Annotated in this window: 95 protein-coding genes, 1 tRNA gene, 6 pseudogenes and 1 other annotated feature (2 of these 103 only partly in view); of the genes and pseudogenes, 55 read left to right on the forward strand and 47 right to left on the reverse strand. The window is 62.9% G+C overall.

Going from position 1 to position 115343, the window contains the following annotated elements:
* Both IG171_RS09625 and rraA (IG171_RS09630) read left to right on the forward strand, forming a co-directional pair.
* Positions 1-641, forward strand: the 3' portion of a protein-coding gene (locus IG171_RS09625; protein WP_212131418.1) for a D-cysteine desulfhydrase. The gene continues 412 nt to the left of window position 1, outside the view; 641 of the gene's 1053 nt are visible here — the last part of the coding sequence; its start codon lies beyond the left edge, outside the window; it ends in the stop codon at positions 639-641.
* Positions 638-1105 carry a ribonuclease E activity regulator RraA gene (rraA, locus tag IG171_RS09630; RefSeq protein ID WP_212131419.1) on the forward strand — a complete coding sequence of 156 codons (468 nt, stop codon included), beginning with the start codon at positions 638-640 and terminating at the stop codon, positions 1103-1105. The genes IG171_RS09625 and rraA (IG171_RS09630) overlap by 4 nt, the downstream gene beginning before the upstream one ends.
* A 61-nt stretch (positions 1106-1166) precedes the next feature.
* Here the strand turns inward: rraA (IG171_RS09630) and IG171_RS09635 are convergent, their stop codons facing one another.
* From IG171_RS09635 to IG171_RS09645, 3 genes are all read right to left on the reverse strand, one after another.
* Entirely contained in the window at positions 1167-1667 is a 501-nt protein-coding gene (locus IG171_RS09635) for a hypothetical protein (protein WP_212131420.1), read from the reverse strand.
* Between the two features lie 68 nt (positions 1668-1735).
* Complete coding sequence (locus tag IG171_RS09640) at positions 1736-1960, reverse strand: hypothetical protein (protein ID WP_212131421.1); 225 nt, start codon at positions 1958-1960, stop codon at positions 1736-1738.
* A 552-nt stretch (positions 1961-2512) separates the two neighbouring features.
* Complete coding sequence (locus IG171_RS09645) at positions 2513-4756, reverse strand: heavy metal translocating P-type ATPase (RefSeq protein WP_212131422.1); 2244 nt, start codon at positions 4754-4756, stop codon at positions 2513-2515.
* Positions 4757-4933: 177 nt separating this feature from the next.
* On the opposite strand from IG171_RS09645, the gene IG171_RS09650 reads away from it, so the two are divergent.
* The 7 genes from IG171_RS09650 (at position 4934) to IG171_RS09680 (ending at position 14359) form a co-directional block, all read left to right on the forward strand.
* Entirely contained in the window at positions 4934-5995 is a 1062-nt protein-coding gene (locus tag IG171_RS09650; protein WP_212131423.1) for a 2,3-butanediol dehydrogenase, read from the forward strand.
* A gap of 301 nt (positions 5996-6296) precedes the next feature.
* The gene (locus IG171_RS09655) at positions 6297-7781 is read left to right on the forward strand and encodes an SLC13 family permease (RefSeq protein WP_212131424.1); all 1485 of its coding nucleotides are present in this window, start codon (positions 6297-6299) and stop codon (positions 7779-7781) included.
* A complete protein-coding gene (locus IG171_RS09660; RefSeq protein ID WP_212131425.1) occupies positions 7778-9187 on the forward strand; it encodes a four-carbon acid sugar kinase family protein in 1410 nt (469 codons plus the stop codon). The genes IG171_RS09655 and IG171_RS09660 overlap by 4 nt, the downstream gene beginning before the upstream one ends.
* The gene (gene pdxA, locus IG171_RS09665) at positions 9184-10230 is read left to right on the forward strand and encodes a 4-hydroxythreonine-4-phosphate dehydrogenase PdxA (protein ID WP_212131426.1); all 1047 of its coding nucleotides are present in this window, start codon (positions 9184-9186) and stop codon (positions 10228-10230) included. Before IG171_RS09660 ends, pdxA begins: the two co-directional genes overlap by 4 nt.
* Positions 10231-10256: 26 nt before the next feature.
* The gene (locus tag IG171_RS09670; protein ID WP_212131427.1) at positions 10257-10994 is read left to right on the forward strand and encodes a DeoR/GlpR family DNA-binding transcription regulator; all 738 of its coding nucleotides are present in this window, start codon (positions 10257-10259) and stop codon (positions 10992-10994) included.
* Positions 10995-11301: 307 nt separating this feature from the next.
* Positions 11302-12681 carry an MFS transporter gene (locus IG171_RS09675; RefSeq protein WP_249204261.1) on the forward strand — a complete coding sequence of 460 codons (1380 nt, stop codon included), beginning with the start codon at positions 11302-11304 and terminating at the stop codon, positions 12679-12681.
* 511 nt (positions 12682-13192) lie between these two features.
* Entirely contained in the window at positions 13193-14359 is a 1167-nt protein-coding gene (locus tag IG171_RS09680) for an acyl-CoA dehydrogenase family protein (RefSeq protein ID WP_212131429.1), read from the forward strand.
* A 13-nt stretch (positions 14360-14372) separates the two neighbouring features.
* Here IG171_RS09680 and IG171_RS09685 read toward each other — a convergent pair whose 3' ends face one another.
* Complete coding sequence (locus IG171_RS09685; RefSeq protein WP_212131430.1) at positions 14373-15344, reverse strand: NADPH:quinone oxidoreductase family protein; 972 nt, start codon at positions 15342-15344, stop codon at positions 14373-14375.
* Between the two features lie 174 nt (positions 15345-15518).
* Between IG171_RS09685 and IG171_RS09690 the strand changes: the two genes are divergently transcribed.
* Genes IG171_RS09690 through IG171_RS09705 form a run of 4 tightly spaced genes read left to right on the forward strand, consistent with a single transcriptional unit; the run spans position 15519 to position 20370 of the window.
* A complete protein-coding gene (locus tag IG171_RS09690) occupies positions 15519-16553 on the forward strand; it encodes a phosphotransferase family protein (protein WP_212131431.1) in 1035 nt (344 codons plus the stop codon).
* The gene (locus IG171_RS09695; protein ID WP_212131432.1) at positions 16550-17365 is read left to right on the forward strand and encodes an SDR family NAD(P)-dependent oxidoreductase; all 816 of its coding nucleotides are present in this window, start codon (positions 16550-16552) and stop codon (positions 17363-17365) included. Before IG171_RS09690 ends, IG171_RS09695 begins: the two co-directional genes overlap by 4 nt.
* Positions 17366-17376: 11 nt before the next feature.
* Positions 17377-18579, forward strand: coding sequence for an acyl-CoA dehydrogenase family protein (locus IG171_RS09700; RefSeq protein WP_212131433.1), 1203 nt, complete (start codon positions 17377-17379; stop codon positions 18577-18579).
* A gap of 51 nt (positions 18580-18630) precedes the next feature.
* Positions 18631-20370 carry an AMP-binding protein gene (locus IG171_RS09705; RefSeq protein ID WP_212131434.1) on the forward strand — a complete coding sequence of 580 codons (1740 nt, stop codon included), beginning with the start codon at positions 18631-18633 and terminating at the stop codon, positions 20368-20370.
* A 27-nt stretch (positions 20371-20397) separates the two neighbouring features.
* Here IG171_RS09705 and IG171_RS09710 read toward each other — a convergent pair whose 3' ends face one another.
* Genes IG171_RS09710 through IG171_RS09720 form a run of 3 tightly spaced genes read right to left on the reverse strand, consistent with a single transcriptional unit; the run spans position 20398 to position 24414 of the window.
* Complete coding sequence (locus tag IG171_RS09710; RefSeq protein ID WP_212131435.1) at positions 20398-20631, reverse strand: hypothetical protein; 234 nt, start codon at positions 20629-20631, stop codon at positions 20398-20400.
* 40 nt (positions 20632-20671) lie between these two features.
* On the reverse strand, positions 20672-23284 hold the full coding sequence (locus IG171_RS09715) for an AAA family ATPase (protein ID WP_212131436.1): 2613 nt from the start codon (positions 23282-23284) through the stop codon (positions 20672-20674).
* On the reverse strand, positions 23281-24414 hold the full coding sequence (locus tag IG171_RS09720) for a metallophosphoesterase (protein ID WP_212127279.1): 1134 nt from the start codon (positions 24412-24414) through the stop codon (positions 23281-23283). Before IG171_RS09720 ends, IG171_RS09715 begins: the two co-directional genes overlap by 4 nt.
* 210 nt (positions 24415-24624) lie before the next feature.
* On the opposite strand from IG171_RS09720, the gene IG171_RS09725 reads away from it, so the two are divergent.
* From IG171_RS09725 to IG171_RS09770, 10 genes and pseudogenes are all read left to right on the forward strand, one after another.
* A complete protein-coding gene (locus IG171_RS09725; RefSeq protein WP_212127280.1) occupies positions 24625-25449 on the forward strand; it encodes an ABC transporter ATP-binding protein in 825 nt (274 codons plus the stop codon).
* Between the two features lie 70 nt (positions 25450-25519).
* Positions 25520-26551: an iron-siderophore ABC transporter substrate-binding protein gene (locus tag IG171_RS09730; protein ID WP_212127281.1), complete on the forward strand. Its 1032-nt coding sequence runs from the start codon at positions 25520-25522 to the stop codon at positions 26549-26551.
* 9 nt (positions 26552-26560) lie between these two features.
* Positions 26561-28300: an iron ABC transporter permease gene (locus tag IG171_RS09735; RefSeq protein WP_249203573.1), complete on the forward strand. Its 1740-nt coding sequence runs from the start codon at positions 26561-26563 to the stop codon at positions 28298-28300.
* A gap of 35 nt (positions 28301-28335) precedes the next feature.
* Positions 28336-29215, forward strand: a protein-coding gene (locus IG171_RS09740; protein ID WP_212127282.1) for an IS5 family transposase whose coding sequence is annotated in 2 segments (ribosomal slippage) — positions 28336-28692 and positions 28694-29215 — 879 coding nt in all. Because the reading frame shifts where the segments join, the coding sequence is not laid out codon by codon here.
* Positions 29212-29610 (forward strand): annotated as a pseudogene (locus IG171_RS09745) (iron chelate uptake ABC transporter family permease subunit); the annotation flags it as partial. The gene IG171_RS09740 and the pseudogene IG171_RS09745, both read left to right, overlap by 4 nt.
* Positions 29611-29756: 146 nt before the next feature.
* On the forward strand, positions 29757-31325 hold the full coding sequence (locus IG171_RS09750; protein ID WP_212127283.1) for an ABC transporter substrate-binding protein: 1569 nt from the start codon (positions 29757-29759) through the stop codon (positions 31323-31325).
* Positions 31326-31327: 2 nt separating this feature from the next.
* Positions 31328-32425, forward strand: coding sequence for an ABC transporter permease (locus IG171_RS09755; RefSeq protein ID WP_212127284.1), 1098 nt, complete (start codon positions 31328-31330; stop codon positions 32423-32425).
* Positions 32422-33375, forward strand: a complete 954-nt coding sequence (locus IG171_RS09760) for an ABC transporter permease (RefSeq protein ID WP_212127285.1) — start codon at positions 32422-32424, stop codon at positions 33373-33375. The genes IG171_RS09755 and IG171_RS09760 overlap by 4 nt, the downstream gene beginning before the upstream one ends.
* Positions 33372-34163 (forward strand): ABC transporter ATP-binding protein, encoded by a 792-nt coding sequence (locus tag IG171_RS09765; RefSeq protein ID WP_212127286.1) that lies wholly within the window; start codon positions 33372-33374, stop codon positions 34161-34163. Before IG171_RS09760 ends, IG171_RS09765 begins: the two co-directional genes overlap by 4 nt.
* Positions 34163-34963, forward strand: coding sequence for an ATP-binding cassette domain-containing protein (locus IG171_RS09770; protein ID WP_249203574.1), 801 nt, complete (start codon positions 34163-34165; stop codon positions 34961-34963). Before IG171_RS09765 ends, IG171_RS09770 begins: the two co-directional genes overlap by 1 nt.
* Here the strand turns inward: IG171_RS09770 and IG171_RS09775 are convergent.
* Complete coding sequence (locus IG171_RS09775; protein WP_212127287.1) at positions 34950-35924, reverse strand: helix-turn-helix domain-containing protein; 975 nt, start codon at positions 35922-35924, stop codon at positions 34950-34952. The genes IG171_RS09770 and IG171_RS09775 overlap by 14 nt on opposite strands.
* An 18-nt stretch (positions 35925-35942) precedes the next feature.
* Here IG171_RS09775 and IG171_RS09780 point away from each other — a divergent pair, with 18 nt between their 5' ends.
* On the forward strand, positions 35943-36368 hold the full coding sequence (locus IG171_RS09780) for a VOC family protein (RefSeq protein ID WP_249203576.1): 426 nt from the start codon (positions 35943-35945) through the stop codon (positions 36366-36368).
* On the opposite strand, the gene IG171_RS09785 is transcribed toward IG171_RS09780, so the two are convergent.
* From IG171_RS09785 to IG171_RS09830, 10 genes are all read right to left on the reverse strand, one after another.
* Entirely contained in the window at positions 36343-36945 is a 603-nt protein-coding gene (locus IG171_RS09785; protein ID WP_212127289.1) for a hypothetical protein, read from the reverse strand. The genes IG171_RS09780 and IG171_RS09785 overlap by 26 nt on opposite strands.
* Before the next feature lie 5 nt (positions 36946-36950).
* Entirely contained in the window at positions 36951-38489 is a 1539-nt protein-coding gene (locus IG171_RS09790; protein WP_212127290.1) for a sodium/proline symporter, read from the reverse strand.
* Positions 38486-38680: a hypothetical protein gene (locus IG171_RS09795; protein ID WP_212127291.1), complete on the reverse strand. Its 195-nt coding sequence runs from the start codon at positions 38678-38680 to the stop codon at positions 38486-38488. Before IG171_RS09795 ends, IG171_RS09790 begins: the two co-directional genes overlap by 4 nt.
* Before the next feature lie 175 nt (positions 38681-38855).
* Positions 38856-39221 carry a hypothetical protein gene (locus IG171_RS09800; protein WP_212127292.1) on the reverse strand — a complete coding sequence of 122 codons (366 nt, stop codon included), beginning with the start codon at positions 39219-39221 and terminating at the stop codon, positions 38856-38858.
* 48 nt (positions 39222-39269) lie between these two features.
* A complete protein-coding gene (locus tag IG171_RS09805) occupies positions 39270-40157 on the reverse strand; it encodes a LysR family transcriptional regulator (RefSeq protein WP_212127293.1) in 888 nt (295 codons plus the stop codon).
* Positions 40158-40281: 124 nt separating this feature from the next.
* Positions 40282-41769: an aldehyde dehydrogenase family protein gene (locus IG171_RS09810; protein ID WP_212127294.1), complete on the reverse strand. Its 1488-nt coding sequence runs from the start codon at positions 41767-41769 to the stop codon at positions 40282-40284.
* Position 41770: 1 nt separating this feature from the next.
* The gene (locus tag IG171_RS09815) at positions 41771-42661 is read right to left on the reverse strand and encodes a dihydrodipicolinate synthase family protein (RefSeq protein WP_212127295.1); all 891 of its coding nucleotides are present in this window, start codon (positions 42659-42661) and stop codon (positions 41771-41773) included.
* Between the two features lie 262 nt (positions 42662-42923).
* Positions 42924-44492 carry a sodium-dependent transporter gene (locus IG171_RS09820; RefSeq protein WP_212127296.1) on the reverse strand — a complete coding sequence of 523 codons (1569 nt, stop codon included), beginning with the start codon at positions 44490-44492 and terminating at the stop codon, positions 42924-42926.
* A gap of 260 nt (positions 44493-44752) precedes the next feature.
* Positions 44753-45559 carry a Bax inhibitor-1/YccA family protein gene (locus tag IG171_RS09825; protein ID WP_349252114.1) on the reverse strand — a complete coding sequence of 269 codons (807 nt, stop codon included), beginning with the start codon at positions 45557-45559 and terminating at the stop codon, positions 44753-44755.
* Positions 45560-45769: 210 nt separating this feature from the next.
* Positions 45770-47353, reverse strand: coding sequence for an AbgT family transporter (locus IG171_RS09830; RefSeq protein ID WP_212127297.1), 1584 nt, complete (start codon positions 47351-47353; stop codon positions 45770-45772).
* A gap of 283 nt (positions 47354-47636) precedes the next feature.
* Here IG171_RS09830 and IG171_RS09835 point away from each other — a divergent pair, with 283 nt between their 5' ends.
* Positions 47637-48164, forward strand: coding sequence for a hypothetical protein (locus IG171_RS09835; RefSeq protein WP_249203578.1), 528 nt, complete (start codon positions 47637-47639; stop codon positions 48162-48164).
* A gap of 156 nt (positions 48165-48320) precedes the next feature.
* Here the strand turns inward: IG171_RS09835 and IG171_RS09840 are convergent, their stop codons facing one another.
* Both IG171_RS09840 and IG171_RS09845 read right to left on the reverse strand, forming a co-directional pair.
* Positions 48321-49406: an inositol-3-phosphate synthase gene (locus IG171_RS09840; RefSeq protein ID WP_212127298.1), complete on the reverse strand. Its 1086-nt coding sequence runs from the start codon at positions 49404-49406 to the stop codon at positions 48321-48323.
* Positions 49407-49561: 155 nt separating this feature from the next.
* Positions 49562-51154 carry a peptide chain release factor 3 gene (locus IG171_RS09845; protein ID WP_212127299.1) on the reverse strand — a complete coding sequence of 531 codons (1593 nt, stop codon included), beginning with the start codon at positions 51152-51154 and terminating at the stop codon, positions 49562-49564.
* A 172-nt stretch (positions 51155-51326) separates the two neighbouring features.
* On the opposite strand from IG171_RS09845, the gene IG171_RS09850 reads away from it, so the two are divergent.
* On the forward strand, positions 51327-51701 hold the full coding sequence (locus IG171_RS09850; RefSeq protein WP_212127300.1) for a hypothetical protein: 375 nt from the start codon (positions 51327-51329) through the stop codon (positions 51699-51701).
* A gap of 56 nt (positions 51702-51757) precedes the next feature.
* Here IG171_RS09850 and hrpA read toward each other — a convergent pair whose 3' ends face one another.
* From hrpA to IG171_RS09865, 3 genes are all read right to left on the reverse strand, one after another.
* Positions 51758-55993, reverse strand: a complete 4236-nt coding sequence (gene hrpA / locus IG171_RS09855; RefSeq protein ID WP_212127301.1) for an ATP-dependent RNA helicase HrpA — start codon at positions 55991-55993, stop codon at positions 51758-51760.
* 72 nt (positions 55994-56065) lie between these two features.
* Positions 56066-56659, reverse strand: coding sequence for a DinB family protein (locus IG171_RS09860; RefSeq protein WP_212127302.1), 594 nt, complete (start codon positions 56657-56659; stop codon positions 56066-56068).
* A 44-nt stretch (positions 56660-56703) separates the two neighbouring features.
* Complete coding sequence (locus tag IG171_RS09865) at positions 56704-58029, reverse strand: Nramp family divalent metal transporter (RefSeq protein WP_212127303.1); 1326 nt, start codon at positions 58027-58029, stop codon at positions 56704-56706.
* A 193-nt stretch (positions 58030-58222) separates the two neighbouring features.
* Here IG171_RS09865 and IG171_RS09870 point away from each other — a divergent pair, with 193 nt between their 5' ends.
* Entirely contained in the window at positions 58223-58615 is a 393-nt protein-coding gene (locus IG171_RS09870; protein ID WP_212127304.1) for a DUF202 domain-containing protein, read from the forward strand.
* The gene (locus IG171_RS19255) at positions 58612-59016 is read left to right on the forward strand and encodes a DUF202 domain-containing protein (protein WP_283091820.1); all 405 of its coding nucleotides are present in this window, start codon (positions 58612-58614) and stop codon (positions 59014-59016) included. Before IG171_RS09870 ends, IG171_RS19255 begins: the two co-directional genes overlap by 4 nt.
* 238 nt (positions 59017-59254) lie before the next feature.
* On the opposite strand, the pseudogene IG171_RS09880 reads toward IG171_RS19255, so the two are convergent.
* A pseudogene (locus IG171_RS09880) lies at positions 59255-60646 on the reverse strand (IS1380 family transposase).
* 162 nt (positions 60647-60808) lie between these two features.
* Between IG171_RS09880 and IG171_RS09885 the strand changes: the two are divergent.
* From IG171_RS09885 to IG171_RS09895, 3 genes are all read left to right on the forward strand, one after another.
* Positions 60809-61126: a hypothetical protein gene (locus IG171_RS09885; protein WP_212127305.1), complete on the forward strand. Its 318-nt coding sequence runs from the start codon at positions 60809-60811 to the stop codon at positions 61124-61126.
* A gap of 96 nt (positions 61127-61222) precedes the next feature.
* Entirely contained in the window at positions 61223-62149 is a 927-nt protein-coding gene (locus tag IG171_RS09890; protein ID WP_212127306.1) for an AEC family transporter, read from the forward strand.
* 161 nt (positions 62150-62310) lie between these two features.
* Positions 62311-63423, forward strand: a complete 1113-nt coding sequence (locus tag IG171_RS09895; protein ID WP_249203582.1) for a TIGR01906 family membrane protein — start codon at positions 62311-62313, stop codon at positions 63421-63423.
* 285 nt (positions 63424-63708) lie between these two features.
* On the opposite strand, the gene ppk2 is transcribed toward IG171_RS09895, so the two are convergent.
* Complete coding sequence (gene ppk2, locus IG171_RS09900; RefSeq protein WP_212127307.1) at positions 63709-64611, reverse strand: polyphosphate kinase 2; 903 nt, start codon at positions 64609-64611, stop codon at positions 63709-63711.
* A gap of 67 nt (positions 64612-64678) precedes the next feature.
* Positions 64679-65980 (reverse strand): MFS transporter, encoded by a 1302-nt coding sequence (locus tag IG171_RS09905; RefSeq protein WP_212127308.1) that lies wholly within the window; start codon positions 65978-65980, stop codon positions 64679-64681.
* An 89-nt stretch (positions 65981-66069) separates the two neighbouring features.
* Between IG171_RS09905 and IG171_RS09910 the strand changes: the two genes are divergently transcribed.
* Positions 66070-66146 (forward strand) — tRNA-Leu (locus IG171_RS09910).
* A 77-nt stretch (positions 66147-66223) separates the two neighbouring features.
* Here IG171_RS09910 and IG171_RS09915 read toward each other — a convergent pair.
* Together IG171_RS09915 and IG171_RS09920 are read right to left on the reverse strand one after the other, a co-directional pair.
* Positions 66224-67405: a site-specific integrase gene (locus IG171_RS09915; RefSeq protein WP_212127309.1), complete on the reverse strand. Its 1182-nt coding sequence runs from the start codon at positions 67403-67405 to the stop codon at positions 66224-66226.
* Positions 67398-68057 (reverse strand): hypothetical protein, encoded by a 660-nt coding sequence (locus IG171_RS09920; protein WP_212127310.1) that lies wholly within the window; start codon positions 68055-68057, stop codon positions 67398-67400. The genes IG171_RS09915 and IG171_RS09920 overlap by 8 nt, the downstream gene beginning before the upstream one ends.
* Before the next feature lie 107 nt (positions 68058-68164).
* Here IG171_RS09920 and IG171_RS09925 point away from each other — a divergent pair, with 107 nt between their 5' ends.
* Both IG171_RS09925 and IG171_RS09930 read left to right on the forward strand, forming a co-directional pair.
* Positions 68165-68368, forward strand: a complete 204-nt coding sequence (locus tag IG171_RS09925) for a helix-turn-helix domain-containing protein (protein WP_249203583.1) — start codon at positions 68165-68167, stop codon at positions 68366-68368.
* Positions 68369-68709: 341 nt separating this feature from the next.
* Positions 68710-69201, forward strand: a complete 492-nt coding sequence (locus IG171_RS09930) for a helicase associated domain-containing protein (RefSeq protein ID WP_212127311.1) — start codon at positions 68710-68712, stop codon at positions 69199-69201.
* 82 nt (positions 69202-69283) lie between these two features.
* Here the strand turns inward: IG171_RS09930 and IG171_RS09935 are convergent.
* A protein-coding gene (locus tag IG171_RS09935) for an IS5 family transposase (protein ID WP_212127312.1) occupies positions 69284-70163 on the reverse strand; the annotation gives its coding sequence in 2 pieces (ribosomal slippage) (positions 69284-69805 and positions 69807-70163; 879 coding nt in all).
* 101 nt (positions 70164-70264) lie between these two features.
* Positions 70265-71448 (reverse strand): annotated as a pseudogene (locus IG171_RS09940) (IS3 family transposase).
* 164 nt (positions 71449-71612) lie between these two features.
* Between IG171_RS09940 and IG171_RS09945 the strand changes: the two are divergent.
* Complete coding sequence (locus IG171_RS09945) at positions 71613-73022, forward strand: IS1380 family transposase (protein ID WP_283091821.1); 1410 nt, start codon at positions 71613-71615, stop codon at positions 73020-73022.
* A gap of 634 nt (positions 73023-73656) precedes the next feature.
* Here IG171_RS09945 and IG171_RS09950 read toward each other — a convergent pair.
* On the reverse strand, positions 73657-74628 hold the full coding sequence (locus IG171_RS09950; protein WP_249203584.1) for a LysR substrate-binding domain-containing protein: 972 nt from the start codon (positions 74626-74628) through the stop codon (positions 73657-73659).
* A 282-nt stretch (positions 74629-74910) separates the two neighbouring features.
* Between IG171_RS09950 and IG171_RS09955 the strand changes: the two genes are divergently transcribed.
* The 5 genes from IG171_RS09955 (at position 74911) to rraA (IG171_RS09975) (ending at position 81063) form a co-directional block, all read left to right on the forward strand.
* Positions 74911-76191, forward strand: a complete 1281-nt coding sequence (locus IG171_RS09955; protein WP_212127313.1) for an ISL3 family transposase — start codon at positions 74911-74913, stop codon at positions 76189-76191.
* A 241-nt stretch (positions 76192-76432) separates the two neighbouring features.
* Positions 76433-77413 carry a hypothetical protein gene (locus IG171_RS09960; RefSeq protein WP_212127314.1) on the forward strand — a complete coding sequence of 327 codons (981 nt, stop codon included), beginning with the start codon at positions 76433-76435 and terminating at the stop codon, positions 77411-77413.
* Positions 77414-77428: 15 nt separating this feature from the next.
* Positions 77429-79405, forward strand: coding sequence for a tripartite tricarboxylate transporter permease (locus tag IG171_RS09965; RefSeq protein ID WP_212127315.1), 1977 nt, complete (start codon positions 77429-77431; stop codon positions 79403-79405).
* 56 nt (positions 79406-79461) lie between these two features.
* On the forward strand, positions 79462-80466 hold the full coding sequence (locus tag IG171_RS09970) for an Ldh family oxidoreductase (protein WP_212127316.1): 1005 nt from the start codon (positions 79462-79464) through the stop codon (positions 80464-80466).
* Between the two features lie 84 nt (positions 80467-80550).
* On the forward strand, positions 80551-81063 hold the full coding sequence (gene rraA, locus IG171_RS09975) for a ribonuclease E activity regulator RraA (protein ID WP_212127317.1): 513 nt from the start codon (positions 80551-80553) through the stop codon (positions 81061-81063).
* Between the two features lie 88 nt (positions 81064-81151).
* Here rraA (IG171_RS09975) and IG171_RS09980 read toward each other — a convergent pair whose 3' ends face one another.
* Positions 81152-81859, reverse strand: coding sequence for an amino acid racemase (locus tag IG171_RS09980; RefSeq protein ID WP_212127318.1), 708 nt, complete (start codon positions 81857-81859; stop codon positions 81152-81154).
* Between the two features lie 110 nt (positions 81860-81969).
* On the opposite strand from IG171_RS09980, the gene IG171_RS09985 reads away from it, so the two are divergent.
* The 4 genes from IG171_RS09985 (at position 81970) to dctP (ending at position 86538) form a co-directional block, all read left to right on the forward strand.
* Positions 81970-83007, forward strand: a complete 1038-nt coding sequence (locus IG171_RS09985; RefSeq protein ID WP_249203585.1) for a LysR family transcriptional regulator — start codon at positions 81970-81972, stop codon at positions 83005-83007.
* Positions 83007-83501 (forward strand): TRAP transporter small permease, encoded by a 495-nt coding sequence (locus IG171_RS09990; RefSeq protein ID WP_212127319.1) that lies wholly within the window; start codon positions 83007-83009, stop codon positions 83499-83501. Before IG171_RS09985 ends, IG171_RS09990 begins: the two co-directional genes overlap by 1 nt.
* Positions 83498-85099: a TRAP transporter large permease gene (locus IG171_RS09995; RefSeq protein ID WP_212127320.1), complete on the forward strand. Its 1602-nt coding sequence runs from the start codon at positions 83498-83500 to the stop codon at positions 85097-85099. Before IG171_RS09990 ends, IG171_RS09995 begins: the two co-directional genes overlap by 4 nt.
* 158 nt (positions 85100-85257) lie before the next feature.
* On the forward strand, positions 85258-86538 hold the full coding sequence (gene dctP, locus IG171_RS10000; RefSeq protein ID WP_212127321.1) for a TRAP transporter substrate-binding protein DctP: 1281 nt from the start codon (positions 85258-85260) through the stop codon (positions 86536-86538).
* A gap of 95 nt (positions 86539-86633) precedes the next feature.
* Here the strand turns inward: dctP and IG171_RS10005 are convergent, their stop codons facing one another.
* From IG171_RS10005 to IG171_RS10030, 6 genes are all read right to left on the reverse strand, one after another.
* Positions 86634-87401: a glucose 1-dehydrogenase gene (locus IG171_RS10005; protein WP_212127322.1), complete on the reverse strand. Its 768-nt coding sequence runs from the start codon at positions 87399-87401 to the stop codon at positions 86634-86636.
* A gap of 85 nt (positions 87402-87486) precedes the next feature.
* Complete coding sequence (locus IG171_RS10010; protein ID WP_212127323.1) at positions 87487-88443, reverse strand: PfkB family carbohydrate kinase; 957 nt, start codon at positions 88441-88443, stop codon at positions 87487-87489.
* 40 nt (positions 88444-88483) lie between these two features.
* Positions 88484-89119, reverse strand: a complete 636-nt coding sequence (locus tag IG171_RS10015; protein WP_212127324.1) for a class II aldolase/adducin family protein — start codon at positions 89117-89119, stop codon at positions 88484-88486.
* A 38-nt stretch (positions 89120-89157) separates the two neighbouring features.
* The gene (locus IG171_RS10020) at positions 89158-90156 is read right to left on the reverse strand and encodes an NAD(P)-dependent oxidoreductase (RefSeq protein WP_212127325.1); all 999 of its coding nucleotides are present in this window, start codon (positions 90154-90156) and stop codon (positions 89158-89160) included.
* A gap of 41 nt (positions 90157-90197) precedes the next feature.
* Positions 90198-91742, reverse strand: coding sequence for an FGGY-family carbohydrate kinase (locus IG171_RS10025; protein ID WP_212127326.1), 1545 nt, complete (start codon positions 91740-91742; stop codon positions 90198-90200).
* A 5-nt stretch (positions 91743-91747) separates the two neighbouring features.
* A complete protein-coding gene (locus tag IG171_RS10030) occupies positions 91748-93082 on the reverse strand; it encodes an MFS transporter (RefSeq protein WP_212127327.1) in 1335 nt (444 codons plus the stop codon).
* 154 nt (positions 93083-93236) lie between these two features.
* Here IG171_RS10030 and IG171_RS10035 point away from each other — a divergent pair, with 154 nt between their 5' ends.
* The 3 genes from IG171_RS10035 to IG171_RS10045 all read left to right on the forward strand — a co-directional run bounded on the left by IG171_RS10035 (position 93237) and on the right by IG171_RS10045 (position 97232).
* On the forward strand, positions 93237-94151 hold the full coding sequence (locus IG171_RS10035) for a sugar-binding domain-containing protein (RefSeq protein ID WP_212131628.1): 915 nt from the start codon (positions 93237-93239) through the stop codon (positions 94149-94151).
* 166 nt (positions 94152-94317) lie between these two features.
* Complete coding sequence (locus IG171_RS10040) at positions 94318-96333, forward strand: AarF/UbiB family protein (RefSeq protein WP_212127329.1); 2016 nt, start codon at positions 94318-94320, stop codon at positions 96331-96333.
* Positions 96334-96350: 17 nt separating this feature from the next.
* On the forward strand, positions 96351-97232 hold the full coding sequence (locus IG171_RS10045; RefSeq protein ID WP_349252115.1) for a patatin family protein: 882 nt from the start codon (positions 96351-96353) through the stop codon (positions 97230-97232).
* 523 nt (positions 97233-97755) lie between these two features.
* On the opposite strand, the gene IG171_RS10050 is transcribed toward IG171_RS10045, so the two are convergent.
* The 7 genes and pseudogenes from IG171_RS10050 to IG171_RS10080 form a co-directional block, all read right to left on the reverse strand.
* A complete protein-coding gene (locus IG171_RS10050) occupies positions 97756-98871 on the reverse strand; it encodes a hypothetical protein (protein ID WP_212127331.1) in 1116 nt (371 codons plus the stop codon).
* A gap of 35 nt (positions 98872-98906) precedes the next feature.
* A pseudogene (locus tag IG171_RS10055) lies at positions 98907-99185 on the reverse strand (IS1634 family transposase); the annotation flags it as partial.
* 42 nt (positions 99186-99227) lie between these two features.
* Positions 99228-100190 (reverse strand): IS3 family transposase, encoded by a 963-nt coding sequence (locus IG171_RS10060; protein ID WP_349252154.1) that lies wholly within the window; start codon positions 100188-100190, stop codon positions 99228-99230.
* Positions 100049-100181: a sequence feature (AL1L pseudoknot), on the reverse strand. It overlaps the preceding gene by 133 nt.
* Positions 100139-100450, reverse strand: a complete 312-nt coding sequence (locus tag IG171_RS10065) for a transposase (protein ID WP_212127336.1) — start codon at positions 100448-100450, stop codon at positions 100139-100141. The genes IG171_RS10060 and IG171_RS10065 overlap by 52 nt, the downstream gene beginning before the upstream one ends.
* A 45-nt stretch (positions 100451-100495) precedes the next feature.
* The gene (locus tag IG171_RS10070) at positions 100496-101827 is read right to left on the reverse strand and encodes an IS1634 family transposase (protein WP_249203587.1); all 1332 of its coding nucleotides are present in this window, start codon (positions 101825-101827) and stop codon (positions 100496-100498) included.
* 924 nt (positions 101828-102751) lie between these two features.
* Entirely contained in the window at positions 102752-103099 is a 348-nt protein-coding gene (locus IG171_RS10075; protein ID WP_249203589.1) for an IclR family transcriptional regulator C-terminal domain-containing protein, read from the reverse strand.
* A 131-nt stretch (positions 103100-103230) separates the two neighbouring features.
* Positions 103231-104304 (reverse strand): IS630 family transposase, encoded by a 1074-nt coding sequence (locus IG171_RS10080; protein ID WP_249204326.1) that lies wholly within the window; start codon positions 104302-104304, stop codon positions 103231-103233.
* 255 nt (positions 104305-104559) lie between these two features.
* Between IG171_RS10080 and IG171_RS10085 the strand changes: the two genes are divergently transcribed.
* On the forward strand, positions 104560-105186 hold the full coding sequence (locus tag IG171_RS10085; RefSeq protein WP_212127338.1) for a hypothetical protein: 627 nt from the start codon (positions 104560-104562) through the stop codon (positions 105184-105186).
* 1250 nt (positions 105187-106436) lie between these two features.
* Here the strand turns inward: IG171_RS10085 and IG171_RS10090 are convergent.
* The gene (locus tag IG171_RS10090) at positions 106437-106787 is read right to left on the reverse strand and encodes a hypothetical protein (RefSeq protein ID WP_212127339.1); all 351 of its coding nucleotides are present in this window, start codon (positions 106785-106787) and stop codon (positions 106437-106439) included.
* A 54-nt stretch (positions 106788-106841) separates the two neighbouring features.
* Positions 106842-107588, reverse strand: a complete 747-nt coding sequence (locus IG171_RS10095; RefSeq protein WP_212127341.1) for a hypothetical protein — start codon at positions 107586-107588, stop codon at positions 106842-106844.
* Positions 107589-107837: 249 nt separating this feature from the next.
* Between IG171_RS10095 and IG171_RS10100 the strand changes: the two genes are divergently transcribed.
* The 7 genes and pseudogenes from IG171_RS10100 to IG171_RS10135 form a co-directional block, all read left to right on the forward strand.
* A complete protein-coding gene (locus IG171_RS10100) occupies positions 107838-108548 on the forward strand; it encodes a GntR family transcriptional regulator (RefSeq protein WP_212127342.1) in 711 nt (236 codons plus the stop codon).
* The gene (solA, locus tag IG171_RS10105; protein WP_283091822.1) at positions 108535-109686 is read left to right on the forward strand and encodes an N-methyl-L-tryptophan oxidase; all 1152 of its coding nucleotides are present in this window, start codon (positions 108535-108537) and stop codon (positions 109684-109686) included. The genes IG171_RS10100 and solA overlap by 14 nt, the downstream gene beginning before the upstream one ends.
* Positions 109683-111116 (forward strand): sodium:solute symporter family protein, encoded by a 1434-nt coding sequence (locus tag IG171_RS10110; RefSeq protein ID WP_212127343.1) that lies wholly within the window; start codon positions 109683-109685, stop codon positions 111114-111116. The genes solA and IG171_RS10110 overlap by 4 nt, the downstream gene beginning before the upstream one ends.
* Positions 111113-112258, forward strand: a complete 1146-nt coding sequence (locus IG171_RS10115; RefSeq protein WP_212127345.1) for an FAD-binding oxidoreductase — start codon at positions 111113-111115, stop codon at positions 112256-112258. The genes IG171_RS10110 and IG171_RS10115 overlap by 4 nt, the downstream gene beginning before the upstream one ends.
* A 619-nt stretch (positions 112259-112877) precedes the next feature.
* Positions 112878-114014, forward strand: a pseudogene (locus IG171_RS10125) (IS1380 family transposase); the annotation flags it as partial.
* A 61-nt stretch (positions 114015-114075) separates the two neighbouring features.
* Positions 114076-115259, forward strand: a pseudogene (locus tag IG171_RS10130) (IS3 family transposase).
* A gap of 71 nt (positions 115260-115330) precedes the next feature.
* Positions 115331-115343, forward strand: partial view of an MFS transporter gene (locus tag IG171_RS10135; RefSeq protein WP_212127348.1) — the start only. 965 nt of this gene lie beyond the right edge of the window; only the first 13 of its 978 coding nucleotides appear in the window; its start codon is at positions 115331-115333; its stop codon lies off the right edge, out of view.

Here is a 115343-nt window from a genome sequence, read left to right on the forward strand (position 1 = left end):
GCAACGGCAGTGACCTGCTCGGCGAGGCCGAGACGAGTGCCGCCGAGCTGCGTGCTGAAGGGAAGACTCCCTATGTCATTCCCGTGGGCGGGTCGAATGCCATCGGCGCGCTCGGATACGTCGACTGCGGCGACGAGCTGCTCGGCCAGATCGAGGATGCCGGCCTCGACGTCACAGCGCTCGTCACCCCCAGCGGGTCGGCGGGTATGCAGGCGGGCCTGATCGTCGGACTGCACGCGGCCGGCAGCGACATTCCGGTCCTCGGCATCAATGTCAGCAGGTCACGCGCCGATCAGGAGCCCAAGGTCGTCGACCTCGTCGATTCGACCGCGACGTCCCTCGACCTCCCACCGGTCCCCCGTGATCGCACGGTGGCTCTGGGCGACTACTTCGGAACCGGCTATGCTCTGCCGACGGAAGGAATGGTCGAGGCCGTGCGACTCTTCGCCCGCACCGAGGGAATTCTCCTCGACCCCGTCTACACCGGCAAGGCCGCCGCCGGGCTGATCGATCTCGTCCGGCAGGGTGAGTTCGGCGCCGATGACACGGTGGTCTTCATGCACTCCGGCGGAGTGCCCGGTCTCTACGCCCGAACACAGGCATTCTCGCACACTCGAACTCAGCGGAGGGCACAGACATGACAGTATCGACGGCAGATCTTTGGGACGAGCGCGGCGAGGACCTCTATTCGATCGCGCTGAACTTCGGCGACTTCGGGGCCAAGACGTCCTTCTCCGGCCCCGCGCGCACGGTCCGTTGCTTTCAGGACAACGCCCTGGTCAAACGCCTTCTCAATCAGCCCGGTGACGGCGCGGTGCTCGTCATCGACGGCGACGGTTCGATCGCCACTGCTCTGATGGGCGATATGATCGCCGAATCCGCCGTCCGCAACGGGTGGTCCGGAGTCGTCATCAACGGCGCCGTCCGTGACCGAGAGGCCTTGGCCGAGATCGACTTCGGGATCAAGGCATTGGCCAGCAATCCGCGCAAGAGCGCGAAGGACGGTGCCGGTGAGACCGATGTGACCGTCGAGATCGGCGGAGCGACGATCCGCCCCGGTGCCATGGTCTTCGCCGACGCCGATGGTGTCGCCGTCGAGAAGTAGAGCCGGCCGGGTTCGCGTCACCGCTCGCGGGCTTCGTCTGTCTCAGTCTTCGACGGCGTCATCAGCGGTGGATGGTGTCGAAGTCCTGTTCTGCCGCATCCCAAACCTCGGACACGGTGATCTGCCCACCCTGCGTGAGTTCGTCGATGGTCCGCGGGTTGTAGAGATATGACCATTCACCAGCCGAGCCGTCTCCGGTGACCATGAGGACGTCGAAGTCGAAGGTCGCCTGCGACACCGTCTGCACGACTGCTGCGGTGGCCTCCATATCCTCGTCGGTCTTGCCCGCGGAGGCGAAGTCGACGTAGAGACGGTCGGCGTCGACGTCCTCGTCGTAGTCCGGGTTGGATTCGGACTCGAGACGCACCTGAACCTCGTCGAGGGACTCGGACAGGTAGTCGGCGAGCGCCTCCGGCTGGTCGAAGCCCCGCTCGACGACCTGCAGCGTCTGAACGGGTTCGGATTCGGGCTCGGGAGCATCGGGCGCCTCACTGCTGCAGGCACCGAGTGCCAAGATCGCGGCAATCGAGAAGGCTGGAACGAGCTTCGCAACGGACTTCATGGGCCTCAGCCTATCGGCGTCCGGCACCTGCTCTCATCTCGGGTCAGGCGACTGTGGAGCGAGCCCCTTCAGGGCTGTGTGCTCATCGGCTTCGCTTTCGAAGCCTGTGGGCCGCAGCCGAAGTGAGTCCCTTCGGCGTCGGGCTGGCGGTCCTTGAACTCCCGGCCGAACCCGAATCGCTGGAACAGGTCCGTCTGTGCTCCGAACTGGTCGTTCGTGACGAATACGATGCGGTCGAATCCCCTCTCCTGTCGGATCCATTCTCCCAGTTCGGTCAGCACGTTCGCATCCATCCCTGCGTCCATCTCCCGCCTGCGAACCCAGTGACAGACGGCCGCGTCGATGTCCGACCACTCCCCCGCGCCTTCGGCTGTCGGGTTGAACTCGCTGCGGCTGAGGAACGTCGCGTCCGGGGAAGGATGTACACGCAGCCGAGGCATCGGGATTCGCTCGGGTCGAGGACCGTATAGGTGAATGCGAGGTTCTCGGAGTTCCATCGTTCGAGGTCGACGAGGTCGCTCTGATTGTCGGCGACCGTGAAATCGTCTTCCGGCCAGGTCGACTGCTCCCACTGACGCAGATACTCGCGACTGTCCATCACGGCTTCACAGTCGAGTCGGGCATCGGCGGCGGTGATGGGGCGGAGGACGAACTCATCCGCCGCCGGCCCGGCAGACAGCGACACGTCTGGGCCGAACGGCATCATGGACTCCTCAGTCAGCGCCCCGTCATCAGCGGCAGAGCATCAGTCCAGCCTATTCCATCCGGCTGTCGCCATCTTGCCGGTCGGCCCGGAGCCGGCGAGGCCACGAGCTCTGGCCCGTGTCCTCGCCTTCACCGACTCCTCACCTGCCCTGGCCGACTCGTTGGACGGAGACCTCAGGTGCCAGGTCAAGGCGACGCAGCAGCTGGGCATTCAAAGCGACCACGATCGTCGACAGCGACATGAGGATCGCCCCCACGCTCATCGGCAGGACGAAACCGATCGGTGCGAGGACTCCCGCCGCCAGAGGCACGGACAGCAGATTGTACCCGGCGGCCCACCACAGGTTCTGCTTCATCTTCCGGTACGTCGCGCGCGAGAGTTCGACGATCGACAGGACTGACCGCGGATCGTCGGAGGCGAGGATGACTCCAGCCGAACCGATGGCCACATCCGTCCCGGCGCCGATGGCGATGCCGACATCGGCCTGTGCCAGTGCGGGTGCGTCGTTGACCCCGTCTCCGACCATCGCAACCCGGCTGCCCTCGTTCTGCAGTTCGCTCACCTTCGCGGACTTGTCTGCGGGGTGAACGCCGGCGAAGACGCGATCGATGCCGAGCTCAGCGGCGACCGACCGGGCCACTGCCTCGGCGTCCCCAGTGATCATGACCACCTGCGCGCCCAGGGCATGCAGGGCGTCGACGGCATCGCGGGACTCCGGGCGGATCTCATCAGCCAGACGGAGCGCGCCGATGACCGCTCCTGCTTCGATCACGTGCAGGATGATGGCGCCCTCGCTGCGCCACCGATCGGCAGCGGCGACTTCGGAGGCACTGTGCTTCTCGAGCAGTTTGGGACCACCCACCTCGACCGTGGATCCGTTGATCTCGGCTCTGACACCGACCGCAGGCGAAGAGGAGAAGTCGGCGGCAGACGGCACGTCGAGTCCTCGCTCTTCGGCCGCACGGACGATGGCGCGAGCCAAGGGATGTTCGCTGTCGGCCTCGGCCGCGGCGGCCAGGGCGAGCACTTCGCCCTCGCTACGCTCGAGCGCTTCGACACCGGTGACGGTCGGTTCGCCCATGGTCAGGGTGCCCGTCTTGTCGAAGAGCACGGAATCGACCGTGCGCATCGTCTCGAGCGCCAGGCGGTCCTTGACGAGCACTCCGGCGCGGGCGGCGCGCTCGGTGGCGATGGAGACCACCAGCGGGATCGCCAGGCCCAGGGCATGGGGACAGGCGATGACGAGGACGGTGATCGTGCGCACGACAGCGGAGTCCGGCATGCCGAGCAGCGACCAGACGATCGCCGTGATGACCGCTGCCCCGAGTGCGAACCAGAACAGCCACGCCGATGCCCTGTCGGCGATCCGCTGAGCACGCGAGGACGAATTCTGCGCATCGGAGACCAGCTTCTGAATCCCGGCCAGCGCCGTGTCATCGCCGGTGGCCGTGATCTGCAGCCGCAGGCCCGAATCGGTCGCGATGGTTCCTGCGACGACGGCGTCGCCCTCGCTGCGGCGCACAGTCGTCGACTCGCCGGTGACCATGGATTCGTCCATGCTCGCCGACCCGTCGATCACCCGGCCATCGGCGGGGACCGCGGAGCCGGGCCTGACCAGGACGATGTCGTCGACTTCGAGGTCGTCCGGGGGCACGCTCACCGTCTCACCGTCGACGACCGTCTCCGCCTCATCGGGAAGGAGCGCGGCGAGGCTGTCCAGCGCCGAGGTGGTCTGCGCCAGTGATCGCATCTCCATCCAGTGACCGGCGAGCATGATCACGACCAGCAGGGCCAGCTCCCACCAGAAGTCGAGCTGGGGGTCCAGCAGCCCGAGCGAGGAGCCCCAGGAGGAGAGGAAGGCGACAGTGATGGCCAAGGCGATGAGCAGCATCATTCCTGGGCTGCGGCCCTTGATCTCGTCGAGGCCGCCGGTCAGGAAAGGTTTGCCGCCCCAGAAGTACATGACCGTGCCGAGGATCGGCGAGAGCCAACGGAGGACGCCGAGCACCCCCGTATCGGGGACCTCATAGCCGAGGAGGTGACCGAACATCGGGCTGAAGGCGACCACGGGGACGGCGATGATGAGCATGATCCAGAACAGGCGCCGGAACTGCGCCACGTGATGGGCATGACCGCCGTGGCCCGAGTGCCCAGCGTGGCCCGAGTGCTCCTCATGGCCCGAGTGCTCCGAGTGATCAGCATGACGCAGGTGATCGTCGTGGCCAGGATGTCCGTTGTGGTCCACGTGATCGTCGTGGTCCACGTGATCGTCGTGGTCCACGTGATCGTCGTGGGCTTCGTGGCCGGACTGATCGGAGTGTTCGCGCTGAGCATCTGTGACCGCTTCAGCGCCCTGATGCCGGTGAGTCTCATACGGTTCCATAACCATCAATCTATACCCCCATAGGGTATGTTTCAACGGTGATCCCTGCCACTGTGCGATCCGAAGCAACTCTCAACATCGCGTCGTACTGTGATCGAAGGAGCCGCTGTGACAGACCACCGACGTTCCATCCGGATCCGCCGACCCGCGGCTCTCCACCGTCTCGAAGGAGGAATCATGAGAGCAGCACGCTTCTACGACCGCCAGGACATCAGGATCGAGGACATCCCCGAGCCCGAACTGCTCCCGGGCACAGTCGCGATCGATGTCGCATGGTGCGGAATCTGCGGCACCGACCTGCACGAGTATCTCGAGGGGCCGATCTTCGTCCCACCCGCAGGCCATCCGCACCCGATCTCCGGGGAGTCGGCTCCGGTGACAATGGGCCACGAATTCTCAGGAACGATCACCGCCCTCGGCGAAGGCGTCACCGACCTCGAGGTCGGCCAGACCGTCGTCGTCGAGCCCTACATCATCGCCGATGACGTCGACACCAGCATCGGACAGAGCTACCAGCTGTCCAAGGACATGAACTTCATCGGCCTCGGCGGTCGCGGAGGCGGCCTTGCCGAGAAGATCGTGGTGCAACGGCGCTGGGTGCATCCGATCGAGGGCGTTCCGCTCGACCAGGCCGCGCTCATCGAGCCGCTCTCGGTCGCCCATCACGCCTACGTCCGCTCCCAGGCGCAATCCGGTCAGATCGCGATCGTCGGCGGCGCCGGCCCCATCGGACTGCTCACCGCAGCCGTTCTCAAGGCCGAAGGCCTCACCGTCTACATCTCCGAGCTCTCCGAGGCCAGGAAGTCGATGGCGCTGTCGACCGGAGTCGCCGATGAGGTCTTCGATCCCCGCGACGGCGACGTCGCGGAGGCCGTCCGCGAGCGCACAGGCGGCCGAGGTGCCGATGTCGGCTTCGAGTGCTCCTCGGTGCCGGTCGTCCTCGATATGCTCCTCGACGCGGTCCGCCCGGGCGGCGTCATCGTCAACGTCTCGATCTGGGGCCACAAACCAGAAGTGGACATGCCGAAGCTCGTCCTCAAGGAGATCGACCTGCGCGGAACGATCGGCTATTCAGACGACCACCCGGCGACGATCGAACTCGCCGAAAGCGGCAAAATCGACCTGTCGGCATTCATCACCGCGCGAATCGGTCTCGACGAGCTCATCACCGGCGGATTCGACGAGCTCATCGACAACAACGAGAAGCACGTGAAGATCATCGTCGACCCGCGAGCCTGAGCACCGGGACGGCTCCGACATGAGGAGCCGGAGAACCACGCTGGCGATTTCGCGGGAGAAGAATGACGAAATTCTTCGGCGGTTTCAAGCGGTCGTTCCTACACTCTTCTCCCGCGAAATCGCCCAAACACCCAGCCGCCTCCACAGACATTGCATAAATGTTCATGTATGCGCAATACTTGCTCATACTGTTCATCTAAGAGTCTGGTCCGTGCGCTTTCATGCGTCGACTGGCCAGACCGCAGCCGAGAACCGCCCAACCCTGGCTCTGCCTCGAGCCGGCCTCACTGTGGAGGACCCCATGGACCTGCAACTCATACTGGCGCTCGTTGCCGGGATCGCGACGATCGTCGTCATCGTCCTGGCCACCCGGCTCGACGCCTTCATCGCTCTGCTCTTGGCATCCATCGTCACCGGCATCGTCGCCGGCCAAGATCTGCTCTCCATCGTCGATTCCATCACCACCGGTTTCGGCGACACACTGGCCAGCATCGGTATCGTCATCGGGCTCGGTGTCGGCATCGGCAAGATCCTCGAGGTCTCCGGCGCCGCTGACTCACTCGCCAGGGCCTTCCTCCGAGCCTTCGGCAAGGGCCGCGAACCCTGGGCGATGGGCACTGTCGGTTCGCTCGTGTCCATCCCGGTCTTCTGCGATTCCGGTTACGTGATCATGAATCCGCTGGCCCGGTCGATCGCTCGGGTGAAGAGAGGCGGCTATGTCACTCTGGCCCTGGCACTGGGCTGCGGCATGACACTGACCCACCACATGGTGCCACCGACCCCGGGCCCTCTGGCTGCCACCGGCATCCTCGGCGCCGATCTCGGCGGCGTCATCCTCGCCGGCCTCGTCTTCACCGTCATCCTCCTGCCCGTCGTCATCGTCTATGCCCGGTGGATCGGGCCGAAGCTCGAACCGGCGCTCAACGCACAGGTCAGGCACGACGTCTACACGGGCTCCATTGCCTCGCAGAAAGAAGTCGGCAGCGCGCCCGGTCTCTCCGGCGGCTCCGGCTCTGCAGACGACTCAACATCTTCGTCGACCGCTGACGAATCGGACCGCTCTGAGGCCACCCCGGCCACCGACAGCACCAAGCGCCCCGGCGCCTTCCTCGGCTTCCTCCCCCTCATCGTGCCGCTGCTGCTCATCGTCGCCAATACCGTCGGCACCGCGATCGACAAGGACGCCCAAGGGCAGCTCTCCGGCGATGCGTACGAACCTTCGGCCTGGGTCGCTCCGCTGGCCTTCTTCGGCAACCCCGTTGTCGCTTTGATCATCGGCCTCGTCCTCGCCGTCTATACTCTGCTTCCGCGCATGACCTCCCGCGACTCGGTGCAGGGATGGCTCGCCGACGGGGCGGCCTCGGCCGGACTCATCCTGCTCATCACCGGTGCCGGCGGAAGCTTCGGACTCGTACTGCGTGAGTCCGGCGTCGGTGACGCTCTCGCCGAGGCGATCGCCTCGATCAGCCTGCCAGCCCTCCTTGTGCCGTTCCTCATCGCCTCCCTCGTCCGCATCGCCCAGGGGTCGGGTACGGTCGCGATGATCACCGCTGCCTCGGTCACGGCGCCGCTCATCGCACCGCTGGGACTGGATCCGCTCGTAGCGGTCATGGCCTGCACAGCCGGCTCGATGGTCTTCTCCTATTTCAACGACTCCTACTTCTGGGTCGTCACTCGATTCGCCGGGCTCGACGGCATCCATGCGATCAAGGGCTGGTCCGGAATCACCACCGCAGTGTGGATCTGCTCGCTGCCTCTGCTGTTCGTCCTCGATCTCATCGTATGAGCACTCACACCGCCACTGGCAGGCACCAGGTGAATCCGCGAATCCTTGTCGTCGCCGACGACTTCACCGGAGGCAACGCCTGCGGGGCCCTGTTCGCGGAGGCAGGACTGCGCACGATCACGCTCAGCACACCGAATCCGGCTGAGCCCCTCGGACGGTTCTTCACCGACCACGACGTGGTCGTGGTCAATGCCGAATCCCGCCATCTGGCAGGCCATGAGGCCGCCGAGCTCACTACGGCAGTCATCTCCGCCGCCGGGGAGGCCGATCTCGTCTCCTGCCGAATCGACACCACCCTGCGGGGCAATGTCGGAGCCACCGCCGAGGCGGCTCTGACCGCTCGTCGCAGGAGCATCGAGTCCGCCGGCGGACGAGACCGACTCGTCATGGGATTGTGCATACCCGCTTTCCCGACCGCAGGCCGGACCACCGTCCAGGGGCGACAGCTGCTTGACGGGCGACTGCTCGAAGACACTGAACTGGCCCGAGACGTCCGCTCCCCCGTGCGCACATCGGATGTCGAGTCCATCCTGACCTCAGGCACCGGACTCTCCTGCCGTCTCATCGATCTGTCCACGATCCTCGATGGACGGGAGGCCATCCGTGAGATGCTGTGCCAGGCGATCTCCGATCGAGCCGATGTCATCATCGCCGATGCGCTGACGCCCGAGCACATCGACCTCGTCGGGCAGGCCGTCGCCGAAATCACCGAGGAGATCGCCGACCCGGCGGGCGGTTCATCCGCCCATGGGATCCTGACACGGACCGGGCTGAACAACGCTCAGCTGCTCGACTGGGTCAGCATCGATCCGGGACCGGGCAGCCTCTCTCTGGCCCGTGCCCTGCTGCCGCCCCGGCCGTACAGCACGATCCTCGGCATCTCGGGATCCGCCACTGAGGTCACGCGTGCTCAGCTGGCCGCCCTCGCCGAAGATCCCCGCGTCGCTGTCATCCGCACCGTCCTCGATCGAGAGAATCTGCCCGACATCGAAGCCACGCTCGCTCGGGTACGGAAAGCTGCCTCGGCCCGAGCGATCATCGTCGCCACCGTCCTCGACTCCGGTGATCTGCTCGACCTCACCGATGACCAGTCGAGGCTGACGACCCAACGCCTGGGTCAGATCGCAGCGGCAGTGATGGAGTCGATCGCCGTCAGCGGCCTCTACACCACCGGCGGGGACGTCACCGCCATGGTCATGCGCGCTCTCGGAGCCGAGGGCCTCGAAGTGGAGAAGGAGATCATCCCCTTGGCCGTGGGCGGTCGTCTCGCAGGCGGTCTCGCCGACGGCCTGCCGATCGTGACCAAGGGAGGGCTGATCGGCGATGCCGAGACCGCCGCCCGGTGTCTCGATCACCTCCGGACCGCATCCGCACCAGCTCACCCGCAGAAGAGGAGAATGAAATGACCGCACCAGCACTGGCCGTCACCGTCGGCGATCCGGTGGGAATCGGACCGGAGATCACCGCTCAGGTGCTCTCGGAATTCGCCAGCCGCGACGATCAGCATGGCATCGCTGTCGCCGATCAATCGGTGATGAGACGTGCGGTCGAGGTCCTCGGCCTCGACGTCGAGCTGCGCACGATCACGGACTGGTCGACGCCGTCGGCCGGTGAGGGCGTCATCGACGTATTCGACATCGGCGTGCTCGGAAACGACCTGCCCGACTGGGGCGTCGTGGACGCACGGGCGGGCCGAGCGGCAGTCACCGCGATCGAGGTCGCGACGAAGGCGGCCATGGAACAGCAGGTCGCCGGCATCGTCACAGGTCCCATCAACAAGGAGGCGGTCTGGGAGTCGGGCTCTGCCCACCTGGGTCACACGGAGATGCTCGGCGAGCTGACAGGGGTGTCGAAGCAGGACACGATGTTCGTGGTCGAGAACACGAAGACACCCGACCACAAGCTGCAGGTCTTCTTCGCCACCCGCCACATGTCACTGCGCAAGGCCATCGACGCGCTCACTGTCGACACGCAGGTCGATTCGATCGAACGAGCCCACCGCGCCCTGCAGCTGTACGGAGTCGCCTCGCCGAGGTTGGCCGTCGCAGCGCTCAATCCCCATGGGGGTGAGAACGGAGCCTTCGGCGATGAGGAGATCGAGATCCTGCGCCCCGCAGTCGAGCGGGTGAATGCTGCAGGAGACTTCGAGGTCGCGGGACCGATCCCCGCCGATTCGGTCTTCCATCAGGGGCTGTCCGGCAGGTTCGACGGCGTTCTCTCCCAATACCACGACCAGGGCCACATCGCCTCGAAGACCTTCGACTTCGATGGAACGATATCCGTGACAGTGGGTCTGCCGATCCTGCGGACCTCGGTCGATCATGGCACCGCCTTCGACATCGCCGGGCAGGGAATCGCCGATGCCGGCACGATGCGCTCGGCCTATCGGGCAGCCATCGGCTATGCTCCGTTCGTCGACGGCATCCGCGCGGAGTACATGCCGAAGTAGAGCCGAGGCCGAATGAAGGGAGACTCATGGCGATCCGTTCCGGCACACAGAGACGTCGCGAAGCGATTCAGGGCCTGCTCAAAACCGGTTCGTGGAGCATTTCGAGGCTGGCCGTCGAACTCGAGACCTCCGAGTCGACCATCCGCCGGGATCTGCGGGACATGGCCGCGGCCGGCGAGATCATCCGCACCATCGGCGGAGCAGCCGCTGCCGGATATACCGAACCACCGCTGGGCGAGAGGATGGAGCAGCAGGCGGAAGCCAAGGACGCCATCGCCGCCCGGGCCCTCGAACGTCTCGACGAACCCAAGGTGCGCACAGTCTTCCTCGACGCCGGTTCGACGACAGTGCGTTTAGCGGAGAGGATCAGGCACCGCAGCGACCTCACCGTCATCACGCGCGGTCTCGAGATCGCGCTGACTCTTGCCCATGCCGACGGACCGAAGGTCGTCATGGTCGGCGGTGAGGTCTCGACCCTCTCCCACGGGACCACCGGCGCACTGTCCGACCATGCCCTCACCCGCGTACACGTCGACATCGCATTCCTCGGTGCCGATGCGGTCAACGTCGCTCAGGGTTTGGGCGAGCCGACTCTCGACGAGGCGCGGACCAAGGAGCTCATCGCCGACCGGGCCGAAGACGTCGTCGTACTCGCCGACAGCTCCAAAGAAGACCGCGAGGTCGCAGCCTGGGCGCCGCTGCCCAGCGGGTGGAGTTGGATCGACGAGAACGGAGAGCGGACACAGGGCCGGAAAGGCGCTTAAGAAGCGATCGAGCCCGAATCATACCCGCCGATCAGAAACGATCAAATTCAGTCACCGAATCGACTTTCTGTCAACCGTATTCCCGTAACGATAACTTCGCTGTTCCCTGTGAAGAAAACTTGTCACCTCTGAGGTCACTCCAGAGAACATTCCTCCTGGTCAGAAGCCCACTTCGAGACGAATCCAACAGAGACACGCCGTTGATTTGACACGATTTTCACATTGAGAGCCTGAACGCAGGCTCGTACCGTGGATCCGGTTCGCAACAAGGCCCACCACCAGGTGGTCCGCATAAATGGAGGAATTCATGAGCATCCCCGATACCTCAGGATCCGCGATACCATCATCCCCGGCCGAGCCCGATCTCGGGACGGTGCGCAAAGCGGTCACCGCTTCGGCCCTCGGCAATGCGACCGAATGGTTCGACTACGGCCTCTACGCCGTCTCGATCGTCTACATCACCCAGCATTTCTTCCCCGGCAGCCACGGCGAGCTCCTCGCCCTGCTGACCTTCGCCGTCTCCTTCATCTTCCGTCCGCTGGGCGGAATCGTCTGGGGGCCGATGGGAGACCGGCTCGGCCGCAAACGGGTGCTGGCGCTGACCATCCTCCTCATGGCCGGATCGACTTTCTGCATCGCTCTGCTGCCCAGCTATGCCACGATCGGCGTCGCAGCCCCGATCATCCTCGTGCTGCTGCGCGTCATCCAGGGATTCTCCTCCGGAGGCGAGTACGGAGGCGCCGCGACCTTCATGGCCGAATACGCTCCCGATCGGCGGCGTGGGTTCTTCGGCAGCTTCCTCGAATTCGGCACTCTGGCCGGAATGGCCGCCGGCTCCCTCTTCGTCCTCCTGCTCCAGCTCGGATTCGGTGAACAGGCGATGATGAATTGGGCTTGGAGGGTCCCGTTCATCTTCGCAGGTGTGCTCGGCGTCGTCGGCCTCTTTATGCGCACCCAGCTCGACGAGTCGCCGGTCTACGAAGAGCTCGACGAGACCAAGCAGGACAAGTCGGTCAAGGACGTCTTCCGCACCCTCTTCTCCGACTACTGGAAGCAGCTGCTCATCCTCGGCGGAATGGTCGTGGCGGTCAACGTCGTCAATTACACGCTGCTGTCGTACATGCCCTCCTACCTGCAGGGCCCCGTCGGAATGGGAGCGAATGCCTCGCTGACCGTGATGTTCCTGGCTCAGGCCTTCATGATGCTGCTCATCCCCTTCGGAGGCATGCTCTCGGACAAGCTGGGCCGCCGACCGATGTGGTTCTTCTCGCTCATCGGCCTGTTCGTCGCGGCCATCCCGATGTTCATGCTCATGGCCAGCGGATTCGTCTGGGCACTGATCGGGCTGGCAGTGCTCGGGATCCTCTACATTCCGCAGATCTCGACGATCTCGGCGACCTTCCCAGCCATGTTCCCCGGCCCCGTGCGCTTCTCCGGCTTCGCGATCTCCTACAACGTCTCGACCGCTCTCTTCGGCGGCACCGCCCCCTCGGCGAATGAGGCGATCACCGGCGCGACGGGAAACACCATCGTCCCCGCCTACTTCATCATGGGCGCCTGCCTCATCGGCTTCATTGCGGCCCTGTTCATGAAGGAGACGAACGGCGCCTCGCTGAGAGGAGCCGGCCTGCCCGAGACGGGCGCGGACATCGTCTTCGATGAAGCCGCGCTCTCCGGCTCGAAGTGACCGCCTGTCTCGGGACCGAGTGACAGCCTGTCTCGGGACCGAGTGACCGCCTCTCCCGGAATCGCGTGACCGCTTTCGGATGCCCCTCGCCGACAGGACCGGCTGTGTGACCTCACAGCCGGTCCTCTGCAACCGAGAGCAGGTCCCGAACGGTCGAGATCCTCGGCTCTCCGCGGGGTCGCGACAGGAGAATGTGCAGGTCACGGCCACACCGCACATACTGGCGAAGACCACGGTGAACACCGCGTCGCAGCCCGGCCTCTTCGTGGCCTCGGGCCCGAAGAGCTCCCGCGCGAACGCGCAGTCCGGTTCGCCTGATCGCCCACACCCGCCTCTTCCTCCGCTTCGTTCGCAGTCAGCACCGGCTGCCTCACGCTTGCAGTCTGTGTTGATAGTCTCTGTCGAGAATGTCAGACTGAACAAACTTTCAGTCACAGGGGCCGCGCAGACGCCGCGGACCGGCGATCGGCCCGAACAGCAGCGATCGAGAGCTCAGAAGAGGACGGATCCGATGAAGAGGAACCTGTACAACGACGACCACGAGGCCTTCCGAAGCTCGGTCGCGGCCTTCCTCGACCGTGAGGTCGTGCCGCACTTCGAGCAGTGGGAGGAGGACCACCTCGTCGATCGGCAGATGTGGCGCAGCGCCGCCCAGTCGGGAATCATCGGCATATCCATCCCCGAGGAGTTCGGCGGGAGCGGAGTCGCGGACTTCCGGTTCGAGATGATCCGTTCGGAGGAGATCGCCCGCCGCGGGGTCAGCGCGGCCACCAGCGGCTGGGGCGTGTCCGACGGCATCGTGCCCGGCTACCTCATCGAACTCGGCACTCAGGCTCAGAAGCAGAAGTATCTGACCGGGCTGACCTCGGGTGACATGATCGGCGCGATCGCCATGACCGAGCCGAATGCCGGCTCGGATCTGCAGAACATTACGACGAAAGCCGTTCGCGACGGCGACGACTGGGTCATCAACGGGGCGAAGACCTTCATCACCAACGGCATCCACTGCGACTTCGTCATCGTCGTCGCTCGCACCGATTTCGAGGCGAAGCCCTCTCAAGGCACCTCGCTGTTCATCGTCGACGCCGACGCGCCCGGTTTCGAGAAGGGCCGCAAGCTCAAGAAGCTCGGCATGGACGCCCAGGACACTGCCGAACTCTCGTTCTCCGACGTCCGCGTGCCGGCCGAGGCGCTCCTCGGCGAACTCAACCAGGGCTTCATCCACCTCATGGTCAACCTCCCCACCGAGCGCCTCCTCATCGGCTCGGGCTCCCTGGCCGCCGCCCGGGCGGCACTGGAGTGGACGGCCGAGTACGTCTTCGAACGCCCCGCCTTCGGTCAGACGATCGGCGACTTCCAGAACACTCGCTTCGAACTCGCCGAACTCGAGACCCGCGTCGACGCCTTCGAGGCATTCATCGACCGCTGCGCACTGGCCCTCAACGACGGTGAGCTCACCGCGGTGGACGCGGCGAAGGCCAAGTACCTCGGGTCCGACCTCGAGATCGAGGTCGTCAACCGCTGCCTGCAGCTCTTCGGCGGCTACGGCTACATGCTCGAGTTCCCCATCGCCCGCGCCTACAAGGACAATCGCATCCAGGCGATCTTCGGCGGCGCGAACGAGGTCATGAAGGAGCTCATCGGTCGCGACATCGCCAAGCGCCACCGCAAACGCTGAGACCTGCCGGGGATCACTGATCCGCGACGTCGAGGACGACCTTGCCCATCACGGAGCGATCGTCGAGCTCCCTGATCGCCGAGGCGGCTTCGGCCAGCGGATACCTCGCGTGGATGAGCGGACTCAGCCTGCCGGCGGCGACGTGTTCCCGAAGCGCCTCCCACTGCCTGGCGATGAGAGTGGGGTCGCCGAGGGTCGCAGCGCCCCAGGCCACTCCGTCGACCGAGATGTTCTTCAGCAGCAGCCTGTTGACCTTGATCGAGGGGATCTCGCCGGCGGTGAAACCGAGAACCAGCAGACGCCCGAACGGCGCGAGCACACGGGTGGAGTCGGTGAAACGATCACCTCCGACCGGATCGAAGACATAATCGACCCCGCGCGGACAGATCTCCTTGGCCGCATCCTTGAAGCCATCGGCCCTGACCACATGCGTCGCCCCGAGGCCTTGCACCGCTTCGGCCTTCGCCTCGGTCGAGACGACCGCGACGACCTCGAGGCCCATGGCCAGGCCCACCTGCACCGCAGCCGACCCCAGGCCGCCGGCGGCACCGTGGACGAGCACGCTCTGCCCGGGTCGGGCGCCGGCGCGCACCCGGAGGGCGAAGTCCGCGGTGAGCACGTTCATCGGTATGCCAGCGCTCTGGGCGAGACCGACGGTGTCCGGCAGAGCCATCGTCGACGCGTCATCGGCGACGAGGTATTCGGCGAAGGTGCCGACTCCGGTGATCGCGGCGACCCGGTCACCGACGGAGAACCGGGAGCCCGGTCCTGCCTCGGCGACGATGCCCGAGGCCTCGGAGCCGAGGACGAAGGGCAGCTCGTGCTTCGTCTGGTACAAGCCCCGGGTCTGCAGGAGTTCGGGAAAGGTCACACCCGCGCAGGCGACTTCGATGAGGACCTGCTCGGGGCCGGGGCTCGGGCGCTCCACCTCGGCGAGTTCGACATCGTCGGGACCGGTCAGAGCAGTGACGCGAATGGCTTTCATGATGTCCTCACTGTCGTTGTCGGGCCGGCGACCGATGATCGCCTCACAGCGGCGATGGACCAATCCCTATCACATCCGCCACGGTGACGGGGATCACTTCCATGGCTTGACTCCCCTGCTGGTCTTGAATACTGTGAATTCTACTGAACGATTGTTCACTCGGGAAGGTCAAGGATGACACAGACACCGGCAGGGTTCGACGCGCAGAGCATCGGCAGATGGATCGAGCAGAGATTCGGGATCGACGACTTCGATGTCGAAGTCATGTCCATCGGTCGGTCGAACCTCACGTTCACCATCACCGTCGACGGCAGTCCGCGCTGGGTGCTGCGTCGCCCGCCGCTGGGCCACGAGGGCGGCAGCGCCCACAATGTCGCCCGTGAGGGCCGGATCATGGCGGCCCTGTCCGACAGTGCGGTCCCGGTGCCGAACGTGCTCGAGATCGTCGACGATGCCGAGGTCCTCGACGTGCCCTTCGTCTTCATGGACCACTGCCCGGGGTTCGCGATCAACACGGCCGAGGACTGGGCGCGGATCCCCGACGGGCCCGGACCGGACGACAAGCGCTCCTGTGCGTTCGGCATGATCGACACCCTCGCCGCCATCCATGCCGTCGACATCGACGAGGTGGGTCTGGCCGATCTGCGTCGACCCGGAGGCCTCATCGAACGCCAGCTGCGACGGTGGCTCGGCCAGGTCGAGCAGATCGCGATGCGTGAGACTCCGATGATCCACGAAGTCCACGACGTCCTGCTGAAGTCGATGCCCGATCCCGCGGGCAGCCCGGTGGGGATCGCCCACGGGGACTTCAAACCCAACAACCTCATCTTCTCGGACAGCGGGTCGGTCAACGCCGTCGTCGACTGGGAGCTGACCGCCGTCGGTGAGGTGCTCACCGACCTCGGCTACTTCATCGCCATGCTCACCGTGCCCGAGGAGTACACGAGCATCTGGGTGCCCACTGTCGAGGACGGCTTCCCTGCCACCGATGAGCTGATCGCCCGCTACCAGGAGGTCAGCGGCCACGAAGTCCACGACGTCGGCTACTACTCGGCCTTCGCGATGTGGAAGCTCGCCTGCATCCGCGAAGGCGTCTACACCCGGCTCGCGACCGGGAAGATGGGCGATCTCGACCTCGATCCGGAGGTCGCCGGTGCCGGTGTGGAAAATCTCGCGCAGCAGGCGCTGACCCTGCTGGAGCAGGCATGATCGACGGCGCCCGGATCATCGTCACCGGCGCCGCCGGTGGCATCGGCGCAGCCTTGGCCGCCGAGCTGATCACCCGTGGCGCCTCGGTCGTCCTCGCCGATCTGTCCGCCTCCGTGACCGAGACCGCACAGCGCCTGGCCTCGGATCATCCGGCGGCCTCCGATGGCGATGGGCCGCGCGCTCACGCCTGGATCGGGGACGCGGCCTCGGTCGCAGGCATCGGCGAGCTCGTCTCCTTCGCCGACGGCCGCCTCGGCGGGGTCGATATGTACTTCGCCAACGCCGGGGTCATCGGTCCGGCCATGCTCGGGGACTCCGATGCCGACTGGGATGCGATCATCGACGTCAACCTGCGGGCCCATGTCCGCGCCGCCCAGCTGCTCATCCCCCGCTGGCAGGAGGCCGGGTCCGGCTATTTCGTCGCGACCTCCTCGGCCGCAGGGCTGCTGACGCAGATCGGTTCGGCGGCGTACTCGGTGACCAAGCACGCCTCGCTCGGTTTCGCCGAATGGCTGTCGGTGACCTACCGGGACGAGGGCATCCGGGCCTCGGTGGTCTGCCCCATGGGAGTGAACACGAACCTGCTGGACTCCGCCGCCGGTGACGGCGGGGCGCAACGGGCCGTGACACAGGCCGGCTCGGTCCTCGAACCCGCCGAGGTCGCCGCCGTCGTCGTCGATGCGGTGGAGCGCGAGGAGTTCCTCATCCTGCCCCACCCCGAAGTCCTCGAGATGTACCGCATGAAGGGCAGCGACTACGATCGTTGGCTTCGCGGAATGTCCCGCTATCAGTCCCGTTTGAACGAGCAGTGAGGAGAATGCACGTGTTGGAGACCACCGAACGCGGCCGTGAATACCAGGATCGGCTGAACGCCTTCATGGCCGAGTTCGTCTACCCTGCCGAGCCCGTCTATGCCGAACAGATGGCGGCCACGGCCAGTCCGCACACGCAGCCGCCGGTCCTCGAGGATCTCAAGGCGGAGGCGAAGAGGCAGGGACTGTGGAATCTGTTCCATCCGCATCCGGAGTGGGGCCCGGGTCTGACGAACTTCGAATACGCCCCGCTGGCCGAGATCACCGGCCGCAGCATCGAGATCGCCCCCGAGGCGATCAACTGCAATGCTCCGGACACGGGCAATATGGAGGTCCTCACCCTCTTCGGCACCGATGAGCACAAGGAGAAGTACCTGCGCCCGCTGCTCGAGGGCACGATGGCCTCGGCATTTGCGATGACCGAACCGGATGTGGCCAGCTCCGATGCCACGAACGTCGAGATGCGCATGGAACGCACAGCAGAGGGCTTCCTGCTCAACGGGCGGAAATGGTTCGCCTCCAACGGCATGCACCCGAACTGCCGCGTGCTCATCGTCATGGGCAAGACCGACCCCACCGCCGAGGTGCACCGTCAGCAGTCCATGCTCGTCGTGCCCATCGATGCTCCCGGAGTGAGGGTGGTGCGCAATCTGCCCGTCTTCGGCTATGCCGACCGAGAGGGCCACGCCGAGATCGTCTTCGAGGATGTGCTGGTGCCCTTCAAGGACGTGCTCAAGGGTGAGGGCGAAGGCTTCGCCATCAGTCAGGCACGACTGGGTCCCGGGCGCATCCACCACTGCATGCGCGCCATCGGAGTCGCCGAGCGGGCCCTCGAGCTCATGGTCAAGCGCGCCGAGGAGCGGGTGACCTTCGGGGAGAAGCTCTCGAGTCGGGCGAACATCCAGGATTGGATCGCCGAGTCCCGAATCGAGATCGACCAGGCCCGACTGCTCACCCTGCACACCGCGGACATGATGGACAGGTACGGCAACAAGGTCGCGAAGAACGCGATCGCCGAGATCAAGGTCGTCGCCCCCTCGATGGCGCTCAAGGTCCTCGATCGGGCGATCCAGATCCACGGCGGAGGCGGTGTCACCGACGACTTTCCGCTGGCGAGGTTCTGGGCTCATATGCGCACTCTGCGCCTGGCCGACGGCCCCGACGAAGTGCACAGGCGCTCCATCGCGCGCAACGAGATCAAGAAGCACCGCTGACGGACAGGGCCCGCCCGCTTCAAAGAAGCACCACACGAGAGAGGATGTTCAATGACGAACAGCTGGTTCGAGACACGACCATGGATCGCAACGCTGGGTGAGGTCGCCCAGAAACCCTATGTGCTCGAGGACTCCACCCCTCTGGCCGACCTCGCCGCGACCGTTGAGGCCCGCGGAGACGCGGAGGCCATCAGCTACTACGGTTTCACGCTGACCTGGAAGGAGTTCGACCGCTGGTCGACTGCCTTCGCCGCCTTCCTCGCAGAGCAGGGGGTCAGGCCCGGAGACCGGATCGGCATCTACGAGCAGAACACACCCGCCTTCGCGATCTCGACCTATGCGATCTGGAAGGCCGGTGGCGCTGTCGTCCCGCTCAACCCCATGTATCGCGGCGAGCTCGAACACATCTTCACCGATGCGCAGGTCACAGGCCTCATCGTCTCGAAGGCCGCCTATCTCGATCGGGTCGAGAACTATGCGACCGGGCTTCCGCTCGTCGTCCTCAGCGATGATCGGAGCTTCCAGACGGACGGGCCCGAGGCGATCTTCTCGATGTTCGAAGCGCTGCCGGAGGTGCCCGGTCTCCCGGACTTCGAAACGGCCGCCCGCGATCACCTCGACACCGACTTCACCCCGCACTCACCGGCCGTCGATGACCTCGCGCTCATCGCGTACACCTCGGGGACTTCGGGCCGCTCGAAGGGCGCGGCGGCGACCCACGCCAACGTCTCGAGCAATTCACGGTACTGCCTGCGCAATTCGGTGCTCGGGCCCGGCGACGGCTATGTCTCCCTCGCCCCGCTGTTCCACATCACCGGATTCATCTGCCAGTTCCTCGCCGCCGTTGCCGGTGGGGCGCGGCTGATCCTCAACTATCGGTTCGAGCCGGGTTCGCTCATCGCGCTGTGCGATGAGCAGAAGCCGGCGTACATGGCCGGACCGGCGACCGTCTACACGGCGATGATGGCCCACCCTGATTTCGACGCCGAGAAGTTCGCTTCGTTCAAGTCCCTGATGTCCGGCGGTGCGCCGCTGCCCGAGGGCTTGGTCAGGAAGTTCGAGCAGCGTGCGGGCATCTACGTCGGCCAGGGCTACGGACTGTCGGAGACCTGCGCTCAGGTCGCGACCGTCCCGCACGGATTCCAGGCACCCGTGGATCCCGACAGCGGCAACCTCGCCTGCGGCCTTCCCCAGCCGGACGTCCTGATCCGCATCCTCGACGACGACGGCGAACCGGTCGGGCCGGGCGAAGTCGGTGAGGTCGCGGTCTCCGGCCCTCAGGTCGTACGCGAGTACCTCAACAATGCGCAGGCCACCGCCGAGCAGATCCCGAACGGCGAACTGCGCACCGGAGATGTCGGATTCATGCGCGAAGACGGGTGGCTGTTCATCGTCGACCGGAAGAAGGACATGATCAACGCCTCCGGCTTCAAGGTCTGGCCCCGTGAGGTCGAGGACGTCCTCTACACCCATCCGGCCGTCCAGGAGGTCGCGGTCGTCGGCATCCCCGACGAGTACCGCGGCGAGGACGTCGCCGCCTTCGTCACCCTGCATCCGGACGCCGAGGCAGACGCCGAGGAGATCATGAGCTTCTGCCGTGCCCGTCTCGCCTCGTACAAGGCTCCCCATCGGGTGACGTTCATCGATCAGCTGCCGAAGACGAGTTCGGGCAAGATCCTGCGCCGGACCATCCGCGCCGAGGCGGTCGAAGCCGCCGAGGCAGCGCGGGAGGCGGCCGCCTCGGCCAGGAAGGCGACGACAGCCGGAGAAGCCGCGGCGTCTGCCGAATGAGCTGGCCGTCGGCAGGTCTGCTGCCGGTCAGGGTATCCGCGAGGCGGGATAACGGTCGGCCTCGCTGAGGATCTCGGGTGTCAGGTCCTCGTCTTCGACGATGCTCGTCATCTCCCAGCGCTGGTGAACCGGACAGCGCTGCAGGCGATAGACGCCCAGACGGATCGATTTGACTGACACCAATGGGAGCCACCGCGTCCTGTAGTGCCCTCCCCGGGTGCAGCGAACGATGACCTCATCCTTGTAGGTTCCCTCAGTCATGGCTCCACGTCAGCTCATGCCTCCTTGTCGGCCGGAACGCTCATGCCAGGCTCACGGTCTCGGCGCCGCCGATGGCCCCGAAGCGACCGGGCTGGCAGGTGAGCAGGATGACCTGCGCGTTCCGACCGACATTGCCGAGGATGACATTGAGAGCGGCCAGCCGCTTCTCATCGGCGAAGCCGAATGCGTCGTCGAGGATGACCGGGGCGCCTGAGCTCTCATCGACCAGAGTCGCCACGGCGAGCCGACCGATCAGTGCCAGCTGCTCCTTCGTCCCGCCGGACAGTGAGTCGAAGGCCACGGTCCGTCCGTTGAGTGTGCGCGAGACGATCTCGAGGTCTTCGGAGATCTCGACCGACAGATCCTGGCCGAAGATCACTCGCCCCAGCCTCTCGATCTGTTCTTTGAACGGGGCCACGTACTTCCGTTGGGCCTCTTCCTTGTGGGCGAGCACCGTCTCACGCAGCAGCCCGATCGCATCGGCCTGCCGGCGCAGGCGAGTCAACCGCGAGCGCAGGGACTCCAGTGTCTCCTCTGCGTCTTTGAGCTTGTCGTAGATGCCCTCCCCCGCACGGTCGTCGATGAGCGCAGCCAGCCGGTCGACCTCCTGGCGGTCGGATTCCTGCTGCTTCTGCTTGCTCTCGAGAAGCCCGCGGGCGTTCTGCAGCCGCATCTCCAAGGTCTCCGGATCAGAGGCTTGATACCGCGCGCGGGCCGAGGCGACGGCTTCTTCGCGTTCCTGTGCCTGAGCCTTCGCCTCGGTCACGCGCTCGTCGAGCGACTCGTCGGAGTTCGACTCCCGGTCGGCGGCCAGGCGCGCGTTCAGATTCTGCGCTGTCGTCGTCGCCTGTTCGTGGGTCGTCTGCGCCCGAACGGCTGCCACCCGAGCCTCGTCCCGGTTGGTCCGAGAGCGCTCGAGAGCCTCTCGCGCGGTGTCGACGGCCTCCTGTGCGGCATCGACGGCTGCGGCGGTCGATTCGACAGCGGTTTCGAGCTCGTCGATCCCGGCCGGTTCCGTCCCCGGCTCACTCGATTCCGCAGATTCTCCCGCCAGGTGCTCGGCTCGTGACAGTGCGGTATCGAGTTCGGCCCGATCATCGCTGCCGATGAGCACGCGCAGGGTCGAGTTGGCCTCCGCCAGCACCGCCTCGGCACTGGCGCGCTCTTCGGCTCGGTGACGTGCCTGGTCGAGGGATTCGACGCCGAGGCGCTCCAGTTCGGCATCGAGGTCGGCCTGCGCCGATTCGACGGCTCGGTCGAGTTCGGCCGGGGACTGGCCGGGGCGGACGGTGATGTCGACGACCGAGTCGATGTGGACCCTCATGTCCTTGACGACGGCGAACTCCTCCGCAGTGTCGTCGGGGAGGGCCGTCCCATCGACGCTGACTTCGGTGTCGCCGAGCCGCCGGGCCACGATCTGGGCGGCAGCTGCGGTCCTCGCATTCTCCGCGATGCGCACTTCGGTGACCAGATCGCTCAAGCCTTCGACGTCCTCGGCGCTGACGGTGATCGACTCGATCGTCGCTTGCGCTTCGACCGCTCTGCGTTCCTGTTCGCGGATGTTCGTCAAGCGCTTGCGCAGTTCGCTGACTTCTCGGCGGGCACGGGCCTGAGCCAGTGCGGCGGAGGCGGACTTCGCATCCGCGCGGGCCCGGTCGAGCTCGGTCTGCTTCGCTTCGAGCGCCTTCTTCGCCGCGGAGAAGTCGGCGTCGCGCTCCCGCTGGGAGGCCACGAGCTTATCGAGCGCCTCCTCGGCTGCCTGCACCGTCTCCTCGGCAGCGGTCGCTTCGGAGACGAGGGCGAGCCTGCGGTCCCTGGCCTCCTCGGCTCTCTGCTGTTCGCGTCCCGCCGATTCGGCCAGCTCCACCGCCCGGTCGAGTTCGGTCCGCAGTCCGGACACCGCCTTCGCCGCCTCTTCGACCTCGTCGAGTTCGGTGACGGCCGAACTCAGTTGGGCACGCACGGACTCCAGCCGTTCGGTGGCTCGCGCATGTCTGTCGACGAAGGCGTCGAGTTCCCTGCTGCGTTCGTCGAGCTCACCGAAGCGTTCCTCGGCGGCCGGAAGCTCCTCGGCGAGTTTCCTCAGCTCCCCCGTCGGTTTGCCCTTGGCCGTGAAGTACTTCAGGTACTCGGTCTCGACCCGGTCGAGGAAGGCGTCATGATCGGCCGGTTCCTCCCCTGATTCATTCAATGCTCCGTGCAGGGCTTTGATCTCGGCCAGCGGCGCCTGGGCCAGGCTTCTGCCCTGGGCCACGTCGAGGGCGTCGAGCAGGTCGACGTCGATGGTGTCGTCGAGGATGCTGAGGAACCGTTCGTGGGCCTCGTCGCCGCTGATCTGCTCAGGGACGGGCTTCAGGATGTTCAGCTCGGTGAAGGGCTGCCTCAGCCAGCGTTTGCGGTACCGGACCTCGTACTCTCCCGTGCTCAGGTGCAGTTCGACCTGGGGTCCGACATCGGAGCCGACCGGCTGGGTGTCCTTGACGCTGGCTTTCCGCGACCCGGCCTTGTCCGTGCGCAGCTGTGTGATGGCCTGGTGGATCGAGGACTTGCCGATCTCGTTCGGGCCTTCGACGATCGTCACGCCGGAGCCGAAGTCGACGGTGGCATCCGTGATGCCGCGGTAGTCGACGAGGGTGATGGAATGGAGTCTCATGAACCGCTCCTGGCGAATCGGTAGAGCAGGCCCAGGGCGTCCTGGGCGGTGGTCGCCGTCTCGTCGTCGGCCGTGGCACGGGCGGAGAGCTCATCGAGCGTGTCCTGCAGATATCCACTCAGGCCCAGATCGGCGAAGTCCTCATCGGCGGCGATGACGGCCAGATCCATGTGTCGCTCCCATAGGGAGACGAGGGCGAACAGATCGGTGAAATGGTCGAGGACCTCGTCGAGGCGGGCCTTCGCAGCCGTCGGCAGGGTCCCGCGCAGGATGAGCCAGAGCGCGGTCCGGTCCTTATCCGCCACAGAGTTCATCCGCTGTTCGAGTTCGGCCACATCCGCGGCCGAGTTGAGATCGGCCTCGATGACCGAGAAGGCCCAGGTGCCGACCGTGATCTTCTCGACCAGGCATTCATGCGTGTCCTCATCGATGTCGACGACGAGGACGTTGCCCGGGTCGTCCTCTCGCCGCGAGGTCACCTCCGGTGCCCCGGGGTACCAGATCCTCTCGGCGACCTCATAGGTCGCGTGCCTGTCGCCGAGGGCGACGAACTGGGCCCGGTCCTCGCGCAGCAGGGTCCGCAGACGGTCGGTGTCGATCGTGGCCAGGGATTCCCTGTCGGGGTCGAGGACGCTCACGGCACCGTGGCCGGCGATGATGCGCACGGCGCCGGGGGTCACCTCGGCGAGGTCCGTCGTCGCCGCTGCGACGAGGTCGCCTTGCGGGTGCTTGGAGAACCACGGGGCCCCGATGACCTCGACGCCGGGGACGGGCTCGAACGGTTCGCTGTCTCTGAGCACATGGACATGGGCGGGCACGCGGGAGACGAACGCCGGGGAGTCATAGATCGACGAGGCGTCCAGCGGATCGTGGTTGCCCGGGAGCAGGACGACGGGAACGGTGAAGGAGGCGAGGACCTCGAAGGTGCGGGCGATGATCGCCCGGTCGAGCTGGTTGGTCTCGAAGACGTCCCCGCACACGAGGACGAAGTCCGCGCCCTTCGCAGCGGCCGTTTCGCCGATGCGAGCGACGGCGTCGAGTCGGGCACGGTGAAACCGCGGGCGGGCCTCCTGGCTGAGGTAGTGCGCGGTCATGCCCAGCTGCCAGTCCCCCGTGGCGATGAATCTCATCTGCTCCTCCTCATGACATTCCCATCCTACGGTCGAGTGCCACCATATACGTCGGCACCGACATCAGTGGCGCACATCACACATCACACCGTCGGCGGCACCCTCACCTGGGCGAACACCACCCTAGGGCGAGCGCATCGGCCGATCGCTCCGGCAACGACATCTCAAGTGCGCGACCGGGCGGCCGTCATTAGGTTAGGCTAAGCATTTGTGAACTCCGCTGCTCTGACTGCCACCGACCTCACTCTCGGCTACGACCGGACTCCGGTCGTCCACGACGTGAGCGTGTCCATCACCCCGGGGGCGGTGACGGCGCTGCTGGGTCCCAACGGCTCGGGCAAGTCGACGGTCCTGAGGTCCCTGGCCCGTCTCCATCCGATCGCCTCCGGTGACGTGGTCGTCAGCACCGATGGTGCGCAGACGGCCTCGAGCGCTCTCAGCGCCAAGGAATTCGCCCGCAACGTCACGCTCCTGTCCCAGTCCCGTCCGCATCCGTCCGGCGTCAGCGTCCGCGAGATCGTCGCCTACGGCCGCCACCCGCACCGCAGACGCTTCGCCGCTCTCACCGACGCCGATCGGACGGCCATCACCCGTGCGCTCGAGCTGACCGGCACCGATCGGATGGCCGATCGGCCCGTCGATCAGCTCTCCGGCGGCGAGCTGCAGCGTGTCTGGCTGGCGACCTGCCTGGCCCAGGACACCGGTGTGCTGCTGCTCGACGAACCGACGAATCACCTCGACCTGCGCTACCAGGCGGAGATCCTCGACCTCATGCGCGAACTCGCCGATGACCACGGCATCGCCGTCGGCGTCGTCCTCCACGATCTCGGACATGCGGCCGCGGTGGCCGACCACGTGGTCCTGCTCGATCGGGGCCGCATCCGCTCGGTCGGCACCTGCGAGGACGTCTTCACCGCCGATGTCCTCAGCGAGGTCTACGGGCTGCCCATGACCACCCGCATCGACGAGGACACGGGGCTGGTCAGGGTCGAGGCCCTGCATCGGCGGACCCGACGAGCCGCCGCCTCGAGCTGAACCGCGGAGACGGACCGATGCACTCGCCCACCCTGCACCATTTCGACGATCGACCGACAGAAGGAAGACCATGACCAGGACACGCCTGTCCATTGCCGCATTGACCTCGGCGACCGCGATCTGCGCTCTCGCCCTGACCGGGTGCGGAACCACCGACACCGAAGCCGATGCGCAGACGCAGTCGACGGCGTCGGCATCGTGTGCCGAGGAGACGAGCGCCTCGACGGGTCCGGTCTCCGTCACCGATGACACCGGTCACGAGATCTCGCTCGACGAACCGGCGGCGAAGGTCGTCTCCCTCGAATGGCAGTACACCGAGGATCTCCTCACCCTGTGCGTCGACCCGGTCGCCGTGGCCGATGCGAAGGGCTTCACCACCTGGGACACCGCGGAGGACCTGCCCGAGGGAACCACGGACGTCGGCACCCGCCAGGAGCCCAATGTCGAGTCGATTCTCTCGGCCGACCCGGACCTGGTGATCATCGAGACGACGAACCGCGACGACAAGATCGTCGGTCAGCTCGAGGACCAGGACATACCGGTCATGGCGATGGCCGGGGCCGACGCCGAGGATCCCGTGAAGTATATGAAGGACACCTTCGCCACCGTCGCCGAGGCGACCGGACGCACCGAGCGGGCCGAGTCCGTTCTCGCCGACTTCGACGCCAAGGTCAGCGAGTCGAAGGAGGCCCTCGCCGAGGCCGATGTGGCCACCGAGGAGTTCGTCTACTTCGACGGGTGGGTCAACGGCTCGAACGTCGCCATCCGCCCCTTCGGCCAGGGATCGCTGCTGGGCGAGCTCGGTGAGGAGCTGGGTCTGAAGAACGCGTGGACCGGCGAGGTCGACCCGGCCTACGGTCTGGGCCAGACCGACGTCGAGGGCATCTCGAAGGTCGGCGACGCGAACCTCTTCTACACCGGCACCGACGATCCCGAGTCCGAGGACTACGTCGAGCTGCTGGAGAGCAACGACATCTGGGCGAACATCCCCGCCGTCAAGGACGATCGCACCTACGCGTTCCCGGCCGGCATCTGGACCTTCGGTGGGCCCAAGTCCGCCGAACAGGCCCTCGACGTCTACGTCGACGCCCTGACGAAGTAGTCCTCGACCGTGCCCACGACGATGTCCCTGACCGCAGCCGCGGACGCGGCCGGGCAGACCCCTGGCTTCCGCCGTGGCGGAGGGGTCGTCGACGCGGTCTCGGCCGCCGTGGTCCTGCTCGGGCTCCTCGTCGTCCTCGCCATGGTCTCGGCCTGGCACATCACTCAGGGCACATCGGGAATCGGCGTCCGGGACCTGATCGCGGCGATGACCGGCACGGCCTCCCCCGCCGAGGCGGGCCCGAGCGTCCGTGACATCCTGCTCGGATCCCGCCTGCCGCGGGTGGGTGCGGGCATCCTCGTCGGCATCGCCCTGGGTGTGGCCGGTGCCCTGTTCCAGTCCTTGGCCCGCAACCCCCTGGCCTCGCCGGACACGCTCGCGGTCACCGGCGGCTCCTATTTCGCCGTCACCGTGGTCACGGCCTTCGGCATCGCTCTGCCGGTCTGGGCCACCGGCGGGGTCGCCTTCGTCGGCGGCCTGGCCGCGGCGGCCCTCGTGCTCGGTCTCGCCGGCGGTGCGGCGGCCTCGACGACCCGACTCGTCCTCGCCGGCACGGCCACGGCCATGGCCCTGCAGGCCGGGACCTCGACGCTGCTGATCCTCTTCGCCGAGGAGACGACGAGTCTGTACTCCTGGGGGTCGGGAACGCTCAATCAGCTCGACGGCACCGCCGCCGTCCGCGCCATCCCCGTCATCGGTCTCATCTTCGTCGCGGCGGTCCTGCTCTCCCGTCGCCTCGACCTGCTCAGCCTCGGCGACGACGCGGCCTCGGTGCTCGGCGTGCGGATCCGTTCGACCCGGGCCATCGGGATCCTGCTGGCCGTCGTCCTCACCGCCACAGCGGTGACTCTGGCCGGACCGATCGGCTTCGTCGGGCTCTGCTCCCCGGTCATCGCCCGCCTGCTGTCCCGGCCGGTTCCCGTGCTGGCCAAGCATGCCGTGCTCATTCCGGTCACGGCGATCACCGGCGCGATCATCGTCATCGTCGCCGATGCACTGCTGCGCGAAGTCATCGGCGCCACCGAGGCGATCACCCTGCCGGCGGGGGTGACGACGACGATCTTCGGCGCCATCCTCCTCGTCGTCCTCGCTCGGTCCATGCGCACCGCGGGCCCCGCACAGGCCACCTCGGCGGCACGCTCCCGAGTGGACGGCCGGCGGCGGGCGATCATCGTCATCGCCTGCGGATGCCTGTTCGTCGCCGCCGCCGCGATCATCGCGCTGCTGTCCGGGGACCGCTTCTACCTCCTCGGCGATGTCGCTCTGTGGCTCAGCGACCGGGCCGCACCGGTCATCGACTTCGCCCTCGACTCCCGCGCTCCCAGGGTCGCGGCGGCGCTGGCGGCCGGGGCCGCCCTCGCACTGTCCGGCACCCTCGTCCAGGCCAGTGCCCGCAATCCGCTGGCCGAACCCGGCCTGCTCGGCATCACCGGCGGGGCCGGCCTCGGCGCGGTCATCGTGACCACGATCGTCCCGGGTGCCACCGTCGTCCTGATCTCCACCGTCGGGATCGTCGCGGCCCTGCTGGCCTTCGGCCTCGTCTACGCCCTGGCCTGGCGGGGCGGGATGAACACGGACCGACTCGTGCTCGTGGGCATCGGCATGTGGTACGGGTTCACGGCCCTGACCACGCTCTTCCTCATCCGGGCCGATCCTTGGGACACCCCCGCCCTGTTCACCTGGCTGTCCGGGTCGACCTACGGCAGGGTGTGGGCCGATGTCGCGCCCGTGGCCCTAGGGCGTGTCTGATAAATTTCCCGGCGGGATTCTGAAACCCTGGAATCGTGTCTCGATTCCAACTACTCACTGATGACCAATGGGCTCTCATCGCCGACTACCTCCCGGCACCGACCGGCCGACGAGGCCGCCCGTTCTCCGATCCCCGACAGATGATCGAGGGCATCATCTACCGCTACCGCACCGGTATCGCCTGGCGCGATCTGCCCGAGACCTTCGGCAAATGGCAGACTGTGTGGACCTGGCACCGCCGCCTCGCCGCCGACGGCACCTGGGATGCCATCCACCAGGCTCTGACTGCCCACGCGGCAAAGAATGACAAAGTCGACTTCACCGTCTCAGTCGACTCCACGATCGCTCGCGCACACCAACACGCGACGAACATCAGCCGCGTAAAAAAGGGACTCGTCGAATTACAAGGATCTGGCCACAGAGTCGCCTGACCACGCCTTCGGCCGCTCCCGCGGAGGCTTGTCGACAAAGATTCATCAGCTCGTCGATGGCCACGGGCTGCCGTTGGTGTCGATCTGCACCGCCGGCCAGGACGGCGACAGCCCGATGCTCGCTCCGCTGCTGGAGAACCTTCAGGTCGGTCGGCGCACCCGTCCAGACGCGGTCCTCGGTGACAAGGCCTACTCATCGAGAGCGAATCGGTCACTGCTGCGGTCGCGGAAGATCGAGGCCGTCATCTCCGAACCGTCCGATCAGAAAGGTCATCGGCTCCGGCGAGGATCAAAGGGTGGTCGTCCGCCGAAGTTCGACGCGATCAAGTACAAGGGTCGCAATGTCATCGAGCGCGGTTATGCCCGTTTGAAGCAGTGGCGAGGACTGGCCACTCGTTACGACAAACTCGCCGTCGTCTATCGAGCCGCTGTCGTGCTCAACGGTGTCATTGCTTGGTTACAGCATTTATCAGACACGCCCTAGTGCTCGTCATCGCGATCCCGCTGGCATTCGTGTGGACCCGGGAGCTCGACCTGCTCGCCCTCGACGACGATACGCCGAGGCTGGTCGGCATCGCCCGCGAACCCGTCCGCCTCGGGGTGCTCGTCACCGCGGCGGTGCTCGCCGCCGTCAGCGTCTCGGCCGTCGGGGTCGTCGGCTTCATCGGCCTCGTCGCCCCGCATGCGGCTCGCGCGCTCGTCGGGGCCCGGCATCGTCGGGTCGTGCCGGTGGCGATCCTGCTCGGAGCCGGTGGGCTCATCGCCGCCGATACGATCGGCCGCACGGTCATCGCTCCGGCGCAGGTCCCCGCCGGCCTCATCGTCGCCCTCATCGGCGCGCCCTACTTCGTCTATCTGCTGGCGCGGACGAGGGCCTGAGTCCGAACCTTCGTTCGCAGAGCGCCGTGTGGGTCGTTGTCGGATGCCCACAGTGGAAACCTCCCAGTTTTGTGGCAAGTCGAATTGCAGGGGCGGAATTTCAGCTCTAATGTGATTGAAAACACCTCACGTAAGGAAGATCACATATGAGGCGCCTGACCCGCACGTTCGTGGCGGTCTGCTCGACGCTCGCTCTCACCGCGGGCCTGGCCGCCTGCAGCACCGACTCCGACGATGCCGGCGGTGCTGGTCACACGATCGTCGCGGAGACGGCGTTCAACCTCAAGACGATCGATCCGCACCGACAGTTCGAGTTCACCGGATCGACGATCGACAATGCCGTCTACCAGACGGCGCTGGAGTTCGAGGACGGCGATCTGACGAAACCCACCGACGGACTGTGCTCCTTCGAGATGTCCGATGATCAGAAGACGATGACGCTGACTCTCAAGGAGAAGGACGCGAAGTTCTCCAACGGCGATCCGGTCACCGTCGACGACATCGTCTTCTCCTTCGAGCGGCTGCAGGGGCTGAAGGGCAATCCGTCCTTCTTCCTCGACGGCGTCAATGTCGAGAAGGTCGACGATGAGACCGTCGAACTGAAGAGCGAGGAGCCGAATCCGGCGCTGCCGTACATCCTGCCCAATTCGTCCATCGGCATCGTCAATTCCAAGGTCGTCGAGGACAACGGCGGCTCCACGGGCGAGGACGATGATGCCGAGCAGTTCCTCAACGAGAATTCGCAGGGCTCGGGCCCCTATCAGGTCGAGACCTACAAGCCCGACAGTCAGGTCGTGCTCACGGCCAATGAGCACTACAGCGGCCCTGCACCGAAGTACAAGAAGGTCGTGCTGCGCAACGTCTCCGCCGACACCCAGCTGACCGACATCCAATCGGGGCAGGCTCAGGTCGCCTTCGACCTCAACCCCGATCAGGTCGCCACACTCGATGAGTCCATGGCTCAGATCGCGAGCCTGCCGTCGACGCGCAGCCTCTACATCTTCAACAACACCGACGCCGACATCGGCGGACCGGCGGCGGACCCGGACTTCCGGAAGGCCGTGATGGCGGCCATCGACTACGACAAGCTCGTCGAACTCGGCGGTGAGGGCGCCCAACGGATGGCCAGTCTCGTGCCCAACGAGTTCATCGGTGCGGTGCCGCAGGATGAGGCGCCCGAGCGCGACCTGGACAAGGCGAAGAAGCTGCTGAAGAAGGCCGGCTACGACGGTGAGAAGGTGCCCTTCCACTACTCGAGCGACCAGGCCGTCAACGGCGTCGACCTCGCCCAGCTGGCCGAAACTCTGCAGGCCCAGCTCAAGGAGGCCGGCATCAGTCTCGAACTCAAACCCGCCCCGAGCACCACCCAGCTCGACGGATTCCGCGCGGCCGAACAGCCGATGGGCATCGGCACGTGGGGCGCGGACTTCCCGGATCCGACGAACTACAACGTCTTCATCCCCGGCGGCAGCGTCGCCGATCGTGTCAACTGGGAGAAGGGTGACGAACCCGCACTGATGGAGCTGGCCGACGAAGCCGAGGAGGCCAAGGGCGAAGACCGCGATGCCGCCTACGCGAAGCTGTTCAAGGCCACCACCGACACCGGCGTGTGGATCCCGCTGGTCCAGCCGGTGGCCACGGTCGCCGTCGGCAACAGCATCACGAAGTACGTGTCCAACGCCGACGTCTCGTTCGACTTCGCGAAAGCCGAGTGAGAATGTCGGTCGACACCACCGACAGCATCACCGCAGAGGCCGCGAACGACCGGGCACAGCGGATCAGACCACCGAGGATCCCGCCGCTGCTGCGTTATGTCCTCATCAGGGTGGGCATCTCGATCCTGCTGATCTGGGGCGTGACCATCGTGACGTTCCTGTTGACGAATCTGGTTCCGACCGACCCGGTCGCCGCGATCCTCGGTGACCGGGCGGCCGCGGATCCGGAGATCGTGGCCCAGACCCGGCAGCGGCTCGGACTCGACGAACCGCTCATCGTCCAGTACTTCACCTACCTGTCGAACCTGCTCCACGGCGACCTCGGCGTGTCCAACCAGACCCGCGTGCCCGTGCTGGAGTCCATCGGCCAGGTCTTCCCCGCCTCGATCGAGCTCGGCATCGGCGCGATCGTCATCTCCGTGCTGCTGGGCCTCATGCTCGGTCTGGCCAGTGCGCTGAAGCAGAACACCTTCATCGATCATGCGATCCGCACGCTCAGCCTCATCGGCATCTCGGCCCCGACGTTCTGGATCGCCGCCGTCGGCTACTACGTGTTCTTCTTCCAGCTGCGTGTCGTCCCCGGTGCCGGCCGCCTCGACCCGTGGATGACTCCCCCGCCGCGTGTCACCGGGCTGTTCACCCTCGATTCCCTGCTCGCCGGGCAGACGGCCACGTTCGCCAACGCGCTCGGCCACCTGATCCTGCCCTCGTGCGTGCTCGCACTGTTCACCATCGGTCTGCTCACCCGCTTCAGCCGCTCGAGCGTTCTCGACATCATCAAACAGGACTATGTCACCGCGGCTCGGGCCAAGGGCCTGCCGCGACGCACCGTCGTATTCAAATACATCTTCCGCGGAGCCCTCGTCCCGATCATCACGGTCGTCGGTCTCGCCTTCGGCTCGCTGCTGTCCGGGGCGGTGCTCACCGAGACCGTCTTCGCCTGGAACGGCATCGGCCAGTACGCCTTCCGCGGAGCCACCACACTCGACCTGCCCGTGATCATGGGCGTCGGCCTCGTCATCGGCATCGTCTACATCCTCGTCAACTTCATCGTCGACCTCATCTACGGTTTCGTCGACCCGAGAGTGAGGGTCCAATGAGCCGCCGTCCCGACAGAACCGGCACCGAGGCGACCGCCGCCGGCACCGCGGATGCGGGTCCGCCTCCCGGGACCGGAGAACTCCTGGAGCGTGGACTCAGACGTCGCCGCCTGCGCGTGCCCAAGGCCCTGCGCACTCCACTGGGCATCGTCGGCGGCGTCATCCTCCTCATCTGGCTGCTCGTGGCGATCTTCGCCCAGCAGCTGGCCCCGTTCAATCCCCTGGCCCAGGACTTCTCCCGCCTGGCTCCGCCCGGCGGCCAGAACCTGCTGGGCACCGACACACTCGGCCGAGACGTCTTCTCGCGTCTGATCGTCTCAGCGCAGACCACGCTGCCGGCCGCGGTGTTCGTCGTCATCTGCTCCGCGGTGATCGGATCCACGCTCGGCGCCATCGCCGGATACTTCGGTCGCGCCGTCGACGAGATCATCATGCGCTTCGCCGATCTCGTCTTCGCGTTCCCCACGATCATCCTCGCCATGGTCATCGCCGCGGCACTCGGACCGGGCCTGAAGAACGCGATCATCGCGATCCTGCTGGTCTCCTGGCCCTCCTACGCCCGTGTCACCAGATCGTTGGTGATGACCTCGCGCGGCAGCGAATACGTCGTCGCCGGCCGACTGCTGGGCTTCAGCGCCGGAAAATCACTCATCCGCGAGATCGCACCGAACGTCCTGTCCCCCGTCATCGTCCTGGCCACCCTCGACGTCGGTTCCGCCATTCTGACCATGGCCGGCCTGTCCTTCCTCTCCCTCGGCGTGGTCCCGCCGACACCCGACTGGGGTGCCATGGTCAGTGAAGGGGTGTCCCAGTTCGCGGCCTGGTGGATCGCGTTCTTCCCCGGTCTGTGCATCCTCACGATCGTCATGGCGTTCAACTTCATCGGCGACAGCCTCCGCGACACCCTCGATCCCCACACTGCACAGGAAGTCGGTGAGCAGACCTCATGAGCGCCGTTGCCATCAGAGACCTCAGTCTGACCGTGGTCACGAAGCAGACCGAGAAGCCCATCCTGCGCGATGTCTCCTTCGACCTCGAGCCCGGACGCATCACCGGCGTCGCCGGCGCCTCGGGCTCGGGCAAGACCCAGACGGGCATGGCGATCATGGGCCTGTCCCCGCAGGGATCGGTCCTGTCCGGCAGCATCCGCTTCGACGACCGGGAGCTCGTCGGCATGCCCGCCAAGGAGCACAACCGGCTGCGCGGGAGGGCGCTGGCGATGGTGTTCCAGGATCCCGCCTCGGCGTTCCACCCGATGCTGACCGTCGGCGACCAGATCACCGACCATCTCCGACACCACCGGAAGGTCTCGAAGAAGGAGGCCCTCGACCGGGCCGTGCACATCCTCGAACGCACGAAGGTCCCCCATCCCGAGGAGGCGGTGAGGAAGTACCCGCACCAGTTCTCAGGCGGACAGCTCCAGCGCATCGCGTTCGCCTCGGCGATCATCTGCGATCCCCAGGTGCTCATCGCCGATGAGCCGACCACGGCTCTCGATGTGACCGTCCAGGCCGGGATCCTCAGGCTGCTGCGTGAACTCTGCGACGATCTCAGCCTCGCGGTCCTCCTCGTCACCCACGACTTCGGGGTCCTGTCCTCGGTCGCTGACACCATCGTCGTGATGAAGGACGGCATCGTCGTCGAATCCGGTGACCGGGAACCGGTGATCACCGCTCCCGAGCACGAGTACACCCGGTCCCTCATCGACTCCCTGCCCGCGGCGGAGGTGAACCGCTGATGGCGACGAGCGACGAGACCCCTGAGCGCCCGCTGCTCGAGCTCAACGAGGTCGGCTGCGAGTACCGGCTCGGCAGCGGAGCCCGCTTCCGCGCCGTCGACGGGGTCTCACTCACCCTCGGTCATTCCGAAGTCCTCGGCCTGGTCGGCGAATCCGGCTGCGGCAAGTCCACCCTGGCGAAGCTCATCTGCGGTCTCGAGAGAACCGCCGGAGGCACGATCACCTTCGGAGGGCATCCGGTGAAGAAGATGGGGCTGGGACGACGGGCCCAAGAGCAGCTGGGCATTCAGATGGTCTTCCAGAACCCCTACGCCTCGCTCAACCCCCGACGCCGGATCGGCGATCAGATCGCCGACGGTCTGGCGCTCGATCCCGACAGCGACTGGACGGTCGACGCGCTGCTCGCCGCAGTCGACCTGCCCGCCGACTCGGCGCAGCGCTTCCCGCACGCGTTCTCCGGCGGGCAGCGCCAACGCATCGCCATCGCCCGCGCCTTGGCCGTGGGCCCGAAGGTGCTCATCGGTGATGAGCCGATCTCCTCACTCGATGCGTTCCTGCAGGCGAGGATCGCACGGATGATGCGAACCCTCGCGATCGACGCGGGCGCCTCGATGCTCTTCATCAGCCACGACCTCGCCGTCGTCCGGGAGATCGCCGACCGGGTGGCCGTGATGGAGGCCGGACGGATCGTCGAGGTCGGAACGACCGAGCAGATCTGGAACGACCCCCAGCATGCGTATACGAAGAAGCTGCTGGCCGCGATCCCGAAGGTCGACGGCAAGGGGATCATCCCCGGTTGAACCGCGTCGGACTCCTGCGCGCATATTCTCCCGGACTGTATCCGGTGACATTGAGGAAGTCGGCGCCGAAATGGGACTGATCGAACCATCCGTAGTGTGCACCGAGGTCGGCCAGGGAGCCGTCCCATCCGCGGTCGAGGGCGCCGACGGCGTCGATGATCCGAGCCCTGGCCAGGATCTTCTTCACACCGACACCGCAGTATCGGTCGAACATCCGCTGCAGTGTACGCTCCCCGATCCCCGTGCGCTGCGACAGGAGCCGCAGACTGACGACCTCGGGGTCGGCGAGAACGTCGAGCACATGCTGCAGGCGACTGTAGCCCTGAGACACCTGCGGTCGACGCGAGAGCAGCCACCCCTCGACTGACTCAGCCAGACCGGCGAGGTCGAACCCACCGACGGCCCGATCGCCCTGCGGCTGGCCGGCCCGCACTCCCCCGGTCTCGTGCAGGCAGGACTCCACCGTCGACGCGGGTGAGAACGCACCGGCCAGCCCGAGGTCGGCCTCCAGAGTGGGGAACCATTCGGCGGCGGCGACGGTCGAGTTGCGGATGCCAGACGGCGACAGGTCCGCAAACGCCAGCGTGGCACCGAGGTGGAAGTTCACCCCGAAGACACCACCCCGGCCGAAGATCCCCACATCGAAGAGCCTCTCGGTCACCGGTCCGGTCACCCACACGCCCGGCCCATCGGTGTTCGCTCGCCTGCTGGACCCGAATTCGAAGGTCAGGTTGACAGTCGGCTCCGAGACCGTCGACGTCTGATAGCTCTCGCCCGCCGGAAGGTCCCATTCGACGGCCCAATAGCGTTTGACGAAGGGCCGCAGCTGCTCCGACACCGTCCGGGGCGTGGAATACCGTGCGTGATCGAGCAGCTCACCGGGTCTGAGCACCCGCCCGAAGAAGTGCTCGGGCGCTCGAGAGACCGGTGACGCCTTTTTCCTATCGACCTCATCGTCCATGTCACCACAATGGCAGACATGACTGACACGCAGAAGGCCGACGCCCAGACCGTCAGCGCGCCGGGCGTCGCTGACCCTGCCCCCGTCGCCCGGCTGGCCATGGTCACCCTCGACGCCCCAGATGCTGCGGCACTCGGCGAATTCTATTCCGCCGTGCTCGGGTGGCCGGTGGCCTACTCGGACGAGAACTATGCCATGCTCACCGGCCCGAGCCATGCCCTGGGAATAGGCACGATTCCCGACTACCGGCCGCCGAACTGGCCCGACGACGGGCACAAGCAGTTCCACCTCGACCTCGCCGCCGATGATCTCGAGGCGGCAGCGGCTCGCTGTGTGGAACTCGGTGCCTCACGCGCCGACCCGCAACCGGGTGAGACCTGGGTCGTGCTCATCGACCCCGCGGGCCACCCCTTCTGCATCACGGATGCGAGGAACTGGGGCTGAGCCTCTCGACTCGCACGATGAAATGGGACGAGTCGAGTCCGTCGACGAGGATCGTCGCCGAGTGCTTCGCGTTCGCCCCGGTCACGAGCCAATTGGGTTTGAGCAGTCCGCGCAGGCCATGCCCGTTCGCCGGTGAGATGTCGATGCCCATGCCGAGCTTCACCGTTCTGACGACCTCGGCCCGGGCCAGGGCGCGTGCCGCCCGATCCGCCTCGGACCGGCTGGGCAGCCGGGACCGGTCACCGTGCTCGTCCAGCAGCGCCGACCACTGCTGCGCGGTCACCGCTGTTCCCACGGGTGCGAAGTCAGCGATCATCGCTCGCCCGGACACCGCGTTGACGAGGACATTCATCGACTGTCCCGGTCGTTGCGAGGAACGCTTCAGCAGCCTGCGGGTGCGCACCCGCAGCGCCGCCCACCAGAACGGGTGGTGGACCTCCCGGGCCTCGGCGACCGCGCCGGGCAGTTTGCGACGGAAGACGGCGAGCGCCTCGGCGGCGGTGATGTGCGGATCCATCCGCACGGGTTCGACGACGGACAGTTCGTCCTCCGGCTCGGCCCCGAGATCGGCGCTCATCCGCCTCACACGTCCTTCGGCAGCTGCCCGGCCAGGGCGTCGTTCTGTCCGGCGAGCATATGAGCGGGAATGGCGCCGATCTTCTCGGTCTCCCGGAGCGCGGCGAGCACGTGGTCGGGCACCGGGTGAGACCTCTGCGTGGCCAGGGACACGATGATGATCGCCAGTGTCGAGCACACGATTCCGATGCCCATTGGGTCGATGCCCGTGCTGTCGACGAGGCCGGCCAGCTGCCAGCCCACCGAGGACACGGTGCCGAGGATCATCGAGGCGATCGCGCCGGGCACGTTCGCCTTCTTCCACCAGGCCGCGGCCACATAGGCGGGCACGAAGGCGGCGCCGAGGACGGTGGTGGCGAAGATCGCGACCTCGGCGACCGAGGGCGGGTCGTTGACGGCGACCCAGTAGCCGATGATCGCGAGGATGAGGACGGTGAACCGGGAGATCCACACCGACTGCCTGTCCGACATGTCCGGTTTGATGAAGCGGCGGAACAGATCCTGGCTGGCGATCGTGCCCGACTGCAGCAGCAGGGCATCGGCGGTGGACATGATCGCGGCCATGATGCCGGCCATGACGATGCCGACGGCGAAGTCCGGCAGCACGGTGTCGGCGACCTGGAACACCGCGAGTTCGGGGTTGTCGAGGGTGGGCAGCAGGATGAGCGCCATCACGCCGACGATGTAGGGAGCGGGGATGAACAGCAGGTTGAAGCCGGTGGCGTACATGCTCGCGGTCCGCGCCACCGAGGGCCGCTTCATCGCCATATGGCTGACGTTGACGTGCGGCCAGCCCAGGTAGCCGATGGAGAACACGAGGACCGCGCCGATGATCACGCCCCATTGGACGGACTCGAAGCCGTCGGGGCCCCACATCGTCAGCAGGTTCGGGTTGATCTGTCCGACGGCCTCATTGCCCGCCGTCCAACCGCCGATGGCCTGCATCGTGCCGATGAGGATCCACAGCATGCCGATGAGCATGATGATCGCCTGGACGAAGTCCGTGTAGGCCACGGCGAGGTAGCCGCCGAGGAAGGTGTAGAAGACGATAACGCCGACGGCGATGAGCAGGGCCCAGGCGTAGGGAATGCCGGTGACCATCTCCAGTCCGCGACCGCCGGCGATGAACTGGGTCATGACGTAGAAGAAGATGCAGGCCACGGCGATGGGGGCCGCGATCGCCCGGATCCACCGCGAGGGGTAGCGGTGCTCGAGGTACTCGATCGAGGTCAGTGAGCCGAGGATCTGTGAGAGCTTGCGCATCCGCCGGCCGAGGATCGAGAGGTTGAGGACGCCTCCGCCGATGTCGCCCATCGCGTACCACAGTGAGAAGTAGCCCTTCGTGTACGCCAGCGATCCCGCTCCGAGGAACATGTAGCCGGACATCGATGACGACTGCAGGCGCAGAGCCGTCACCGCCGGGCCGAGGCTGCGCCCGCCCAGGAGGAAGCCCTCACTGTCCCTGTTGCCCATCTTCAGTGTGGCCACGCCGATGCCGGCCATGGCGACGAAGTAGATGACGAGGAACCAGGTTTCGATGTTCACGCCGTTCCCCCGTTCGCCGAGGCGGTCGTGCCGCCGGACTCATCCCCGCCGCCGGTCGGTCGGGCCCGGCCCTCGGCGACATCCTCGGCCTTCCACCCGCGGGAGAGATAGACGAAGACAAGCGTGTAGATCACCCAGATCGCTGGGATGCCGAAGATGATGGCGACCGTGGCCGCCGGTAGGCCGAACATGCTTCAACCACCTCACTGTGATGTCGGAACGCTGACTGGATGTCAGAACTCTGGTTGCTGGAGCTGAGCATACAGCGTTCTGTCAGTCTCCTCGCAACCCTCTCAGATCTGTCTCGGAGGGCAGGGAGGGAAGCAGATGTCGGCTGGTTCCGGCGAGGGGGCCGACGCGCGGGCCTCAGGCCAGTCCGCGTCGCAGCCCGACTGCCGCGTCGAGGAGGCGGGTGAGCATCTGATCACGCTCGGCCTCGGGCAGGGCCTCGGCCACATGCTGACCGTGGTCGAGCAGGACGACGACCTGATCGGCCAGGCTCCCGTCGCCGAGGTCGGGGACCTCGCGGCCGTCCGAAGCGATAGCGGAGAACTCGGCCAGCGCCGCCGTGATGGTCTCACGACGGGAGCTCTCCGGTCCCGCCGGCCGATCGAAACGGTCTTCGGTCTCCGACTGCCCGCCGATCTGGTCGAGTCGGCGCTGGTTCAGGCCGATGATGCGCATGCGCAGACGTCGGATCTCGGTCTGCAGTTCGGCGCTCAGGTCGGTCATGACCCCATCTTAGGGCGGATTCGGCCGGTCTCAGGCCGTCGGCGGATCTCAGGCTGACGGCGGGGCCAGACCGGCGGCGGCGACTGCCTCGGCGAGGAAGTCGAGGACCCGTTGTGTGGTCGGCCCGCGCAGCTGGGTCTTCGGCACGAGAACCCAGTAGTGGCCGCGGTAGCCGATCTCGTCGGGCAGGATGCGGACCAGGGCGTCGTTGCGGGTCGCTGTGTAAGTGGGCATGACGGCCAAGCCGACTCCGGACAGGGCCGCCTGGGCGTGGACGTTGAGGTTGTTCGACTGCAGTCGGATGTGTTCGGGCAGTTTGGGCCGCAGCGCCTCGAATTCGGGGATTCCGGCGATCGGATCATCGGCGTACCATGCCAGCACGTGCCCTTCGAGGTCGTCGAGGCTGCGAATCGGTCCGTGTTCGGACAGATAGTCCTCATGGGCGTAGAGGCCGATCTCGTAGTCGGCCAGAGCGCGAGAGGCCACGGCGGACGAGTTCGGCCGGGAGCGGACGATCGCGGCGTCGAAGGCAGTGCCCTCCCGTGCTGCCAGGGACGGGGCGGAGATGATCGTGATCACGGTGTCGCCGTCGCCGAGCGGGCGGACGCACGCCGGGGTCAGCACGCTGGCGGCGAAGCCGTCGGGGCTGAGGATCGTCCACTCCTCCGGGCCCGTCTGCGCAGAGTCCCCGGTGGTGAAGGCGTCGCTGCCGAGGGCGACCATCCGGGCGGCCGGCAGCAGCCTCTCGCCGTTGGGGCTGATGGTCCAGCCGCTGCGGGTGCGGGTGAACAGCTGCAGATCCAGTGCGGCTTCGAGGCGTCGGACCCGTCGGCTCACCGTGGTGTGGTCGACGCCGAGCTCCTTGGCCGCACGGACCAGGGTGCCGGCCTGGGCGAGGACGTGGAAGTACCTCACATCTTCCGCGTCGACTCCCATGCCGGCACCTCCTCAGGGTTGGGCCTTCGACTCTACCCTGACAGAAGCGGTTCCCGCCTCCGGGACCTCCTCGGTTGGCACCGCCTCAACGCTCTGCGACTGATACGGACCGTCCCGACCCGGCTCACTGAGGTGCGATCCACACGGTCATCGTCTCCTGGTAGGTCTCGAGTGCTTCGGGGCCGTTGTCGCGGCCCCAGAACCCGGACTGGCGCAGGCCGCCGAACGGGGTGGCCACCGTGCCTTCGCTGTAGCCGTTGACGGCCAGAGTTCCGACCCGGATGCGGTCGGACCACCATTTCGCGGTGCCCAGATCCTCGCACCATACGGTCGAGGCCAGACCGTAGGGTTCGTCGTTGATCGCGGCGACGGCCTCGTCTCGGCTCGACGTGCGCAGCAGCTGGGTCAGCGGGCCGAAGATCTCGCCGCGTCCGAGTTCGCTGTCGGCGGGCACGCCTTCGATGACCGTCGGCGGGTACCAGGTCCCCGATGTCGGCACCTCGGCTGTGGTGTTGAGGATCCGCGCTCCCTTGTTCACCGCTTCGTCGACCCAGGCGGTGATCCGATCGAGGGCCTTCGCATTGATGACGGGACCGATGTCGGTGCCGTCGGTGAACGGGTCGCCGACAGTGACAGCTTCGGCCGCGGCCACGAGCGCGGAGCGGAACCTTTCGAAGGCCGCATCATCGTCACCGACGAAGACCACTCGAGAGGCGGCGGTGCAGTTCTGCCCGCTCGTGCCGAATGCGGCACCGGCGATGTCGGAGGCGATGGCATCGAAGTCACCGGCGTGTTCGGCGTCGACGATGTAGGCTGCCCGCCCGCCCAGCTCGAGGGAGACCTTCTTGAGGTTCGACTTCGCGGAGGATTCGAGGAAGGAGCGTCCGACGGGGCCGGAACCGGTGAAGGTGAGCACGTCGATGTCGGGATGCAGCCCCATGGCGGCGCCGATGTTCGCGCCGGTTCCGGTGAGGACATGGAGGATGCCGTCGGGCACACCGGCCTGCTCGGCCAGACTCGCGAAGTGCAGCGCGCTGAGTGTGGAGTCCTCCGAGGGTTTGATGATCATCGCATTGCCGGCGGCCAGGGCCGGAGCGACCTTCCAGCCGAGCATGGCGATCGGGTAATTCCACGGCAGGATGGCGCCGACGACGCCGATGGGGATCCTGCGCACCCAGCCCCAGCCCTCGGGCCCCTGCAGGTGGCGGCCGTCGTCACGGGAGATGAGGTCGGCGGAGAAGCGCAGGTTGGCTGCCACATCCTCCACGTCTTCGGCGACGCTGTCGGCGAAGACCTTGCCGGCCTCGATGCCGTCGAGGTAGGCGATCTGCTCGGCGTTGTCGACGACGAGATCGGCCAATCGGCGCAGCACCTCGGCGCGATGGGCCCCGTCATCGGCCCAGGACCGCTCGTTGAAGGTGGCGCGGGCGGAGGCGACGGCCGCGTCGAGCTGGCCCTCGGACGCCTCCCGGACGGTGCCGATGAGCTCACCGTCGATCGGTGAGATGAGGTCGAGGCCGGGTCCTTCGCCGGTGGTGAACCCGCCTGTGGTGTAGACCCCGCGGTCGGAGTCGATGAGCGCGGCCAGTGCCTGTTTGCCGGTGTCGGTCATATCAGTCTCCCTTCTCGAGTGCGGTGATCGTCGCCAGCAGGGTCTCCAGGGCCTGACTGTCAGCGGTCGGCAGCGGCGGACGGACCGGCCCCTGTTCGATGCTGCGGCGGCTCAGTGCCTGTTTGATCAGTGAGATGAACGCAGGATTGTCCTCGATCTGGGCCAGCGCGGCCGACAGGCCGTGCCACAGTTCGACGGCGGCCGCCCAGTTCCCGTCACGGGCGTGAGCCCACAGCCTCTGGCAGGCCTCGGGCAGCAGCCACGCCGAGGCGGCCACCCAACCGCTGGCGCCCTGGACGAAGCCCTCGAGGGCGATTCCGTCGGCGCCGACGAAGACCTCGACGTCCTCACCGAGTTCGGCCCGCAGTTCGCGGACTCGGGAGGCCTCTCCCGAGGTCTCCTTGACACTCCACAGGCGTCCGGTGTCGGCCAGAGTGGCCAGGTGCTCAGGCAGCAGATCGGTGCCGGTCGAATGGGGATTGTTGTAGACCATCACCGGCAGCGGGGAGTCCGTCATCACCGAGTGCAGGGCGGCAGCGGCCGTATCGGGTTCGAGCCCGCCGTAGAAGGGCGGGGTGATCATGACCGCATCGGCACCGGCCGCCTGCGCGTTGGCGATGTGCCGACTCATCCGCTCCGGGGTGTAGGCCATGCATCCGACGACGACGCTCGCCCGGTCTCCGGCAGCGTCGACGACGGCTCGGATCTGAGCTTCGCGCTCCTCGTCGCTCAGTGCCAGTGCTTCACCGGTCGCCCCGAGGCACAGGATCCCGGCCACCCCGGTCTCGAGGACCTCTGTGACCCGGGTGGTCAATGCCTCGATGTTCTGCGCCCCGTCGGTGCCGAATGGCGTCGTGGGCACGGCGAAGACGCCGCCGGTCGGTTTCGTCATTGAATGTTCCCCCTCACTGTCGGTGATCGGCCTCGGGCTCGGCTCGATACTCCGACCATAAGCATGTATGTGATCACAGGCAATGGCCGTTTCTCCACAGCGGTCTGGAGATCTGCAGATGCGGACCGGCTCGCCTCGGCGGGCTATCCGGCGCTCGCGGCGAGCTTCTGCTTGTCCTTGCGGACCGCGAAGCCGAGCAGTCCCACGAGGACGGCGAGGTCTCCGCCGACGAAGACGATGGTCCAGATGATCGTTTCAGCCATCACCTCTCACCTCCTTCAGCATCGCTCGTTCCTCCCGCGGGCGGCGGTCCCCCGGTGCCGTCATCCGGCGCAGGCCCCTCGGTGCCCTCCTCCGGCGATGCTCCCCCGGCACCTTCGGTCATCGGACCGGCGACGACCTTCTTGGCGAGGAAGCGGTTGAGGGCCAGCATGACGATGATGAGCAGGCCCCATTGGAGGACCATGGTGCCGAGGCTGAACTCCTGGAACGGGTTCCACCACTGCTCCGTGCCGGTGACGGCGTCGACGATGAACCAGCCGAAGAGAGCGACGAACAGCAGCGGGAAGATCCGAATGCAGAAGATCCAGGCTCGGCCGAAGTGGAGGTCCGCCACCGCTTCGATCATGGCGCTGACCCTGTGCACGCCGAACTTCCACATCGCCATCGCCACGCCGAGACCGCTGAGCAGCAGTCCGATTCCCCAGACGTTGTCCTGGTTGGTGAAGAACGACAGACTCAGCGCCGAGGGGATGCCGCAGATGAAGATGACGATGATCATCGCCGGAACGGCTCGCGTGCGCCGCACGCCCATGTCCATGACGTTGCGGGTGCCGAGCTCGACCATGGCGATGAGGCTCGATGCCCCGGCGAGGAAGAGCGCGAGGAAGAACAGGGGTCCGAAGACCACTCCGCCCGGCATCTGCCCGAGCAGCTCGGCGAAGTAGACGAAGGCGAACCCCTGGTCGCCGGCGGATACGGCCTCCGTCGCGAAGTCGGCACCGCGCAGAGCGAACACGGTGCCCATCACGGCCATGCCGGCCAGCAGCGAGGCGAAGAGGTTGCCGGCGACGACCACGCTGGCGTTGAGGGACTTGTCCTCGCGTTTGTCGACGTAGACCGAATACGTCAGGTACAGGGCCCAACCGGCTCCGGTCGAGAACGCCATCTGGGTGAACGCCTCCCGCCACATCTCGCCATCGCCGAATTGGCTCCAATCGGGGACGAACATGTAGGTCAGACCGTCGATCGCTCCCGGCAGAGTGAGTGCGCGGATGGTGAGGATGACGAGGATGACGAAGAGCGCGGGAATGATGATGTTGAGCAGCTTCTCGAAGCCGTTCTTCAGTCCCCGATAGACGACGAACCCGACGAGGCCGATGGCGATGGCATGGAACAGGATGGTCTGGAACGGGTTGGAGACGAAGTCCTCCCACACCTTCTGCGTATCCGTGCCCATGGCGAACTCGCCGGTGAGCGAGAACACGAAGTAGCGCAGAGCCCAACCGGTGACGACCGAATAGTAGAAGGCGACGCCGAGACCGATGAAGCCGACGACACCGCCGACCCAGGTGAATCTGCGCCCCATGAAGTCGCGGAAGGCGCCGACGGTTCCCAGACGCGAGTGCGTGCCCAGGATCGATTCGGACATGAGGATGGGGATCGCCCAGAGAAGATTCGCGATGATCAGGGCGATGAGGAATGTTCCGCCTCCCCATTCGCCGATGACGCGCGGGAACCGCCAGAGGTTGCCGGTCCCGACGGCCATTCCGATCGCTGCGGCGACGAAAGTGAAGCGGTTCGCAAAGAACTCGCCGGTGCGTACGGCCATGATGGTCCTCCCACTCGTCGGGAACACCACCGCACCAAGGACCCCGGCCCGTCCCGACGGCACCGGTCACCGGGGAACTCATCCGACTGCATTGTCGGTGCTCATCACCATACTCCCAACGCGTCGCAAAGAGAAGTGAACGCCCCGGTGAGCGCCTCACCCGCCGATTCCGGGCAGAGAAGAGGGCGGATCCCCTGATCGGGGTCCGCCCTCTCTTCACCTGCCGGACGCCCGCGCGGTACGGGTGTCAGGAAGCGTGTTCAGTCCCTGAAGTAGGAGATGAGGCGCAGGATCTCGATGTAGAGCCACACGAGGGTGACCATGAGCGAGAACGCGCACATCCAGGAGTACTTCTCCGGGATCCTGTGCTTGACGCCCTCTTCGATCATCTGGAAGTCCATGATCAGGGTCATCGCCGCCAGCACGGTGGCGAGGATGCCGATGACGACACCGAGCGGCATCGTCATCCCCATGATGTTGATCTCGATGCTGCGGGCCCCGCCGGTGCCGGTGAACATGGCCACGCCGAGGTTGATGATGCTGAAGATCGCATACCCGCCGACGGCGATGAGCAGGAACTTCTTCGTCTTCGAGCCGTAGCGTACGCCCTTGAACTTGAACAGGGCGAGCATGACGCCGAAGACGCAGAGCGTGGCGAGCACGGCCTGGACGACGATGCCGGGGTACATGGTCTCGAACAACGAGGAGATGCCGCCGAGGAAGACTCCTTCGAACGCCGCATAGCCGATGATCAGGGCCTTGCTCGGTTCCCTCTTGAAGGCGTTGACGAGGCCGAGGACCAGCGCGATGAGCATCGCGGGAAAGGCCAGGGCAGGTACGAACCAGCCGACGACGGCACCGCCGAGGAGGATGGCGAAGAGCAGGCCGGTCTTCATCATCACATCGTCGTAGGTCATCGCCCGGTCGGCGACCTGCGGGCCGGCATTGCGGTTCTCGGCCGCCGGCTTGTTGAACAGGTCGTTGAGCTCCTGGTCCGACATGACCGGCTCATTGCGGCCGGCCTGGGCGCCCTGGTTGATCGCCCGGTTCATCATTGGGTTACTCACGGTCGAGATCCTTTCGATCTGAGTAGGTTGCACGTACGAGCGAGGCGCCGCACGAGAGTGGAATCACGTGTCCAGTGTAGACGGATGACCTGGACGGTCACTGAAGATCGAGCGCCCGAAGCAACGAGCGTTGCACGATCGTAACGCTTTCGAACGGCTGTTCATTCCCGCGGCCTCGTTCCCGTCCCCTCGACCGCGCAGGGCGGCGGCTCACCCCATCTGGTAACTCGTCGTCGCTCCCGGACCCCAGGGAATGCCCGTGGCCCACCAGATGAAGAACAGCAGCCCCCAGAAGACGAACATCGCGAACGACAGCGGAATCGTGAATGACAGCAGCGTGCCGATGCCGGCATCCTTCCGGTACCGCTGGATGAACCCGAGCACGAGGACAAAGTAGGGACTCATCGGCGAGATGATGTTCGTCGTCGAGTCGCCGATGCGGTAGAGGGCCTGAGTGGTCTCCGGAGAGATCGAGAGCAACATGAACATCGGGACGAGGACCGGAGCCATGAGCGTCCACAGTCCTGACCCCGAGGTGAGGAACATTGCGCCCAGTGCCGTCAGCAGCCACCCTCCGAGCAGGATGACGAAGGTTCCGGTGTTGAGCGAGCCGAAGAATTCGGCGCCCTTGATGGCCAGGATCTCGCCGAGGTTGGACATCGTGAACAGCGCGAGGAATTGGCTGGCCGCGAAGAACAGCACGATGACGGGGACGAACGGGAGCAGTCCCCTGCTCATCATGTCGGGGATGTCCCCTGTCTTCCTGATCGATCCCGTGGCGTAGCCGTAGACGATGCCGACGAGGAAGAATCCGACGCCGATGATGCCCGCAATGCCCGCCATCAGACCTGATTCGGGACCGAATGACCCGGATTCGTCACGGAGGAAGGAATCCGCCGGAAGGGCGAGGAAGAACAGGATCGCCGCGCAGGCGACGATGCCGATCACGGCGACTGCCAAACCCCGCTTCTCCTTGGGCTCGAGTGCCATCGTGACGTCGAAGTTCTCCGGGTCGTTCTCGTCCTCGGGGTCGAGCTCGAGCTGATCGGCGCGTTTGGTCAGCACCAGTTCCGTCATCAGCGTCACCGCTGCGGCGACGACGAACATGGAGACGAAGTTGAAATAGAAGTTCGCGACCGGGCTGACCGTGTAGCTGTCGTCGATGATGTGGGCTGCCGAAGTGGAGAGCCCGCCGAGGATGGTGTCGAGAGAGTTGACCATGGGAGCGGCCGAGTACCCGCCCGAGGTCGCGGCGTAGGCGACGACGCAGCCGAGGAGCGGATTGCGCCCGACCGCTTTGAAGGCGAGTCCGCCGAGGGGGATCATGATCATGTACGAGGCGTCGGACGCGATCGACGAGGCCGTGCCGGCCAGTGCGACGATGAAGGTGATCCACTTCGGGGAGGCTCCGGCGATGGTGCCGCGCAGCATAGCGGCGATGAGTCCCGACTGCTCGGCCACCGCGACGCCCAAGAGGACGATGATGACAAGTCCCAGAGGTGGGAAGGTGACGAAGTTGTCGGTCGCCCCGGCCACGATCTCCCGCAGGGACTCGGTGGAGAAGAGGTTCGTCACCGACACCGTCTCGTCGGTGGCCGGATTGACCGCGCTCAGACCGGTGGCCGAGAAGATGGCGGACAGGGCCATGACGATGACCGCCAGGGACAGGAACAGCCAGAATGGGTGCGGCAGCTTGTTGCCGACCTTCTCGATGACGATCAGCAGTCGCATCAGCCAGCTGAGTTCGGCGGTGCTGTGCGACTTCTCTTCGGTGCCGGCGGTGTTGCTCGACATGGGTGTCTCCTCGGTCGTGATGGCACCCCGCGGTGCGCTGGGCCGAGTGATTCGCATGTGAGTGCGATCACTTCGAAGAGACAAGTGTCCTGGACAGATGCCGTTGTGTCACGGCCATCTCATATCCCGGATGCGCCGAGGCAGTCCCAGATCCTGGGAGATGTCCTCCCCTGCGAAGACATGAGACGGTTCGCTGCGATGCATATCGACGTCATCATCCGACGTAGACAGATGTCGCTCTCAGGGGACTGTGTCGCACCGGTGGGGTGCCTAGCGTTGAGGTATGAACTCATTCTCTGCGCACGACAACCGCCGTGTTTCCAACGCCGCCGACCAGACGGACCGTCCCGGCCGATCCGCACGGCGGCTCGGACTCCCGCTGATCGCCCTCATCGGCCTCGCCCTGCTCGCCGCACCACGCGTCGTCCTCCACGATCTCGACATCATCAGTGAGGGCACGGCGACCAACGCCCTCTTCGTCTTCGGCCCGCTCCTCGTCTGGATCATCGTCATTCTGTGGGCCAAGGTGCCGAATCCCTTCCTGACCCTGTTGACCGTCGGGGCGTTCTACGGAATTCTCCTGGCCGCAGGGCATCAGATCTTCTGGACCGCACAGTTCGACGGTGCCCCGCCCCGCCTCGGCGGGAACCTCGCGGACCTCGATCCCGGGTTGTCGAACCTCATAGTGCGCCTCTTCGCCGCGGGGTCCAGCCTCGTCACCGGCACATTCGTCGGTGCCGTGACCGGGGCCATCGCTTGGCTGGTCGACAGGCTCCTGGGTCGCAAACGCGGACAATCCGGATCCGCCTGATCCTGTCCCGGGGCCCGGCTCAGCTATGCCGGTCAGCCGCCTGCACTCGCCTCCCGGGCCGGAGTCCGAATCTGCCGATTCGCGCCTCGGCGGGAAAACACCAGAGCCGACCGTAGAACATGTGCGGCCGGCTCTGCGTGGGGTTGAAGGGGCGTTTCAGCGTTCGAGGTCTCCGCGGATGAACGCTTCGACGGCTTCGTGGGCTCCTTCGTCGTCGTTCTGCTCCGGAGGCGACTTCATGAAGTAGGAGGAGGCGGAGATGAGGGCCCCGCCGATGCCGCGGTCGAGGCCGATCTTGGCTGCGCGGACGGCGTCGATGATGACGCCGGCTGAGTTCGGGGAGTCCCAGACCTCGAGCTTGTACTCCAGGGACACGGGAGCGTCGCCGAAGTTGCGGCCCTCGAGGCGGACGAAGGCCCATTTGCGGTCGTCGAGCCATTCGACGTAGTCGCTGGGTCCGATGTGGACATCGCGATCGGACAGCTGGGCGCTCGTATTCGAGGTCACGGCCTGGGTCTTCGAGATCTTCTTCGACTCGAGGCGCTGGCGTTCGAGCATGTTCTTGAAGTCCATGTTGCCGCCGACGTTGAGCTGGTAGGTGCGGTCGAGGACGACGCCGCGGTCCTCGAACAGCTTCGCCATCACACGGTGGGTAATGGTCGCACCGATCTGGGACTTGATGTCGTCGCCGACGATCGGGACTCCGGCGGCACGGAACTTCTCGTCCCATTCCTTGGTCCCGGCGATGAAGACGGGCAGAGCGTTGACGAAGGCGACCTTCGCGTCGATGGCCGCCTGAGCGTAGTACTCCACCGCTTCCTGCGAACCGACGGGCAGGTAGCATACGAGCACGTCCGCCTCGGCGTCCTTGAGCGCCTTGACCACGTCGACCGGGTCACGATCGGATTCGACGATCGCGTCGCGGTAGTACTGTCCGAGGCCGTCGAGAGTCGGTCCGCGCAGGACCTCGATGCCGGTCGGCTCGACATCGCTGAGTTTGATGGTGTTGTTCTCACTGGCCGTGATCGCCTCGGCGATGTCGACGCCGACCTTCTTGCCGTCGACATCGAAGGCGGCAACGAAATCGATGTCACCGACGTGATAATCCCCGAACTCCACGTGCATGAGACCAGGAACCTTCGTCCCCGGGGACACATTCCGGTAGTACTCAACACCTTGGATCAGGGACGAGGCGCAGTTGCCCAGTCCGGCAATCGCGACTCGAATCGATTTCGTTCCCACAGTTCTCCTTTGTCGTTTCGGGTCTCACCGCGCCGCAGGGCTGTCCGGCGGGCGGTCTCCCCAAGCGGGGCCCCATGCTTTCGGCCCCGACGATCCATAATAGCCATCCCGTCAAAAACACCGTGAACCGGCATCCGACGGCAGCGGTTCTCGTCTCAGCTGACGACCAGCGGTTCGAGCACGAGATCGGGGTGGTTCTTCTGCACCCCCTGCAGCCGCCACCGGTCCGAGAACAGCGCAAGCAGTTCACCGTCCGAACGGTGCAGGACTTCCACGGACCGTTCTCGGGACAGGGTCGGCACACATTCGGCAGTGGTGCGCCGGGCCAGAGAGAAGTTGAGCCGCTCGAGGCTGCAGGGGGCGTTGAATTCGTTGTTCATCCGATCCTCGGCGACCTCGAACTGCATGGGTCCGACCGCACCGAGCACGGGGGCCTGATCGCCGCGCAGATCCGATCGAAGCACCTGGATGACGCCCTCGTGGTCGAGCTGCTCGATGCCGCGGCGGAACTGTTTGTACTTCGAGGAGTCCTTGGCGCGGATGACCATGAAGTGCTCGGGCGAGAACGTCGGGATGCCGGGGAACTCGACCTTCTTGTCGAGGTAGAGCGAATCACCGACCCGCAGTGCGGAGGCGTTGACGAGTCCGACGACATCGCCGGGAAAGGCCTCGTCGACGACGTCGCGACCGCGCCCGAAGACCTGCTGCGCGTACTTCGTGGCGAAGGGTTTGCCGGTGGCCGCGTGGGTGAGCACCGCCCCGCGTTCGAACACGCCGGAGCAGACGCGGATGAAGGCGAGACGGTCGCGATGGTTCGAGTCCATTCCGGCCTGGACCTTGAAGACGAATCCGGAGAACGGAGCATCGACGGGACGGGGGTGATCGTTCTTGTCCAGCCGTGCCTCGGCAGCGGGGGCGAAGTCGACGAGCATGTCGAGGAGTTTGTGGATGCCGAAATTGAGCACGGCGGAGGCGAACATCACCGGGGTCGTCTTCCCCGCCAGGAAGGTCTCCTGATCGTGGTTCTGGTCCTCCATCTCCAGCAGTTCCGATTCGTCGACGGCCGTCGTCCAGGCCTCGCCCTCGAGGTCGGCGGCCGCCTCGGCGGAGAAGGTCTCCTCACCGGCGATGGTCGCACCGCCATCGGTGCGCGTGTACTTCGTGTACTCGCCGGTGGCCCGGTCGAGGACGCCGCGGAAGTCGCCGGACTGGCCGACGGGCCAGGTGATCGGGGTCGGCAGCAGACCGGTGCGCTGCTGCACCTCGTCCATGAGCTCGAGCGCGTCGAGGCCGGGACGGTCCCACTTGTTGACGACGGTGATGATCGGGATGTTGCGGTGGGCGCAGACTTCGAAGAGCTTCATCGTCTGGGCCTCGAGGCCCTTGGCCGCGTCGATGAGCATGACGGCGCAGTCGACGGCCGAGAGCACCCGGTAGGTGTCCTCGGAGAAGTCCGCGTGGCCGGGGGTGTCGACGAGGTTGAACACTGCGTCCCGGTATTCGAACTGCAGCGCGGCCGAGGAGATCGAGATCCCGCGGTCCTGCTCCATCTTCATCCAGTCGGAGACGGTGGCCCGGCGGCCTGCCTTGCCGTGAGTGGCTCCTGCCTGGCCGATGGCGCGTGCATGCAGGGCGAGCGCCTCGGTCGTCGTCGATTTGCCCGCATCGGGGTGGGAGATGACAGCGAAAGTGCGTCGGCGGGACGCCTCGTGTCGGATGTCCTTATCGGAATACTGGCCAGAAGTCACCGAAACATCCTATCGTCCTTCTTCCTGCCTCGGCGTGTCCGTTCAGTCACAGTGGCCAGGGCCGCTGCTCCCAAGCTGGCTGTGCGTCCTGCCGACGGTCTGGGGCGGGCCGCGTGCCCTGTCGGCATTGCGTCCAGCGTCCTGTCGGAATCTGCTCATATGCTGGTGGGCGATGTCTGAGGAATTCGCAGAGTATGCCGGCCGTTCGGAGCCGAAGGAGCGATGGCTCAAGGCCCTGCCGCTCATCATCGCCGGGGTGTTGGGCATCCCGCTGCTGGCCGCCGCAATCGACTTCTCCGTCCAGATCGCGCAGGTGACGAAGTACCTCTTCGATCTCGGCACCTCGGGGTTGGACGCCACTGTCATGGTGCTGCTCAGCCTCTCCGGCGGCTTCTGCCTGATCCTCTACCTCGCGTTCCTCTTCATCGGCACCCGTCGGCGCACGTGGAAGTGGCGCATCTGGTGGGCCGTCGCCACGGTGCTGGCCGCAGGCGTCCTGCCGCTGTGGTGGGTCTTCGGCGGCTTCTTCTCCGGCTCCCCCGCCTGAGCTTCGAAAGCCTCGGCGAGGGGCACCCATCACGTGTCAGAGCTGAGCGTCCCGTATCAGAGCTGAGCGAGTGCCTTCGCGATGCGCTTCTCCGAGACCGGGTGTGCGGTGCCCAGCGAGTTCGCGAACAGAGACACTCGCAGCTCCTCGAGCATCAGCACGACCTCGACCCAGGCCCCCGGCAGAGACACGACCAGCTGCGACCATTCGGCCTTGGCCAGTGCTGGGAACCGATTGCCGATCTTCTTGGCCACGCCATCGCTGCTGGTCGTGACCCGGTCCATCAGCTGCTTGTCGCGGATCGGCGAATCCTGCATTCCCGCGATGCGCACCACCTCGGCCTGCACCCAGCGGGGCAGCTCACGCAGCATCTGCGGAGTCATCGCGGCCACGGCCGATTCGCTCAGCCGGGAGCCGCGCCAGGCCTGCACATCGGCGAGGTTGGACAGGATCGCCAATGACGATGCCTTCGTCACCAGCCTGTCGAGTTCGGTGGCGGTCTTGAGCGCTTTCATCAGGTGGGGCAGCAGCGACGAGCAGCTGACTGGCAGCTGGGCGTGGACCTCCGTGCGCAGCCGGTCGAACTCCTCGGCCGTAGCCACCCACGAGGATTCGGCCGGTCCCAGACGATCCGAGACGAGTCCGCGGATGCCGACCCGGATGAGGGCGGTCAGCAGCGCGTCGGTCGATTTCTGGTGACCGGCGAGGACGAGCTTCTCCTCGGTCGTCAGCCCGTCCTGCAGGTACTTCAGGGTCTCACCTGCGTGCAGGGCCAGGAGCGTGATGAGGCCTTCCCGCGTGGCCAACCTGGCCTCGTCCGCGGAGTCGAAGGCGACCAGGTCGACCGATCGCGACCGGTCGGCCAGTCCCGGCACAACCCCCGCCGTCGCCTGTTCCGGTTCGTCCAGCGGCCCGAACGTCCAGCCGGTCAGACCCGTCGTCGGTGTGAACGCGGCCTGCTTCTGCCGTACCTTGCGCACCTCGGGTTCGGCCCGGGTGGTCAGCGCCGCGAGATCCTCGCCGAGGCCGACGGTCTTCTTCCCGTCCACGACGCGGAAGGTCATGCGCAGATGGGCGGGGATCCGCTCGCGGTCGAAATCGGAGGCCGTGACCGTGATCGGCACCAGGTCGTTCAGCCCTCCCCCGCCGGCGCGTTCGCTCAGGTGCGCGGCCAGCACCTCGGGCAGGCTGCCCTGATACGGGGTGAGCGCGGGAAGGATCTCGCGGGCGACGTTGGGGGCAGGCACGAAGTAGCGTCGCTTGTTCTTCGGCAGCGATCGGATGTAGGCGGCCACGAGCTCCTCGCGCAGCCCCGGCACCTGCCAGCTGAATTCATCGGCGTCGACGGCCGGCACCGCCTCGGCGGGGATCTCCACGGTCACTCCGTCATCGGTGCTGCCGGGATCGAAGGAGTAGCGCAGCTTGGCCTGGGTGCCGTCGGCCAGCTCCCATTCCATCGGGAAGTCGGCCGCCACCGAGGCGGTCAGCTCCTCGCTGTCGTCGCTGAGCAGGACCGAGGTCGTGAGGTCGAGCAGATGTGCGTCCCGACGCTTCTGCTTCTTCCACCAGGAACGGAAATCCGCCGCCGAGGTGATCCCCTCCGGGATGCGCTCGTCGAAGAATTCGTACAGGGCATCGTCCTGGTCGAGCACGCGCCGGTTCCGGGTCCGTGACGCCAGTTCCTCGGCCTCGTCGATGACAGCGGCATTGTGCTCGAGGAATCCGAAGCGTTCATGCCAATCGCCTTCGATGAGTCCCTTGCGGATGAACATATCGCGGGCGCCCTCCCGGTCGAAGGCGCCGTAGCCGACCCTCCGGTCGGTGATGAGCGTGACCCCGTAGAGCGAGATCTTCTCGTAGACCATCGATGCGCCGGCCTTCGTCGACCAGTGCGGATCCGAATGCTGACGGGTGACGAGGTCCCCAGCTGCTTCGACGACCCAGTCGGGGTCGATCGCGGCGACCGTGCGGGCCCACAGACGGGAGGTCTCGACGAGTTCGGCGGCCATGACGAAGTCCGGGTTGACCTTGAACAGTCCGGATCCGGGGAAGATGGCGAAGCGGGTGCCGCGCGCTCCCTGGTAGTCCTTGTGGCGTTCGGAACGCGAGCCGATCATCGTCAGCAGTCCGGTCAGCAGGGCGCGGTGGATGGCGGCGGCATGAGGGTCGAGCTTGACGGCCGACACCTGCTGACCGGCACCGGCCGGTGCCGATGCCCCCTGCTTCTTGGCTCTGCGGTTGGCCGCGCTGAGTTCTGCGAACCCGATCTTGCCCGACCCCGATCGGTTGCCGGCCGACTGCCCGGCACCGGCCGAGTGCCCCTTGCCGGTCGATTGATCGCTGCCGGAGCGTCCGCGCCTGACTGTCTCGGGTGAGGACAGTTCCTGATCCGGTTCCGTGTTCGGCCGCCACACGGACTTGTCGACCCGGATGCCGGCCGAGCCGAGCAGGGAGCGCAGCTGACCGACGAGGTCCTGCCATTCTCTGATCCGCACGAAATTGAGGAACTCGGCCTTGCACCGGCGCCGGAACTTCGACGAGCCCATTTCGGCCTGCAGGTCCTGCAGGTAGTTCCACAGGTTGAGGTAGGACAGGAAGTCGCTTCCTCGGTGAGTGAATCGGGCATGCTTTTCGTCGGCGGCGGCACGGACCTCGGCCGGGCGCTCTCGCGGGTCCTGGATGGACAGCGCCGCGACGATGACGGTGACCTCTCCCCCGCACCCCGCCTCCGCGCCGGCGATGACCATCCTGGCCAGGCGCGGATCGATCGGGAGGACGGTGAGCTTCCGTCCGATCTCGGTGACGCGGATCTTCCCGGTCCCGTCACCGGTCAGGGCCCCGAGTTCGGTCAGCATCGTTCGTCCGTCCCGCACGGCTCTGGCCTCCGGCGGAGTGAGGAACGGGAAGTCGAGGATCTCCTGATCGCTTGCGGCGAAGCCGAGGTCGGCCATCTGCAGGATGACGCTGGCGAGGTTCGTGCGGAGGATCTCGGGATCGGTGAATTCGGGTCGGGTCTCGAAGTCCTCCTCCGAGTACAGGCGGATGCAGATGCCTTCGCTGGTGCGACCCGACCGACCCTTGCGCTGGTTCGCACTCGCCTGGGAGATCCGCTCGATCGGCAGCCGCTGGACCCGGGTGCGGTTGGAATAGCGCGAGATCCGGGCGGTGCCGACATCGATGACGTACTTGATTCCGGGCACGGTCAGCGAGGTCTCGGCCACGTTCGTGGCCAGCACGATGCGGGGGCGGCTGTGCGGGCGGAAGACCTTCTGCTGCTCACCGGCCGAAAGCCTGGCGAACAGCGGCACGACCTCCCAATCGCCCATCCGCGGACGTCTGCGCAGGTGGTCGGTCAGCGCATCGGCGGTGTCGCGGATCTCGCGTTCGCCGGAGAGGAAGACGAGGATGTCGCCGGGCTCCTCGGCGGCGAGCTCATCGACGGCGGCGATGATGCCGTCGGTCTGCTCCTCCACCCCCGTCTCGTAGTTGCCCGAGTCACCGGGACCGTCGACATCGTCGTCATCGGGTTCGTCCCCGAGCGGCCGGTAGCGGACCTCGACCGGGTAGGTCCGACCCTCGACCGAGATCACTGGGGCGTTATCGAAGTGAGAGGAGAACGATTCGGGATCGATCGTCGCCGAGGTGATGATCACCTTGAGGTCCGGACGACGGCCGAGGACCTGTTTGAGGTAGCCGAGGAGGAAATCGATGTTGAGGCTGCGTTCGTGCGCCTCGTCGATGATGATGACTTCGTAGTCGCGCAGCAGTTTGTCGCGAGAGAGTTCGGCCAGCAGGATGCCATCGGTCATCACCTTCACCCGCGTGGTGTCGGCGACCTGCGCGGTGAAGCGCACCTGATAGCCGATGGTGTCTCCGAGGTCCTCGTCGAGTTCGTCGGCGATGCGTTCGGCCACGGTCCGGGCCGCGATCCGTCTGGGCTGAGTGTGACCGATGAGTCCGTCGACGCCGAGACCGAGTTCCAGGCAGATCTTCGGCAGCTGCGTGGTCTTGCCCGACCCCGTCTCACCGGCGATGATGACGACCTGGTTGTCCCGGATCGCCTCGGCGATCTCATCCTTCGCGGCGGTGACCGGCAGATCGTCCGGGTAGGTCACGGCGACCGGATGGGCGGCGCGGGCGGCCTTGAGCCGGGCGCGACGCTGCTGGTGATGGGCTGCGGTGGCCTTCCGTCGCTGGTTCTTCCGCCGAGGCGAGCGCTTCGTCCGCGGAGTCGACGAAGCCGTGTGCGCGTCGGTACGCGGGGTCGACGATGCTGAGTTCTCCTGTGCCATTGCAGTCACAAGCTTAGCCGCAGCCGCAAGCGCAATCGGAGCCACCGAGCTGCGCCGAGGAGGAGGGAATGTCTACCGGCCGGTTTTCTCCGCCAGTTCCCGCAGCATCGCCGAGTAGGCTTCCCAATCCTGGCTTTCCGGGATGTTCGGACTGGCCGCGCTCAGCCCTACCTGCCCATCGATCCCTTCGCGGACCACATCGACTTGCCCGAGGTGGCGGGTGAGGTCGACGAGGACATGGACCATGATCTGGCCTAGGGTCACCGCTTTCATCGGGGCCGGCCAATGCGGAACCTTTCCCGGCGCGTCGAGCGGCAGGGAGTCGAACGTCTCGTCCGCGAAGGCCCAGACCCGCCGGTAGAGGTCGAGGACGTCCTCAGCGGATTCCGCCTCGGTGGCGTACCAATCGGCCTGCGGATCGTTTTCGAAGACCTCATCGAAGACCACTTCGTCCCGGTGTGGCCAGGGCCGGTCGAAGGCGTCGCCGAAGTATCCGGTTTCGACATTGGCCATATGTTTGACCACGCCGAGGAGGTTGAACCCAGTCGGTGTCCGCGGCCATCTCAGCTCTCGTTCGCTCAGACCCTCGAGCTTCCACATCAGCGTCTCTCGCGTTCGCTTGAGGGAGTTCCGCAGCACAGTCTTCATCGCCTCTTCGCTGTCCATGCTCAGTCTGCCCCAATCACGACCGGATGAACACAGTGTTCCTCTCATCCGCCCCACAGCGGCTCGAGAGCCGAGTAGAGCTGTTGGACGCCGAGGATGATGAACAGCCCTGCCGTGATCGCCAGAGCGATGTTCGTGTGCAGCTTGTTCGCCCATTCCTTCGGGATCTTCTTGCCGTTGAGCAGCCCGAGGAGGGTGACGGCCAGGAACGGCATGAACAGCGAACCGAGGACTCCGTAGGCGAGGATCAGACCGATCGGCTTGCCGAGGAAGAACAGCAGCATCGGCGGGAACGTCAGCCACAGCACATAGAACTTGAAGTACTTCCCGCCCGTCAGTGTGTCTGGGTGTCCTCCGGGCTTGTTGCGCATATGGCCCCAGAAATCGGCGAACATGAGGGACACGCCGTTCCAGACTCCGATGATCGAGGAGAAGGACGCGGCCCAGAAGCCGATGAGGAAGCCAACGCCCACAACCTCGCCGTAGCGGTCCTTGAGCACGTCGGCGAGGTCGAGCAGTCCCTTGTCGTCGGCGGAGATCGATACGCCCGCGGCACGGACGACCTCGGCGCCGACGATGAGCATGGCGATGACGAAGATCCCCGTCATCACATAGGCCATCGAATTGTCGATGCGCATCACGCGCATCCACTTCGGTGTGTGCCAGCCCTTCTCACGCAGCCAGTAGCCGTAGGCGGCCAAGGTGATGGTTCCCCCGACGCCTCCGGCGAGCGCGAGCGTGTAGACCACTCCGCCTTCGGGAATGATCGGGACGAGGCCTTTGAGCATGTCGGGGACGTTCGGTGCGGCGATGATCGCCAGACCCACGACGGTGATGAACATGATGCCGACGAGGGCCGCCGTGATCTTCTCGAACACGGCGTAGCGTCCGAACCAGACCATCGCGAATCCGGCCAGGCCCATGAGCATCGAGCACACGGTGAGGTTGAGCCCTGGGAAGAGCGCGGCCAGAGGCAGCGCCGCCGAACTCATGGCCGTGGCCCCGTAGACGAACCCCCAGATGATGATGTAGGGCCCGAAGTACCAGGTCGTCCAGCGGCCCAGCGACCGCCAGCCTTCGAAGATCGTCTTTCCGGTCGCCAGGCTGAAGCGGCCGGCGCCTTCGACGAGCACGATCTTGAGGATGACGCCGACGATGACCGCCCACAGCAGCCCGTACCCGAACTGGCTGCCGGCGACCAGGGTCGCGACCATGTCGGCGGCGCCGACACCCGTGGCCGCGACGACCAGCCCGGGCCCGATGACCTTCCACTTGGCCGGGCCCGAGGCCTCTTCGATCCCGGACACGGTTCCCGAATCGGCGGAGTCGCCGGGACCCGAACCGTCTGGTCCGTGAGTGCTCTCGCTCATGCTGCTTCGCTTTCGTCATCGGCCGCTCACTCATCTGCGGTCGCGGCTCTTGACTGTCGCTTCTGCGTCCACGACGGAGGAGTTCACGAAACAGCATCGCTGCGGCGGGAATCGTCTTCAGTCAGTCATCGTATTCGATGATTCCGTTCGACCTCCACATCGGCAGTCCATTGTCTGCGACTATCCTCGAGGTGTGAGCGATCATGATTCCACCGAGGACCCCCGCGGCCGGATCGCCCGTCGGATCTTCCCCGACGGAGACGACCCGGATCCCCGATTCACCCTGGCCAATGAGCGCACTTTCCTGTCCTGGATCCGCACGGCGCTGGCCTTCATCGGCGGCGGCATCGCGGTTGAGGCGTTCACTTCGGAGATCTTCTCGACCGGACTGCGGGCCACACTGTCGATCGTGCTCATGGTCATCGGCTTCGTCCTCGCCTCCGGCGCCGCCTTCCGCTGGCATCGGATCGAATCGGCGATGCGGCGCAAGACCTCTCTGCCTCTGCCGCTGATCATCCCGATCGTCAGTCTCGCCTCGGCGCTGGGGGCCGGCCTGCTGGTGCTGGTGTTCGCGGGTCTCCTGTGATCCCTCCTCTCGGACGCGAGCCCCGCAGACCGCGGACACCCAGGTCCCGGCCGCTGCGGGCCCAGCCGCCCAGGCCGCAGCCGCACCCTGATCCGGCGCTGCAGCCGGAGCGGACCGCTCAGTCCTGGCTGCGCACGAGCCTGACCATGACGGTCGTCAGCCTCATCGGCATTCGTTGGATCAATGTCTTCCACGGCTGGTCGATCGGCATCTTCGTCGCTTGCCTGGCACTGGCGATCATTGCGATCGCCATGCAGGTCAGACGCTACCGTTTGGGCGCGGTCTCGATTCAGGCCGAGCGGGGCCGCCCGAGCCCGTGGGCTGTGTTCTTCCTCTCCGCCTCCGTGTGCCTCATCGCGGCTCTGGGCATCGCTTCGGTGATCAAGATCAGCCTGAGCTGACCGGACCGACTCCGATCAGGCGTTCCTCGTTGTGAGACCGACGTCCGGACCTCCCGGGCCCGTGCCTAAACCTTGATCCACCGATCTGCTTGCAGGCAAGGGGTGCGGCTGGATTCGAGCGCGAGCATGACGTGAGGGCAGGAGGTAGCGTTCCGGTCTCTCACCGGTCTCTTCCACAAATGTTTCCCAAGGTCTCCTCCAGACCCTGCGGCGTTGTGCTCGAGTAGGAGCGGATCGGTCAGGACAATACTGTCCTTGGTGGGCTCAGCACTGCTTGCCAGAGTCGTGCGAAGTCCCTCGCCCACGGCCACTTCGTGGGCAGGTGCAGGATCAGCTTCCTGGCCCGGTGGGCAATCCGGGCGGGGATGCCGATGATGCGCGTGCGCAGCGTCTGGGCGCGCACTTTGCTTATCCGTCCACCGATGAGCCCGGCAGCAGCCCGCAGCAGGTTATGCGTGATCGCTGCGATCGTCACCCAGGCGGCATTGGCGTTGAATACCCCGGAAGGCATATGCGCCAAGGCCCCGTTCTTCAACTCCGCATGGATCTGCTCGATGATCGCGTGTCTGCGGTGGACTTGATCAGCAGCGACTGTGTCGAAACGATCCCGGTCGATGGTGGTGAAAAACGCGTGGTACCGGTACAAGTCGAACAAGGGATCCTGCCCACTCGCGCGTTTGGTCTCGTTGAGTTCCGGGATGCGGCGGACCACCAAACGCCCCGTCGTGTGCAGGGACTTCTTCTTCGAGGTGAACGCGGTGAACGGGACCTCAGCGACTTCAGCTTTGCTGATCTAGGCCTCGGAGTCTTCGTCGTAGATCGCTTCGGGGTATTCGATGCCTGTCCATGCGTCGTCGCTGATCGACCCGATCGCTGCCTTGATCCTTTTGTCCATGCGCACCGTGATCGACACATCCGCCCCGCCGTCGTGGGCGGCTTTGACGACGCCTGATGAGTAGTATGCCGAATCAGCACGCACCAGCACCGGGGCACCGGAGCCGATTCGGGCCGTGGTGGCCAGGGCGTCGGAGACGAGTTTGTCAGCGCCCCGGGCTGACGAGGTTGAGCCTTTGCGCAGGCGCTGACCAACAATAATTTGGCCGGAACCGGCAGTCGAGGCTGTGGCCAACAGTGCGTTGAGTCCGCGGCTGCCTTGGTAGCCGAACCCGGCTCCTTGCTTCGCCGCGGAGTGAACATCGATGACGGTGTCGTCGATATCGACGAACACCATCGCTTGTCCAGTGTCTTCGCTGGTTGGCAGCAGCGGTGTGTGTTCGTTGAGGTTGGCCAGGAAACGGGAGGAGATCGCGTCGAGTTGCCGGACATGGCCGAAGGCGAACGAGCGCAGGAACGAACCCAGAGTCGAGGGAGCGTAGACGCGGTCGAACAGGTGTGTCATGCCGCCGTGGCGGACGAGGTTCATGTCATCGATCGAGTCGGCTCCGGCAGCCATCCCGCCGATGAGTGTGGCCAGTTTCGCCGCCGGGTTCGCGCCTTTGTCAGCGCCGGTGGTCGACACGGTCAGACGGTCTTCGGCGAGGTCGAGCAAGCCGGCCTTCTGGGCGAGGCCCATGATCGGGACCAGCCCAGTGGTTGCGGTGAGGTTCTCATCGTCGAAGGAGTGGGACACAGTCGCGGGGGTGTGGTTGAATAGCACCTGAGAGGTGCCCCTTTCTGGGCGGGAATGTTGACTTTGAACATCACCATTTTCCCAGTTCAGGAGGGGCATTTCCATTCCACGCGCGAGCTTGAACGGCTACTTACATCGGTGGATCAAGGCTAAACTGGACGCATGAAGGATGCACACGAAGTCTCCACCGCCCCGCTCGTCGCCGTCGGACTCGTCGGCGGTTTCCTCACCGCCCGGGAGACCGGGATCCGCCCGCTCGGCGGAGCCGTCCTCGCCGCGGCGGGTGCCTACGCCGCCCGGTCCTGGTATGCGAAGAAGGGCTGGCCTGCCGCTGCCGGGCTGAGCCTGACCTACCTCGGCGGGTTCGGGGCCTCCCACCCCCTGGCGAAGAAGATCGGCGCCTGGCCGGCAGTCCTCGCCGTCAGTGCGGTCAGCGCGGCCGCGTCCTATGTCGTCTCCGACAGCGCAGACACGAAGTGAGTCGGCGCCTGACCGCCGACATCCGCTGACCGCCGACATCCGCTGACCGACTCGACCGATAACCGCATCGCAGGAAGCGAGGACCACGAGTAGCCCATGCTGGCCGTGTTCGAAGGCTTCGCCGTCATCGCCGGAGTCATCCTCACCGGGTTCGTCCTCGGACGTACCGGGGTGCTCGGTCCCCACGGACAGCAGGTCATCGCGAAGCTCGTCTTCTATGCCGGCACCCCGGCCCTGCTCTACGTCGTCGTGTCCGAGACCGATCTCGGGCTGATCTTCAACACCGCGCTGTTCGCCACCGGCGGTTCGGCGCTGATCGTCGGTGCCCTCCTCTTCGTCCTCACCCGCTGGATCCGCCGCCGCTCGACCGGTGAGGCCCTGTTCTCGGCGTGGGCGACCAGCTACGTCAACATCGGCAATCTCGGCATCCCGATCGCGGCCTATGTCCTCCACGACATCGGCTATGTCGCTCCCGTGCTGCTGTTCCAACTGCTCGTCCTCGCTCCCATCGGCATGGCCGTCCTCGACGGTGCGGGCAGGAAACGGCACGACTCGCACTGGTATTCGGCCGTGCTCCAAGTGCTGAAGAACCCGATCGTCCTCGGTGCCGCCGCCGGTGTGGCCGCCTCGGCGACGGGTTTCGAACTGCCCCGGTTCATCTTCGAACCCATCGACATGATCGGAGCGACGGCGGTCCCGGGCGCACTGCTGGCCTTCGGCATCTCGCTCAAGGACGGCTGGGCCCTGCCGGTCAAGGGAACCCGTTCGCAGCTGAGCTACATCACGGTCGCCAAGCTCGTCGTCCAACCGCTCGTGGCCTGGGTCATCGGCGGTCCTCTGCTGGGCTATGACGGTCTCGACCTGTTCGCCATCGTCGTCACCTCGGCGCTGCCGACGGCGCAGAACGTCTACATCTATTCGATGCAGTATCGGCAGTCCGAGGCGCTGATGCGCGATGCGGTCTTCATCACCACGGTCCTCGCCGTGCCTGCGCTCGTCGTCATCGCCGCCCTCCTCGGCTGATCCGCCCCGGCGCCTGAGCGCTGCGGCCGCCCGACCCGGTCCCCGCCGCCGCGTGGAGCCCCGATCCGCCCGACCTCCTCGGTGCTGGCGCCGGGCGGTGAAATCGGCGGCCGTGGCGTGTCCTCCCCGGCTTGGGCATGATGGTCGCTGACAATGGGGGTGTGTCCAGAGACGAGAAGAACGAGACCGAAGACCTCCTGAGCAGGCGGATGAGTTCAGGGTCTGCCAGTGCTGCCGAGAAGCAGTCGCCGTCTCCTCTGGAGGCGGGCAACGACCCCTCGACCGACACCGAGGCGTTCGATCCGATCACGGATCCCATCGCCGAGGAGGCCCCCAAGCACTCCGCGACCGAAACCCCGTCGACGGGCCCGGTCCGGGTGGCGCCCGCCCATTCGACGAATCCGCACGCTCAGTCGACGAGCGCCACCGATCGGACCTCACCGACCGACACCGGTCAGATGAGTGAGGTGCCGGCGAATGCGCGGACCTCGGTGATGAGTGAAGCGGACTGGGCCGCTGTGACGAAGGCGGCGACGTCGACCGACGCCCGCGAGCCCGAAGTGCCTGAGAAGCGCCGTTCGGTCCTCGACGTCATCGGCACGATCTGGATCATGATCGCCACCCCGTTCGTCCTGTTGGCGCTGTCCGTGCGTTTCGTCGCCTCGGGTCTCTTCCTCAAGTTCGAGTACTTCCGCCCGGGATTCCCGGCCGATCAGTTCGGTTTCGACGGCGCCGACCGAGAGCACTACGCCACTTACGTCATCGACTATCTGCACAACTTCGACTCCCGGCGCTACCTCGCCGATGTCGTCATGCCCAATGGGGAGCCGATCTTCATCTCCGATGAGCTCAGCCATATGGCCGACGTCAAGGGGCTCATCTCGCTGCTCTATCTGGTCGCGCTCATCGGCATCATCGGCGCGGTCCTCTTCGGCCTCTACATGTGCCGCAAGGGCGGCATGGGCATCCACACCGGAGTGCGCCTGGGCTCGATCTTCAGCATCATCTTCATGGGTGCTGTCGCCGTTGTGGCCGTGCTCGGCTGGGACAGCTTCTTCCGCAACTTCCACAAGCTCTTCTTCAGCGACGGCACTTGGGAGTTCTACGCCGATGATTCGCTCATCCGGCTCTTCCCGCCGCAGTTCTGGGTCGATGCCGGCATCGCCGGCGGAGGCGTGTTCGTGCTCCTGGCGATCATCCTCTTCTGCTTGAGCTTCCTCGGCTTCAAGAAACGCCGCGCACTGCGCAAGGCGCGGAAGGAAGCCGCAGCCTGAAGCCAGCTGATCGGCAGCTCCTCTGCGGGTGAGAGTCCCGCTCCACGGTTCCGGCCGGGTGGTCTTTCCCCTTCCACCCGGCCGAATTTCTGCCCGGGACCGACCAGATTCTCCTCACGCGCTCGCTGCGGGTGGATCCACCGCGATCCAGCACCGGATTTCGCAGTGGATCCTCCCGCAGCGAACCGACCAGATTCCTACCCGGCAACAATTCGTCGACGAGCCGCGGCCGGTCACTGATCGGACCGCGGGCCGGTCGGCAGACGGTTGCCGAAGCCTGCCGTCTCAGTCATCAACGGCATCGCGGCCCCGACGCACGAGCAGCGGATCGGCCGGGTGGACGACCGAGGTGTCCTTGTCCTCGTAGTCGAACTGGTTGAGGAAGTACCGCATCGCGTTCAGCCTGGCTCGCTTCTTGTCATTGCTCTTGATCGTGATCCACGGGGCGTGGTCGGTGTCCGTGCGGCGGAAGGTCTCCTCCTTGGCCTTCGTGTAGTCCTCCCACCGGTCAAGCGATTCGAGGTCCATCGGAGACAGCTTCCACCGCCGCACCGGATCGATCTGACGGATCGCGAACCTGGTGCGCTGCTCGCGCTGGGTCACCGAGAACCAGAACTTCGTGACATGGACCCCGGAGTCGATGAGCATCTTCTCGAACACAGGAGCCTGCTCCATGAACGTCTCGTACTCCTCGTCCGTGCAGAAGCCCATGACGCGTTCGACATTGGCCCGGTTGTACCAGGAGCGGTCGAACATCACGATCTCCCCGCTCGTGGGCAGGTGAGAGACATAGCGCTGGAAGTACCATTGGCCGGCTTCCCTGTCCGAGGGCTTGTTGAGTGCGACGACGCGGGCCGCCCGCGGATTGAGGTGTTCGGTGAAGTGTTTGATCGTTCCGCCCTTGCCCGCGGCATCCCGGCCCTCGAAGACGATGACGTGCTTGGCGCCGGTGTCCTGGCCCCAGTACTGGAATTTCAACAGCTCGACCTGCAGCTTGTACTTCTCGAGTTCGTAGGCGTCCCTGTCCATCCGCTCGTCGTACGGGTAACCTTCGCGCCAGGTCTCGACCGCTCGGCCCATGGGGTCGATGAGGTGCGGATCCGTGGTCTGACTGTCCTCGACGGCATAGCCTTCGAGGCGGAGTTTGTCGATGTACTCCCGCAGATTCTCCTGGAACAGGTTATTCACGTCACTCTCCCCTTCCGATGTCGACTCGATGTCGTGGCCCGGGCAGCTCAACGGCCCGGGGTGAACTTCAGGTTATGCGATCGATGTCGCGGCGTGGAATGATTCCGAGGCTGAGCAGTGGGGCGAGAGCGATGAGCCCGAAGGACACCGGGTATCCGAACGCGGTCACGAGCGCACCGAAGCCGGGGCCCAGCAGCGCCGACATGACGAACTGTCCCGTGTTCTGAGCGCCCATCGCCTTGCCCGACCAGCGCGGTCCGGCGGCTTCGGCCACGGAAGCGAAGGCCAGACCGTTGTCGGCGACCGACACCGCCGAGGCCAGCACGAAGACGATCGCGGCCACGACCGGCATCTGCGTCAGCGACAGGAACGCGATGGCCGCGACCAGCACCACAGCCGCGATCGCGACCACGCGCATCAGCCCGACTCGCGAACCCGTGCGGTCGGAGAGTCCACCGACGACCATCCGGCCGAGGGCTCCGACGATCTGAGCGGCGGCGACGATCGCGCCGGCGGCCGATGCCCCGATGCCCTGCACGGCGATGAGCCAGACGAGGCCGTAGGTGGAGAAGGCGAACTGCGGAGTGACGAGAAGGGCGGAGACGGCGTGGATGCGCCACAGGAAGGAATCGCCGCGGTAGGGGTTGAACACCGAGCTCGGTCTCGCTCTGCCCTCGCCCGCCGAGGTGGGTTCCACCTCTTCGTGATCGGTGTGATCGTCGGCGGTCGCCGCCGGTTCGGATGGGTTTCGGCGTTCGAGATCGGCCACCTCGGCGCGGGTGGGAACCTGCGGCGGTGGATTGCGGACGAGGGCGAAGCAGACGATCGCCAACGCGCCGGTTACAGCGGCGACGAACCACAGGTAGGCGGGGAATCCGCCGGCCGCGGCGACCGGTGGGACGGTCACGGCAGCGATGCCGGTGCCCAGGGGCTGGGACATCTGTCGGATGCCCATGGCCAGGCCCCGCCGGTGACGGGGGAACCATCCCATGACCACACGTCCGCTGGCGGAATTCACCGATGCTGCGGCGGCCCCGGAGGCCACGATGATGATGACCATCCGGACCGGTGAGTCGACGACTGCGACCGCGGCTGCGGAGGCCAGCGCAGTGAGGCCGATGCCCAAGGTCATGGCCAGCCGCTCACCGTATCTGTCGGCGAAGGCACCCCAGGCGATGAGGGTGAGGATGAGGCCGAAGCTAGGAGCTGCGGCAACGGTTCCCGCTTGGGTCAGGGTGAAGTCGAGGTCCGCGTGCATATACGGGATGAGGAACGCCGGACCGGTGATCGCGAGGGTGGCGGCCATCTGCGTGAGGACACCGATGACGAGGATCATCCAGGCTTGGAAGCTCGGGCGGCTCGTCGTCATGGCTCGAGGCTAGCGCCGACTGTGCGCCGTCAGCAGCGCGTCTCAGATCGCGGCGTCGCCGGTTTGCCGATACAGTTGTTCTGGATCGTCCCCCTATAGCCCAATCGGCAGAGGCAGTCGACTTAAAATCGATTCAGTGTGGGTTCGAGTCCCACTGGGGGGACCATCGGCACCGGCTTTCACCAGCCATGATGTACATCGAAGAGCTGAGTCGAAAACGATAGGAAGTCGGGTTCCCCACGCTTACCCATCTTTTTCGCTACGATTCTTCCCGAATTGATCGAGGATCTCCGACATGTCCGGAGCCGCAGTCGCCTTCTTCACATAGTGCGTCGATGTGACCGCCGTACCGGAGTGGCCGAGCACAGCCGCAGCAGCCTCGAGAGTCGCCTCCGCATCGATGAGCGTGGCCACGGATTTCCGGAACACATGCGGCGAGATACCGCCACCGTCCTCCATCGTCTTGAGTGCCTCTCGCAGGGACCGCCGATAGTTGTTCGGCCACTTCCATGTGCCCTTGCCGGACGGGAACACTGCATTGGTCTCAGTCGGAATCGCCTCAACGCGACGTCGCAGCAGCACGTCGACCACGAACGGCGGCAGAGTGAGGATCCGGAAGCCGCTCGACGTCTTCGTGTGCGGCTGTCTCTGCAATCCCTTCTTCTTGAGGTAGACCAGTGTGCCCGTCACCGTCAGAGTCGGTTGCTCGCTCAGGTCGACATCCTCCCAGCGCAAGGCGAGCACTTCAGAGATGCGCAGCCCGGTCCCGAGCATCACATCGACCACATCGAGCAGTTCGCTGCCCCGGCGCGGTCCTCGGTAGCCAGTCCCTTCCTGCCATTTGCGCAGCCCTTCACGAAGAGCACCGACCTCATCAACCGTGAGGGCTTCGACAGGCCGCCTCGGCTTCGACGGCAGGCGTACGTCCCGCACTGGATTCGATCGGATTGCGTCATGACGAACAGCAAGCTTGAACATCCCGTTGAGAACGGACCTCGCAGTCTTGGCAAGCCCCGGCGTCGACGCCGCCAGGTTCCGGAGAAAACGATCGACACGGGACACCGTGGCCTCCATGAGCATGTATTCGCCGAGAGCCGGCAGAACATGCTGATTCACGCTATCGGTGTAGCGCTCGACGGTCTGAGCTGTGCAATTCTCGGTGAGATCCGGATCAGCCAACCAGATCTTCGACAGTGCCGTCACCGTGGTGCTGCCAGTAATGGTGTCGCCGGCTGATTCGACCTCGTTGCGGAGGGACTTGAGGAGATTGCGTTCGGCCTTGGCACCGGATTCGCCGTAGGCCTCGCGTTGTTTGGTTCTGCCGGTGAAGTCGCGGAACCGCGCACGAGCTCGCCACTTATTGTCAGCGATCTCGGTTCGTGTGATTTTGCCCCAGGTGCCGAGCTCGAGCCGTGGCCTAGGCATCGCTGTCCGCCTCACCGAGGGCATCACCACTGACCGTGAATTCGGCAACGCCATACTCTTCGGCCATGTTCGCGACTTCTGAGGAGTCGGTCCGTTCGAGGAACTCGGCGACCTCGTCGAGCAGCCCCAGGTCGCGTGCACGCTGGATGCGGCGGGAAGCAGTGGCTCTCGATACGCCGAGAGCCTCGGCTGTCGAAGTGATCACCGGGCGACCGCGCCCGTACATCTTCACGAGAGCCGCCACGGTCGCCGCCTCCCGGATCGTATCGTCCGCCAGCATTTGTCCACCGGGCCTGGGCACCCGCCCGTTGAACTCTGGCGAATATTCTCGGAAGTCGCTGGCCCCGGACCGGTCTGCTTCATCAATCGCGGACAGAATCTCCTTGATCGCGACTTTGGAGAGATTGCCGGTTCCAACCGCCTGGCTTCCTTCCGGATCGCCAAGGAGCACTCCAGTGATGACGAAATCACCGTACTCAGTCTGTGCGACCCGTGCCCACAATGGGAATGGGACATCGGGGATATCGATGCGGTGCCAGAAGTCTCCGGGTTCTTCCGAGGTGCCCAGAGCTCTCGCCCACTCCCCCTCAGCTAATCCCGGCTTCTCAGAAGGGGTCACCACGGGCGCAGGGCGTCGTTCAGCAAAACTCATGGAAACTATCGTAGCAATTTCACCGTTCATTGACAATCAATGCAATCTTCTGATAAAGTTGATGCATCGATATTCGACGCACATTGCAAATCGAGGAGGTGGCGATCGTGACGGCAACGCACGACAACGCACGGTGGCTGACGGCGGAGGACCTCGCGGCGGAGCTGCACATCCCCAAGCAGACGATCTACAGGTGGCGGGTTCAAGGGTACGGCCCCGTGGCGCACAAGATCGGTCGCCATCTGCGCTTCTCCCGTGAAGACATCGACGCCTGGTACGCGACACTTCAGAAGGATTCGGCAGCGGACTGAGGTGCGGCCCCAGTCCAATCCCGGAAACCGACGACCCGAAGCGCCCGTTCCGAGGTATCGAAGAACTTGCGGCCCAAGTTGAGAAACAGGCGCATGGGCTGGCCGTAGAAGGCGGTCTCGATTCCGACTTGTGAAGTCTCATCCTGCCCGGAAATGACCCTCGAGACGATTCGCTGACCGTGGTGACGGGCGCTGTAACTGCGTGCACTCTCAGCGGCCCGACATCCGTTTCGATGAGGCCGCGCTGTCCGATCTCAGCAAGTAGGGCCGGCGACCGCCGCGGGAGAATCCGCCGCCACTCGCCCCTGGGACGAACAACTCTGGTTGAGTATGATCCGAACATGGGAAGGGGAAGAGTCGACTTCGACCGCGGCATCACTCGGCTGGCTTCGTACGCCAGGTACCACGGCCACGCCAATCCCAAGGCTGACGACGTCTGGCTGGAATGGAGTGTCGGACTCTGGGTGTCGAGTCTGAGGACCAAGTACCGTTCCAACAAGCTGACCGAAGAACAGATCGCCGCAGCCGAGGCCATCGGAGTGAGGTTCACTCCCCCATACCGCGACCCGAAACCGAATCCGCCCTCACGGGCCGAACGGAAAGTGGCTGACAATCTCGAGAGGCTCCGCCGCCTCGAGGGCTTCTACGGACGGCATGGACACATCAACGTGCCTCAGCTGACCGGCACCGACGATTGGCCGGGCGCAGGACGATGGATAGCTAGACTGCGGAGTCAATATCGTCATGGACAGCTGGCAGACACCGTTATCGAAACAGCCGAGAGCATGAACATCAACTGGAACCCGGGACAAGGTTCACGACCGTGCTCATAAAGAGGTGAGTCTCTATCCATTGGACCGTAAAGAACCAAATTATGGTCGAGGCGAACAATTGATACGCGGTGTGCAGGCTTTGCTAGGGCGTGTCTGATAAATGCTGTAACCAAGCGATGACACCGTTGAGCACGACAGCGGCTCGATAGACGACGGCGAGTTTGTCATAGCGAGTGGCCAGTCCTCGCCACTGCTTCAAACGGGCATAACCGCGCTCGATGACATTGCGACCCTTGTACTTGATCGCGTCGAACTTCGGTGGACGGCCACCCTTTGATCCTCGCCGGAGACGATGGCCTTGCTGATCGGACGGTTCGGAGATGACTGCCTCGATCTTCCGCGACCGCAGCAGTGACCGGTTCGCTCTCGATGAGTAGGCCTTGTCGCCAAGGACGGCGTCCGGGCGGGTGCGTCGACCGACCTGAAGGTTGTCCAACAGAGGGGCGAGCATCGGGCTGTCGCCGTCCTGACCAGCGGTGCAGATCGACACCAGCGGCAGCCCGTGGCCATCGACGAGCTGATGAGTCTTTGTCGACAAGCCTCCGCGCGAGCGGCCGAAAGCGTGGTCAGGCGACTCTGTCAGTAGATCCTTGTAATTCGACGAGTCCCTTTTTTACGCGGCTGATGTTCGTCGCGTGTTGATGTGCGCGAGCGATCGTGGAGTCGACTGAGACGGTGAAGTCGACCTTGTCATTCTTTGCCGCGTGGACAGTCAGAGCCTGGTGGATGGCATCCCAGGTGCCGTCGGCGGCGAGGCGGCGGTGCCAGGTCCACACGGTCTGCCATTTGCCGAAGGTCTCGGGCAGATCGCGCCAAGCGATACCGGTGCGGTAGCGGTAGATGATGCCCTCGACCATCTGTCTGGGATCGGAGAACGGGCGGCCTCGTCGGCCGGTCGGTGCCGGGAGGTAGTCGGCGATGAGAGCCCATTGGTCATCAGTGAGTAGTTGGAATCGAGACACGATTCCAGGGTTTCAGAATCCCGCCGGGAAATTTATCAGACACGCCCTAGCCTGGATATTTCACGTGATGGGACTGCTGAAGGTTTGGTTGACTCCGGGGTTTATGCCGCCAGAGCGACGACCTTGTGGTGAACAAGCTCGTATTCAACCGGGGTCAGTTTACCCAAACGTCGCTGTCGACGCTTCCGGTGATAGGTCCGCTCGACCCAGTGCACGATCACCTTCCGCAACCTCGCTCGCGTGTCCCAACGGCCTCTATCGAGGACGTTCTTCTGCAACACGGCGAAGAACGATTCCATCGCCGCGTTGTCGCCAGCAGCACCAACCCTTCCCATCGATCCGACGAGCCCATAGTGCCGTAAAGCGTGCTGGAATTTGCGGGAACGAAATTGCGACCCGCGGTCCGAATGCACCACGCAACCGGCCACAACGCCAGCCCCGCCGCGGCGGGCTACAGCATCGTCAATCGCTGCTACGGCCAGGCGCGACTTCATTCTCGAGTCGATGGCATAGCCGACGATTCTGTTGCTGAACACGTCCTTGACCGCGCACATGTACAGCTTGCCCTCACCGGTGTGATGCTCCGTGACGTCGGTCAGCCACAATTCGTTGATTGCCTTGGCCGTGAAGTCTCGTTTGACAAGGTCATCACACACTGGCGGGCCGGGCTTCTTCCCATGTTTCCGAGCTCGTTTGATCGTGTTCGAGAACAGCTCTTGCTGCGAGCACAATCGCCACACACGACGCTCTGACGCTTGCAGACCTGCGGCGTGGAGTTCATCGGCGATGAAACGGTATCCGAACTCGGGATCGTCCGTATGGACATCATGGGCGGCATTGATCAGGTGCGCCTCCTCGAGATCCCGGTCAGAGATAGGTTTCGCGCACCACTTGTAGAACCCCTGCTTGGTGAAGCCGAGCACCCGACAGGTCACTGCCACCGGCACCCCGGTGGCAGCAAGGTCGAGGACCAGCGGGTACATCATTTTGGGTGATGGCCACCGAGCTTCAAGTTCGCTTGCGAGAGGTAGGCGGCAGCCTCACGGAGGATCTTGTTCTCCCTCTCGAGCTCGCGAATGCGTTTCAGCGCTGCCGCCTGGGCGCGTGACTCCTCGGCATCACGGGAGGGCTCGAGTCCGTGCTCGCGTAGCCGCGAGTCACGGACCCAGGCTTGTAGGGCTGATTTCGAGATGCCGAGGTCGGCGCAGACCTGCTTCTGGGTCATCCCGTCGTTGATGAGATCGAGCGCTGATTGCTTGAACTCATCGGTGTAGATCTTTGGCATGACTTCTATCCTTCCTGGAATTTATCCAGTCGTGAAGTCAACCAAACCTTCAGCAGTCCCGATCGCTGGGTATAGCGGCGTGTACTGCATGGAAGTGCCTCTCTGACGGGGGATTCTTGGCTTGTCGAAGGTCAAGTTCCACCGTGCAGAGAGGCACTTCTCAAGTGAAGCGTAGTCTGGTTCCCAGCGTTGTCATCGATCCTGTCCGCGAGTCGCTGATTTCTTCGTCCGGAGCCCTCTTACTCCGGGAAACGATCCGCACCTGCGGCCTCGACCGCAGACTCGCAGAAGCCCTGTCACCATGGCGGCCTCCACGAGCTCGACACGATCCGTCAAAGGTCGTCCTCGATATCGCCACGGCCCTCGCGCTCGGCGGCGATTGCCTGTCCGATATCGCCGCCATCCGGTCTCAACCGACACTGTTCGGGCCCGTGGCCTCTGACCCAACCGTGTCACGATTGCTCACCAAATTAGCTGGCGATGTTGACGACGTCGTCACCGCGATCCGAGACGTCCGGGCGATGAGCCGGTCGAGAGTGTGGGCCCGGAAACGTCCGCTGGCAGGCACTGCCGGGACTCGTCATGGTGGACAGGTCATCGTTGATATCGATGCCACACTGGTCACGGCGCATTCGGACAAGGAGCGGGCCGAACCGACTTTCAAACGCGGGTTTGGATTCGCCCCGATGTGCGCATTCGTCGATCACGGCGAACACGGCACCGGCGAGACCTTAGCCATCGACTTGCGTCCGGGCAAGGCCTCACCGTGGAACAGTGCCGACCACCTGAGCATCCTCGACGCTGCGTTGGCCCAACTGCCCGAAGATGAGCGAGCCCAGGTCCTCGTCCGTGCTGACACGGGGGCGTGTTCGAAAGCCTTCATGCACCGGATCACGGATCTGGGGTTGGAGTATTCGATCGGATTCCAAGCTCAGGATACTGTCAAAGCAGCAATCGAGGTCATTCCCGAGCAGGCGTGGAAGGCCGCCCTTGACGGTGATGGCCAGCCCCGCGAAGGTGCGCAGGTCGCTGAACTGACCGCGTGGATGCCCGCCCCCGTCACGCAGAAGAGAGCGTCGAGGCCGGGCCCGATCAACTGGCCAGAAGGGATGCGCGTCATTGCTCGACGAGAACGTCCTCACCCCGGTGCGCAGCTGCGGTTGACCGATCACAATGGGTGGCGGATCACCTGCTTTGCCACCAACACCCGCGGCCCCGGCTGGAGGCTTCCCACTCTTGAAGTCCGGCATCGACAACGGGCTCGGTGCGAAGACCGGATCCGGTGTCTCAAAGACACCGGTCTTGCGAATCTGCCCCTGTATGGGTTCGGGCAGAATCGGATCTGGGTCGAGATCGTAGCTTTGGCTGGTGATCTGCTGGCGTGGATGCAGACACTGGCATTCGACGATTCTGCCCCGGCACGCAGGTGGGAGCCCAAACGACTCCGCTTCCGATTGCTGGCTGTGGCTGGACGGATCATCCGCACAGGACGTCGACGGCTGCTGCGGTTGCCGCGTAGCTGGCCATGGGATTGGTTGATCGAGACTGGTTGGACCACCCTGCGAACTGTTTGACACTCACCACCAGCCGTCCTCAACTCGAGAGTCTTTGGAGAACCGGCGGACCCAGCGCCGGAGATACCTCCTGCCCCGAATCCAGCAAGGCCTCCTGCTGCGAATACTCCTTCTTCGGACTCCTCAGATGAAATTTCCAGGCTAGGACCTGTCCATCGTGGGCCTCACGGACTTGCTTTGTCGACTTCGTCGTCCGCATCGGCCACGAGGAGGTCCTACGGATCTTCGAGGCGGCAGCAGGGAGCATCGGGTCCCCGAAATTGAAGAATCCACGCCCATCAAGATTTCTGGCGTGAGGGCAACTGGACGAGACAGGAGCGGGTCACCTACACCGCGGGGGAACGGCGACTGTTGTCCCCTCGAAATCACTGGCGCACGTTCCTCGTAGGACCACAGTCGCACCCGTCCGGACTATGCAGCCTCCACGGGTTCATCGAAGGCAATGAAAACATCGACGCCGAGTTGATCGTGGTGAACACCGTTTCTAGACCATTTGCACACGAAGCTGGACCGCACGGAAGTCTCTGATCTTGCCTATTACAGGATGCAGAAGATATGTATTCACATGCAGACTCGAGATTGTTTCTGGGAGCAGAGTTATATGACCACTTTCGTCTAATTGGGCAATCTCGTTCTACTTTGCCAATTGATGCAGTACCGAAAGAAAAGCCTCCTCTACCGGAGAGTATTTGTGCCCGTTTCGCCGGGCCACGAGCACTCGTCTAGTCGGAGCTTCCTTACCGAGCGACAGGACGCAGACGTCTGGATGTCTGAGAGCTACTGCGCTGAGGGGCACCATAAGCACCCCCATCCCAACACTCACCAGGGCTTGGGCCTCCTGATAATCATTGACATGCGTGGCAATCTCTGGCCGAAAACGTGCGTGTGCTGCCGCGTGCCTCAACGTCTCCATCACTGGATGTTGTCCAGTCCTGAGAATCCATTTCTCATCACGTAGTTGCTCGAGTTCAACCTCCTTTTCATCAGCCAAAGGGTGTGTTTTGGGAACTACCACCACCGATTCCTCGCTGTACAGCAGTTCAGCTTTCACCCCGTCGGCATTCAGGGGGCTCCACGGTGTATCCCACAGGAAGGAGATGTTTGTAGTCCCGCGTTTCAGATTCTCCAGGAGATCGTCATACCTCGCACTCACGATCTCTAGCTTCACGTGAGGGTGTGAGGATGCGAATGCTTTGATTACTTTGGGCAGGAATGAAGCTGCGAGAGTTGGGAAGGAACCGATACTGATTGTTCCACCGTGGCCCGAGCGGATCGCAGACAGTTCCGATTCAGCCGCATCCAACTCCACCATGATTCGGCGTGCACGTTCAGCCAGTGCGAGGCCAGCATCCGTGGCAATCACTCGGTGTCCCTGTCGGCGGAGGACCGGTTGCCCGACTTCTTTCTCAAGCCTTTTGATCTGCTGAGATACCGCTGACGGCGTGTACTTCAACTCGTCAGCTGCAAGAGTCACCGAGCCCAATTCTATGACTTTGCCAAGGGTGGTCAGTTTGTGCAGATCCATCATAATCCGCGAGCTTAGCAGTTGATTACTCTCCGTCACGGCTGGCGGCGACTTGTCCTCTCGGCGGACCTCAATGATCAAAGGTCGTAGTGTCGCGCCCGTGTTCTGCATTCCTCTCTCGCGTCCAGCCAGCCCAAAAGCACCAGGTTAAGCATATCTACATTCCGATGAAAGAATCGCACATTGATTTCCATCTGGAACGTACATAGGGTCAATGGTGGTTCAGCGATATTCGCGAGGTATATGAATATGGCTCTTCATAGATAGGGCGGTGGGGAAGAGTTGAATCCGGCGTCGATGACAACGGGACCCTGGGTGCAATGATGTAGGTGTTCAAGACTCCATCACGACCCAAGGTCCCTCGTGTACGACTTTACCCCGCCCTGCCTCGATACCACACTCTCCCTGCCGGAACTCGGACTCACCGCGATCGGGCAAGACCACACTGGTCGGCATCTGACCGTGCTGTGCCTGATCACCGACAACGACAGGTCCTGCCCTGTCTGCCGTCGACGCGGACTCGTCCGGGCCACCAGGATCCGCAAACTCGTTCATCCCCCGATCGGCCTGACCGCGGTGACCTTGGCTATTCGCATCCGCACCTACACCTGCCCTTCCTGCCACCAGCGCTGGTCCCAAACACTTCAGCGAGCCTGCGCCGGCAGATCGAAACTCTCGACGACAGCACGCTTGTGGGCATTGAAGTCCGTGGTCATCGACAAGATGAGCATCCACGTCATCGCTAAGAACCTCGCTACCTCCTGGAACACTGTGTGCACGGCTGTACTCGACCTCGGCCGATCTCTGCTCATCGCTGATGCCACCCGGTTCGAGGGTGTATCCACAATCGGTGTCGATGAGCACTGCTGGTCCCACCGCGGCATCGACAGGTGGGTGACTGTCATCGTCGACCTCACCCACCGACCGGCACGCCTGCTCGACATCGTCCCCGGCCGCTCCGCCGACGTCTTCGCCGACTGGTTGAACAACCAGCCCGATGCGTTCCGTGACGGCATCGAGCATGTCGCTATGGATGCCTTCGCCGGCTATAAGAAAGCTGCCACTGACGTGGTGCCTGATGCCACCACGGTCATGGACCCCTTCCACGTTGTCGCCCTCGTCGGCACGAAGCTCGATGAGACGAGGAGGCGGCTACAAACAGAGCTGCACGGTCGCAGAGGACGGTCGGGTGATGACCTGTACGGGATCCGCAAAACGGTTCGCACCCGCGTCGGTTTGCTTACCGGCAAGCAGAAGCACCGCCTCAACTCGGTCTTCGCCGCCGACAATCATGCTGCCCTGTTGGTGTGCTGGCAGTTCTATCAAGACACGATCGCCGCCTATGCTGCCCCACCGAGCAAAGGTAAGAAGCTCATGAACCGACTCATCGACACCCTGACAGGAACGATTCCTGATGAGCTCAAAGAACTCCGGAGTCTGAGGACAACCTTCCAACGTCGTCGGGCCGATATCCTGGCCTACTTCGATCATCCTGGAACCTCGAACGGGCCAACCGAAGCGATCAACGGCAGACTCGAACATCTGCGCGGTATCGCACTGGGGTTCCGCAACCGGGGCAACTACCTGATCCGTTCTCTGCTCCACGCTGGAGGACTGGGACCTCTTCTACAGCCCTATTTATGAAGAGCCATGAATATCTTGGCAACTATATGCAATTGAGACGGATTATTTAATTACTCCTGTTTGCCTTTATTGCCGGTGCTGATGCAAAAGTGAATGTGACAAAAGAGCACAGTGAGGTGCATGAATGAAAACGTTATCGAGAAGGGGCATCCTCTTGGCTGGACTAGCTGCATCCTCGATGCTTGCCGTGCCAGGGTGTGCTCCTCCGCAAGCGCGTTTCTCTCCCACAGGACCAGGAATCGTGGACGTCGTCGTTCCATATGCCAGCGGCGGAGGAGCAGATAACTGGGCCAGATTCATATCACCCTATTTCGCGAAAGCGATTGAGGGCATCCACCGATTCCAAATTGAGAATGTTCCTGGTGGGGAGTCTGTGACTGGTACCAACGCCTATGTAGCCGATGGAAACAGCTCTGGTCAGCAAATACTGGTCGCCTCCGGTACGACCTATATCAATGGCTTGCTCGACCGGGAGAACGTTGAGTTCGATTTCTCTTCCATGGTGCCGCTCGCGCTCAGTGGGATGGGATCGGCCCTGTGTGCGAATCGGAAGAGTGGGATTCGCTCGGTTGAGGACTTGTTGAACAAGGGCCGAGAGGCAACTTTCGGCGGTATATCTGCATCCGGCCTCGACCTTGTGCCGGTGCTTGCGATCAAAGTTCTCGGCGGCTCTGTCAATAGTGTCTTCGGGTTCGAAGGTAGCGGCGAGGTGCGGCTCGCACGTGAACGAGGCGAGATCGACTTGGACTTTCAGTCAGCGTCAACATACATCAGTCAGATTGAACCGCTGATAGAAGAAGGCGAGGCGGTTCCACTCTTCACCGTCGGAATGCTTGAAGACGGAGAAGTGGGTCGGGACCCAGCGATCCCCGACGTCCCCACACTGGAGGAGGTCTATCGGGATATTCATGGAAGAGACCCCAGCGGCCCGGCATACGAGGCATATCACTCTTTTGTTAATGCGGGGTTCTTCTATCAGAGAGCGTTCTGGTCGAACCATGGAACATCCGATGAGGTCGTGGATACGTACGCTCTGGCAGTTGAGGCTCTCAACAGCAATGAGGAGTTCCTCGAAGAGGCAAAGGGGGCGCTTGGCGGGTACAAGCTGATGCCTGGTAAAGGCAATGTTGAGCAGATCCGAGACGCTCTGACTATCAGCAGTGAAAATCTCGCCTACGTGCGCAACTTCCTGATTCAAGAGCACGACGCAGTGCTTGACTGAACGGAGACCCTGACTATGTTAGATGCAGCGTTAGAAGCGCTTTCGTCGTTCGCTGAACCTTCGATGCTCCTGTACCTTGCGGCTGGAACCTTGGTGGGGCTGATTATCGGAGTCATTCCAGGGCTGGGTGGCACTGGTGCTGTTGCAGTCCTCATACCGTTCGTGTTCGTGCTCGAACCGAATCAGGCAATCGCAATGATCATTGGCGCAGTCGCCGTCGTCCACACCTCAGATGTCATTACTTCTGTGATCCTGGGAATTCCAGGCTCCGCTGCAGCGGCCGTGTTCCTGTTGGATGGACATAAAATGGCAAAACGCGGCGAAGCAAGCCGCGCGCTTTCGGTGAGCTTCATCTCGTCGACAATCGGCGGGATAGTCGGTATCGCGGCACTCACCCTGGTCATTCCAATAGCGCGCCCGCTGGTGAGCGCGTTCGGCACGCCGGAAGTATTCATCCTGATTGTTCTCGGTATCTACCTGACCGCTCTGCTTTCTCAGGGCAACATGATCAAGGGGCTGATGATTGCCGCTGTTGGACTGATCCTCGGAATAGTAGGCCCTTCTCCGGTATCAGCAGAGTATCGTTTTACATTCGGCAGCGAATATCTCACAGACGGGGTCGGACTGGTTGCCGCTGCTCTCGGAATCTTTGGTCTGGCCGAGATTGTCCACCTCGTTGCGAAGCGCTCGGCCATCGCAGATTCGACCATGAGATTGGGCTCAGGTTGGTTGCACGGTGCTCGTGACGTCATCACCTATAAGGGCGAAGTTCTCCGTGGCTCCCTTGTGGGCGTCGGCGCAGGATTGATCCCTGGTTTGGGTGGGACAGCTGGATCTTGGCTAGCTTATGGCCAGGCGAAGGCCTTGAGCACTCGGCGCAAGAATTCCAACTTCGGAAATGGTGACCCTCGAGGTGTGATTGCACCGTCGGCGGCCAGTAACGGGATCGAGTCAGGCTCTCTGATTCCGACGCTTCTATTCGGCGTCCCGGGATCGGCCCCATTTGCCTTGTTGCTCGGAGTCTTGCTCATATTCGGCATCCAGCCAGGCCCGGACCTCATCAATGACAAGCTGGACGTTGTCTACTTTATTGTGTGGTCGTTCGCTTTTGCCAGCATTCTGGGCGCAGTTGTTGCATTCTTCATGTCGCGCCCTCTCGCTAGATTGAGTTTCGTCCGTTTCCCCGTGCTCGCTGCTGCCCTTATCCCCATCCTATTTATGAGCGGATATCAGGAGCCCATCAACCTTAATGTCTTCTACACCATGTTGTTGCTTGCGTTGGTGGGGTGGTTGTGCAGGCTCACTGGTATCCCCAGAGCGCCGTTTCTCATTGCCTACGTCCTGGCGGTCCCACTGGAACGCTATTTCTTCATCACAGTATCGATATTCGAGCCAGTGGAGTGGCTTACTCGCCCCATTGTGATCGCCGTCGTTCTGCTCCTTGCCTTCGCCACCGCCTTCATGATCATTCGGCATATACGATCTCGTCGAATTAGCGATGTAGGTCAATCAGAGAAAGAAGTTGTGCCAGATTCGTCAAGTATGACTATTCCTCCTTATGTTCACCTGCTTATAAGCGGAGGGTCATTGATCTTCTTCGTGGCCGCAGCAACGATCGGGGCCAGCTATTCAGACACCGGCAAGCTTTTTCCTGTGACCGTAGGGCTCGCAGGGGCGGTCATCGCCTGCGTTGCATTGTTGAAAGACGTCGCCCTTGTTCGCTCAACAGCAAATCCCTTCTCCAATGACAGCCAGTTCACGATAGAGGTCAGGACAGTCGGGATCTCATTCGGGTGGATGCTTCTATACGTGTGGCTGGTCTTTGTTCTTGGGATGTATCTCGGTACGGCGGCATTTGCCATTGCCTTCCTACTCGTCGTGGCACGCACAAAAGTTCTCACCGCGATCATCTACGCGAGTGGAATTGTCGCATCACTGTGGGCGCTTGTTGAGTTTGCGCAGCTCAAGCTTCCTCACGGTTGGCTATTCTGACTCTCATTTCACTTCCGACATCGGTCCCATCCGCTAATACAGACAGAGGATTCGCAATGAAATACACACTCACCGAACTTGCCGACACTCTCGAACGGCACTTCACCACAAATGGCGTACCGTCCCAGGCAGCAAAAGATTCTGCTTTGGTGCTAGCAACTGCGGAGGCGTTAGGGCTGAGAACTCATGGCGTCGTCAGAGCTGCCGAGTATGTCCGCCGCATGGATGTCGGAGGTATCTCGCGAACCGAACCAGAAGTAGCAGCCTCCTCTGGTCCGATGTCGTTGGTGGATGCGAAGAATGGTGTTGGTCCTGCCGCAGCGATGGTTGCTGTCCGGGAAGTCCAGAAGGCCTCGGAGCAGTTCGGAATGGGAATGTGCCTAGTTCGGCATTCGAACCACTTTGGTCCCGCTATGCCCTACTCGGTTCTTCTCGCCGAGAGCGGCATCGCGAGCTATGTGGCTTCAAACGCCAGCCCGACGATGGCAGCCTGGGGTGGAACGACCCCAGTGATCGGAAATTCCCCGTTTGGCTGGGGATTGCCAGGTGGAGCACACAACAGTCGTCCGATACTCGTTGACATGGCATTGAGTCAGGTTGCCCGCGCAAAGATCCGACAAGCCAAGCAACAGAATTCGTCGATTCCCAGCGATTGGGCGACAGACTCGAGGGGCGCGGCGACAACAGATCCCGAAGCTGCTCTATCCGGTCTTCTGCTGCCTGTTGGGGCGCACAAAGGCTATGGCCTGTCAATTGCGGTTGACTTCATGACCGGAGTACTTAGCGGCTCTGGTTATTCGACGACCGTGAACAGCTGGAGTTCGGAACCGTCGACGGCCTCGAATTTGGGGCACATCGTCATCGGAATGAACATGGACGTGGTCCGGCAATTCACCCCGGACTTGGACGAGCGCATCGCGGACTTTCAGCAGCGCCTTCTCGTGGATAGACCGTTGGCCGATGTTCGACTCCCAGGGCAGTCCGAGTACGAGAAGTATCTTCATTCGATGACCAATCGCTCCATCGACGTCGACGAGGCAGTGAGCGAGGCTCTCAACTGATTCAGGACGTAGTCATGTCTCGCTTGTTGGCTTCGACGAAATTCTTAATTTTAGTCTTGATCATTCCCGTGGAAGAGAGTTCACATGTCCCTGCCTGAGTCCAGTAACGTTCGATTTCGCACCTCCGATATCTACGACCAGTTAGGAGAAAATGTCGCGTCGTTGACGATCCGACTGGAGAATTTAGGAGGCAGGCGCCAATTCCACGGGAAGATACGCACGATTTACTGCCCCGGAGACAACGCGCTGCTCAAACAGCTGATCACCGAACCGGGAGAGGGTGCCGTGCTCGTTGTCGACGGTGGTGGGACAATCGACTCTGAACTGTTGGGCGGCTCGATGGTCCAGCTGATGTCCGATAACGGTTGGGCCGGCGTCGTCGTCTATGGTGCAATTCGTGATCGTCACGAAATCTCCGAGATCCCGATAGGAGTCAAGGCGCTCGGTTCAAACCCGCGCAAGTCGAGTAAGAACGGCACTGGAACGGTCGACTCCCCGCTCAACATAAACGGAGTCTCCTTTGTCACAGGTTCCATGCTTTACGCAGATGACGACGGCATTTTAGTGGAGCGCGCCCCGATCCAGGAGCAAACTTGAGCGAGGAGAATCTTTGAAATGGTCCTAGTCGACCGTCTGCGTAGAGAAATGCTTCTCATGCGGGAGATGGGATGAAGCAATCGAGACGCTAGAGGGGTATCAACTCCTCAGCCATCATCCACTCCACAATCGCAGCCACATGCGCATCCACGGAGTCGATGGCTGGCAGGGGAGCGGTTTCCGGCGGAACCAGCAGGCCGATCTCCGTGCATGACAGCGTCACCGCGTCGGCGCCACGGGCCTTGAGGTCGTTCATGATTTCGACGTACCGGGCGCGAGAGGCATCGGTGAACTTGCCCTGTGTGAGTTCGTCCCAGATGATCTGGTCGACGTCGAGGCACGTGGCCTCGTCCGGGACGAGCGTCGCAATGCCCCTGGCCTCGAGGCGATCCGTGTAGAAGCCATCGAGCATCGTCCACCGTGTGCCCAGAACGGCCATGGTTGAGTACCCACGTTCGTGAGCCATTGTCGCGATCGAATCGACCATGTGAATGAGGGGCACATCGACAGTTTCCTCAATCGCTGGCGCGCACTTGTGCATGAGGTTCGTGGCGATCGCGACAGCGTCCGCACCGCCGTCCTTGAGCCGTTGTGCGGTTGCCGTCAGCGCGGCATCGGCTCCTGCCCAATCCTCAGCGATCTGAAGGTCGCGAATCTCAGAGAAGTTGCATGAGTCGAGGAGGATCTGCGCCGAATGGTGCCCGCCGAGACGCTCGGCCACGGCAGCATTGATCTTCGTGTAGTACTCGATGCTCGAATGCCAGCTCATTCCACCCAGCAGGCCGATCCTGCGCATACTCCCACTCCTCAAATCAGCACTTAAGTCACGACGATTACTTCCAGTGTGGTGCGCACCATCCACCTCCGGTAGACCCAGTTCCCTCTGCTCTGACATAAGCTGGACTTATGTCTACTGTCTTCGAACAGGCTCTCGACCTCGGCGAGCCCAAACGCCTCCTGATCTTCGGCGCCATCGCCGAATCCGGTAGCATCGGTGCCGCAGCCCGCGAACTCGGCTGGTCCCAACCGGCACTGTCCCAACACATGAATGCGCTCGAGAAAGACCTCGACGTCACCCTCTTCGATCGCACCCCACGCGGCATTCGGCTTACCACTGCCGGCCAACTCGCTCGCATCCGCGCCAACGAGGTGGCCGCCTCGGTGACGGGATTGCGCAGTGACCTTGCGAAAGCCTTCGGCCTCGGTGGACGCAATGTCCGCCTTGCAGGCTTTCCCAGCTTCGTCATCGGTCCACTGGCCGCGGCGCTCGGCAGGCTCGAAGCCAATGCGGGCACAAGTACGGACTCACCGCTTCACCATTCGTACGAAGTCTCCGAGGCCGAACCGCCCGAAGCGCTGCGTCTGCTCGATGACGGTGACATCGACATTGCCTTTCTCTTCCATCACGAAGACGAAGTCCCGCCCGAGCTGGCCGGACACATGACCGTCGACCTCGGCGCCGACCACCTGGACCTGCTCGTGCCCGAACGCTGGAATCGTGCCGGGCAGATCCAACACCTCAACGATGTTGCCGAACTGCCGTGGATCATGGGTTGCATGCGCTGCCGATCCACTGCCGAACGACTGTGCCGCACCGCCGGCTTCGAACCCCGTACCCGGCACATCACTGACAACCCCGGCGCCATCCAATCCTTGGTCTCCAACGGACTCGGTGTCGCGCTGCTCCCTCGCAGCGCCCGCCGCTACTCACAAATCCCAGGAATCGACCCCATCGCCCTTGCCGAGGCTGGCGCGCGCCGAGTCACCGCGATGATCCCCGACGGGCTGGCGGACGCCTCCGAAGTTGTCGACCTGATTGATGCGCTGCGAGCTGCCGACGTCACCGGCGGTGCGGCAGGCGCCGCAAACGGTGTGGAAACAATGGAAGTCGCGAACAGTGCAGGCGCCACCGGCACCTTGACCGACGGCTACAGTGACTCCTGATGAGCACGTTCACCAAAGTCCTCGATAGGTGGCTGACGGTCACCACGGCCGCGGCGATCATCGTGATGATGCTCCACATCGTCACCCACGCACTGGCCCGGTCGATCTTCCACGCCCCGCTCTATGGCACCAACGAGATCGTCGAATACTGGTACCTGCCGATCGTCGCGCTGCTCGGCATCCCGGCCGCTCAGCTGCAGAAGGAACACATCACTGTGACGATGGCCATCGAGCGGGCGAATCCTGCCACCGCAGCGGTGTTCACTGTCTTCGCATGCATCCTCGGCGCCCTTGTATCGATCGCCTTCGCCTGGTTCGGGCTGAGCAAGGCGCTCGAGAACACGGCGATCGGGTCGACCGCCGATGTCTCCGCCGTCATCACCTGGCCGGTGTATTACCTCGTTCCGATCGTGTTCGTCCTCCTCGCCGTGCTCTACATCCTCGACGCCGTCGCGATCCTCCGCCGCCGCAACCAGGTAGGGGAGGAGCAGTGAACGCGAACACCGACTTCACCGGCGCACCCCTGCCACCAGACGAGTCGAACAGCGCGAACAGCACCACCACCCAGAACAGCCCGACAACCGCGCTCTTCCCGACTGGCTCCCGTCGTGAACGCCCCGGCATACTCGCCCTGACCATCGGGTTCGGGCTCATCGCTGTCTGTCTCATTGGCCTCTTCACCAGCCCATCCGCGGCCATCGGAGGCGCCTGGTGCATCGGCATGATGCTCGTCCTCCTCTTCCTCTCCGTCCCGGTGGCGATTGCGCTATCCGTGCCGTCGATCATCGGCGTCTACGCCGTATCCGGGATTCCGGCGACGATGAACATCCTCTCCACCGCCCCGTTCAGCGCCGTCTCCGACTGGTCGATGAGCGTGCTCCCCATGTTCATCTTCATGGGCATGCTGCTCACCCAATCGGGGCTCTCCGGCAAGGTCTACCGCGTCGCCGACCACTGGTTCTCCTGGCTGCCCGGAGGCATCGGCATCGGCACCACCTTCGCCGGTGCAGGACTGTCCGCCGTCACCGGCTCGACCATCGGCATGACCTACGCCCTGGGCCGAGCCGGCATCCCCGAAATGCTCAAAGCCGGCTACGACAAACGCATGGCCGTCGGCACGATCATGGTCTCCGGCATGACCGGCAACCTCATCCCACCCTCGATCCTCATGGTCGTCTACGCCGGCATCGCCTCCGTACCCGTCGGCCCCGCGCTCATGGCCGGAGCCGTCCCCGGAATCCTGCTCGCCGTCTGCTTCGCCGCCTTCATCTTCGCCATCGGCGTCGCCGCACCGAAACTCGTCGGCCGCGGCCAGAACGCCCAGAACACAACAGACACAGCAGATACACCAAGCTCCACCCGACCGACGACTACCTGGCGCGACCGCCACACCTCCCTTACTGCCGTCTGGGGCTTCGCGGTCATCCTCGTCGTGCTCTTCGGCGGCATGTTCTCCGGCCTATTCACCCCCACCGAGGCCGGAGCCGCCGCCGCGCTCTGCTCACTCCTGCTGTGCCTGTGGGAGAAACGAGGGGAACAACCGTGGCGCAAGGTCGCGGATTCGGCCATGGATACGGTGGCGGCCACCTCGGCGATCTTCTTCATCATGATCGGCGCGACCATGCTCACCAGCCTGCTCGCCATCACCGGACTCGCCCCCATCCTCACCGGACTCATCACGGACCTCGGGCTGTCGCGGATCGGATTCCTGCTCGTCCTCATCGTCCTCTACATCGTCATGGGCATGTTCTTCGACACCATGTCGATGATGCTGCTGACCATCCCGATCCTCCTGCCCACGCTCGAGACGATGGGCGTGAGTCCGCTGTGGTTCGGGGTCTTCGTCGTCCTCCTCGGCGAGTTCGCCATGGTCACCCCGCCGGTCGGCATCATCCCCTACATCGTCCACTCGATCGCGAAGAACCCCGAGGTCAACCTCGGCCACACAGTGACCCTGCGTGACATCTTCATCTTCCTGCTGTGGTTCCTGCCCGTGGCCGTCGTCTTCCTCATCCTCATGGTCGCCGTGCCCGGAATGACCGAATGGCTGCCCGATCTCATCCAACGCACCAGCGGGGGAATGTCCGGATAACCGTCGCCGAGGTGGCCCTGCTTTTCCATCGCATGTGCGGATCCGTGGCTTCCGCGCCCGTATCATCGGGCGCGCAATGTGAGCGGAGTCATGGTTAGGTGAACCTTAACCGGGCATATGATTGGAGCGAGTTCACAGCTTTCGGCCAGAGGAGTCCCATGAATCGCATCCGCTCGGCGGCAGTCCGCCCCGTCAAGGCCATTGCGGCGCTCGCGTCGCTGGCGCTGTTGGCCGGATGCGCCGGCTCCGTCGGCGGAAGCGGCTCGGACTCGGGCGACTCCGCGGGGGAGGGCTTCGCCTTCGACGCCTCCCAGGATGAGATCGATGAGGCTCTGTCCGACCTCGACCCGGTGACTCTGAAGTTCCAGCCCTCGTCGATGTCGGAGAAGTCGATCCTCGCGCCCAACGGACTCGACGTGAAGAAGGCGATCGAGGAGCGTTCGGGCGGGAAGATCACCGTCGACATCGTCTGGGGACAGGCCATCGCCGGCTACGACGCCGTCGATGATGCTCTGGCCGATGGTCGAGTCGACCTCGCCTTCACCCTGCCGTCCTACACCCCGGCCGAGTACCCGGCCTTCGACGCGATCGGCACGGCCATGTCGACGCTGCCGTCCTCACCGGTCGCCAGCGATCTGGCAGCGAATGCGGCCGGCGTGCAGGCGGCGTGGGAGACACCGGAGGTGCTCGAGGAGTTCGAGGAGAAGAACCTCGTTCCGCTCATCCCGATGCTCGCCGCAGGTGGGTACTCGACGATGTGCTCGAAGCCGATGACCTCGCTCGATGACTGGAAGGGCAAACAGGTGCGCGTCGGTTCGGCCGCCGCCGGCAAGCAGGTCACCGATCTGGGTGCGACTCCGGTGTCGCTGTCGTTCCCGGAGACGTATGAGGCGCTGCAGCGCGGAACCGTTGATTGCGATCTCGGTCAGTTGGCACCGAACGTGGAGGCCGGCACTTTTGAGGTGGCCCCGAATATCGGTGTGGCCTCGGACGCGGGAATTGCTCGGTCGGCCGGTGCGATCACCGCGGGCAAGAAGTATTCGGAGCTGCCGGTCGCCTACCAGCAGGTCATCTTCGATTCGATGTCGACGACGTTTAGCACGATGATGGAGGTCGTCATCGGAGCCAAGGCTCAGGCCGTTGAGCAGGCGAAGGGCAACGACGGCTCCATTGAACCGTTCGATGACGATGTACAGAAACAGATCGCGAAGTACGCGAAGACTTTGTCGGACAAGACCGCTGAGAAGGCCGGCGTTACCGATGCTCCGTCGACGCTGAGCTCGGCGGCCAAGGAGTGGCAGAAGAGCGTGACTGACCTGGGCTACGACGACAAGGGTGACTTCGCTTCACTCGACGAGTGGTACCCGGAGGATGCCTCGTACGACAAGCTGGGCGATGCGCTGTTCGAGAAGGTCATGGCTGAGCATCGGCCAGAGTAGCTACGCCGACGGCCCGAATCGGCGAGTGGCACTTTCTATTCTCAACGGGCAGCCGAGCGGCTGGCTCATTGCCAGCCGCTCGCACCTCTGCTTTGTCACCAGCAGACAAAGCCGCCATCAACAACCAAATCGTGGCCATTCATGTACGCTGAGGCATCACTGACCGCGAATGTTGCCGGACCAGTGAGATCGTCAACCGTCCCCATACGGCCCATAGGGATACCCGAAATCCACTCCGCTCGCTTATCAGCGACTTCGTCCCGTTCTGTGAGCGGAGTGAGGATATAACCTGGCGACAACGAATTCACTCGGACTCCCTGGGGAGCCCATTCGACAGCCAGCGAACGTGTCAGATGGGCAACACCGGCTTTTGACGCGTTGTAGTTGGGCTGGAGTAGTCCCTTGTTGGCGATGATGCCAGACATTGAGGCCATGTTGAGAATCGCACCACGCCCGCGCGGCAACATGACTCTGGCCTCTGCCTGGGCGCTATAAAAGACTCCAGAGAGGTTGACATCAATGACACTTCTCCACCAATCGGCTGGCATGTCTACCGAAGGCACCTCTCCGCGGGCGATACCGGCATTGTTGAAAGCGATGTCCAATTCTCCGAGCTCGGAGTCCACGCGCTGCACAGCGTCGTGGACGGCGCTGTTGTCGGTGACATCGACGGCGATAGCCAGGCTTCGCACACCGACGGATTCCAGCTCTAAGGCAGTACTTGCGGCACTGTCTCCATTCGCGTCGAGGATCGCCACGTCTGCCCCGGCTTGAGCCCACGCTTTCGCAACAGCTTGGCCGATACCTTGACCTCCGCCAGTGATCAGTCCGGTCTTTCCCTCGAGGTTGAACGAGCTCTTCATGATGGTTCCCTTCTGATTTCAACCTTATTGGTGATAAAACGGCGGTACGTTACAGAGTTTGTGGACTCGCAACCCGGTGTAACCGCTAGGGTGCGCTTCGAGACGCCGTTCTTCGGAAGTCCTCAACTCGCGGCCGAGTGAGATCAACAGCATCGGACCCCAAGCCGGTGGCCATGAGACTGCCGCATGCAAGACCGTACTCAGCAGCCGCTAGAACGTTGTTTTCTCGCATCAGTTCAGCGATAAATCCAGCCGCGAAGGCATCGCCGCATCCCGTCGTGTCGACAACATCGACGTCGAATGCCGGAAGTCGGAGATCCTGTTGATCGTTATTGCTGATGCTCACTCCGTGTTCGCCCATTGTGATGAGTACGTTTTTGACGCCAGCATCGAGGTAGTAGTCGATGGCTTGATGCCGATCCCCATCGGCTCTGGAGATGTAGTAAGCGTCGTCGTCGCTCGGTAGAAGATAGTCGACGAACGGTAGGCAGAGCTCGATCGCTTGCCAGTCACGCGAGTGCGATGTTCTGCTAGGGATGAAATCCATTGTCACGATCGCTCCATGCTCTTTGGCCTTTTGAAGGAAGTCGGCGCTGGGTCTTCCGTCGATTCCAGGGAGCAGGCAGCTGCCTCCAAGGTGGACAAGTGATGTGCCGTTGAGCAGTTCAGGTTGCAAGTCTTGTTCGTTGAGCTGGCCATTAGTGCTGACCACGTGGAGTGCGGGTCGGCTGCCGTCTCGTCGGATAGGCAACATCGTCGCTGAGGTGGGTAGGGACTGATCGACGCGCAGGTGCTCTGTAGACACGCCGGTATCGTGCATGCGGTTCACAATGAAAGTACCAAGTGCGTCGTCGCCAACCACACCCACTGTCGACACAGTTTCGCCGAGGTGAGCAAGGTTGACAGCAGTTGCGGCCGCAGTACCAGCTACGGTCAGGCGGATCTCGTCCAAGAGCTGAATTCCCTGTCCTTCGGGAATAGCCTCGACATAACGTCCGAGCACATCAGCGAGGTGCATTCCGACGGTGAGGACACGTGCCATTCAGATGTTCCTTCTCGAGCTCGAAGATTCCGGGATTGGCTCAGTCATGGTGAAGTTTCTCCCATTGCTCGGGTGGAAATTCGCTCTCGGTGTCTCCCAAAAGCAGGGCTCTGTATGTCGCCTCCGCTGCCTGCTCCATGTTTACCGCCCTGCGATAGGCCATCTCGATGTCGGGCCCGATTGCTGACGACCCGTGATGACCCATGATGATGCAGTTGTGGTTACCAGCCTCTAACGCTGCGGTGTCGGCCAATTCGTCCGAACCGTTTGGGTAGAAGTCTGTTCGGCCGATGGATTTGACGTAGAACGCATGGTCAAGCGTGAAGAACCGGACTCTGTGTCCCAATGCGTCGAGCAGCACGGCATATTGCGGGTGGAGGTGGATGATGCAATTTACGTCTGGCCGGGCTCGATACGTGCGCTGATGGAGCTTCCATTCGGAGGATGGGCGCACTGACGATGAAGGATCGGTTGTTCTTCCTTCGAGGTCGACAACAGCGTAGGTGTCGACAGTCAGCCGATCGAGGAAGGTCCCTGCGCCGGTGATAGCGAATTCGTCGGCACCTGGAACGCGCACCGACAGGTTTCCACCGCTGGCGAGCGCGAGACCTCTCTGGACGGCATCCGCGCCGACGCGGCTAAGTTCGTCGACGAGCTCAAGCAGTTGATCGTTCATTTGTGGTCCTTCTGTTTATTGATCGGCAGTGTTGAGCGTCAGGCGGAGAAGGCTTCGGGATTTTTTACACTCCTCGGGTTCCGACCCTCTCTCCACTCGGTGAGACCGTCCACGGCGATCCGCGAATGCTCACGGATCACGTCGTCGGATGCACCTGCTATATGGGGAGTCATGGTGACAATGTCCGATTCGAAAAGCGGATGATCGGTTGGAGTCGGCTCTTGCCAGAAGACGTCAAGCCCGAGGCCGGCTAGTCGACGTTCGGCTACAGCATTGACCAGTGCTTCCTCGTCGATCAGAGCGGCGCGGGCGGCATTGATGAGGAAGGACCCCGGCCGAATGAGCGATAGCTCGCGCGCACCGAGAAGTCCGACGGTCTCCTCCATGAGCGGGACGTGGAGAGTGATGATGTCGGAACTGGTGAGGACCTCGTCGAGCGGAGCAATCCGAGCCTCCCCGCCGAACGCATCTACTGGTAGGAAAGGATCGTAGACGATGACATTCATGCCGAATCCGCGTGCCCGTCGGAGAACTCCTCTCCCTACCGCACCGCCACCGAGGATGCCGAGTGTGCGGCCGGAGAGTTGGACACCTCTGAAGAGTGAGTAGGGTGCGAACACATCGTCAGATGACCAGTTTCCGGCGCGCAGCCACCTTTCTGCCTGACTGGTGTGACGCACTGTCATGAGCAGAAGCGTGAATGCAAGGTCGGCTGTGACTTCTGCGTTTCTCGCAGGGGTGGTTAGCACGGGGATTCCCCTGGCCGTGCATGCGGCAATGTCGACGTTGACCGGATTCGCTCGGCAAGAAACTACTGCTCGTAGGCGGGGTGCTTTGGTCAGTGAATCCTCATCGACCCGGTCAAGTTCTGTGATGACGACTTCGGCATTTGCCAGGAGTTCGTCGATTCCGCGTGCGCTCAGGGAACTTCCGGCGATCGAAGGCTCAACCGTATGGACAGTGAAATGTTTACGGAGCTCATCGACCTGAACTGGGTCGAATGCTGCCGTGATGACGAGGTCGGGTTTAGTGCTCATGGTGTCCTTTCTGCAGGGGGTGCTGTGTAGTCGGGTAGTTTTCATATCGACGAGGCAGGGGCCGAGACGTCGTGGTGAGAGTAAGCCCGTAGGTGGCGAAGCTCTGCCCAATGTGGGCGCAACGCGTCTCGCACACGTCTGAAAGTCGCTGCCTGAGCTGCGTAGAGTTCGCCGAGGTGAGCATGAGGTTCGAAGCGTCGAACTGAAGTCGAGAGCGCAGTCATTGCTTCATCGATGCTCTCGACTCTGCCTGTGGCGACGAGCGCCAACGCTGCGCATCCGCGCGCTCCGAGTTCGACATCGTCTGACCTTTCGATGACTCGCCCGGAGACATCGGCGACGATTTGGCAGATGGTGTCTGATTGGGCACCGCCGCCGCTCAATCGAACGACAGTGGACGACCCGATATCGAGTTCGTCCATGCATTCGCGAAGTGAGTGAGCCAGCCCCTCATAGACGGCACGCACCATCTCAGCAGTCGTTGTGCTCACCGAGAGGTTCATCCAGCTCGCTGAGGCCGCTGTGTCGACGAAGGGGGCTCGTTCTCCACTGGTGCTGGTATATGGAAGATAGATGACGCCTCCAGACCCTGGCCGCGCCGTCTGTGCGAGGTCTTCGATATCGCTCCAGTTGAGGTCGTTCAAGCCGAGCGTGGTGCGGCACCAGTCGAGGTTGGGAGTTCCATTCATCGGAGCAAAGCACTCAAGCACTTTGCCCTTGCCGTCGAATGACAAAGTGATGACCGGCTGGTCGCGTGTCGCCGTTCTCCGCTTGTGCACTGCACCGACGAAACTCGTGGTGCCCATGATCGCGTAGGCCCGACCACTGCGCGCGGCGTCGAGACCGACGCCGCCGAGTGGAGTATCAACCATCCCGGTGACCACGGGCAGCCCGGCAGGTAGGCCCGAGGCTGTTGCAGCCTGCGACGTAACTGTTCCTGCAATTTCGGTCGATGGCCGAACCGGGGCGAGAAGGCGCTGGAACCGCTCGTGCCCCAGATCTCTGAACAGATCGCTCGAATAGTCGCCAGTGTATACGTCGAGATAGGTGCGGCTGGCTTCTGTCGGATCTGTGGCGATATTGCCTGTCAGCTTAAAGCGGATCCAATCTTTGCAATTGAGATGATGAGCGGAAGCGTCGAGCCTGTCGGGGTCTGCTTCTTCAATCTCCTCGAGCAGGACCGGCAGTGCTCCGGGGAAGAGCGCCGATCCGGTGATTGTGCGCACTGAATCTGCGCGACCGTTGAGTTGCCAACGGTCAACTCGATCTCCTGCGCGCCCGTCTAGCCACAATAGTGCTGGACCGGTCGGGTTGCCGTCGTTGTCGATCAGCCAAGCTCCGTCTCCCTGACCGGTGACCGAAACGGCGATGATTTCGGCAGCTGAAGCCTGCCCGACTGCGTCTCTTGTCGTTCGGCACACGGCATCCCAGACACCGAGCATGTCCTGTTCGGCATGCGAGTGTGACGGGCGCTGGACGGAGAGCTCGGTCCGCGCCGATCCGAGCACATCGCCTGAGGTCGATAGCACCACCGACTTCACCGCAGTGGTGCCTGCATCGATGCCAAGTATTGCCTGTATGTTCAATCAGATCAGCCCTCTTCATTCATCGACGCAGCACTTACTTCCGTCTGCTGCTTGGCGCGCGAGGCTCTACGCGCTTCGATTTTCTCGGGTTCGATACCCGGTGCACGAAGCAGATAGGTGAGGAACAGGCCGACGATGTAGATGGCGGCGAGAACCCAGATCACAGGTGCGACTCCCATGATGGGGACCAAACCAGCAATCACCGGCCCCACGAAATTCGAGGCCCCAGCACCGAGATTGAGTACGGCCACGGCTGCCGCTTTGTGCTCTTTAGCGAGGAGAGGCACAACGGCAGACAGCGGAACATACATACCGAGGGCAAGCCCGTAGATGATGCCAATAATCATGACGACTAGATAATTCGCTCCCACGCCTTGCGGAACGTAGTAGAAGCCCAAGATAGTGATGGCGGTTGCTAGGCCTCCACCCCACGCAATGACGTTGAGCCGACCGAATATATCGGAAGCGTAGCCGGAGATGAGGTTCGCGAGAACATTGGCAAAGAGCATGGTGCCCCAGATGGATGACCATTCAGATTGACTGAAGCCGATGGTCTGCACCATGTAGACATTGAGGAACACAGCGAACGAGTAGTAGGACATTGTGTTGATCAATCGTAGGACGCCCCCGACGGCGACCTTTGGCTTCTCGGCCATGATCGATACGGATTTAACGAGTCCGTGGATGGTTTCCTTCTTGGTCGGCCGACGTGCACCTTTCTGAGACTTGACGAGAACCGCCACCATGACCGTTGCTACGATGACGAACACGGTAGCGGACCACAGCGTGCCAAGAGCGCCGAAAGGCTCGACGACGGCCGATACGAAGTAACCGCTGATGACTCCGAGGCCCATTGCATTGAAGAACCAGTACCAGCCGACTGCCTTCCCCATCACCTCGTTTGGTGTCTCCATAGTCACCCAGACGAGGAAGCCGTAGGCGAAGAAGGGGTAGCCGATAGCTCTGATCGCGTAGGAAATCACCATGATCGTGTAGTTACCCGGTATGACGCCGCCGACGAGGAAGACGACTTCGAGAACGATCCAGATGACGCCTCCGATGATCATCACTCGACGAGGCCCCAACGACTCAGCCAAGGCGCCGGCCAACCATGCGGCGATAGCGACAACCAGACCGTACACGGAGAACAGTGTGGCGATACTTCCTGCCCCGAACCCCTGGTCGGTGAGATGGTTCGACAAGAAGCTCAGTTCGATGCCATCGCCGACCATGAAGAGCATCAGAGCAAGGAAACCCCAGGCCAGCTTGGCCGAAATTCCCTGACTGGTGAGAAAACGCGAGAAGCCGCTTGGCTGGGCTGCGGCGGTGGATCCGGACATCGTCTCTCCTTTGAGTGTGAACATTTGTTCACATGAATGAACAATGGTAAACGTAGGATAGGCACTGGTGACACGATGTCAAGACCTGGGTGCGTTTTCACGAAGGAGTGACTGGAAGATGAGCGATAGGCGAACACTCGGAAGAGTGGCTCGGTTGCATTTCGAGAATGGTCTCACTCACCAGGAAATCGCCACGCTCTTCAACCTGTCTCGTGTGAAGGTCACACGTTTGTTGGCAGAGGCGAGGCAGGCCGGAATCGTTGAGATAAGGGTGCATTCCGATGAACGCCCCTTCTTTGAGGTTGAGAAGGCTCTTGCAGATCATTTCGCGTTGAAGGGTGTATGGGTCTCACCTCCCATCGAAACGAATATCAACAGCGATCACTCGGTTGACAATCGTCTGCTCGGTGTGACCGGTGCAGAAGCAATGCAGATGATGCTCCGTCGTGCAAAGCGGGTGGTTATGGGATTCAGTGCTGCTGTGAGCGCAAGTGCTGGGAGCCTTCAGGAGTTCGCGGCTCCCGAGCTTGAGATTTTTCCACTAGCCGGAGGGCGTGCGGGACGGGCGAGCGGCTCGAATCCCCAGGAGCTGGTGACCTCGGTGGCGAGGGCGACGGGTGGTCAGAGTTTCCAGCTTCCCGCTCCATTAATAGCAGCGGATTCACGAGTGTATGAAGCACTGATGAACCGAGCCGGATGCGCAGCAGTGTTGGAAGAAGCCGCTCAAGCGGATCTTCTGATCGTCGGAGTGGGTGTAGCTCATGATGTAGCTCCGGTGTTTCGACAACAGGTCAGCCAGTCTGATCTTGAGGAGATCGCTCATTCGGCGGCCGTGGGTGATATCTCAGCACGGTTCTTCGATGCAAAGGGGCACGCTCTGACAGAAGACCTAGACAGGCGAGTGGTGGGTTTGACGCTGGATGAGATGCGGCGGATCCCCAATCGGATGGCAATTGCTGGTGGTCTGGCCAAGGTGGAAGCGGTGCGGGCTGTGGTGAGTTCGGGGCTTGTCAATTACCTGGTGACCGACCTGGCGTGTGCTGAGGATCTGATCAAGGGGTCGGAGTAGGTTCGGCCGCCCGACTGAGGCCGAACAAACGGGTGCTTTCGAAGAGATGAGAACTTACTGCAAAATGACAGAACTCCTTGAGTCTGGCGTTTCCTCAGTGTTGGAGCTGCTGTTCAATTAGGCTGGGCGCGGAACCGCATGCATCGATAGACGGAAGGGCTGACGGGTGACGATCCTCTACACCATCGGACTGGGCGTCCTCAGCGCGCTCATCGTCGGATTCCTCGTTCGGCGGATGATGCTCACCGGCACCGGAGCCGCCCGCAACACCATCGTCTCCCTCATTATGGGCCTCTCCATCTGGCCCATCACCCTCCAGGCCTACAAACTCCTCGGCATCTCTGAATCCGACCAATACCCGAACCTGTCGATGAGCTTCCCCGCCATCATGGTCTTCCTGCTGCTCTTCGCCTGGTTCATCGTCATCCAGATGTTCGTCCTCCTTGCGATCGAACTCATCATGCCCTCGGGCACTCTGAGCTCACTCATCCGCAACGCGCCGAAGATCCCCACCTGGTATCGCCGCGTCAACCGCCTGGCCCAGATCCAGTCGATCCTCATCAAATTCGGCCTCTCCCGCTACCTTCGACCCAGAATCCCCACCCTCCGTGTCTCCCTCCGCGAGATCGCCGCCACCACCCGCGACGCCTTGGCCGCCTCGGGAGTCACGTTCATCAAGCTCGGCCAGTTCATCGCCACCCGCGGTGACATGATCCCGCACGAATTCGTTGAGGAGTTCTCAACCCTCCAAGCGGGAGTGAAGCCCGTTCCCTTCGGTGAGGTGAAGGACCAACTCGAAGCCGAATGGGGCCGTCCCGTCGCCGAGGTGTTCGCCGAATTCGACGAGAAACCCTTCGCCGGTGCCTCTGTCGCCCAGGTCCACCGCGCCGTGACCTGGGAAGGGCGCGTGGTCGCGGTCAAGGTGCAACGGCCGAAGATCCGCAAACAGGTCCGGGCAGACTGCGATATCGTCCTCACCCTGGCCGACCGTCTCGATCGCACCACCGATTGGGCGAAGAAGATCGGCATCGCGAAGCTCGCCCGCAGCTTCGTCGATTCACTGCAGGGTGAACTCGACTACCGTGGGGAGCTCGCCCACATCGAGGCTCTCCGCCTCGCCGATGAAACCGGCCGGTCGACGACGCAGACCGACTCGGTCGTTCATATCCCTCACGTGTATAAGGAACTCTCCGGCCAGTTCGTCATTGTTATGGACCTCGTCGAAGGTTCCCCTCTGTCCCACGGCGCCGAGGTGGTCGACCACCTCTCCGAGATCGCGCGCAGAGAGATCGCCCAGGACCTTTTCCTCATGGTCGTCCGTCAGGTGCTCGGGAAGGGCATCTTCCACGCCGACCTCCACCCCGGAAACATCGTCGTCTCGAGCGCAGGCCGTGCCGGCCTCGTCGACTTCGGAGCCGTCGGCCGCATCGACAAACGCGACCGCCGAGCAATCGCCCTACTGCTCATGGCCTTCGACTCGCAGAACTCGCAAGCCGCGACCGCGGCCATCCTCGAGCTGCTCGGCACGCCGAGTGAGGTGAACCTGCGGGAGCTGCAGCGTGAGATCGGGCAGATTATGCTGAAGTACGGAGACGGGGCTCCTGGTTCGACCTCGGCGGCACTGTTCGGTGAACTCATCGATTTCGTGGTTGACTTCGGGTTCCCGATGCCGGCCTCAGTTGCGACGGCGTTCCGAGCTATCAGCACTCTGGAAGGGTCGATCATTCGCCTCGTGCCGGAACTCAACCTGCTGGCGCTGGTGACTCAGAACGGCAAGACACTGCTCCGTGAAGTCGGGGGACTGGGAGTCGACCGACACGAGATGACGCTCTACGCGGCAGCGACCGCACCACAGATCGCTGAACTGCCCGGACAGATCTCCCGGATTGCCGGTCACCTCCAGGACGGAACGCTCGACGTCGGAACGAGCGGGCTCAACATTGCGACCATCAAGAATCTGCTGGTCTCGACTGTCGAACAGTTCATTCAGGTGATCGTCTCGACCGCGCTCATCCTCGGTGGAGTGATCCTCATGGCCGCGGACTTCGGCCCGGCATTGGCCCCAGAGCTCAAACTCTTCACGTACTTCGGCGCCTGGATGTTACTTGCTGGTAGTGTGATTGCAGCGTTGGTTCTTGCGCCAGCGCTCAGGCAGAGGATGGCGTGGGAAGGGCTCGGGTAGGCAAAGTGACGGAGCCAGTGGAGACGACGCGAATCAGCGATACCGCACTCATCTTCGAAGGCGGTGGGATGCGGGCTTCGCTCACCAGCGCTATGGCAGTCGTCTTGCTCAACGAAGGCCTGTCGTTTGACTGGGTCGCTGGCATCAGTGCTGGAGCGTCCACTGCAGTGAACTACCTATCCGAGGACAAATGGAGAGTGCGTCGATCGTTCGTCGAGTTCGCCAAGGAAGAAGAATTCGGCGGGTGGCGCTACTTCGCTCGCGGCAAAGGGATGTTCCATGGCGAGTACATCTACCAACGAGCGGGTGGCCCCGACGAAGCATTGCCGTTCGATTGGGACACCTATGAGGCGAGCACCGGCGACATGCGGGTCATCGCATTTGATGCGGTGACCGGCGAGGAGGCGGTGTGGTCGAAGAAGGACACTCCGAACATCGACGATTTGATGATCAGAGTGCAGGCGTCATCGACGATGCCGATTGTCATGCCGCCGGTGCATCTCAATGGGCACGTGTACGTCGACGGCGCGATGGGGGAGGACGGCGGAATCGCTCTGAGCCAGGCCCAGCGCGAGGGCTTCGAGAAGTTTATTGTCGTTCTGACCCAGGAGCGCGGCTACAAGAAGGAGCCGCAGCGATTCCCTGCAGTCTTTCGCGGCCTATTCCGAAAGTATCCGGCGCTGGCCGATGCGCTGCTGACACGGTGGAAGCGGTACAACGAGACCCGCGAGCGGATCTTCGAGCTCGAGGCGGAGGGGAAGGCCCACGTCTTCGCACCCGAGCGCATGCCGGTCGATAACAGCACCCGTAACCTCTCTCAACTCGCTGCCGCCCACCGTCTGGGACTCTCTCAATCACGGCACGAGTTGCCGGCGCTTCGCGAGTTCGTTGGGGTGTGAATAGAATATTTGGGAGTCAGTGAACTGGCTCTGCAAAGGCGCCAGGAGGGGAAGGACGCGGTCGATACATTCGTCAGCAAGATATGGACCAGTCGAGATTGGCGCACCCAACTGTCCCCTTGAAATCTTAGCCCACGATGCTGCAGTGTCCTATCAGCGAACAGTCGCAGCGACGATATGGGAGAATACCGATAGCTCTGCCTGTCCGAGGCCATAAGCAGCAAAGGCAAGCAACCCTGCAGAACATGTAGCAACTACCCATACCCAAAATGGGAAGCGTTTGGGTAATTCGTATCTCCTCATGTCAAGTAGTTCTGTCCCAACTATTAACTCAAGCATGAATGCGCCAGTTTGCCATTTAGAAAAGTAGGTAACATGCTCTTTCGCTAAGCTCGGTATTCGGGGTCGAGCTGGTGAGATCGGCACGTATCGCCTTATTTCGGCGTCTGCAAGTGATCCGAAAGAAACCGGATCAACCGGTGAACGGATGTACATTGTCTCGGCCGCCGAAGTCTGTTGCAGGTCATCGGGCCGACGGGTAACTGACCTCACTATCAGTCCAGTCGCAACGGACCACCCAAGAAACACGGTAAGCCACAAGGCTTCCTGGGGCGGTGTAAGGCAGGATCTCCAGGAACGCTTCGAATGGATCGGACACCGCAGTCTGATGCCCGGTGCCAAGATTCTCAATCAGATCAATTGCGTCACGAAGAATACCTACCATGAATGTTATAGTGCTTAACCACATCGCCTCAATCGCTTTGGCGAAGAGTGCGGGGAATGGAATAAATAGAAGGGCCAGAATAATAGGTAGCATTGGAGCGGATCGAAAAATACGTAGCATAGACAGGGGTGCTTCGCCGGACCCTATGTAGGCGCATCCATTGACATTTTCTATTAGGGAAATGCGGCGGCATATCTCGCCGCCCTGCGAATGTCCTACTAGAAAGGTGCAATCGTTCCGCTTAGCCACGGATTTCGTAAGGTGAGCGAGGCCGCTAACGATACTCCCATCTTCTCGCCCATCTAACTCGCCAGACATATACAAATATGCATCGCCCAGAACCTGAACTACTACGCGGTTAACCAAGGATTTTATCGTTTTTGACATCAGCGAGGCAAAGGATCCTACTACTAAGAGAGCAGCCACTATGGGAATAGTAAGCAGGCCGAGTAGTAGTATCAGAAGAGTGCCAATAGTCGCGCCAAAACTGAGCGAATCATTTCGCGTTTCGCTCGCTCTGTCGGATGACCAAAATCCGGCCAGCGCGTAGGGGAAAAGTGGCATCACTTTGAATGCCCAAAGGATAACTTTCCGAAATTCTGGTTCAGTGGTATCACGGTGCCAACTACCGTCATTGAATTCGATCTCGATTGGCACGACTCCTGGAAGCTCGATAAGAGCGCGGGTAACCGGCAAGTAACTGGCTTTCGAGGTGTCGACCGCAGAGTTCTTCGGCAATTCTTTGTAGGTGCCGCCCGACTTCGAAACTCCTTCGGCCACTGCGGCTGCCACGTTCCGTGGCATATGACCGTGCCCGGTTCCTGCGTTGCCGACTCCGTGCACACAGACAAGACCGCATTTAATGACTTCTGGTGCTCCGCCGGTCGCCTGATCTGCGTCGATCTCCGAATCCATGTAGCAATCATAGTTCACGCCTGAGTTCCACAACTTTAGTGCCCCGCAAAACGGTCCGGCAGTAGCTCACCCGCGATTTTTCTCGCTTCCCCGGTGACCTCTGGGTCGAAGGTGATGTCCTGCCCACCCACGCGGCCGGTGAACTCCCGCAGCGGCCGCAACGATGTGATGATCTTCTTCAGCGACGCCCCAGTCGTGTCCTGCATGAACCTCGATATGGCCAACGCGGTGAACACGACTGTCAAGTGCGCCTCGATCGCATCTCTGGTGCGGTGGAAGATCGGCCTGGCTCGTAGGTCGGTCTTCGACATCTGTCAAGTCCCGGGTTTTCTGGAGGCTGAACGTTCGTTCAGTTATTAGGCCGCCGAAGTCTGCAGGCTCGTGTAGTGGGCTGCTTCGATCTCGGCGGGAGTCTGATAGTCAAGCATCGAATGCAACCGTTCGGTGTTGAACCAATGCACCCACTCAGCCGTCGCGGCCTCGAGATCGTTGCGACCGGACCAGGGGCCGTCGGTGAAGACGAGTTCGTATTTGTATAACGAGTTCAGCGCTTCGGCCATGGCATTGTCGTAACTATCGCCGATCGATCCCACCGACGCCACTGCCTCGGCCTCAGCCAGTGCCTGGGTGTAGCGCAGAGCCCGATACTGCACCCCTCTGTCCGAGTGGTGGGTCAGCCCTACAACGTCGTGACCTGCACGTTTACGGCCCCATATGCCCATATTCAAAGCATCGAGAGCCAGATCGGTATACATTCGCGTCGAGGTCTGCCAGCCGATGATCATTCGAGAGAATACGTCGAGGACGAACGCGACGTAAACGAAGCCGGCCTCAGTGGGAACGTAGGTCAGATCCGCGACCCAGAGACGGTTCGGCTCCGCAGCGGTGAAGTTACGTTTGACGAGGTCAGCCGGTCGTTTCGTCTCGGGACCGGGCTTCGTCGTCCGCGGGAACTTCCCTCTCACAACACCCCGGATGCCCAACTCATTGCACAATCTCTCGACCGTGCACCGGGCCACGGGGCCGTAGGTCCTTGTGAGTTCGGCGTGGATCTTGCGGATGCCGTAGACCTTGTTGCGGCGGTGAGTGTGGATAGCCATGATCCTTTCTTTGAGCACCGCATCTCGCTGGGCTCGAGCGCTGACCGGACGGGTCTTGAAGGCATAGTACGTTGATGGGGCGATGCTCAGGCCCAGGTCCTGGCGCAGGACCTGACAGATCGGTTCGATTCCCCACCTGTGCTTGTTCTCGTCGATGAAGGCGACGATTACTTCTGTAGGCGGTCGAACTCCGCCTTGCCGAAAAACGCGGTCGCTGATCGGAGGATGTCGTTGGACTTCCGCAGCTCCCGGTTCTCCTTCTCCAGCCGCCGGATCCGTGCCTGGACGTCCTCGGTCTCGACGGGCAGGTTGGCTGCTTCGGCTTTCTTGACCCAGTTGCGCAGGGCTTCCTTGTTCACATCGGTCTGCTCGGCAATGCGGGCGATGGCACCGTTTCGAGTCTCTGGGTCGGCGCGGGCCTCGAGAGCCAGTCGAGTGGCTCTCTCACGTACTTCTGGTGGATATTTCGAGGTAGGCATGATGAGTTGAGGGTAGTCCTTTCTTGGGTAACCGCACACCCTCCATCAAACCAAGGACGAATCAATCCGGAAAGACTGCTCGACATGCCACAGGTCGTGATAGCTGCCGATGACCTCGGCCGCAGGCATGGTCCCGACGGGAATGTTCGTCACGTAGCCTTTGAACCCTGTCAGCTTCATCGCCCGCTCATAAGCCTTCTCATCGAAGGCTTTCTCCTCATCAGTGACCTTGACGAACCGAGCCTTCTTCGCCGGCTTGTCACCGTCGATGATCGCCAATGCCCGGTTGCGCTGCAGGTTCAGCGTCTGCTCATCACGCATCGCCCGTTTGCGCCGGTACTGCCACACCACTCGCCACGCATGAGGATGCTCTTTCGCTGACCAGACGGGTTCGCGTCTCTTCTTCACCCGCTCAGGATCAAGCCGCTTGGTTCCTTTCGGGGTGATCGTGTCGATGATCTGCCCGTCCTCGGCGTACTCACCATTCCACCGAAAATGCGTCGCCAGATCGTGTGGAGCTTTCGTCTGCCTCGACCCGACGATGAACCGCAGCCCAGCGTCATCGAGTTCTTTGAGGTTCTTTGCCGACAGCATTCCGGCGTCGGCGGCGACGACCATGTCTGTCACCTGGTGGCGTTCTTGGAAGGCTTTGATCACGGGAATGAGCGTGTGGGTCTCTGCTTTCGATCCTTCGAAGCAGCCGATCTCTAACGGGAATCCGGTCCGATCGACGAGGAGTCCAACAACGATCTGCGGGTCCACGCGGCGTTCTTTGGAGTACCCGACCTGACGCAGAGAATCTTCCTTCTCAGCCTCGAAATACAGTGTCGTGACGTCATACAGCAGCAGACTGATGCCGGTGGTGGCGATGCTGTGGGCGAAGCATTTCTCGGCGATCTTGTCCCGGTAGTCGCGTTCGTTGGCCCGAACCAGACAGTTGAGGAACGTGTTGTGGTGCGGTGGCTCGATACCGAGCTCGGCAAGGACACGGAGACTGTCGGCTTTCGATGTCGGCTCAACCAGCCGTGCCAGCACGAGGTGAAAGAAGGCGTTGTCGTTGACCACCTCGTCGAAACCGAGTCTCTTCCACGACTCGGCGATGGCATCGATGAGGACGGAAGACCGTGATCCCACCACAGTTCGGGCCCGCGGTGGCACGGCAGCATCGGTAGGTAGGCCCAGCTCAAGTTCGAGTTGTTCGGCCGCCCCGTAGTCGGCGAGCCCTTCTTCGCCGGCAGCGAGCAGAGCCGCTAGTTCTGCTTCTGTATGAGCGGATCCGAGGTGTTCAAGGACGGTGACTTTCCCACGGTGTTTGCGCACGATCTGCACGGCTGTGGCCCCGGACCCGGTGGTGACTTTCCGCAGACGAGGCGACATAGCCCCATCGTAGACAGCCAATTAGTGTCCCACCAACAGAATTCCCGGCCTTGTGACCAGCACAAACACGAACGGAATCGCGAAATCAGCGCCTAGTTGTGGAAGTCAGGTATGACCGTGCCCGGTTCCTGCGTTGCCGACTCCGTGCACACAGACAAGACCGCATTTAATGACTTCTGGTGCTCCGCCGGTCGCCTGATCTGCGTCGATCTCCGAATCCATGTAGCAATCATAGTTCACGGCTCATGAGCCATGTGGACTGTGTAGTTGACTGTTTCGAGATTGCGTGTCCGGTATCTGTCTAGAACAAGACATCTGTTTCTTCAGTACGTCCCCTTCGGCTGAGTCGCCTTACGCGAATCTTCAGGGTTAAGGTGACCGCGACTAGGATTATAACGCTAATAGGCATGCGAACCTGCTTATCGAATGTATACACTATTTCAAACTTCCATTGCACCCACCCGATCTGCGCTCGTATAGCCCACGGCCTCGACATCTTCAGGCATCGAGCTTCGACGGTTGCCCGCCCTCCGAGTCCATGGTGTTGCTCCGAACTCTTTGTTCCGAGCGCGCTCGTTGAGTTCTTGTAGCGAATGCATGACGAAATTTGTACTGTAAGTTGGCTCTGTTTCTTCCTCTGTACCCGTACACGCCGGAAACCCGCCTAAATATTCACATGCTTACGGTTGTGCTGAACCTCGATATGCTCCATTATTGCCTGCAGTCCGCGCTTCCAGCCGATTCGTGAATGGCTCACGGTGGTAACACTCGATCCTCACCGATGGGGAGGAGGTTACTGCAACCGCGTTGGCCTGATATACCCATTCCTTCAGCGGTTCCGACTGTGTTAATCGCGGCAGGAATCACCGTCGATTCGCGAGTTCGTCGAGGATGACCGACGCCTATTAGATGGGTCCCGCATCTCTACCCCTGCCGATACCCCAACTTCACTGAGATCTCTTTCGCCGCAGCCTTCATCACCGGCACCAACGCCTGCATCCGATCCTTCGGCATGAAGGGACGCGTCGCCGACAGTGAAATTCCGGCGACGATGTCTCCGCTGCCGTCCCGAACCGGAGCAGCCACACACCGGATCCCCGGCTCATTCTCCTCGAGATCGAGTGAGGCTCCGTCGCGGGTGTAGCCCTGCATCCGCTTGACGAATGCATCCACCGCAGCGGAGTCCGCACCAGGGTTCTCTGCAACGAACAAACGCTCCCACCGGTCATCCTGTCCCAGCAACAGCGCCTTGCCGACACCGGTGCGTGTCATCGGCATCCTATGGCCGATCCGTGAGCGCATCTCGGCCCCACGGGTACCTGGGATCTTATGGAGATAGAGCACCGACTCACCATCCTCGACCGAGAGATGGATCGTGTCCTGAGTCCGTTCAGCCAACGCCTCTAGTGTCGCGTTTCTGAAATTGGTTGAGGTTTCGCTTTCTCGAGGACTTGTTCAGGCGTCTTCGTCCACACAAAGGGGTGCTTGCGTTTGTTCCACCCAGTGATGAAAGCCCGAATCTTCGCGTTGAGATCCTTCACCGATGTGAACACGCCACGCTTGATCGCTTGGCGATCGATGATGCCGAACCAGACCTCCACGAGGTTCAGCCACGACCCCGACGTCGGGGTGAAATGCACATGAAACCGCGGATGCTCATTCAACCACTGACGCACTTCGACTGTCTTGTGAGTGGCGTAGTTGTCCAACACCAAATGCAGCTCCTGGTCCGGGTATGCTCGATCGATCTGACGCAGAAACGACAGAAACTCCTGCCGACGATGCCGAGGTTTCACCGCGCCGGTGACCTGTCCCGTAGCGACTTCGAGAGCGGCGAAGAGAGTTGAGGTTCCATGCCGGTGATAATCATGGGTGCGCTTCTCGGCATCACCCATGCGCATCGGCAGCAACGGTGCCGTGCGATCGAGGGCCTGGATTTGGGACTTCTCATCGACACTGAGCACCACCGCATTCTCCGGAGGCGCCAGGTACAAGCCGATGACATCGGTGACCTTCGCTTCCAGCTCGGGATCGGTGGAGAACTTGAACGTCTCGGCCTTCCATGGTTGGATCCCGTACTCGCGCCAGGCCCGAGCCACGGTCGCGTTGCCGACCTTCAGGTGTTTGCCCAACAGGCGCGATGACCAGTGAGTGACGCCGTACTTCTTCGGTGGCGGCATCAGGGTGGTCGTGACGATATCGAAGTGATCAAGCTGTTTCGGACGTCCTGAGCGAGGATCATCGCCGAGTCCGGCGATGCCAGATTCGCCATAGCGGGCCCGCCATTTCAGCACGGTCACCACGGATGCGCCGGTCAATTCGGCGATGCGTGTGTTCGCGAGTCCATCGGCGGCCAGCAACACGATTCGTGCCCGCTTGGCCAGGCCGGCCTTGATCGTCGAGGAGCGCACCCATTCCCGCAGGAGGTCCTCTTCGCCTTCGTGTAGAACAAGTGCTGGAGCAGGAGAATTCGCCATACCCAATTCTCGCAAACACACAACCATTCAGGAACTAACGACACGCGACACTAGCGCTAATCCAACTGAACGGGGTGGCAGTTCACAACGCAGTTCGACGCCTCAGTTACCTTCCCAAACGGGCTGAGGAACGTTCACTGTAACTTGGCCAACATTACTTTGGATAGTGAGCACCTCGATTCACTATGGATACGTCTATGTCAGTGCCTCCTGCGACTCTTAGTAGGACAAGACAAGCAACGACGAGAGGAAGTCATGGAACAGACACAGTCGCCACACCTCGCCCTGGTCCCCGACGTATTCGATGCAGTCATCAAAGGGATCGACTACTCAGATAACCGCGGATGGATTCCGTGGGCGTGGGCTGCGCTGGTCCGCGCCGGCGACGTTCCAGAACAACTCGACGAATCTGACGAGGACTATGCGGCGCACGTCATCACGTTGGTGGCGCTGGGCTATTTGTACGAACGGTTCCAAGATGTCTACGCGGGCACCGAAGGAGACGACGAGCTCATGATCGAAGTCCTGGGCAGTGATCGTCCATTCATCACCGACATCGACGTAGCCCGCTACTGCGAACGGCACGGTTATGCTTCGCTCGAGGATCCAGAAACCGGACCCGGGCTCCTGCAAGAAGCCGCTAAGAATCGCCGGGTCGAGGTGAAGGCCCGGCTGCGTGAGCTCCTCGGGGACGGACGACTCTTCACATCGCTCGTCATCTCTGGGATCCCAGAGCCGGAGCCAGAGTACGACGAAGACGGCCGAGAGATCGAGACTCCACGACCTGGCGACCCACTCGCCGAAAACGCCTTCGACGACCAATTCGCTGGCGTGACTTCGGACCTCTCAAATGCAGAGGCGTATGAGTGGCTGACACGCTGAGCTGGGCTGAGTTCAGTCCGAAGCTGCGGAACGACTGCGACGTTGTCGGCAGCGAAGGAAACCTACGCAAGCACACTCCGGTCATCGATTTCGCACACACGTCCCGATCAGAGCGATCGAGAGATCTGTCCATCAGCGATCTTTGAGAGACGAGAAGAGATGAAATCACCGCAACAAATATTCGACGACTACGTCTCAGGAACCATTTCCCGAAGCGAAATGATTCAGGCGATCGCCGACTATCCGTTCGCGGACGAGCCTCTCACTGACGGCTATGACTGGATTACGCCGGCACCCGACGGGCCTACCTGGATGGAAGTCAGTCACGCGAGGCGTCGGAACAAGATCACCCCCGACAACTACGCCGAGATTCTCGAGCTACGGAACAGTAGACGTTCGCAGCCCGAGCCTCATGGCTTCAAGCGGGAAACTTGCCGGTACACCTAGAGTCCCCATGTTACATAGTGGATGATAGCTAGGGACTATCGAGGTCCTAACCGTTCGAATCTCTTGCTGCGCAACGCGCCAGTCATTTATACAAGTTTATAGAGTTTATAGAAGCATAAACATAAGTAGTTCCCGTAACTTAAATGTCAGTATATCGTGTAAGTGAGCCTCATATCTTCTGGATTCCCGCGATAATTAGTGCTGAACCAAGAGGTCAGTCCTCGGATAGCTTGGCCGCCTGCACGACTCGTCGCAACTAGAGGCGTCTACGTTCACCGGTCAGGTGCATCTGGTGGCCCTTCTCCGCCCGGGCCTTCCGCCACAATCCGCGCCGCGACTGTCCTCTGCTCAGGGCTGAGTTGCTTCAGGTCGTATCCGTCCATCGCCAGGGCCCACCATACGGTGCGGTTCATAGGACACGCTCCACAGGTACGTGGACTGATGACACCCCACTGCCCCATACGAGGCGGGAAATCCCACCCGGTACGGTACGCCTCCTCGGATGTCATGACCTCAGTCTTCCCACACACTTCGCACCAGTGTTCAAAAGCCTCTGTCAGCTCAGACATCGTGTCGGTCTCCTTTCTCACGTCGCCCAGCGCAGTCAGCAAGGCGACAAGCACGGGTCCTGGGCCATCAATCGCTTCCGTGCAGGCCCCGCCGGGGAAACCACGAACCTGCCAGTGGTCGTTCGCGTTCAATGGGAAAGTGCCCCGCGTCAAGAGCACCGCCAGTTTGAAGCCCACGACGAAATTGTGACAACGAGAAGCCAGCAATCCGATAATAAGGAGACATGCCCATAGTCACTCCGATGCCGAGACTATTCTGACCTTCTCCACGTTCATACCGGCTGCGGATAGTCGAACAAGCAGGTCGTCAGTACTGAGAAAGCTATCGTGAAACTGCTCGTCATCATGGGATATCGCAGTCAGCGGATCATCGCCTTCCAGAGACTGTTCCCTGTCGAAGACCAATACGACGGTGCCCTGCTGAGCCTCCTGGGCGGAGTCTCCGGTTCGAACTGCGCCGCGGCCGTGGCGATACCGAATGTAGACGAATCGAGCGTCTTCAAGATCGCCTTCCCATTGGGACGGTGCTGCAATGCTCGTGCACCTCAAGTTGGTCAGCGTCGTTCCACTCAGTTGTTCGGCCAAAGCTCTCACTTCCGTTCTTCAGATTCGTGGTTGGTCACCAACGGCGGGCCCCACCTACGCGGCCAGGCGGTGCTCACGTTCCCGGATAACCGAACACGCGTTCTCAACGAAGTGCATAACGTCTTCCTTCGACTGCGACAGAGCTTTCGCCCCCTCATCGAGGTGCCCGGGCCACAATGGCTTCACGGACCCGTGCGTATCGACGTACATATCCAGATCATTTCGATCGATGTAACCGTCGAACCCACCCTGCGCATCAAGATCGAACTCCGGATGCTGTGGCGACCGTTTGAAGAATTCGTCGAACTCGCCTGTCTTGATTCCAACCAGCGTGAGGTCCCAGTAGTCACGCCACTTGGAGCGGAAGCCGCCTCGCAATGTGTTCATGCTTCGTGACCTTGTGTACCCGGAGGGCAAGTACCGCGGCACGAGGATGAAGTTTCCGCGTACATGCGCGAGCTTCGCGAACTCGGCGAAGATCTCATTGACCTCGACATAGGCTCCGCCGCGGACTCGTTCGATCAGACCGGGGATCTGCTTTGCCGTACACCAATCCCCATACCAGAGATCGAGGGCACGCTGATACGTCGTCCAGAAGGAGTTCATCGAATCTGCCGATGCAAGGAAGCCCGCATCAGTGATTGCCTGCAGGTCGGCCTGCATCGCTTCCCTGTCGGCGTCCCGACCGGCCGCCTTCGCTACCTGTCGATAACGCAGCCAATTGAGGACAGGGATCGACTGGTTAGCCTCGTACTCCACATCGCCGAGTATTGACCGCTTGTAGTCGTAGAAGAGCGGCATCAGATTTCCTCCGTTGACGGTCGATGATGGCTAGCAAATCGTTACAGACTACTGGTGACATACACACTCGTCAATAGACACGGGACCGTTCGCTGAGAGAAGTTCCCTCCCTCGTGGGACCCTTCTCCGGCCTCTCGCCGACGGCGGCAAACCGCGGAACTGGAGCTCCAGCTGCGTCGTATCGCGCCACCCAAAAGTAATTACCTTCCATCTATTGCAATCTCTTATCCGTGTGTCTAGCATCACAGTATGGCGACTGCGAAGCACCTGGAGATCCGCGAGAGCATCGAAGCTGACATCCACAGAGGGCTTTACGACGTAGGGCAGAAACTCCCCACGGAGAAGGAACTCATGGAGCGTTTCGGCGTGAGTCGCAACCCCGTGCAGAAGGCGATGCACGCCCTGGTTGAAGCAGGCCTCGTCTCTCGTAAACGCGGTTCCGGAACGGTAGTCGCCTCCACCGGCCTGCGCACCAACCTTCTCCGGATGATGGATCCTTCACTGACCAGCCCCGAGGTCGACGGCGACCACAAAGTCGTCAGCGTCGAAGTCTCCTCAGCCGAATCATTTCCACTCAGTCGAAACGTGTTCCCAAAAGGGCAGCCGACTGCTTCGCTGACGAGGATGAAATACAGCGCCGATGGTCAACCACTGGCCCTCGAACGGTGCTACATCAACCTCAGCCGTGCGCCAGAAGTCCTCTCGCAGAACCTGGAGCACCTGACCACGATCGCCTATTACAACTCTCTCGGTCTTGGGATCAGACGAGCAAACACCGTCCTCAGGGCAGCTCTCCTGGAAACGTTCGACGCCAGCCATCTCGAAATTTCTTCCTCGGAGCCAGTCGTCTGCCAACAGCGCACCACCCATCTGGTCGATGACTCCATCATCGAGGTCGCCGAGTTCTACATCCACCCCCGAAATATGACTTTGGAGGTCAGTCAAATTGATAACAGCTAAACCCGAGAAGATCGCCGTCATCGGAGCCGGCATCATCGGAACAATGACCGCCTGGCAACTCGCCACACGCGGATACGACGTCACTGTGTTCGACCAGTGGAACTCCCCCAACGACCGAGGCGCATCAGCTGGCGAATCACGAATCTTTCGGACCATTTACAAAGAGGGCCCGGAATATGTGCCCATCCTGCGGAAGTCCTTCGACAAGTGGCAAGAGCTCCAGACGAACCAGAACACCTCTGTGCTGACCATGTGCGGAGGGCTCATGATTGGGAGTCCCGACATTGAAGACGTCGCGGCAGTCATCGACTGTGCTCAGGCCGCGGATCTCGACCATGAAGTGCTCTCACAGAAGGAGATGGCGAAGCGGCACCCGCAGTTCGGGCTCGACAGCGACGAAGTCGGTGTCTTCGACCCGGTCGCCGGAGTGTTTCGCCCAGAAGCAGCTGTCCTCGCCGCCCGTAAAGAAGCGGAAAAGCTCGGGGCGAACTTCAAGACCTATTCCCGAGTACTCAACATCCGCCCCCTGAGCCACTCGGTCATGGTCGACACCGCTGATGGCGCTCACGCGTTTGACAAGATCGTCGTCTCCACCGGCCCATGGGTGAACGAACTGACCGAGTTCGATTCCAGCACCGTCGAGGCATTGCGCTTGGTCGCGATGTGGTTCCCAGCACGAGACGTCCCGTTGCACACGCCAGAACACATGCCGATTTCTATCCGTCGACATCCAGAAGGCGGATTCTCCTGCTTCCCTGCCCTCGACGGACTCGGAATCAAGATCCTTCCCCACCATCTCGCGTGCAAAACTCTTGACTCGGTCGATGACCTCCCCCGTTTCATCGAAAACGAAGTCGTCCAATCAACCGAGCACGCAGTTGCCCGCCTCATGCCAGGGGTCGACCCCATTCCTTACCGCGTGTCCACGTGGACTGAAGGATTCACCATCGACGGTGCGCCAATCGTCGGCCCCTCAAGCGCCGACTCACGCATCGTGCTGGCTGTGGGCATGTCCGGACAAGGCTTCAAATTCTCACCAATGATGGGCTCCATCGTCAGCGACTTCGTCGAAACGGGCACCTCATCAGATGCGATCGCCATCATGAATTCTCAGCGCTTTGATCGGAGCTCGTCATGAACATTGGGACCACAGTTCTCATCTCGGCGACCGCTGTCATCGTCATCGGCATCGGCGCACTCATCTCGTTCTATGTCGGCAAGAGGGCCAAATCCAACGACTCCTGGGTCGTCGGCGGCCGCAACCTCCCTCTCTACGTCATCGCTTTCACCCAATACGCGACCGCCGTCGGCGGAGGCGTTCTCGTCGCCCACGTCGGAATCGCGTATGCCTGGGGGGTGTCGGTCTTCTGGTACGAGCTTTTCGTGATCGTCGGTTTGCTCATCATCGCCATCTTTGCCGGATGGCTGCGACGCAGAAGCTTCTCCACCATTCCGGAGGTGTTCACCAAGCTTTACGGCGAACACCGACTCATGCTTACTCTCGTCGCTCTGGCTGTCATCGTCGTTCCGTTCGGTTGGCTGGCCACCCAGTTCATTGCCTTCGCCAACCTCTTCAACGCCGTGACCGGAATCGGGATCACACCCCTGATCATCATCATGGCTGTCGTTTCCATTGCCTTCGTCCTCCCTGGCGGGCTGACCTCAGTCGCATGGTCGGACTTCTTCTTCGGCGTTTTCATGGTCATCGCATCGGTCGTCGTCGGCGCATACGCGGTCATCAACGCAGGCGGACCAGCAACCATTGTGAATAACCTTCCCGACGAACTGACCAGCATGCCCACCGGACTCACAGCAGCCGGAGGACTGACGATCCTGCTATGGCTTTTCTCCATCCTCCCAGGCACCCTGACCAACCAGCTCTACTACCAGCGCATCTTCGCCGCCAGCAACGTCAAACAAGCCCGACGGGGCATCTACCTCAGCAGCATTCTGATCGTCATCTCCGGTGTCTATGCGCTCATCATCGGAGCCTCAGTGCGCAGCATGACAGACCAATTCGGAGTCGACGGCCGCGAACAGGCAGCAGGGTGGTTCCTCGCTCAACTGCCGGTCTGGCTCATCGCGGTCTACGGCGCGTTCCTTATGGCCACGATCGTCTCGACCACCGGGTCGGCACTGCACTCTGTCGTAGTGAACTTGGTCAATGACCTCAGGCCAGCGTTCGTCAAGAGCAAGGACACGTCCTCTGACCTTGTCACAATGTCGCGGTGGTGCACCGTCGCTGTCGCCGCAATTGCTGCGATCCTCGCCATCGTCTTCCCCACCGCTCTCAACTGGCTCGTCGCAACCTACGCCTACTCCGCGTCAATGTTGGCCGTGCCATTCCTCGTCGGCATGGTTATGACCAACAAGTGGATACTCGACGTTTCAGTCGGATACGTCGCGATGGCTGCCGGTCTCGTCGTGTGCGCGATCGCCCACATCGCAGGAACCACCATTCCCTATGCTGTTTTCGGCATCATCGCGAGCCTCGTCGCCTACCTGATCATGCTCGCCGTGAAGAAACCTCAAGCCCGCACCCTCTCCCCAGAAGGAGTACGTTCATGAAGATTCTCGTCGTCGGTGCAGGAGTCCTCGGACTCACCGCTGCTTTCAACCTCGTCAATGACGGCCATGACGTCACTATCGTCGACAAAACCGGACCATACGCACAGGCCAGCAGCCGCTCATTCGCCTGGATCAACGCCAACCACAAGCTCCCTGCCGAATACCACCGACTCAACCGTGCCGGCATCACCGCCCATGAAGAGTTCCAAAAACGGTTCGCCAGTCACGGCACCTGGTTCCATCAGCACGGTTGCATTATGTTCGACAGCTCAGAAGGCAACGCGACCGGGTACGACGAACGCTATGCCGAATCGACAGAGCTCGACTATCCGGTCGAACGAATTGGCTCCGATCGACTGCGTGAGCTCGAACCGGCAGTGGACTGGCCGACAGATTCGGGATTGTTCTTCCCCCTCGAAGCTCATTTAGACAATGAAGCGTTCGGCAGCCTCATCGAAGATTTCCTCGAAGACGCTGGCGTGAAACCAGAAATTGCGGAAGTCATCCGTGTCGAAACAAAGGCGAACGGAGCCACAGCGGAGTTCGCAGGAGGAAGCGCTCGGGCCTTCGACCAAGTCGTCATCGCTGCCGGCGCAGACTCGGGAGTAATTGCAGAACGGTCGGAATTCCTGCTCCCCGTAGCCGACCTCTCTCAACCCGGGCCACGTACACACAGTCTGCTGGGTGTCACTGCTCCCACAGACGTTGCTCTCAACCGGATCATCATCTCGGACAAGATCAATGTGCGGCCCCGCCGCGACGGCAGCATGTTCGTTCAAATTCCTTCAGTAGAAGCTCGTACTGAAGAGGGCGAGACCCCGGAGCTCCTCAACGAAGTCCAAGCCGTCATGGAAACCGAACTTCAGTCGCTCTTCGGCAAACACATCCTAGTGAATCAAGTCATCTTCAGTGGACGCAGCTTCCCAGAAGACGGCTTGAGCATCGTCGGCTACCTGGATGATCACCATCGTGCTTACTCGCTCGTCACTCATAGCGGAATGACCATGGCTCCGATACTAGGGCGACTCGTGGCGGATGAAGTCCGCGGAGACAGTTCACCGCTTCTCAGCGCTTTTCGGCCGTCACGGTTCACCGAAGGTATCGCTCATGATTCACCGACGAACTTCATCGGTCGACAGTAACCAGGATTCAATAGTGGAACGCTCGTGCGAAACACCGCTCGGGCACTTCACACTTTGAGCAGTCTCCCTTTCAAACTGTTGCAATTGAGGATTGAGCATATCGATGGCGCTCGATCGTTTGTAGACATCGGAACCCGCGGTTGTGAAGTGCACAAGCTGGCGATCAACACGCGCGGGGCTCCGCAGGCCCCTTGTCGACTTCTGCACGCCCCACGACCTCGATTCTGTGTCTCCTCCCCCGCACGGTGTATCAGTACCGCGGCCGCATATCTCGCAGACCAGTGTTTTCGAGAGCGTCATGTCCTTGCCGGGTGAGACACCTATTTCACCTCAATGAGAGGTACTACAGGTAGGGAGACAACGATGGCCGATTACGACGTTCAGTACAACAAAAGTCCTCAAGGCTGCGAAGCAAAACGGGCCGTAGCCTCGAAGGCGGCTGCGCGCTTCGACTCACAAGCCGCAGCGCATGACGCAGCTCGCGGTTTAGCGCAACGAAGTGGCGGAGGCGAAGTTCGTGATCACCGAAAAGTCAACAACCAAATCCGCAACACCGATACAGTTGGGAAGAAGGATCCATACCCACCGAAGGGCTAGCCCGGTATATTCGCCGTATGGGACGACGACCGGGGCTGACAAGGGCGCGAACCCGGCCCCGAAACTGGCCACTCTCATCGCGGGAATGGTTGCCGGGGCCGACTCGATCGATGACATGAACATCCTCCGCCACGGCGGCATGAAACACCTTTTCGACCGCGTCTACGCTCCCTCGACCCTGGGGTCGTTCCTGCGTTCGTTCGCCTTCGGCCACGTCCGGCAACTCGATGCGCTCTCCTCCCGTTTTCTGACTAACCTCAACGCGCACACACCGCTGCTGCCCACGAACCAGGACAGTGCACAGGCGTCAATGATCTTCGTCGATATCGACGACACCATCATCGATGTCCACTCCGCGAGGAAACAGGGCGCCGGGTTCGGCTACCAAGGCAGCCGCGGACTCAACGCACTGTTTGCCACCGCGTCGACTGGCGACTCCAGGCAGATCATCGTCGGTCAGCGCCTGCGCAAAGGCTCGACCTCGTCAGCCCGGGGTGCTGACAAACTCGTCTCTGATGCCCTGGCCACCACGGCCCGAATCGGCTCCGGTGCCCCGGTGCTGGTGCGTGCTGATTCGGCGTACTATTCCTCTAAAGTGGCCAAAGCCGCCTGGGATGCCGGGGCTCATGTATCGATCACGGTGCGCATGGACAAGAAAGTCAAAGCAGCGATCGGAACAATCAGCGACGACGCATGGACAGGCATCGAATACCCCGAAGCGATCTACGACGAAGAGACCAAGACCTGGATCAGCAAGGCTGAAGTCGCCGAGGTCCCGTTCACCGCATTCACCTCGAAGAAGAAAGCTCTGCACGCCACCGGCCGCTTGATCGTCCGCCGCATCCCTGAACTCAACGAGACCAAACGCGCGAGTGGACAGGATCCCTTGTTCGACTTGTACCGGTACCACGCGTTCTTCACCACCATCGACCGGGATCGTTTCGACACTGTCGCTGCTGATCAAGTCCACCGCAGGCACGCGATCATCGAGCAGATCAATGCGGAGTTGAAGAACGGGGAGCTGGCGCATATGCCTTCCGGGGTGTTCAACGCCAATGCCGGTTGGGTCGCGATCGCAGCGATCACGCACAACCTGCTACGGGCTGCTGCCGGGCTCGTTGGTGGACGAATGAGCAAAGTGCGTGCCCAGACACTGCGCAGGGACTGCTGAAGGTTTGGTTGACTTCACGACTGGATAAATTCCAGGAAGGATAGAAGTCATGCCAAAGATCTACACCGATGAGTTCAAGCAATCAGCGCTCGATCTCATCAACGACGGGATGACCCAGAAGCAGGTCTGCGCCGACCTCGGCATCTCGAAATCAGCCCTACAAGCCTGGGTCCGTGACTCGCGGCTACGCGAGCACGGACTCGAGCCCTCCCGTGATGCCGAGGAGTCACGCGCCCAGGCGGCAGCGCTGAAACGCATTCGCGAGCTCGAGAGGGAGAACAAGATCCTCCGTGAGGCTGCCGCCTACCTCTCGCAAGCGAACTTGAAGCTCGGTGGCCATCACCCAAAATGATGTACCCGCTGGTCCTCGACCTTGCTGCCACCGGGGTGCCGGTGGCAGTGACCTGTCGGGTGCTCGGCTTCACCAAGCAGGGGTTCTACAAGTGGTGCGCGAAACCTATCTCTGACCGGGATCTCGAGGAGGCGCACCTGATCAATGCCGCCCATGATGTCCATACGGACGATCCCGAGTTCGGATACCGTTTCATCGCCGATGAACTCCACGCCGCAGGTCTGCAAGCGTCAGAGCGTCGTGTGTGGCGATTGTGCTCGCAGCAAGAGCTGTTCTCGAACACGATCAAACGAGCTCGGAAACATGGGAAGAAGCCCGGCCCGCCAGTGTGTGATGACCTTGTCAAACGAGACTTCACGGCCAAGGCAATCAACGAATTGTGGCTGACCGACGTCACGGAGCATCACACCGGTGAGGGCAAGCTGTACATGTGCGCGGTCAAGGACGTGTTCAGCAACAGAATCGTCGGCTATGCCATCGACTCGAGAATGAAGTCGCGCCTGGCCGTAGCAGCGATTGACGATGCTGTAGCCCGCCGCGGCGGGGCTGGCGTTGTGGCCGGTTGCGTGGTGCATTCGGACCGCGGGTCGCAATTTCGTTCCCGCAAATTCCAGCACGCTTTACGGCACTATGGGCTCGTCGGATCGATGGGAAGGGTTGGTGCTGCTGGCGACAACGCGGCGATGGAATCGTTCTTCGCCGTGTTGCAGAAGAACGTCCTCGATAGAGGCCGTTGGGACACGCGAGCGAGGTTGCGGAAGGTGATCGTGCACTGGGTCGAGCGGACCTATCACCGGAAGCGTCGACAGCGACGTTTGGGTAAACTGACCCCGGTTGAATACGAGCTTGTTCACCACAAGGTCGTCGCTCTGGCGGCATAAACCCCGGAGTCAACCAAACCTTCAGCAGTCCCCTCGGGCCATTTTCAGGCATCCTCCTCGTCGTATTACGGATGATTCAGGGCC

Origin of the sequence: Brevibacterium sp. SMBL_HHYL_HB1, assembly GCF_018208375.1 — a bacterium.
Classification (GTDB): domain Bacteria; phylum Actinomycetota; class Actinomycetes; order Actinomycetales; family Brevibacteriaceae; genus Brevibacterium; species Brevibacterium intestinavium.

Excerpts from the sequence above, each read along its gene's own strand:
- rraA (WP_212131419.1), top strand. The coding sequence starts at position 638 with ATGACAGTATCGACGGCAGATCTTTGGGACGAGCGCGGCGAGGACCTC.
- IG171_RS09635 (WP_212131420.1), bottom strand. The coding sequence starts at position 1,667 with ATGAAGTCCGTTGCGAAGCTCGTTCCAGCCTTCTCGATTGCCGCGATC.
- IG171_RS09640 (WP_212131421.1), bottom strand. The coding sequence starts at position 1,960 with ATGGATGCGAACGTGCTGACCGAACTGGGAGAATGGATCCGACAGGAG.
- IG171_RS09645 (WP_212131422.1), bottom strand. The coding sequence starts at position 4,756 with ATGGAACCGTATGAGACTCACCGGCATCAGGGCGCTGAAGCGGTCACA.
- IG171_RS09650 (WP_212131423.1), top strand. The coding sequence starts at position 4,934 with ATGAGAGCAGCACGCTTCTACGACCGCCAGGACATCAGGATCGAGGAC.
- IG171_RS09655 (WP_212131424.1), top strand. The coding sequence starts at position 6,297 with ATGGACCTGCAACTCATACTGGCGCTCGTTGCCGGGATCGCGACGATC.
- IG171_RS09660 (WP_212131425.1), top strand. The coding sequence starts at position 7,778 with ATGAGCACTCACACCGCCACTGGCAGGCACCAGGTGAATCCGCGAATC.
- pdxA (WP_212131426.1), top strand. The coding sequence starts at position 9,184 with ATGACCGCACCAGCACTGGCCGTCACCGTCGGCGATCCGGTGGGAATC.
- IG171_RS09670 (WP_212131427.1), top strand. The coding sequence starts at position 10,257 with ATGGCGATCCGTTCCGGCACACAGAGACGTCGCGAAGCGATTCAGGGC.
- IG171_RS09675 (WP_249204261.1), top strand. The coding sequence starts at position 11,302 with ATGAGCATCCCCGATACCTCAGGATCCGCGATACCATCATCCCCGGCC.
- IG171_RS09680 (WP_212131429.1), top strand. The coding sequence starts at position 13,193 with ATGAAGAGGAACCTGTACAACGACGACCACGAGGCCTTCCGAAGCTCG.
- IG171_RS09685 (WP_212131430.1), bottom strand. The coding sequence starts at position 15,344 with ATGAAAGCCATTCGCGTCACTGCTCTGACCGGTCCCGACGATGTCGAA.
- IG171_RS09690 (WP_212131431.1), top strand. The coding sequence starts at position 15,519 with ATGACACAGACACCGGCAGGGTTCGACGCGCAGAGCATCGGCAGATGG.
- IG171_RS09695 (WP_212131432.1), top strand. The coding sequence starts at position 16,550 with ATGATCGACGGCGCCCGGATCATCGTCACCGGCGCCGCCGGTGGCATC.
- IG171_RS09705 (WP_212131434.1), top strand. The coding sequence starts at position 18,631 with ATGACGAACAGCTGGTTCGAGACACGACCATGGATCGCAACGCTGGGT.
- IG171_RS09710 (WP_212131435.1), bottom strand. The coding sequence starts at position 20,631 with ATGACTGAGGGAACCTACAAGGATGAGGTCATCGTTCGCTGCACCCGG.
- IG171_RS09715 (WP_212131436.1), bottom strand. The coding sequence starts at position 23,284 with ATGAGACTCCATTCCATCACCCTCGTCGACTACCGCGGCATCACGGAT.
- IG171_RS09720 (WP_212127279.1), bottom strand. The coding sequence starts at position 24,414 with ATGAGATTCATCGCCACGGGGGACTGGCAGCTGGGCATGACCGCGCAC.
- IG171_RS09730 (WP_212127281.1), top strand. The coding sequence starts at position 25,520 with ATGACCAGGACACGCCTGTCCATTGCCGCATTGACCTCGGCGACCGCG.
- IG171_RS09750 (WP_212127283.1), top strand. The coding sequence starts at position 29,757 with ATGAGGCGCCTGACCCGCACGTTCGTGGCGGTCTGCTCGACGCTCGCT.
- IG171_RS09755 (WP_212127284.1), top strand. The coding sequence starts at position 31,328 with ATGTCGGTCGACACCACCGACAGCATCACCGCAGAGGCCGCGAACGAC.
- IG171_RS09760 (WP_212127285.1), top strand. The coding sequence starts at position 32,422 with ATGAGCCGCCGTCCCGACAGAACCGGCACCGAGGCGACCGCCGCCGGC.
- IG171_RS09765 (WP_212127286.1), top strand. The coding sequence starts at position 33,372 with ATGAGCGCCGTTGCCATCAGAGACCTCAGTCTGACCGTGGTCACGAAG.
- IG171_RS09770 (WP_249203574.1), top strand. The coding sequence starts at position 34,163 with ATGGCGACGAGCGACGAGACCCCTGAGCGCCCGCTGCTCGAGCTCAAC.
- IG171_RS09775 (WP_212127287.1), bottom strand. The coding sequence starts at position 35,924 with ATGGACGATGAGGTCGATAGGAAAAAGGCGTCACCGGTCTCTCGAGCG.
- IG171_RS09780 (WP_249203576.1), top strand. The coding sequence starts at position 35,943 with ATGACTGACACGCAGAAGGCCGACGCCCAGACCGTCAGCGCGCCGGGC.
- IG171_RS09785 (WP_212127289.1), bottom strand. The coding sequence starts at position 36,945 with ATGAGCGCCGATCTCGGGGCCGAGCCGGAGGACGAACTGTCCGTCGTC.
- IG171_RS09795 (WP_212127291.1), bottom strand. The coding sequence starts at position 38,680 with ATGTTCGGCCTACCGGCGGCCACGGTCGCCATCATCTTCGGCATCCCA.
- IG171_RS09800 (WP_212127292.1), bottom strand. The coding sequence starts at position 39,221 with ATGACCGACCTGAGCGCCGAACTGCAGACCGAGATCCGACGTCTGCGC.
- IG171_RS09805 (WP_212127293.1), bottom strand. The coding sequence starts at position 40,157 with ATGGGAGTCGACGCGGAAGATGTGAGGTACTTCCACGTCCTCGCCCAG.
- IG171_RS09810 (WP_212127294.1), bottom strand. The coding sequence starts at position 41,769 with ATGACCGACACCGGCAAACAGGCACTGGCCGCGCTCATCGACTCCGAC.
- IG171_RS09815 (WP_212127295.1), bottom strand. The coding sequence starts at position 42,661 with ATGACGAAACCGACCGGCGGCGTCTTCGCCGTGCCCACGACGCCATTC.
- IG171_RS09820 (WP_212127296.1), bottom strand. The coding sequence starts at position 44,492 with ATGGCCGTACGCACCGGCGAGTTCTTTGCGAACCGCTTCACTTTCGTC.
- IG171_RS09830 (WP_212127297.1), bottom strand. The coding sequence starts at position 47,353 with ATGTCGAGCAACACCGCCGGCACCGAAGAGAAGTCGCACAGCACCGCC.
- IG171_RS09835 (WP_249203578.1), top strand. The coding sequence starts at position 47,637 with ATGAACTCATTCTCTGCGCACGACAACCGCCGTGTTTCCAACGCCGCC.
- IG171_RS09850 (WP_212127300.1), top strand. The coding sequence starts at position 51,327 with ATGTCTGAGGAATTCGCAGAGTATGCCGGCCGTTCGGAGCCGAAGGAG.
- hrpA (WP_212127301.1), bottom strand. The coding sequence starts at position 55,993 with ATGGCACAGGAGAACTCAGCATCGTCGACCCCGCGTACCGACGCGCAC.
- IG171_RS09860 (WP_212127302.1), bottom strand. The coding sequence starts at position 56,659 with ATGGACAGCGAAGAGGCGATGAAGACTGTGCTGCGGAACTCCCTCAAG.
- IG171_RS09865 (WP_212127303.1), bottom strand. The coding sequence starts at position 58,029 with ATGAGCGAGAGCACTCACGGACCAGACGGTTCGGGTCCCGGCGACTCC.
- IG171_RS09885 (WP_212127305.1), top strand. The coding sequence starts at position 60,809 with ATGAAGGATGCACACGAAGTCTCCACCGCCCCGCTCGTCGCCGTCGGA.
- IG171_RS09890 (WP_212127306.1), top strand. The coding sequence starts at position 61,223 with ATGCTGGCCGTGTTCGAAGGCTTCGCCGTCATCGCCGGAGTCATCCTC.
- IG171_RS09905 (WP_212127308.1), bottom strand. The coding sequence starts at position 65,980 with ATGACGACGAGCCGCCCGAGCTTCCAAGCCTGGATGATCCTCGTCATC.
- IG171_RS09915 (WP_212127309.1), bottom strand. The coding sequence starts at position 67,405 with ATGCCTAGGCCACGGCTCGAGCTCGGCACCTGGGGCAAAATCACACGA.
- IG171_RS09920 (WP_212127310.1), bottom strand. The coding sequence starts at position 68,057 with ATGAGTTTTGCTGAACGACGCCCTGCGCCCGTGGTGACCCCTTCTGAG.
- IG171_RS09930 (WP_212127311.1), top strand. The coding sequence starts at position 68,710 with ATGGGAAGGGGAAGAGTCGACTTCGACCGCGGCATCACTCGGCTGGCT.
- IG171_RS09965 (WP_212127315.1), top strand. The coding sequence starts at position 77,429 with ATGTTAGATGCAGCGTTAGAAGCGCTTTCGTCGTTCGCTGAACCTTCG.
- IG171_RS09970 (WP_212127316.1), top strand. The coding sequence starts at position 79,462 with ATGAAATACACACTCACCGAACTTGCCGACACTCTCGAACGGCACTTC.
- rraA (WP_212127317.1), top strand. The coding sequence starts at position 80,551 with ATGTCCCTGCCTGAGTCCAGTAACGTTCGATTTCGCACCTCCGATATC.
- IG171_RS09980 (WP_212127318.1), bottom strand. The coding sequence starts at position 81,859 with ATGCGCAGGATCGGCCTGCTGGGTGGAATGAGCTGGCATTCGAGCATC.
- IG171_RS09985 (WP_249203585.1), top strand. The coding sequence starts at position 81,970 with ATGTCTACTGTCTTCGAACAGGCTCTCGACCTCGGCGAGCCCAAACGC.
- IG171_RS09990 (WP_212127319.1), top strand. The coding sequence starts at position 83,007 with ATGAGCACGTTCACCAAAGTCCTCGATAGGTGGCTGACGGTCACCACG.
- dctP (WP_212127321.1), top strand. The coding sequence starts at position 85,258 with ATGAATCGCATCCGCTCGGCGGCAGTCCGCCCCGTCAAGGCCATTGCG.
- IG171_RS10005 (WP_212127322.1), bottom strand. The coding sequence starts at position 87,401 with ATGAAGAGCTCGTTCAACCTCGAGGGAAAGACCGGACTGATCACTGGC.
- IG171_RS10010 (WP_212127323.1), bottom strand. The coding sequence starts at position 88,443 with ATGGCACGTGTCCTCACCGTCGGAATGCACCTCGCTGATGTGCTCGGA.
- IG171_RS10015 (WP_212127324.1), bottom strand. The coding sequence starts at position 89,119 with ATGAACGATCAACTGCTTGAGCTCGTCGACGAACTTAGCCGCGTCGGC.
- IG171_RS10020 (WP_212127325.1), bottom strand. The coding sequence starts at position 90,156 with ATGAGCACTAAACCCGACCTCGTCATCACGGCAGCATTCGACCCAGTT.
- IG171_RS10030 (WP_212127327.1), bottom strand. The coding sequence starts at position 93,082 with ATGTCCGGATCCACCGCCGCAGCCCAGCCAAGCGGCTTCTCGCGTTTT.
- IG171_RS10050 (WP_212127331.1), bottom strand. The coding sequence starts at position 98,871 with ATGGATTCGGAGATCGACGCAGATCAGGCGACCGGCGGAGCACCAGAA.
- IG171_RS10065 (WP_212127336.1), bottom strand. The coding sequence starts at position 100,450 with ATGCCTACCTCGAAATATCCACCAGAAGTACGTGAGAGAGCCACTCGA.
- IG171_RS10070 (WP_249203587.1), bottom strand. The coding sequence starts at position 101,827 with ATGTCGCCTCGTCTGCGGAAAGTCACCACCGGGTCCGGGGCCACAGCC.
- IG171_RS10075 (WP_249203589.1), bottom strand. The coding sequence starts at position 103,099 with ATGACACGCACCGGTGTCGGCAAGGCGCTGTTGCTGGGACAGGATGAC.
- IG171_RS10080 (WP_249204326.1), bottom strand. The coding sequence starts at position 104,304 with ATGGCGAATTCTCCTGCTCCAGCACTTGTTCTACACGAAGGCGAAGAG.
- IG171_RS10085 (WP_212127338.1), top strand. The coding sequence starts at position 104,560 with ATGGAACAGACACAGTCGCCACACCTCGCCCTGGTCCCCGACGTATTC.
- IG171_RS10095 (WP_212127341.1), bottom strand. The coding sequence starts at position 107,588 with ATGCCGCTCTTCTACGACTACAAGCGGTCAATACTCGGCGATGTGGAG.
- IG171_RS10100 (WP_212127342.1), top strand. The coding sequence starts at position 107,838 with ATGGCGACTGCGAAGCACCTGGAGATCCGCGAGAGCATCGAAGCTGAC.
- IG171_RS10110 (WP_212127343.1), top strand. The coding sequence starts at position 109,683 with ATGAACATTGGGACCACAGTTCTCATCTCGGCGACCGCTGTCATCGTC.
- IG171_RS10115 (WP_212127345.1), top strand. The coding sequence starts at position 111,113 with ATGAAGATTCTCGTCGTCGGTGCAGGAGTCCTCGGACTCACCGCTGCT.